Below are 115,343 nucleotides of genomic sequence, written 5' to 3'. Positions count from 1 at the left end.
TTCTCCCCCATGGTGCTCCACAATTTCTTTACAAATCGCAAGTCCCAAACCTGAACCGCCGTAGCTTTTGTTCCTGGACTTTTCTACACGATAAAAACGCTCAAAAATCTTGTCTTGATCAGCTTCATGAATGCCTGGACCTGTATCTTCTAATCGAAAATACGTTTCCTTTTGATTTTGAGATACTTCTAACAGGATTCGATCTCCATCTTGCGTATACCTGATGGCATTTTCAACCAAATTGCTCAGTACTCGCTTTAGCTGATTGGGCATAGCAAGAATCGGTTGCAATTCGCCCTTCATATCCACTTCAAACTCTAGAGATTTCTCTCGTAAAAGCATGTCAAACTCTTGCAACGTTTCCACCACGATTCTATCAAGGTGAATCTGCTCTGGTTTAAACACACCTTCCTTCCTCTCTAGCTGCGAAAGTTCTAATAACTCTTGGATCAGTTGAGACACTCGCTGCGTTTCTGAGTGAATTGTAGCTAAATAGGCTTTCCTCGTATCCTTATCTTCAATAATGTCATCTTGCAAAGCTTCGACATAAGAATTAATAGAAGCAATCGGCGTTTTAAGATCATGAGACATATTATCAATTAAGTCCTGCTTAAATGCCTCTGACTCTTTCACTTGCCTAAACATCTGCTCGAGATCATCAGCCATTCGGTTGTAGCTTGCTGCTAATTCTTTGAACTCTTTTGGCCCCTTCTCCTCTATATGAGTACGAAACTCCCCTTCTGCGAGTCTTTGAGACGTTTCGGAAAGTTCTTTTACTCCTTTTAATAAAGGATGGGTCACAACAAAGTGAGAGAGAATAGACACCAATCCCGCTCCGAGAGTAATGAGCGATAGCAATAAAATGACATCTGTAGAAAGGAACATATGCACATAGCTAACGAGTAAGAAAATAATAATAATCGAAATCGATAACAAGTTCGAGATCATTAAGATCGTTCTAAGCTTCATGGTGCTACCCTCTCAAACTTATAGCCAATGCCCCATACCGTTTTAATATAAACAGGGTGGGCTGGATCTTCCTCTACTTTCTCCCTGAGCTTCCGAATGTGCACATTAATCGTATTTGTATCCCCTTCGTAATCAAACCCCCATAGCCTCTCAATAAGGTGGGATCTTGAGAAAACTTGAGATTCATGTTGAACAAGAAACCATAGCAAGTCGAATTCTTTTACTGTCGTTTCAATCAACTGATCTTCTTTCCAAACGGTTCTCTTTGAAGCATCAATGGTGACGGTGCCAAACTGCTGAACCTGGTTCTTTTCACCATGATTCAAGTGATACCGTCTCATGACATTGTTGAGCCGCAATACGAGTTCACGGGGACTAAAGGGTTTCGTGATATAGTCATCCACACCGATCGATAAGCCCACAAGCCGATCCTTCTCCTGACCAAGAGCGGTCAATAGAATCACTGGCGTTTCTTCCTCAAACCGGATTTCCTCCGCCAGATCTAATCCATTTTTAACCGGCATCATGATGTCTAAAATCACTGCATCAGGCTTCATTTCTCTCCACTTAGTCGTTGCTTCCTCACCATCTCTGGCAATGTAAACCGTGTAGGCTTCCCGCTCTAAATATCGCTTGCAAACATCAATGATATTCTCATCATCCTCTGCAATCAGAACTTTATAGCTCATCACATCACCCGCCTCTACCTTGGACATCTTCATTGTTTTACTGTGTTCCTACTGCTCTTAGTAGATTATTGAAAGCTTATTTTAAATGTATAAACAAAATATAAAATTTCTATAAACTCCCGCTTACATCTTTTCTCTAGTTTGATTTCTTTCATTATAACCCCTTGGCATTTTAGTCGTACAATTGTGCCTCTCTCTTTAAATGAATCGTTTCAGTTTTCCTTTTGTAGGGCGGTTTGATCCATTGACAGAAGGGTATAGATTACCAAAATTATTTTCATATTATGGAGGAGATACATATGACTGTTCAAGTACCTCGGGATAAAGGATTAGATCGAACTGTTTCTATACTGAAAGACGGGTATGAATTTATCCAAAAACGTGTCCAGTACCATCACCTTGATATTTATGAAACGAAAGTACTCTGCGAGAAAGTGGCCTTAATCAGCGGCGAGTCAGCGGCTGAGCTTTTTTATGACAGCGAGCTAATGAAACGAAATGGTGCCATGCCTTCCCGCGTCCTTAAAACGCTATTTGGTGAAGGGGGCGTACAGACCCTAGATGGTCAGGCTCATGCTCACCGCAAGCAACTGTTTATGTCTTTGATGACACCAGAAGGTCTAGAGCGTTTATATGGAATCACGCGTAAGCAGTGGTCTGAGGCAGCTACAAAATGGGAGAAGAAGGGCAAAATAACGCTCTTTGACGAAGTCCTTGAATTGTTAACACGAGTCGCATGCGAATGGGCAGACGTTCCCCTTCCTGAGAAGGAAGTATCAAAACGTGCTGATGATTTTAATAAAATGATTGAAGGGGCTACCAAACTAGGTCCTGAATATTTAGCAAGCCGTCGTGCCAGATCCAGAACAGAGAAATGGATCGTGAAACTAATTCAAGACGTTCGGAACGGGAAACGGGAGGCAACGCCTGATTCGGCCATTTACCGCATGGCGTTCCATGAGGATTTAGAAGGAAACAAATTGGATGAACAAATAGCAGCGGTTGAATTAATCAATATTTTGCGTCCCATTGTCGCCATTTCTCGCTATATTGTATTTGGTGCACACGCGTTTGAAGAGCATCCAGAATCAAGAACGCTCATTAAAGCAAACGAAGATCATTTGCGCTGTTTTATCCAGGAAGTAAGACGATACTACCCGTTCTTTCCTTACCTTGCTGCGATTGCTAAGAAAGATTTCACATGGCAGCAGTATGACGTGAAAGAAGGACAACTTGTCATGCTCGACCTTTATGGCACAAACCATGATCCGAAGGTATGGAGTGATCCAGATGAATTCAGACCAAGTCGTTTTAAAGACTACCAGGGAAGTATGTACGACCTCGTTCCACAAGGCGGCGGAGATCACTACTCTGGACACAGATGCCCTGGAGAATGGCCTACTATCGAAGTCTTAAAGGCAAGTTTCTCCTTTATGGCTGCTCACTTAGACTATAAAGTACCTCGTCAGGATTACAGTTATAGTCTGAAGAAGATTCCATCCATTCCAAAAAGCGGATTTGTTATGAAGAAGGTACGACAAGTCTAGTAAACTCTCTCAGCGAACTGGGTAGTGTTCCATATGAACTACCTTATATGGAACACATGAAGTTGAGATGTTTCAACCTAAATGGGGCCGCTACGTTTAATGAGTGCTTGGGCTTGCTCGGGGACAACTCGCTTTCCTGCGGGGAGCTGGGAAGCCTCCTCGTTCGCTGGCGCTCTCTGTGGGGTCTTCCCTAGGCTCCTTATCCCGCGGGAGTCTCGCAGTCCCCGAGCAAGCCTTGGCCGTAGAAGGTGAACGGCCCCCGTGATTTGCACCTTATACGTGGTTTCCAAGGCCCCCTTATGCTCATGTTAAAGCGAACGGGAACATTCTCTACAATTAGAGAGTTCAACACTCCTCTCCTATTATAGAAAAAGCCTATATACCACAAACACTCAACTTTAATAGAACCAAAAAGGCGCTTAACGTTGGATCGTTAAGCGCCTTTTTTATTCGTAATTTGAGCTTAGCAAATACCCTACTAATGCAATGCATCCAACAACAATACTCACAAGAAACAATATTCCATATCCACCACTATATACGTTTGGATTGTAATTGTGGTAAGGTGTTAGAAGCAGTGCGCTAAAGATACTGAGCACGATGACTGTAAAGAAACCTTTATTATAAATCGCCTTCGTTCTGGAATCTTTCCCTTTGATCAGGCTATACAGAATAGAAATAGTAACAACACTTGCGAATACGATAACTATGAATAAACTCAAAGAATACGCCCCCTTTCTGTTAACCTTATCACGAATGAAAAGAGGCTTGGAGGATTATTTCTTCCGATCTGCAAAGGAAGTCATCGCTTCTTTCATAAATGCAGCTAACCCCTCGCCGTATTGATCAATATTTTGAGTGAATCGCTCATCATCGACATATAACTGCCCAAGCCCTCTGAAAGCTTCTGGTGGATAATGGCCGATCCGGTTAAGGAAATGGTACCACTCTTCTATAGCTTCTTGCGCTTCCGGGGAACTTGGATCACCCTTTCTCAACTTAGCAAGTTTTGTATAGATGATCCCCGTCTGTTCTTTTATCTTCTCCGGGTCCATTTTCTTGATCGCTTGCCAAGATTCATCCACGGCCTGGTCTCCATATTTCTCTCTCGCCTCTTCTTCATAAGGGTTTTGGCTAAAATCAAACCCTTCAAATCTTTCTTCATTCGTCATGTTCCCCTCTCCTTTCGCGTTTTTAATCGTCTTCTCTACCGTTTCTAACATCCGATCTAGCCGACTTCTCTTTTCCAGCAATGCGCTCCGGTGCATCTCCATTGCTTCGATTCGATCAAAGTCAGCAGAATGGATAATCTCATGGATTTTCTTTAAGGGAAATCCCATCTCTTTAAAGAATAGAATTTGCTGCAACACCTGAAGATCTTCATCTGTATAGATCCGGTACCCTTTAGCCGTCGTTTCCCCCGGACACAGAATCCCGATCTCATCGTAGTAATGAAGCGTCCGCACACTCACACCACTTAGATCAGCAACTTCTTTTACTTTCATCAGCAATCCCCCCTTTCTACTTTAAACAATAAGCTATCACGCAACGTGAGAGTCAACGACAATCATCAAAAATAAATTTTTTCCCATCAAGGGATTTAAATTTGATACTATAGGTAAGCATGTGTGACAAGAATTACGAGCAAAGGTAGTGTGAAGTGAGCAACTATGAGCCAACCTATAAAACCATCAAAGAGAGACCCTTATATTGATAACGCTCGTTTTGTACTAGTTCTGCTAGTCGTATTCGGGCACTTAATTAGTCCCTTTAAATATGAAAATGACGTTGTGTACTTTATAAATAATTTCTTAACATCTTTCCGAATGCCAGCCTTAATCTTGTTAACCGGTTTTTTCTCTAAGAAATTTCTAGATACAGGTTATATTGAGAAAATAACGATTCGGCTTTTCGTTCCTTTTTTAATCTTTCAGTTTCTATACAATCTGGATCATTGGCAAAGCATTAACTGGTTGATGCCTAGTTTTGGTCTATGGTTCCTTTTAAGTTTATACTGGTGGAATTTGCTTTTATTTATATTTACGAAATTGAACAAGCCTGTAGTAACAGCGATCGCAGCCGGTATTGGAATTGGATTGGTTGAAGGGGCTGGTCATGAATTTAGCCTGTCCCGAACGTTTGTATTTTTCCCCTTCTTTATCCTTGGTTACTATTTAAATAAAGGAGCTTTCGACGTCTTCAAAAAAGAACAGGCAAAGAAGTGGGGCCTCTTAAGTGCGGGCTTATCCGTCATCATTTTAAGCCTACTCCCCCTCGACATTACCCGGGATTTCCTATTAGGAAGAAGCTCTTTTGAGACAATGAATATAGGAGTTCTTGAAGGGATAGGGTTAAGAGGTGTTTATTACGTGGTGATGGGTCTTGGAATCGTCGCCTTTCTCCCATGGATCCCTAAGACAACGAAACCCTTCACTATAGGCGGGAGAAGAACAGCTTTTATTTATATCTTACATCTACCGATTATGGAATGGATGAGGCATAACGGCTGGGGCAGTGAGTTTTCCTTGCTGCTTGTATGTATATCTCTTCCGCTAGCCTATACGATCGCCACTATCCTTTCTCAACGTATCATTACCGATACAGCCAAATACGTGGTATTAGGTGAGGCCATCATCGTTTTCAAGAAGCTTATGAAACAATTCCCTTTATCTTGGAAGAATTATAAAGAAAAGAGAAAAACAATTCAAACGAACTACAGCTAATCCCCTAGCACAAAGAAAGCCCTCTGATCTATTTAATCAGAGGGCTTTCGCGATTTTAATATTCACCAGCAGAGTACGTTAGCTCATAGCTGTGCGTATAAATTTCAAATACGTTACCAAATGGATCTTCAACATAAACCATTTTGTATGGCTTCTCGCCAGGATAGTATTCACGAATTGGCATGCGCTGTTTACCGCCATATGATTTAATGGTCTCAACCGTTTCTTCAATATTTGGATCTTGGATACAGAAATGGAAGATCCCCGTTTTCCAGAACTCAAAGTTGTCTTCAGGCGTTTCGTTATTTCCAAATGCGAATAGCTCAACGCCGATACGGTCGCCTGTAGATAAATGGGCAATTTCAATCTCTTCCCAATTATCTCCGAATACATCGCGGCACATTTGGCCTACTGGAGTATCGTCATTGTATACCTTAGATGGTTCCATAATGATGTACCATCCGAATACTTCTGTATAAAATTTAATGGCTTCTTGAATATTAGGAACAGATAGTCCAATGTGTGAGAAATTTCGTGGATATGGTTGCATATCGTTTTCCCTCCTGTTTTTCTTTTGACAATTGTTATTGTAAATAAGTATAGTTCAGTATGTAAGTATGCACTTTTACGTAAGAGACTAACCTAAAAGTAAGTAAAGGAGGGAACCAACGGTGGACGAACCTCTTCAAGTAGATGATCAAGGGAAATTAAAATGTTCCATTCAATATACATTAAAGAAAATGGGCGGAAAATGGAAGCCTGTTATTCTATGGCACCTAGGTACTGAGGGAACGTATCGATATAATGCCCTCAGGCGTTTGTTACCCGGAGTGTCACACAAAGTCTTAACCCAGCAATTAAAAGAATTAGAAACCGATGGCTTCATCGACCGCCGGCAGTATGATGAAATCCCACCAAAAGTCGAATATACACTAACAGATAAAGGAACGACTCTTATGCCGATCCTCCACGCGATGCACACATGGGGAACGGAGAATGGAGAAGATTTCTGCGAGTAATACGACTAAAAACACTCAAGTTTACAAGACTTGAGTGTTTTTTGAGGTTTCATTTTATTTCTCGGCATATACCATATGCAGGATATCGTTAAACGAGTGAGTATGAACCGTGTATCCTAATTGCTTAAACCACTCCACTAAATTGGACCGATCCGCATAAAACTCATCTTCAATCGCATAAAGAGCTTCCTGATTTCCCTCTTCTTCAAAGCCTTTGATCACCCGGGCACGATCATGTGCATTGGCAAACATCAAGTCCACAATCGCAATACGCCCCTTCGGCTTTAAGATCCGGTCCATCTCTCGTAAGGCTAACTCCTTCTCTTGTTCTGTCACATGGTGCAGAGCATAGCTCGTCGTAATAAAATCTGCCTCCCCATCCATGACAGGCAGCGCTAGAAAATGGCCGTTCCGAACATCGATGTCTGGATGTTTCTCCTTACACACCTTCAACATTTCCTCAGACTGGTCCACTCCTATGACGTGGGCCCCAAGAGGTAGACACTTAGAACCAAGATTCCCTGTACCCGTTCCAATATCCACGCCTTTTTCACCTTTTAACGGCCGGATAGATTCAATCGCTTTAGCCAGCGCATCCTCATAATTTTCATGAACGTTGAACCGATATCCATTCATCTTTAAACTCTCATCATATCCCCGTGCCTGGCTGTCAAAATTCCATTGATCTTGCCAACCTTTGCGCTTTTCTTTTAGCGTTTTTAACTGATCAGCTAGTGCAAAAATATCTTCTTTGACGAGCTCCTGGTCTTCATTCTTCTCAATCATTTGATCAATCGTTCCGATCATATCTTTAATCTCTAACCACTCTTCATAAAGCGCCGAACGCTGCATATTCAAATAGCGCCCCACTTCTTCCTCGCTCATAAGGGTCTTCTTGATTTGAGCTGTAGACATGCCCACTTCTCTTAGAGATAAGATTGTTTGGAGTTTCCATAGGTGTTGTTCCGTATAATAACGGTAATCATTATCACCCTTATCAGGCTGAATGAGACCCTTTTCCTCATAAAATCGTATTGTGCGCTGCGTGGTGTTTAACTTCGTGGCTACTTCTTTAATTTTCATCATTCTAGTCCCCCTTTTGGCTATAAACCTATCGTAAACGTTCACGTTACGTTAAGGTAAAGAGGTTTCTTTTAACTTTTCAACAAAATCTTCTAAGAGGTATGAATATGACGTACCGTAAAGCGGAATAGCTCATCTAACTCACGTGTGACTGAATGAGAAGGGGGTTGAATGTTACTCAATTCCTGTTCGATTTGGTGGAATTCCGTTTGGATGTACTGATCCAAATCTTTCATACGTTCCATGTAAGAAACGTCCGGAGCTTTCATCTTCTCGGAAAGCACATCATTCATCTGGCTTTTAATCTCTACTGGTACGCTTTCGTCTTGCAGAAGCTTGCTGAGTGGAAGAGGAGGAAATTCATGATAGGAAAGAACCCATCTACACATAAGTAAAGGGCGAAAAACATTGATATACCGTTTAACTTGAACCTGACTCCCTTTACCAAGCTCTTTATGATTCCGTTTCGCCATTTTGTGATAGTGATGAAGAACGGAAAGTGGATTAAAAGCTGATGGCATAATACGCCTTAATCGATCCATAAAACCTTCCTGTTCCATATAAACCTGTTCCGAATAGAGCCATTCAAGCATGGAAGGATTCGATTTCCGCAATAACTTGAGCGCTTTCTTTAGCTCCCAGCCACTCAAATCTAATTGTTCAGATAGTGGCTTCTCAATCACATCACGCTTCTCATCTATCGATAGATACCAATCTTCTTTATGTACATAAATAAACCGAACGTCATAATCGCTCATCTCACTTGAGATTCCATAGGCCCTGCTGCCTGCCTCGCACGCATACAGCACCTTCACCTCATACTCCTCCTCAATCGCCCTCAACTGTTCACCAATCATCCCACTCCACCCCTTTCACACTATAAAGCACTGCTACGTGCCAGACACCCTTTAGCACGCTAAAGGGTGTCTGGCACGAAAAGTTTTGGTGGTTCTAGTGTACCACGTTAGAGATCGTCAAATCCGTTGTCCTGATAATGAACTTTGGTGTATTGGCGCGATTTCTGTTCAAAGAAGTCTGATTTCCCGCTATTGACGTCCTGATAGGCTTTAATCCATTTAAGAGGGTTCTTAGTGTAACCTTCAAATGGTTTCAAAGCGCCAAGTTCTTTGCATCGTTTGTTCGCCATAAATTTAATATAATCTTCCACATCTTGGATCGATAACCCTTCGAAATGATTACCTATAATATAACGTCCCCATTTTATCTCAAGCTCGGCTGCTTCCTTAAACGTATCGGTAACAAACTGCATGAACTCATCGGTCTTATATTCAGGATTCTCAGCAAGTACTTCCTTAAAGATATGCTCAAACAAGTTCACATGGATCTGTTCATCCCGGTTAATGTAATTGATCATTGTACTCGTTGATACCATCTTTTGATTACGGGCCAGGTTATAAAAGAAAGCAAACCCTGCATAGAAGAACAACCCTTCTAACACCACATCATATACAATCGACTTCAGGAAGGATTCAACCGACTCAAGTTCTACAAAGTCCTTATATCCTTCTGCAATAAAGGCATTCCGCTCAAGCAAGACCTCATCATGCTTCCAGTATTCAAAGATTGCATCTTGCTCTTGTTTATCAACAAGAGAAGATAACACATAGGAATAGGACTGGTTGTGAACCACCTCCTGGAAGGAAAGCACCTGCATAAGAGCGGTTAAACTGGAATCCGTAAGATATTCCGCTACCTTCCCGCTATAATCCGTCTGAATCGAATCCAGAAAAGCTAAAAGTCCAATAATCTTCTTAAAGGTATCCTGCTCTTGATCACTCAGTTCGCTCCACTGCCGTAAATCATTTGCCATATTAATCTCATTTGGAATCCAGAAGTTCGCAAGCATATTTTTATACATCGGATAAGCCCAGCTAAACCGCACATCATCCCAGTTCAATACGTTTGAACTCTCTCCGTTTATAATCGCCGTAGATCGGTTCGGCGCATAGATATCATACAAGTTCCTTTTTTGTAATTCGCTTGTCATGTCTACTCCCCCTTATGAAGAACAACTTTCACAGTCATCTAGATTTTCCGTGCTGGTCGAACGCATATAATAAGTCGTCTTGCATTTCTCGCGCCAAGCAGTGAGGTGCAAGTCCAACAGCTCTTTCGCTTGAACCGTATTCTTTACATACAGATTAAATGAGATCGATTGATCAATATGACGCTGACGGGCCGCATTTTGACGAATGCTCCATTTCTGATCAATTTCATAAGCTGATTTGTAATACCAGTAAGTGGCCTGGGTTAAGTCCGGTGCTGTTACAGGAATCTTGTAATCTTTCTTTTCTTCCGAATAAAACTTCTGAAAGATCGGATCAATGCTCGCTGTACTACCTGCAATTAAGGAGGTGGATGAGTTCGGTGCAACCGCCATCAAATAGCCATTTCGTACGCCTTTCTTCTCCACTTCCTCTTTAAGAGCCGTCCACTCTTTACTGTTATATCCACGATCCGTAAAGTACTCTCCTGTCTCCCACTTCGATCCTTCAAAATAAGGATAAGCCCCCTTTTCACGCGCTAATTCACTGCTCGCCTGAATCGTGAGGAAAGCGATTTGTTCATACAGTGAATCTGCGTACTCGACAGCCTCATCAGATTCCCAACGAATGCCCTTAACAGCCAGAAGATGATGCCAACCGAATGTACCAAGCCCAATTCCACGATAGCGCTGATTGGTAAGCTGGGCCTGCAGAACAGGGATGTTATTGAGCCCGATCACGTTATCAAGCATCCGCACCTGAATCGGAATTAAACGCCCTAGCGCCTCATTTGGTACAGCTTTTCCAAGGTTGATACTAGAAAGATTACAAACCACAAAGTCCCCAGCATCTTTCACCGTTACAATCTGTCCCTCTTCTGTGTAATGTTCTTTCACTGTAGTTGCACTTTGATTTTGAGTTATTTCCGTACAAAGATTCGTGCAATATACCATTCCTTTATGGCTGTTCGGATTTTTACGATTCACTTCGTCACGGTAAAACATAAACGGTGTGCCGGTTTCAAGCTGAGAAACCATCATCCGCTTCATAATCTCAATGGCTGGAACCTGTTTTTTATCCAAACGGGGCTCATTCACACATGCTGCATACTTCTCTCGAAAGCTACCAGCGCCTACTTCCTCGTCATAGTAGTCTTCTAAACTAAAGCCCATGACCGTTCGCACCTGATGAGGATCAAACAAATACCAGTCTTCCCGCTTCTCTACTGCTTCCATGAACAAATCAGGCAGTGTAACGCCTGTAAACAAATCGTGCGTTCGCTGTCGATCATCTCCGTTATTCAACTTCGCATCAAGAAATGAGAAAATGTCCTGGTGCCAGATATCCAAATAGACAGCTATTGCCCCCTGCCGCTGTCCAAGCTGATCAACACTAACAGCTGTGTTATTCAGTTGCTTCATCCAAGGAATAACACCCGAACTTACCCCTTTAAAGCCTTTAATATCACTTCCTCGTGAGCGAATTTTCCCAAGGTAAACGCCAAGCCCACCTCCGCTTTTCGATAGATTGGCAATGTCTGTGTTGCTATCAAATATCCCCTGTAAGCTGTCATCCACCGTATCAATAAAGCAACTCGACAACTGCCCGTAACTCTTACCCGCATTCGCAAGCGTCGGTGTTGCAACAGTCATATACAAATGACTCAGCGCCCAATAAGCTTCTTTAACAAGTTCAAGACGATGATCCGTACTTTCATCTGCCATCAATGTCATCGCGATGATCATGAATCGCTCCTGAGGAAGTTCATATAAACGCCCTTGATGGTCTTTCGCCAGATACCTATCTGCCAATGTTTTCAATCCAATATAGGTGAAAAATGCATCGCGATCCGGAACAAGTTCCCGACCAAGCTTTTCAATCTCTTCTTGCGAATATTTGGTTACGAGATGATTGCTATAGATCCCCTTTGTATGTAACGTCTCAATAAGGGAATAAAAATCCGGATACGCCTCCTCTTTAGTAAAATGGCGATGAAGAGCTGCTTGTTCATACAAGTATTGAGCATAAATCCGGGCACACACAAATGTCCAATCCGGCTCTTCCTCATCCATTTGATCCAATCCTTTTAAGATCACTTCGTTATAGAGTTGGTGATAGGAATCATAACCTTTTGCTTGAATCAACTGACGCACCATCTGACTGAAATGATCTATATCTAGATGTGGATAATCCTCCTTAACTTGTTCTAATACAGCAAGAACCCCCGTACTTTCTTGAACATCATTCATTGAATAGCCTCCTCTTTAAATAAAAAATCCGCTCCCCTTCCATTCAGGAAGAGAAGCGGATCAAACGACAGGACAACAGGACGAACCAGAGAAAGACTCGTCCAGCTGAGGCTATCGTTTCATCTTCTCAATCCCCGAAGAAAAAGAAACTTTAGCGAGGGCAGGCAGGTCTCCTGACTCGTGTATCCTCCTACTCTGAGACCTTCCCATGCTCTTAGCACAGTGGAATCTCTCATTTCGTCCACACTTACAGTTGCGGGGACAGTTCTGGGTTCTCACCAGATTCCCTTTCAAGCCTTGAATAGGCACCTTGCAACTCGCTCATTTATCAATATGTAGTGTTTTTGACATTTAAATTCTATATATCTTGTGTATATCGTAAAATAATTCATAATGTAAATCAAGTCTTGATGTTTTCTGGAATTCGTAGTATTTACAGCCTTCATTCTTTTACAAACTACCGTCTTTCACATATAATGGGAAAAACTGATGGTAAGGGAGGTCGTTGAATGTGCTTTATAGGCCCAGAAAACCTATGATGGAAGAAGATCTTACTCCGGAGGAACAAGAATACTTAAATAGCATTCCAAAGCAAAATCACCTTGGCATTCTGGCAATGTTTTTCGGAGGCCTCGGATTTGCATTTGGCTCCTTTTATATCTCAATCCCTATTGCGGCATTTCTATATAGCATCATTACATTTCGAACATTTGACCGGAGAAAACATGATAACCCCTGGCCATTCTTTGTTGGCATTACGTTAAGCATGATCGGAATCATCCTTTATCTTGTTCAATATACCCCTACGCTTAGTTGACAAAGAAAAACGCTTAGAATGTTCTAAGCGTTTTTGTATGCTTTCGGCACTTTATAAATGGAATTGATCCACTTCTTCCTGGAGAGCTTGTGTCGCTTCGCTCAATTCTGTAGCAGAAGAAGCCACCATACCAATCGCCTTCTGTTGTTCATCCACAGAAGAGTTCACTTGCTCTGTTGAAGCAGCTGTCTCTTCAGTGATGGCTGTTACACTCTCAACTGCATTATAGAGCGTGTCTTTCGATTGAATAAGTTCATCCATATCTTTAGAAACACCATGAATCGACTTCGTTATGCTCTCGACAGATTCTTGAATGTAGTAAAACGCATCATTTGTATTCGTTACGGCCATATTCTGATCCTCCACTACTTGAGTAGCCTGATCCATTGATTCATTCGCCTGCTGTGTCTGCTGAACAATCATAGAAATCGTCGCACGTACTTCCTGAGTAGCCTCTGAGCTCTGCTCGGCAAGCTTCCTGACTTCTTCAGCTACGACAGCAAATCCTTTCCCGTGTTCTCCTGCACGAGCCGCTTCAATCGATGCATTTAATGCAAGAAGATTGGTTTGCTCAGATATAGCGCTAATACTACCCAGAACAGACTCAATCTCTTTAACATGATTCGTAAGATCTCCCATAACGACTTGAACGCCTGAAATGAGTTCATTCGTTTGTTTTGATTTCTCTTGAAGGACCTCTACACTTTTCACACCTTTTCCATTGGCTTCCTGGGCACCATTAGAACTTTCGAGTATGAAAGCACTTTGGTTGTAAACCGTCTGAATTTGCTCCATTAACTGATTCGTCATATGAAGCGTGCTCTCCAAATCAGAAGCCTGTTGCCCAGCACCACCGGAGATTTCAGAGACCGCTTTAGAGATTTCCTCTCCTGAGGCATTCGTCTCTTCTGACACAGCACTCAAGTTCTGGGAAGTCGCATTAATCGTAGCGGCTGACTGGTGAACAGCTCCAATTAAGGAGCGCAAGTTGTCGACCATTTGATTAATCCCATTTCCTAACTGACCAATTTCATCTTTGCGGTTAAAGACAATTGTTTCTCCAGCTAAATTTCCTTTTGCCACTTCTTCAACTTGACTTGTTAATTGTTTTAGCGGCTTCGCCAAGTGAGCAGAGAGAAGAACGATGATAACGCCTCCGATCAGTAAAGAAATCCCTAATGTAACGAGAAGAATATACAGCAATTGATCTGAAGCTTCATTAAAATCTTTCTCATAAGTAGAGGCGGCAACGACCCACCCCCAATCAGGTTCAAGCTGATTGTATGTAATCTTATCCCCAACCTTGTCGCTATTAGGGAATTCCCAACTATAAGTCGTGAACCCGCCCCCATTTTGAGCGACATCGATTTGCTCTTGGACGAGCAGATTCCCATCTTCATCCTCAGCATCCCACACATTCTCTCCTTCTAATGAGGGATGAGCAATCTCGTCTCCTTCAGGACTATAAACCATAAAGTAGCCGTTCTCCCCAAGATCAACCGGACTTTCAATGGCACGTGCCCCATCCTTTTGTTTCTCCCCAATCAGCAACTCTTTCATTTTCTCTTTGGCTGCTGATTCACTTAAATCTCCTGACTCCACGCCTTCCTGCAGGGCATTCATGGTCTGAATGGCCATTTCCACCCCATTTTTCAAGGTCGTCTTTCCTAACTCATTCATGCTTTCTTTGGAATCAACGTATCCTACTATGCCAATAATCAAACTCGGAATGCAAAGCAACAATAAGGTGACCCCTACCAACTTAGCTCGTATGGACTTTCTCATCTCAATTTCTCCCCTGTAATCTATTTTTACTATCTCTATTTGCAATAATAGTAATATCGGTATAGATCACCCTTAAGTGAAGTAAAGCACTAAATTTTATGATGTAAATATGTTAATGAAGCATAGAAAAACCCATTCTCATTGAGAACAGGTTTGATATTGTCTATTTCCTCTTCTTCTTTAACCAATCTAAACCCAACATAACGACAATTAAAAGCGCAAAACCACCCGTTATAAACTTAATCACCGCACTATCCTGATACAGATAAATCGCGATGTAGCCCCACACAAAAACGAGCGGGAATAGATAATCTTTCTGCAGAAAATGAAAAGCTAGAGCAATAAGCCCCCCGGCCGTCAGCATAATAACAGCCCAGCCTAGCTCCCCAATGGAAAGAATCTCTTCTATCCCATTCCCCTTAATAGCAACAAAGGCCGAAACGATTGTCGCAATGGACGTCCACCCTAAATAGATGGAAAAAGGGATCCGGTACAACGGAGATGATAAACCTAACCCCTGGATAATCGTATACACCACACAAAGTGTCAGAAGGGATAAAGCAATAAACAAAACCGATGGCGTGGTCCCTACCACAACTGATGTCCCCGATAAGATCATACTAATCGGAAACCATAAACCGATCCCCTTTACAACCCTGTCTAACTCCTCATCAGCAAAAAACGATTTAACGATAAACCATAAGAGCAATACGTAAATCAGAATCCAAATGGAAAACGCATACGGTGCCGGCATCACATAAACCTCTTCCGTCATCCCGCCCATGAAATCCGCAATGAAAACAGATGCCACAATCAAATACACAAAACTAGCCAGGTTAAACAACTTAAGCACAATTGCATTCATGATGACCCTCTCCCTCTTAGTAAGATGCACAAAATGGACAACTAGTACATTGTATGTATGGAAGGAGTGGAGCATCCATGTTTTCTCTCCATAAAGATAGAAAAAGGATGACTCCTATGGTTAGGAGTCATCCTTTTTGTTATCCTGACACAGGTCGCTCTTGCGCTGCCTCTGGAAAGATTGATTTAGATTGAGGAATATTTGCATCTTTTTCATACGCTTGTTGTAGTCTTTGAGTGACAGGGCCAGGGTTACCCGATCCTACTGTCACATCATCCACTTTCACAACGGGCATGATCTCAGCCGTACTGCTTGAAATAAACAACTCATCTGCCTCTGCAATATCTTCTAAGCTAAAGGCTGCCTGAATAAACGGAAAGCCAAGCTGTCTTGATAAGGCTTCTACTCTCATGCGTACACACCCGTGTAAAATATTCTCCGTAGCCGGGTGCGTATAGACAATCCCATCTTTTACGAGATACACGTTTGAAGAACTACCTTCTGTAACCTTTTTATTTCGATGCAGAATCGCTTCAAATGCACCTTTTTCAGTCGCTTCTTGCTTAGCCAAGACGTTAGGTAGTAGATTTAAACTTTTAATATAGCAATAATCCCAGCGCACGTCCGGCTGCGTAATGGTAGAAACCCCTTCTTGCAGCGCCTCCATTTTTCTTGGCAGATCCTGAACATACGCATATAAATTCGCTGGTACATCTTTTGGAAAAGCATGATCACGTGGAGCCGAGCCTCGTGTTAGTTGTAAATATACTTTCGCATCACCATCGACACTATTCTTCTCAAGCAATTCATTTAATTTCTCATATGTCTCTTCTTTCGAGAAAGGCATTTTAATCTTAATCGCCTCTGCTGAACGGAACAATCGCTCTACGTGCTCTTTAATTAAGTAATACTGACCACTGTATATCCGAATGACTTCATAAACTCCATCCCCAAACTGCAGACCTCTTTCTTCAAAGGGATAACGAAGCTCATCTTGATTCACAAATCCCTGATCCGTTAACATGTATGGCTTTATACTCATCTTGAACCACCTCATCTCGTTAAGTTGCGTATCTAACGGGACATGACGAAACCGACCTGTCCCTCTAATAAATTTCCGGTTCGATATAGTGTATCAAATTGTCGCAACATTGTGTATAGTTATGCTTTAATTGTTAGGCTTCTGTAATGTTTGAATGCTTATGAATTTTAGGGGCTAGAAAAGTGGCGAAGGGAGAGGGGGGGGGCGTTTGAGGAGGCGCTCTGATCTTGAGTTGCTTTCTCGCTAACTCGAGCCGTTATTTCACAACTTGAGCCGTTAAGCTTAAGCTTGAGCCGCTGCTCTGCATCTTGAGCCGGCGTCCTCAACCTGCGTCACTTTCTACCTCACTTAAGCCATTAAACCTCTACTTAAGTCACTCTCCCCCCACTTGGGCCATTTTCTCTTAACACGAGCCGTTATTTTAACCTACTGAGCCGTTATTTCATTTTTATGAGCCATTTCCTGTTGCTCTTGAGCCGTTAAGCATCAGCTTGAGCCACTGCCCTGCATCTTGAGCCGTCGTCCTCAACCTGAGTCACTTTCTACCTGACTTAAGCCATTAAACCTCTACTTAAGTCACTCTCCCCCCACTTAGGCCATTATCTCTTAACTCGAGCCGTTATTTTAACCTCTTGAGCCGTTATTTCATTTTTTTGAGCCATTCTCTGTTTCTCTTCAGCCGTTAAGCTTAAGCTTGAGCCGCTGCCCTGCATCTTGAGCCGTCCTCCCTCTTCTTGGGCCGTCGCCCCGCTCCACCGCCTCTTGATCCACACCACCCCCACCAAAAAAACCACGAAGCCGAAGCTTCGTGGTTCCTTCACTTATAAAATGTTAATTCACTTTCCCATATTGAAGCTCATTCACAATCCGGGTCTTATTCTTATGAATGGACAGTTTCAATGTAGGCGCGAGGGTTCCACCGAAATGGTCATATTGGAAGTCAACCGGTTGGGCTCCAACTTCTTTTAAGCTTACATCTCCTAGGTCTATATAGTTAACGAAGCTAATGACATTTCCATTCGGAAGAACGATCCAAGAATAAGCTTGGAACGGGTTGTCTTCTGGATTAGCGACCACAAGACCACTCCCGTTTAACGGTTGGTAGTCTCCATATAAGGAATCTGCTGTAAAGCCATATAATCCATCTGGTCCTTCAATACCGGGAGTGAAGGTAAACTTATGACTATCCACAAACAGATAATATTGATTTCCCTTCATCACAAAGTGAGGGCGCTCTAACTGTTGGTTCACACAGTCCGCTTCAAGGACAGGAGGCATGATCTCCCAACTTGTGTAGTCCTCGCTGTCTAATTTCGCCAAACCAACATTTCCATTATAATCGGATGCTACCTCAGAGACTTCAGTTGAGGACTGATACTCTTTATCTCCTATGTTACGGGGCTGACATGTTTGGTCGCTCGCATCTCCTGCAGAATTCCCTTCAAAGGTAATGTATTCTTCTCCTGTTTTAGGGTCCTCAAAGTACCATGGGTCACGGAACGAGTACAAGATACCTCCTTCAGACTGCTCTTCTGTCTGATAATACTCCCCTTGAGGTTCTAAAATAATATCATGGGACCAATCAGAGAACGAGATGCCCTTTTTCGATACGTTCATTTTACCGTTTGCAAGAGCTAAACGCTGTTCATACGTTAACCCTTCTTCACCTTTACGACCTGTGGCTGTGTAGAATAAGTGAATGTTTCCGTTCTCAACCATCGCTGAACCAGCCCATTGCCTGGATCCATATGCTTCTGCTGGGTCAAAGGCTTCACCACCCATTTCCCAGTCCTTGCCATTTTTTGAGTAGAAATAACGGATTGTAGCAATATCATGCCTCTTACCAGGAAGCACGTCATCAGGGGCCGTTAATGCAAAGATCACTTTGTACCCATTCACTTTAGCAACCGAACCATCTTTATTTCTCAGCGGCCATGTGTCCCATACCCAATGGTTCGGCGCCATTTGTTCAATTTCTTCCTTCTCAATCAGCGGCGCCGTATTGCTCGCGTCACGTTCAATCTGACTTGCCTCTTGATGAGACCAAGTTGCAGGACTTTCACTCTTTGGTTCTGCATGTAACATCGTTGCCGGAAGCACACTTGTTATAGCCAAAACCGAAGCCATCAACACCTTTTTCACATTTTTCAACTCCTCTTCTTTAATAAAAGGACAGGTACGCTTTTATGCATGAAAGCACTACCGTGTACCTGTCCCCCTTTACTGCTTCACATCACCAAAATCTGTGCGATAGAAGAAATTATTTAATTTTAGGGAATTTGGATTCGTTAACGATTTTGGTTTCGTCTTTATGAACAGAGAGTTTAAGTGTTGGAGCTAGTGTGCCGCCAAATTTCTGTTCTCCGTCTTCAGTTTTATACTTGTTCACAAAGCTTGATACTTCACCATGCGGAAGAACAACCCAAGAGTATGCTTGTAATGGATCATTCTCTGGGTTTGCAATTACAAGACCAGAGTCGTTTAATGGCTCATAATCTCCGTGGAGTGATTTGCTTGTGAAACCATACAAGCCATCTGGACCAGATACTTGTGGAGCAAAGGTAAACTTATGGGTAATTGTGAATAGGTAATATTGGTTCCCTTTCACCATAAAGTGCGGGCGCTCTAACTGTTGGTTCACACAATCCGCTTCTAAGATCGGCTCTTGTAAATTCCAATCAGAAAGGTCCTCGCCTTTCTTAGCAATACCTACTGCACCGTTATAAAGCGCTGCATCTTCTGGCGCATCATGTTTCTTTTGGAAGGATTTACTTCCGATGTTTTCTGGTTGACACGTCTGTTCTGAGGCCGTACCAGCGGAGTTTCCTTCAAATACTAAGTATTCTTCACCTGACTTTGGATCTTGGAAGAACCAAGGGTCACGGAAGGAATAAATAATCCCTTTTCCTTCAGACTGTTCCAAAGTTTGATAGTGTTCACCGTCTGCTTCAAGTAAGATTTCGTGGTCTCCATTACTTGTCAGTTCAACACCATCTTTATCTGCTTCAATATCAGCGGTTACTCGTGCTAATCGCTGCTCATATGTTTTCGTTTCGTTCGATTTACGACCTGTTGCTGTGTAGAATAAATTAACCTTACCATCATCCATCATAGCTGAACCGGCCCACTGACGAGATCCGAGCGCTTCTTCAGGGTCATAAGCAAGGCCGCCTAGCTCCCAGCTCTTACCGTCTTTGGAGTAGAAATAACGAATTTTCGCAATACCATGACGTTCGCTTGGTGTCACGCCTTCCTTCTCGGCTGTTAAGGAAAAGATCACCTTATACCCATTTACACGTGCCACACTTCCATCGCGATTACGCAGTGGCCATGTATCCCATACATAAAGATCTGGCGCAATATCCTGAATTTCCTCTTCAGAGATTTGAGGCGCCGTGTTGTCCTTTGTACGCTCAATTTTGTCTGCCTGTTCCCAGGACCACAAGGACGTATCTTCGTCCACCTCAGCCTGGACCGTAGTAGATAATGAGCCCGCTACCAATGTTGCAGTAAGGGCGGTGGTCACCACTGCTTTACGTTTCAAGATTGATAAAAAGTTCTTCATTTCTCTCCTCCTTAAAAATTTTGATATGAGGATTCCCTCACACTCTCTCACTTACCTTTTCTTCCACAGCCAGAAACTGATCGTATTACCTCATTTATGCAGTGGTAAATAGTTCATGATGATTATCCTTTTTCTCCCTCAAACTCGTTATTGAGAAGCGTTTTTTTATTAGTAAATTTTCAAACCTAAGTCTTTCTGTTCAATGAATACACAAGTTTATACACACAACAAAAAACACCCCATCGCTAAGGACAGAGTGTGTACCATCTATCGAACTCCAAAAGACGCTAACCAAAACTGCAACACTTCTGGATTCCCATCAATTACGGTTATGGCCTGGGCCCCCATTTGTTTCCACCCTTTCTCAAAAGAAGAGCGGAGCAAGCGCCGGTTCTGTTCGCCTGTTAAAGGGTCATTTACGTATATATATAACTCATCATAACCCGTAATAACGACGGAATGCTCACGGTATGTTACTCGAATAGACCCACTTGAGGTATGCCACGTCACCCACTGTTTAGGTGGAAGGGTATTAAAATGGGAATTCTGAATGACCCATACCGGGTTTCCTTCCGCTACTTCATGAAGGATTTGATCAAACGATTCTCCTGTTAAATCAATGGCTCGGTCCCCCACGTAAGAAACCGCCAGTTCATGGATCGGTTTATGATAAACTCCTAAGCCTGGGTTTTTGTACGAGTACATATCTCCCACGAATCCCTCATTTGGGTCACCAAAGTAGACCTTCCCGCCTTTTACTTCATAAGGGGTAGGGTTCTTTTTTACTTCTTTTGCAAGGTCCATTTTCGTTACACGTATCCCTTTAGCCTGAAGGAGCATCGCAAGACTCGTCACTTCGCATCCCCTAGGGAGTTCCGGCATCTGCCTGATAACTGGGATATTCATTCGATAGGCATCAGGAATCGCTTTGGTTGCATTAGATGGAGATGCCCCCTTCACATTCCCCATCTGAGACATGCAAGAGATGAACAGACCGATAAAAACCAATATGAACAATTTCTTCATTCTTTCACCTTCTTCAAGAATCAAAGGTTATTGTGACCGATTTTGAACCAAAATATGAAGAAGGAAATCACGCAAGAGGGAGATAAGGCGATGCGAAAAAAGAAACATTACCTGGACCAGTTCTACACCGTCGACAAAGAAACCGGCGATTTTCTTATTGAAATTAAGCTGAAAGAATACGATGATATCTTTAATAACTGGGATTCCTCTTTATACAACGTCAGAGACCTCGATAGCAGTCTGAAGTCCTTTATCTCAGACTGTTCACAGGACATCGATTTAAACCGAAACGTGGGGCTTCGTTTCCATTTATCTAAGGAAGAGCCTGATCACGAGAAAGAAGAAACGATTCTTGAGGGCATTCATAATTATTACGAATACTTACTCTTTGTCGAGCAAAAACAGCTCGCCTCTAAGCGGCGTCAGGCCTTTTTGTTTATCCTGATTTCAAGCTTATTTATACTCGGTTCCTTTTATTTAAGAAACGCAACAGGCCTTGCTTTGTTTCAGCATTTCCTTCTTGAAAGCATAACGGTTGGGAGCTGGATTTTTATGTGGGAGGCCTTCTATATGTTATTTATCAATAGTCGAGATGAACTGAGAAAACAGAAAGAATACAAGCGATTAGTGAGGGCCCCGGTTTTTTATTCATATAAGTAAAATGGAATTTTTTGTTATACTAAAAGCGTAGGATTGGAGGGAATAGGATGCGGTTTATTTTGTATTACGGGCCTTCGGTGATGATTTTTATTGGGTTACAAGTCTTTAGTAGCGTCCCTCTCACCTTTTGGCTTTTTTATAGTTGGTTATGTCTCGTTCCGTTGATTGATGGACTGATCATACAACGAAAGACATGGCGTGAAACGCTTAACTGGATTTGCTTCCATAAGCCGCACCACTCCATAAAGCTCGGCCTCATTAGTGGCGTAATCGCTTTTGTTTCCATCTTAGGCGGCGTGGCCGTTCTTCATGATTTGATTATTAATAAAGAGAAAGCGATACCGCTTCTAGAAGAGTGGGGAATTACAGGAAAGGGTATTATCATAATGGTCCTCGTCCTTGTTATCATCAACCCTATACTTGAGGAAACGTATTGGCGTGGGTATATGCATACGAAGATTGTGGAGCGAAAAGGGCTTCGACGAGCTATTTTCATTACGGCGTTTTTCTATTCTCTTTACCATCTCCTTTCTCTCGTACCGATCTTTGAATGGCCTGTAAACGTACTCTTTGTCATCCCTGTTTTCGTCGCAGGGTTATTCTGGGGTTGGATGAGGCACAAGTACAACACAATGATCGGAACCATGGTCAGCCACTCGCTGGCTGATATAGGAATTGTTTGCGTCTATTTCTTCTTCATTCGATAAAAAAGGAGTGAGCGTATGACTCAAATAAAGTCTGTGGAACTTCCAAGGAAAGATAGGAAAAATGAGTTTCCTTTTACCCTCCCTTTCATTCAGTCATTTGACCACCTCACGTTCAGCAAACCCATCACCATTCTTGTTGGGGAGAACGGAACAGGTAAATCCACCTTCTTAGAAGCGCTGGCGACAAATGCAGGAAGTATTCTAATTGGTGGGGAATCCATTGATTACGAACCTTCCCTTGATCCTGTCAGGCCATTAGGAGATGCGTTAAACGTTACGTGGAAAGTCCGAACGAAGAAAGGCCTCTTCTTCCGTGCAGAAGACTTCATTTCATTTACCACGCGAATAGCAGAAGCAAGAGAAGAGTCACAAGAAAAGCTTCGTGATATTAAAGAAAAAGACCCTCATTCTTTAGAAGCTCTTCCTTACGCCCGTACTGTCCATGAGCTTAAACAGTTGTACGGAGATGGCCTAGAGGTTCGGTCCCACGGAGAAAGCTTTCTCGACCTCTTTCAAGCCAGGTTCAAACCAGGTGGTGTCTACATATTAGATGAGCCAGAGGCCCCGCTGTCACCATTAAAACAACTATCCCTGATCTCAATGATTAAAGACATGGTGAAAAAAGATGCCCAATTTATCATCGCCACCCATTCACCGATCCTCATGGCCCTGCCTGACGCTGACATCTATCAAATTGAAGAAGGTAGTCTCAAAAAGATCGCATTTGAGGATAGTGAGCATGTTAAATTAACCAAAGACTTTCTCGAGCAACCAGAACGTTACCTGCGCCATTTGTAATTATATAAAAAAAGGCTACCACGCTCTTTAACGGGGTAGCCTTCTTTAGTTTCTAGTCTTATTTATTCGGTAAACCAAAACTGATCTTGGACTGGAGTGGCTCTCGTTCTTTCATCTTCGGAACAACAGCAGGATAACCGATGTGGAGGAGTCCTACTAATTCTTCGTTCTCCCCTACACCCAGAAGATCGATCATTTCTTGATCCTTCATGAATCCAGGTGTTTTCCAAACAACGCCAATTCCTTTCTCCCACAGAAGTAAGGAGAAGTTCTGAATTAAACTTGAGACAGCTCCGAAGTCATCCCGGTAAACTTTTTCTTTCTCGTCGACATTGATCACAACAGCCAGCATATGGGACGGTGCATCTTCTGCAATAGGCTCCTTTTCCGGAACGGGTTTTCCTTTCTTAAGAGCCTTTTTACTCTTAATCAGATGTTGCAACGGAACCTGATCCTGACGATCCAATAAGACGAAACGCCATGGCTGTGTCATTTTATGATTTGGTGCGTAAAGGGCTAATTGCAATAACTCTTCTATTGTAGAAACCTCTACTTCCTCTTTCGTAAAAGAGCGAACAGACCTTCTAGTTGTAATGGCTTCTCTTAGTTCCATAGTAACCTCTCCCTAGCTTAATTGAAAAACGTTCTCATCTATCCTTTATTATACACGCTTCTCGTTCCAGGTCAATGATAACCGTTATCAATTATAAACTAGTTCGATCCTTTCTCATCTATAGGCTGCAGTTTAAACCCATATGTAACAGTCCCATCTCCAAATTCAGCAATCACCTCATACGTTATAGCAGTTCCCTGTTCCGGAACGTTCAGTGGAAGCTCTACTGGGACAGATTCCCCGCTCGTTTTTCGTTCGTTCACTTCAAATGAGGTCGGCTCTTGGCTAAACTGAAACTCGACAGGGGCTTTCTCCTGTACCCTTTCGCCCGTCTGCTCTCTTAGCAATTCTTCAGGCGGCGCGCCAGAAGCATCCACGCCCTTTCCTTCCGCACTCCAGCTATAACTCCCTCTTACAGCACGGATCTCTTTCTCCTCAACCTCAACAGTTAAACGGGGCGGTTCGAGGTCAGGGGTAGATGTTCCACTTGATTGTCCTTCTTCATTTCGATCAGCACATCCAACGAGCCCGGCCATCAATAAACATGCTAGTAAAAAGATCAGTTCTTTCACCTTTCCTCCCCTCCTTTCTTTCCTCATCAGTCGTATTATTCAGTTAAAAGTTTCAAAGCATTAGGCGAATGCCGTAACAATCACAGCGATTCCATTAAAGGTTCCATGAATGATCATAGATGGAACAACCGATCCAGACTTCTCATACGCCCAAGCAAACAAGAGCCCACCAATAAAAGTGACAGGAAGAGTGTTATAAGTAGGAATATGGACAAGCATAAAGATAACTGAACTCAAGACAAGACCTGCTCCCACTCCCCATTTCAATCGAAACCACTTGTACAGAAACCCTCTGTAAAAGATTTCTTCATAAACGGGCGAAATGACAGCAGCAGATAAAAACCCCGTCAGAAAGGTAAGCCAGGTGACATTCTCTTTCAGTGATTCAGACTTCTTATTAGCTACTCCCACTTGAAAAAAGTCCATTAAAATAAGTAAAAGAATACTAGCTATGATATAAACAATGGTCCACATCACGATCCATTTCCAATAGTTCACCGAGAACCTTCGAACCCCTACGTCCCTCCACTGATATCCAAATGGACGTAAAGCTATATAATAAACGCCTCCCAAAAATACAATGGCCATAACCAAACCGGTCAGCGTACCAGCATAGAGCTCATTCCCAAACCATTGATAGAGCGCACTTTTCAATACCCCCTCAATGAATATAGGCACCATAACAAACGTAAGGACCAATGCTTGGATCAGTTCACGATACGTCCACTTTACAGGTTCACGAAAGAATTCGTTCAATTCATACCCCTCCATTTTATGTATATGTTACTTTTAATGGTAGAGGGTTACGTTACGTAACGTGCAAGCACTTTTTTTAGGAGGAATGAATTTATGGAGTATTTTTCAACGGGAGAGGTGAGCAAGAAACTGAACGTCTCTCTTCGCACCCTTCGCTATTACGATCAAATTGACCTGGTCCCACCGACACGTAAAGAAGATAACGGAAAACGTTATTACACAAAAGAGGATATCGTCGAGCTTGAGAAGGTTCTCCTTTTAAGAACAGCTTCGATATCGCTTAGTGATATTCAGAACATTCTTCAACACATGACGATCAAGAAAACCCTTGCCATACATCACAAGCAACTTCAATCAGAGATCGAGCACCTTCAGCAATCCCTTCAATTTACCAATGAGCTGTGGAACACTTTAGAATTAGAAGGAGAAGTCCAATGGAATCATCTGCTCCCCCTCTTCTCCAAAGAACATCAAGCCATGCAAGAAGAACAAAAAAAAGAATGGATGGACCAATTATTCACCGAGGAAGAACAAGACTCCCTCAATGACCAACTCCCTAAAATGAATAGCGACTCTCCTGACACAACAAAGTGGATCAATCTCATCAAACGAATCGAGATCTGCCTGGATGAGCAGAAATCCCCTCAATCCAAATCAGGCCAATTAATCGCACAGGATACCTTGCTCCTCTCAGAAGAAACATTTAATGGAGATGAGCAGTTAGCCCATAAATTCTTTGAAGCCCGTAAATCCCAAACCATCTCCTCTTCCCTAAACTTGTACCCTGTTCACCCGGACGTTCTATCCTTTCTTGAAGCCGCTATCACCTATTATGAAACGAATAGCCAGTGACTCTTCCTACCAAAAACCACGCAAAAGCACAGGCTTTTGCGTGGTTCCTTCTTACCTATTTTTCTTCCCAATTCTTTAGGAATTCATCTACTTCTTTCTCATCTTTCGTTCGTAAAACAACTTCCCCTTCATCATTAAGAAGAAGGACTTCCCCGTGAGTTTTCAAATCAAAACCAACTAACACTTCTAGGTGCTCATAATATTCGGCATCGCCAGGGCCTTTGTAAGTAGCGACTGTTGAGGTTTCAGATAAAGATAACCCACGATGATTTTTAAAGACCCGTTCAATATCTAACCCATTCTCCGGCCCTTTTACGTAAATCGCACTAAAGGTGTTCTCTTCAATAGGTTTATAGGAATCTAAAATCTCCTTTTTAAGCTTATCCGTACTTACTTCAATCACACTAATTTGGTTACTGTCTGATTGATATTTTATAAGCATCTGACCAAATTGATCTATTACGCATGTGTCTTGTTCACTGCAGGTGACTTGTTGCGTATGATCAGGCTCCCCATAAAGTTTATGAGCTTCTTCCATGGTTTCAGGCAGATCCGTTTCGCTCATGTATGAAACTTCGAATTCAAGCCCCCTGACCCTACTATCCTCGTCCAGCATCACACTTAGCACAAACTTCCCATTCTCCTTATAGTAGGCCGCCGGCATAGCTCGAGCTGACTTTGGACTATAAAAATGGGCCTCCCCTTTTTCTTCCAATACATGTTCAAAAGAATCCCCTAAGGAAAGACCACTTAGCTCATAGTCTCCCTTAGTCACTTCAACTTCAGGCGACTGATACAAACGAGGAAGAAAGTCTTTCAAGTCCTCTAATTGGTCCGTACGATAAATAAGCTGATTGTTTTCCGTATCAAATACATAAGCAACCGGGAAATACATTCCCTCTGGCAATGGATCGCTTGCAAGCAATCGCCTAGCCTCCATCGATTCATCCGCAAGTACGCGCGTTTCCTTCATATAGGTTTCCATCGGCTGCTTATTATAGAGGTGTTGCCACTCTTTGTTTTCTAACTCTCCTTTGTCATGGATGACGACCATTTCATAGCGGTGTTCTTCAATATCTTGTTCTTGGGTGCTCCCTGACTGATCGCCCCCTGTTAAATTGAAGTTCCCCGTACCCATATAAACCACAAACAACATGAGAGCTGCTAAGCCCACAAGACTCGCCCCAATTTGCCCGAAACGCTTTGTACCATTCATCAAGAAACTCTTCTTCTTACGGTTCATGACATACTGCTTTGTTTTGGTTTCATCTGCATCAATATCTTTTAAGGAAGTTTCCTTCATCGATTTCCTAAGGTTCTTTAGCTTATCATCAACGCTCATTCCGATCCCTCCTCGTACATGGATTTAAGCATAGCGCGACCACGCTTCAGACGTGTTTTTACCGTATTTACCTTCGCACCTAATACATCAGCAATCTCTTGTATCTTCATCTCTTCAAAGTAATGCATAAAGATCACTTCCTTAAACTTAGTAGGCAGCGACAGCACACGCTCTGATAAGAGTTGATCTTCCATTGTCTGAAAGGCGATCGACTCTGGGTGAGCCTCTTCAATGACAAGGTTCTCTTGCTTTTGATTCTCAAACGTTAAGAAAGCTCTGATTTTCTTCTTCCTCAAGCAATCTTTACATTTATTCACCGTAATCCGGTATAACCACGTCCGTATACTGGAATCATGCCGAAATGTATCAATTTTGTGGTAGCACGTAAGAAACACATCCTGGGTAATCTCTTCGGCTAATGAATAGTCTTTTACGTAAGAATAGGCAAGCCAGAGAATCTGTTGGTTGTATTGGTCGATCATTCTTTCAATAAATTCTTCTCTCATCGCTTCATCTCGGATCATTTCCTTGACCTCTCCATTCGTAAGTTCCAAGGTTACCATTCCCCTCCCTTTTCACTACCTTTGACGCAAAGATTGGAAAAAGGTTCCCGTATGTATAAAATAAATTTTAAATGGTTATTCAAGAAAATGGCAGGATTTTTGGGAATGTTTCTGTTTGCTTTAGGTAAGCGTAAGGTGGTCCTGGAAACCACTCACTTTCCTATGAGGAGCTGGTGAGTCTCGCAGTTTCCAGGCCCACCTTTTCCATATTGGAAGAAACGGAGACAATCCATTTTTTAATACACACAGAAGAATCCTAACTTCCACAACACTTAAGTACTGGATCGAGAGAAAGATTAGGGTTAGATTTAAAAATGATTACATAACAAAAAGAGACCGTGTGTGACGGTCTCTTAAGATATTAAGATATAAATTTCCGGCCAACCTTCTTCCCTTCATACGTAAACAACACGTTTCGTCCCTCTACAAGCGTCTCCATATGAACCGTTCGGCCCCATAATTGATATAAGTATGGAAGTACGCGCTCAAGGTAAGTCAGGTCGAGCTCTACATCTTCAAAGTGATGTTTCAAATACAATTCACCATTTCGTAAATAATCTCCGTCTTGTACGGTGATGTAAGGAAAACCTCCGTTTACACGCATGGTGACGAGCTGATCCCGTACCGCTTGATAATCTTTGTCCGTGATTTTATAATCCCGCCCCTGCTTTTGGAACAAATACAGGTCTTCTTTAAAGCAAAGATCTTTCGTTAAATAGTTTCGGATGAAAGAAATATCAGACTCAATCTCGCGCACTTCAAACATTTTCTCCCGACCAGACCCTGGCTTAACGCCATTTAGCTTCATCTCTTCTGTCGGATTATTGTAGCGCTCCTCTATATCTTCAAACACTTTAAGGCCCAAATAGTACGGATTAATTTGCGTTCTGGACGGCTGCACAACTCCAGCATTCAGCTTAGCAAATTCAATCGCCTCATCACTCGTTAAATCCATTTCCCGTAAAATCCGCGCATGCCAGAAGGAAGCCCAGCCTTCGTTCATGATCTTCGTCTCGAGTTGTGGCCAGAAATAAAGCATTTCCTCACGCATCATCGTTAAGATATCACGTTGCCATGGCTCAAGCTCCCGGCTATGTGCCTCAATAAACAGCAATATATCTTTCTCAGGGCGAGGCGGGAATTTCTTACGCTTCTTCTTCATCGGCTCTTCCTTCTTCTTCGCTTCATCAAGTGACCACAGATCATCATATGGCGTGGCACGAGGTGTCTCTTCCTCTTCTTCCTCCAGGTCTTCAAGGGACCAAGCTAACTTTGGTCTGAGAAGAGACGGATCGATGTGCTCCTGAATAGACAATACCGCATCAATGAATTCCTCGACGTTTTTACGCCCATGAACCTTCTCATAGTAAGCCACTCGTTCAGCCGTTGCCGACATCTTCTCGACCATGTCCCGATTCGTATTTTGGAAACGTACATTATTCTTAAAGAAATCACAATGCGCCAGTACATGAGCGACGATCAGCTTGTTCTGCACTAAGCTATTCGTATTCAATAAGAACGCATAGCACGGATCGGAGTTGATCACAAGTTCATAGATCTTACTTAATCCTAAGTCGTAATGGAGTTTCATTTTATGGTACTGTTTCCCAAAGCTCCAGTGAGAGAAACGTGTCGGCATCCCGTATGCCCCAAACGTATAAATAATATCAGCCGGACAGATTTCATAACGCATCGGATAAAAATCAAGCCCAAATCCTTCAGCGATCTCCGTAATTTCATCGATTGCGTATTCAAGCTGTTTATTATATTCACTACTCACATCGATCTCCCCTTCATACAAGTCTTATAACAATTGTATGAAGGAGGTTGTTTAGGAATGAACGTTTTCCTAGTGTTCCGGCTCGTAAAACGAGATTTCACTCACATTTTCGACCCATTTTTCTGCTTTTGAACCATATTCCTCCGCTATCCAAACATCTTTATGCTCATCAATCAAATCATTCCCTCTCAGCCAAGCCAGCTTCTTCTCTTTCTCTAAGAACATAGGATGGTAGTCTCCTTTCTGTTCAGAGGGCGAAGAGATTTGATCTTGCTTTTGGCTTTCTAGATTGATTTTGTAAAGGGCAGGCTTCGGACGATTGGCAGGATCATTGGACCAATCCGCTTCTTTCACCCTCGAGGTGACAAGCTGCTCATCTGTTAACCAAGTAAAATCCAGTTCTGCATAGGACTCAGGCGTTAAGGAATTTGATGCAGGAAACTCTTTTGTCTTCAGATCCTTGTTCTTAAAACCAAAAACAAGCCGTCCACTCCCCCCGATATAGGCAAGAATGTCCTCTGAAGGAGCCCACTTCGGGGTTCCGACTCCTGTAATGATTTCATCAACAACCGAAAAGTCTGTCCCATCTGTACGAATCACACTAAGCATGTTGCTATCCATCGACCAGGACGCTGTCGGATAAACAATAAAGGACATCCATTTTTTACTTGGAGAAAATCCAAAATCCTCCGCTCCTATAGCAGGAATCTCTGCATCGTCGGTTTTTAACTGTTTAGGAATTGTGAAAAACGCTTCCGCTTCCGTATCCATAGTATCTACTAGCTCTTCAGGTAACATCTTTTTATACAGTACCGCATTCGTCCACCCTTGCGGCGTAGGCATAGCGTTTGAAGATAACAAGAATCCATTCCCTTCAGGCAGCCATGTGTACCCTCCAACCCCTACAGAGACGTTAAAGAAGTTCTTTAGATCAGAGACACTTAATGCCCCTTCATGTTGAAAGGCTATTTTATTCTCTTTTGGCGACCATTTGGCATTGAATGCATCAGAATAGATTTTTTTCTTCTTTTGTCCTTTAATCTGGTAGGTCCATAACTCATCAGAAAGCTCACCCTGCTCGTTCAGAACCCCTTTTTGCAAAAAGGCAACATACTGACCGTCATGTGACCATATGGGTTTACTTGTAACCGTCTTCGTGTGCGTGACTTTTTTCTCCTTGCCATCGTGGATCACCCATAAGTCCCCGTTTCGCACAAAGGCCGCTGTCAGGTCTGTTTTTTGAGCGAGCCCTGTTGACGGGATCACCATAAGAAAAATTAGAAAACATATCACTATATATTTCATGAGCGAATCTCCTTCAAAAAGTTGATATTCTTACCTTTTCACGAGTTCTCACTATTCATACAACCAAAAAAGATTCACACTTTTTCTATTTCTATGTTTAACATGTTTATGGTGGGGTAAATAAACTTTGATACATTAGTGAGGTAACGTATGTACAAAATCCGTACGTACTCTTCAAGACATACATAATTGATTTCACAGTCCGATCGAGCGGCTGCTTTTTTTTGGTCTCTCCCTAGTCCTTTAGACTTACACTAAAGGAAAACAATACATTTATAGGAGGAATTTTGATGGAGTTAAAGAATTTATCGCTATTTAAAGAATGTTTCGGTGAAGTGGAAGGAACGACCGACGCCCTAAGTGATGCTTCCCTTTCTCAACTAAACGCCCGTTCCATGAAGTACGAAACGAAAGTCCCTCAGCTTGAGTACATGTGTCTTATGATGGAAAACATGGTTCTAACCAAGAAACTACAAGGAAATGTGTACGCTGGTTTCCAAAAGTTTTCCCGTGCCAAAAACGTCATTGATCGCTTCCAGGCGATGACAGAATACAGTAACGTGTACATCTTCGGTGAAAATGATGCACCTATGGACCAAAATGATGGCATTAATTATATTGAAATCCCACCAGAGAGCGAGCTTATGCGTGAATGGTTCCTAGTCATTGACTCACCTAAATTTAAATCGATGATGGTCGCTTACGACATGGAAGGTTTCGGCACTCATGAAATTGAAGAAGATCGTAAATTTAGAGGAATGAAATCGTCTAATCCACGCATTATCGACAAAGCAACAGCACTTCTGGCACCTCATACGAAAGCAACACCAATCGCATAGCGTCCAGTAAACGAAGGGCAATCACCTATTCGATTGCCTTTTCTTTTTTTCTATTTCATTCAAAAGGAGATTTCTATGACGAAACTACAAAAAATGACCGCCATTGGTATACTAGCGGCCATCAGTATGATTTTATATTTCTTTAAAGTACCTCTACCATTTTTCCCAGTTTTCCTAACCCTTGATGTGAGCGATGTTCCGGCATTGATTGGCGCGATCACGATGGGCCCTGTAGCGGGAGTGATGGTTCAATTCCTAAAGAATGGCATTGAATACCTATCTCACGGCAGCTATGTAGGCTTACCGATTAACCAAATCGCAAACTTCCTATCGGGCGCCTTAATCGTCGGATTAATAGGTTTCTTCTATCATTACCAGAAGAAACTTGATTGGAAAAGCTTCGCCCTGTCCATCACGGTCTTTCTAACAGCGATGTTCTTTTTAAATTACTACTTTATATTACCTACGATCATGAACCTCCTGGGACTTAACATGGATCAATACTTAACCTCATTCACAGAGGCGAACCCATTTGTTACGGACTTCCGCACCGCCGTCTTACTCGTTATCATTCCATTTAACCTGATTAAGATCTCATTTGTGTATGCGGTAGGACTTCCCTTTTCCTTTAAACTTCAACGCATCTTACAGAAGAGGAGACTCATCGCATGAAGACCATCCAAACTCTTTCTAAACAAACGATTCTTATCATAAGTGCGCTCTTCCTCTACGCTTTAGCTCTATCGTTTTACAATTTCTATAGCACCACCCTCTACTATGCGATAGGAGGATCTTTAATCGCAACGGTTGGAGTTGCATTTCTTTTTATAAGGAACAACCTGTCTTCTAAAGGGCCTGAACCTAAGCAACCTATAGAAGATACACCACCAACGAACTCAAACGCCATCCAGACTTCTCTAGAAGAACTCCGACATTTAGAAACTCATATCGGCCACATGAACGCAATGAATAGCCAGGTTAGTTCATCTTCAGAACAAGTCAATGATCAGCTCATGGATATGGTCCAAGACATTCACCAACAGCAAGATCATATTAAGTACTTCGGAGAACAGCTTGGAAAGATCAACGGCATGATCCAGAATCTCGACGCCATAATTGAAGTAACGAATTCAACGACAGAAGAAGTCACGGAGCTTTCAAATGAAGGAAAACAAAAAGCAGATGACTTCAACCTTGTCTTCTCAAAAATTATTGCCATCACTAAACAGTTCGGAGAGTATAATCAACAGCTCCTTGTCAAAATGAAAGAAGTGACTCAAGCGCTGAGCAGTATTGAATACATCTCCAATCAAACAAACCTTCTCGCCCTTAATGCCTCCATCGAGGCCGCGCGAGCAGGGAGCCACGGTGCGGGATTCGGCGTTGTCGCAGAAGAAATCCGCAAGCTCTCCACACAAGTTAAAGGAAGCGCCGAGACCATTGAGAAAATCGTAAAAGATGTAAACACCAGCATCTCAGATCAAGAAAAATCCTACGAACGAGACATTCACGTCTTAGAAGAAGGAAAACAAAAAGGAACACAAATGATTCATATCTTTGATGACGTCATCTCAAGCATCCGAACGCTCTCAAGCCAATCCCACGAAATTAAGCGGGACTCAACCGAGGTCGAAGCCGAGAACCAACGACTCATCGACATGATGCAAGAGGTTATGACGCTCACACAAGGCCTCACGTCTAAAACAGAAGGATCATCAGAACTCACAATGGAACAACAATCCCACTTAATGGAGCTCGAAATGACCGTATCCACAATGGTCGATCATATCCAGACGATCCAGCAACACCTCCAGGAGCACGCCGAAACCTCAGAAAAAGTGGCCTGGATCCGCCCTGCTGACATGACAGAGCGTGAAAATATGAAAGTCGCGAAATAGCTTGCATACATTTCACTTCCCAACACAGACTAACGGTTAATGTTGTTGGGAAGGCGGGATCGTATGCTTAACTTTCTTCCACCGTTGTTATTGATTTTTGTCCTCTATATTTTAGTGGTTCGTTTATTGGGAAAATCAGCTCTTGCCCAATTAACCCCCCACGATTTTGCAGCCTTGTTTTTCTTAGCTTATGTAGCCTTTCAACCGATTCAAATTGATACATACGTTCAATCTTTTATCGGCATTATCGGGATCGGGCTTACTCACTATGCCCTATCCCGAATGAGCCTTATGGATGGCATCAAGCATTTTATAATCGGCCAGCCCACCGTTTTGGTTCGCCACGGCGTCATTTTACCCGAAAACTTAAAAAAGTCACGATTCTCTTTAGTCGAACTCCTCTCAGTGCTCAGAACGTCGGGTCACCCACGTGTAAAAGACATTGAATATGCCTTTCTAGAGCCAAACGGCGATGTCAGTGTCATCCCAAAACGAGAGAGTGCCCCTCTCACCCCTGCAGATATGGGGATGGAGCTACCGTACCAAGGCATTCCCTTGTCCGTCATCGTAGAAGGGAAGGTCCAGCACCGCAATCTCTCGCTCGTAAAAAAGGATGAAGCCTGGCTACTTGAACAGCTTAAAAAACAAGACTTCACTTCGACGAAGTCCATCTTTTTCGCTTATATCTTAGATGGGGATCACACTATTCATATCAGTGAGTATCCCCCACCTAATTAAAACACTCAGGTTGCCTGGGTGTTTTTTTATTGTGGTATGAGTTCTTCGATGTTTGAGGGAGTCACATACGTTAAAGCATTCGTGGAGCCTGTATAGGAAAGAGGCATACGGCTTAGTAGTTTGGCAACAGCATGCCGTGATCGTATACCAAGAAACTCCTGACATCTTTTATTAGTCAGCGTTGATCCGTATAACAAAAAGTAATCAGCTAACGCAAGACGATGAGCCTGCCTAGAGCGGGTTGAACAGTCAGGGCACTCCCAAGACAACTTGATACGAGCCATACCATATTCTTTACAGACAGGACATTGAATACCAGTTTGAATAAGAGAGGAAGGAATCGAATACATTTTGAGGATATCAGAATAAAAGGGGCGATGATTTCGAAGTAAAGATCGCTCTATAGGATCCAAGGAGAAAGACTTTTTATTTTCATAAAAAGCATAGAGCTTCTTAATTCGCTCGATGGTTACATCTAATTGAGTGATTGGAACAGAAAGTGAATCTTTAAAATGTAGTTCGGTATTAGGATTACTAATTGATACAAGAGGCACTATTGGATAAGTGTAGACCTCATGTGCCTGGAACCATTGCTTTAATTGGATAAGTTGCCGGTTAACCTGGGCCAAAGGGTTTTGATATTTCTTTGTAATCCCTTGTTTTACAACTGTAAATTGCCCTAATTCCTCATCAACCGTTATCACCCCAGCCAAATTCTTTACTTCAATCAAGAAACCAACATTCGGAGTAAGTACAAGGGTATCAATTTGAAATGAATTCCCATATAAATTTAAACGAAGATCATGAAAAATTCGATAAGTGGAAAAAGGCAGAAACCTTAAAAAATAATCTAACGCCTGTTCGCCCCGGTAACCAGCCCACCTTCTATTAACATCCTTCTCAATCAATTCTCGCTTCGGATGCTGTTCAGGCAACCTTCTGAGCAAAGCCTCTGTTTGCCTAATGACAGGAGGTACTGTTCGCTTTTTCATGTTTACCAATTAATCACTTCCTTTCAAATTTAATATAGCAAGACTAGTTAGAAAATGGAAATAATTTGTCCTCTTTCCTAGAAGGCAGGGGTTGGCTTGAGCCGGTGTGAGAGAACTTGAGTCGCTGCGGCGGAGCTTGAGCCGGTTCTCGAGCCTCTCCTTCCCAACTTGAGCCCATTCTCATCCGCCTCTCATACTTGAGCCACTTTCCTCTTGTCTCGAGCCGGTTTTCTCCTACTTGAGCCACTACCTACCAGCTTGAGCTCATTCGTACTCACTCGAGTCGTTCTTTTCGACGCTCGAGTCAATTAGTCCTTTTCTTGTGTCACTTCTCCTTTGCTTGAGTCGCTCCCACGCTACTTGAGCCGCCACGCCGCTACTCGAGCCTCTCTTTCGCAACTTGAGCCCATTTCTCATCCGCCTCGCATACTTGAGCCACTTTCCTCTTGTCTCGAGCCGGTTTTCTCCTACTTGAGCCACTACCCGCCAGCTTGAGCCCATTCGTACTCACTCGAGTCGTTCTTTTCGACGCTCGAGTCAATTAGTCCTTTTCTTGTGTCACTTCTCCTCTGCTTGAGTCGCTTCTCCTCTGCTTGAGTCGCCACGCCGCTACTCGATCCTCTCTTTCGCAACTTGAGCTCATTCCTCATCCGCCTCTCATACTTGGGCCACTTTCCTCTTGTCTCGAGCCGGTTTTCCCCTACTTGAGCCACATCCCGCCAGCTTGAGCTCATTCGTACTCACTCGAGTCGTTCTTTTCGACGCTTGAGTCAATTAGTCCTTTTCTTGTGTCGCTTCTCCTCTGCTTGAGCCACTCATCCGATACTTGAGCCGCCACGCCCGAACTTGAGCCTCTCCCCCGCTACTTGAGCCGCCACGCCCAAACTCGAGCCGCTCCCCCGCTACTTGAGCCGCCACGCCCAAACTCGAGCCGCTCCCCCGCTACTTGAGCCGCCACGCCCGAACTCGAGCCACTCCCCCGATACTTGAGCCACCTCACCCAACTCGAGCCTCTCCCCCACTCCAACCAAAAAACAAAAAAACCCCCGCACTCAACGGGGGTCTCATCTCACTCTATTTAGCTTCCGGGAAAATACGTTTAATCATCTGACCAAACTCATCAAAGAATCCACGAACCGGTTTGCCGTTTTGTACGTTTTGAACATAGTCGCCTGTCATGTCAAAGAAGTCAGGGTTTGCAGAAACGAATACATTGTTAATGTCTTTGTCTGCAGATTTTGCCGCTTTAGCAATTTTCTTCTTTAAATCGTCATTTAATTCTTTTGTCGTTTCGCCTTTTTTCACAACAGCCACATAAGCATTACGGTCTGTTTTTAGCACGTAAGCGCGTTTCACTTGATCGACATCTGCTGTGATTTTATCAGCTACTTTATTCGCTACACTGTAACGACGATCGTCGTCTTTGTATGTGTCTTCATTGCCCACATTTTCTTCGCCGTAATCTTGGCCATTATTCATTTGACCATCGTATGGACCGTTGTCATAATTCACTTGGTTGAAGCCATCTTTTTGAGCATTGTAATTCTGCTCGTTATGAGCGCTCTGTTCATAGTCATTACCTTTTGTGCCCATGCGGGATTCCTTGTCACCCTCTGCTGAACATCCAAATAATACCGCTGCAGAAAGAATGGATACACCTACTAACTTCATATTCATGTTAGTACCTCCTAGTTGTTTTTGTGCCCTTAGTATGGAATCGTTCATCCGCCTTTATACGAAAATAAGCACGCCCAAATTTTGGGCGTGCTTTCTTTTAATGATTTCCTGGATTCTTTAATTGGGACTTAGCCCCTTTTTTTGAACGGTATTCTGTTCCTTTGTTGTTATCTCCAGAAGCGATTTCTTTGCCAAATTCTTCGTTCATTTTACCGCCTTTTAATTTCCCTGTTCGTTTTGGTGAGCTTTGATTTTGACTGCCCTTACTGCCATTACGACTTGTCATATGGAGTCACTCCTTATTTTCTTAATAAGGATATTATCCGAATCACTCCGGTAAACTATTCAGGCATTGTTTGACAAGATCGCCAACAACGTCAAAGAGTGAAGAGCTTTATTCTGGTCAAACTACAAGTAACCCTTTCTGAAAGGGGCAATGCCTCAGTGACAGTATATATAGCTGATTATGATAAAGCTTTGTATTTTACACTTTGGGGGCAATGGGACGACTTACTTATCTTAATGGTACGCACGAAAGATGATTTTCTCGCTAAGAAAATCGAGTCCTTTCTCCATTCGTATCATTATTCTCCTGATGAGCAAGCCGTGATGACATCTCATGAAGATCTGATGCACTATATCGATCATGCGATGATCCATATGCCTGCCTTTTCCTATACAGAAGAAATTTAGCATACAAGGCGCTCCATAAAGGGGGCGTCTTTTTTATGCTTCAAACCATCCCAAAAACCCTCGCAGTCCTTAAACCGCGAGGGTCCCCCTCTCCATATGATTACTTTACATAGCGATCCAAATAGCTTTGAAATTCATCTAAAACAAATTGAACCTTCTCCGTAGCGTCTTCTGTTAAACAATCTTCGTCCCTTATGAAACAGTGCGGGTCCAGAACGAGTTGATTTGGGATGACATTCGCATAAAGGCCACGTCCAATCGTTCTCATTTGATTAAGGGAGTTAATACCACCCTTACCGCCACCAGCTACCGAAAACAGTAATGTAGGCTTATGACGGAAGTGGTCTCCTCCAAGAAAGTCGAGAGCGTTCTTTAAAGCTCCACTCATGCCACTATGATATTCCGGAGACAGCCAAACGAAAGCGTCGGCTTCCATCGCGGTTTTTTGCAACAACTGAACTTCAGCAAGATCTCCTTGGTCTTTCTCACCATTAAACATGGGTAAGTTCATCGTGCTTAAATCCACTAAATGAGCATCCATGCGTTCGGCTATGTGTTTAGCCGCAATGCGCGTACGCCCGTATTTTCTTGGTGTGCCGTTGATCACTACAATGTTCATTTTCTTCCTCCTTTGACGGTGCCTTGAGTCCTTATGTAAGCGTTTATGTCAGAGAAGGGGCGTATTAAAAGCATAACATTCTTTCAAAAGTTTAACAGTTCTCAATAATTAAAAGCGGCCAGCTTAAGAGCTTGGCCGCTTTAGAATTTACGTTCTTGGATACTGCTGAATAAGAGGGTGAAGATGCATCTCATCAATTTGCATATGCTTCGGGGCACTTGCCATATAGACCGTAGCCTCTGCAATATCTCCGACCTTTAGCCAATCTTGTTTCTCTGGATCTCCTTGCTTGGACTCAGCAAAGTAAGAGTCGACCATCCCAGGGTTAATTGTCCCTACGCGGATGCCATACTCTCGCACCTCTTGAGCAACGGAACCCATGAATCCTTGCACGGCATATTTGGTTGAGGTATACAAGGACCCATTCGGAATTGTATAACGCCCTACATCAGAGGAAATTGTAATGATTGTACCTGCTTTTTGCTTTTTAAAAGTTGGAATGAGGGCTTTTGTACAGAGAAACACGCCTTGTACGTTAATCTCAAACGCCTTTCTCCATTCTTCCACGGTTACGTCTTCCACAGGCTTAAACATGCCAATTCCGGCATTGTTAATCAATATATCCACTTGTCCGTATGCATTTTTCGTTGCCTCGACTACATGATCCACTTCATCTTCGTTACTCACATCAGCCTGGAAGGAGAGAATGTTTCTATACCCCTCTTCTTCTAACTCTTGTTTCGTTGTGTGAATGTGGTCGGAACTCCCAAGTATAGAGAGATTCGCGCCCTTTGCAGCAAACTGCCTGGCTATTTCTTTCCCGATCCCTCTAGAAGCTCCTGTAATGATGGCCGTTTGTCCTTCAAGCATTCTCGATCACCCCTGATCTATTAGTCGTTTTCTACAACTTCTGTTGTTAAGTTCTTATAATTCGTTTCAAATAAATCTCTTCGGCGGTCCCTCAGTTGGCGAACTGTTCCTGATTTTCTCTGACGCCTTAACACTTCAAGATCGACATCACCAACGACAACCGTTTCTGTGTTCGGATGACTTTCCCCTACGATCCCGTCTCTTGCAAATTCGAAATCAGACGGCGTGAAGATGCCAGACTGTGCATATTGAACGTCCATGTTCTCTACTTGAGTTAAGTTCCCAACCGTACCCGCAATAACTGTGTATACCTGGTTTTCTACAGCGCGAGCCTGTGCACAATAGCGGACGCGGAGATACCCTTGCCTATCATCGGTACAGAATGGGCAGAAGATAATATTCGCTCCCTGATCAACCGCATAGCGAGATAATTCAGGGAATTGAACGTCATAGCAAATTTGAATCGCAATCTTACCACAGTCTGTATCAAACACTTTAACTGTATCGCCTGCTTGAATGCCCCACCATTTCTTTTCATTTGGTGTGACATGAATTTTATATTGCTTCTCGATCGTCCCGTCTCTTCGGAACAAATAAGCAATGTTATAGATCTGGTCCTGTTCTTCGACAAAATGAGATCCACCGATAATATTTACGTTATATTTAACAGCTAAGTGTGTAAATAGTTCAATGTAATCCTCTGTGTATTCCGTTACTTTACGCACAGCTTTCGAAGGAATCTTTTCATTAAACAACGACATCAGCTGCGTTGTGAAGATCTCAGGGAACAGCGCGAAATCTGATCCGAAATCGCTCGCAACGTCGACGTAATATTCCACTTGTCGGGCAAATTCATCGAAGGTGCTGATATTCTTCATCATATACTGTACCGCTGTTATGCGTACAGGGTAAGAGGTCTTAAAATATCGTTTCGTCGTCGGACGATAGTCTACATTATTCCACTCCATTAACGTCGCATACTTGCTAGAAGCCTGATCATCAGGCAAATAGTTCGGATTGACCCTCATGACTGTAAACCCATTCATAATTTGGAAGGTTAAGACCGGATCATAAATATTTTTATTCATCACCTCTTTAACATACGTACGAGGGGACATTTGATCTTCGTATTGATGGTAGTTCGGAATGCGTCCACCAATAATGATACTTTTAAGATTCATTTGCTGCGCCAATTCTTTTCTTGCTTCATATAAACGACGGCCAATTTTTAACCCGCGATATTCAGGATGGACCATCACTTCGATCCCGTACAGGTTATACCCTTCAGGATCATGATTCGTAATGTACCCTTCATCTGTAATATCGTCCCATGTATGCTGATCGTCATATTCATCAAAGTTTACAAGGAGACTTGAACAGCTCCCAATAATTTCTCCATCGGCTTCTACACAAAACTGCCCTTCAGGGAAGTGCTCTAAATGACTTTCTAGATGAGCTTTTTCCCAAGGCTCCATATTTTGAAAACAAATAGCCTGAAGCTTCATGATGTCCTCAATATCTTCGTGCCTTATATTTCGAACAATTACTTTTTTCTCAAACTGGGATAAATCTAACTTTGACATGACTCACTTGTCCCTTCTGTCAAAAATTTCTCTCTATTCTATCGTAATCCTAAATCTCCTTTTCTGTCTAGGTTGATGATGTATAGCGTCCCCATATTTGCCCAAAAATAGATGTAAATACATAGATGAGGTGAACGTATGTTAGAGAACTGGGATTCATGGACTTTAGGAAAAGTACTCACCCTTTTCCTCACACTAGGTATACTCATGATTTGGGCTCAAATCACCGTATGGCATCACAGAGGAAAGTTTCATAAATGGCAAATGTGGATCCCTGTTTTTGCCTTACCGTTTTTTGCATTAACAAGCTTCCTCGTGGTTGTCTTCCCGTTTTCATGGGCAGGATGGTTACAAACGGTTATGTGTATAGTCGTGCTATTAGCAGGAATATACGGTGGCATCCTTCATATTGGAGCCATTGCCAAACGAACAGGAGGAATTCGTTATGAGAACCTTCAGTCAGGCCCCCCTTTTGTTCTTCCGTTTACAGTAGCAGCTTTTGCGATGATTCAATTACTTAATTTATGGTATTAAAGGAGAGACCGATATGGAGCAACAACATCCGAAACGAACGTATTATCCTACTTATGACGTGATGAGCGAGAAGAAGGAATGGGATCCTGTTACTCAGGAGGTACTGTTTTCGCGCATTCACCCATCAGATGGGGCCATCTTAACCCCGGATATGAAAAGGACTTTGCAGGCTTTAGCTAAAACATTATTTCCCTCCCACCTCGGGGAGCAAACCTTGAGTCTGACTATGGTATTAGACCAGCGTTTAACTCATAGGAAGCTAAAAGCTTTCCCTAAAGGAACCGATTTATCCAAAGAAGAAATCATCTTAAAGGGACTAACGTTTATGGAACAAGAGTCCATAACGGAGCATGGAAAAACCTTTTATATGCTTGATGAGAGCATAAGGAACAAGCTTGTAAGAAAGTGGAGGGAAAGCGACGGTGACCCAAGTATTTGGGCAGAAGTTCATAGCGACCTCTTCTTCTCAACGGTATCTGCTGAAATTGTGAAGATCATTTACTCTGACCCATCTATATGGTCAGATATCGGATATGGCGGTCCCGCTTTCCCACGAGGTTATTACGCATTTGGTCCTCACCAGTTTGATGAGTGGGAGGCTAAGCCTCATGGCGAAAACTTCATATGATATTTGTATCGTAGGGGCCGGAGCAGCTGGATCTGTGATTGCTGCCCATTTATCTAAGACGAATTTAAACGTTGTCATGCTCGACGCAGGTCCTCACCGGAACCCTGAGCAAGATTTCGCAAGCGATGAACTTGAAATGGAGAAACTGTTCTGGAACGAGCCGCGAGTCAGTGTAGGACAGGATCCTCTCGACTTGTACAGAAGCACTTCCGGTAAGGGAGTTGGGGGAAGTGCGGTTCATTACACCGCTCAACTTTTAAGATTTCATCCTAGTGATTTTCAAACACGTAATTCAGAAGGCATTGGAGAAGATTGGCCGATTTCCTACGAAGATGTAGTGCCTTACTATGAAGACATGACCAACCGCTTGTCTCTTTCTGGACCAAACCGATTTCCATGGCCCGAGTTTGGTGGAAAGTATCCTTATCCGGCACATCATGACCTTTCCAATAATACGTTAAAATTTCGTGAGGGGTGTGAGAGGCTCGGCATGAATCATGCAGTCTCCCCTCTAGCGATCCTCTCTGCTCCACTAGAAGATAGACATCCTTGTATTAATCGTGGATTCTGCGAAGAAGGGTGCATGCCGAACGCGAAAACAACACCTTTAAATACGTTTATACCAGAAGCTCTAAAGGGCGGTGTGACTCTTTTACCAGAAGCCACGGTCACTCATCTGACCACTGACAAGACCAAACGCGTTAAGACTGTCCATTACAAGATGGATGGAGATCCTCACGAAATTGACGCAAAAGTCGTCGTGCTCGCTTGTTATGCCATTGAAGCACCGAGACTTTTACTTCATTCAAAGAGCGAGGACTTCCCTCAAGGGTTGGCTAATTCTTCTGGTCTTGTAGGCAAGTACTTGATGACAAATCTTAACGACCGTTTGATCGCCAAATTCCCTGAAGAAATAAGAATGTACAGAGGAAATCCGGTCCAAGCGCTAACCATGGACCCATATTTAAGCGGGAAGGAAAAGGGGTTTAAACGTGGGTTCATTTTAAATTCGTATGGCATGCGTCCGATGCGATTGGCGACCCTATTTTTAGAAAACGATGAGACGTGCATTGGTGAGAATATGAGAATGAGAATGCTCGATTACAACCACTTTGCAAGCTTTGCGATGTTAGGTGAAGTTGTTCCTCAAGCCAGTAATCGAGTCACGTTAACAGACCAGCTTGATGAATACGGTGTCCCTATTCCGAAGGTCACGTTCTCTTATCACGAAAATGATCACCGCATACGGGAAGAAGCGAAGGAAACGCTGAAATTAATTGCTTCAGCAGCGGGTGGTGAACCGATGTATCACTTACGAGCTCATGCCCATCTTATGGGAGGTTGTCGGATGGGGAATGATCCTGAATCATCTGTGGTCAATAGTTATGGACAGAGTCATGACATCGACAATTTGTTTATTGCTGGAGCACCGACCTTTGTAACCGCCCCTTCTGCTAATCCCACCTTAACCATTTATAGCTTAGCCAAGCGCTCAGCAGAATACATTGAAAGATATGTCAAAGAGATGGGCTAAACGCTGTCATTTTGATTTGAAGGATATGAATTGATTTGCTTCAAAACCCACGGTATGATGGGAATGAAGAGGTGGAGCCTATGAATGGTTTTGAACGAAGAACCGAACTTAAGAAGAAAAAGATCTTACATACAGCTTTTGAGCTGTTTTCTAAATATGGTGTTCAGAAAGTAAGTATACAGGAGATTGCAAAAGCCGCCCAAGTCTCCCAAGTAACGATTTATAATTATTTTGGAAGCAAAGACCAACTTTTGCTCGAAGCCGTTAAACTGTATGGCTTTGAACGCCTTAAGACATTTCAGGATTTAATCGATGACTCCTCTCTTTCTTTTGAGGAAAAAATTCGTCATATTATCACATCGAAAACGACAGACATGCTAAACTTTGACCTCGATTTCATGCAAACGTTGATGTCAAACCAACCAGAAATTAAAGAATTCGCTAATGAATTTGCTCAAAACCACTCTATTCCTGTGTTCATGAAGCTAATTGACCAAGGTAAAGAAGAAGGCGTTGTGAATCATTCTTTATCTGCGAATATGATTATGTTTTACATCAACATGTATCACCAAACGATGCGCAATCAGCGTGAAATGTTTCACGATAAAGAAAGCACTCAACAATTCACTGAAGAATTGCTCCAATTATTCTTTTACGGCATCAGTGGACAGCAAAACCTAAATTAATTCCCTACATCCTCACTCGTACGAAAAAATTTCCACTTATAGAGCAGGCACCCGAGGCTCATATTAATAGTACGCTTCAAAAGACACAAGCGAAGCCATTCCATGAAGGCGTTCACTAGGAACATCCTTCATCCCATTTTCTGATTGCCACCCTCCTGCTGTAAGGGTTCTAGATGATAAGCGATTGCTCATTACACGGAATTGAAGTAACGGAGGAACGGCTCTAAAAAAGGCTCTCTTACCTAGGTAAGAGAGCCTTTCTGTATTTACACATACTGAAGAATGCGGGAAAGCTCTGCATCCTGGTTGTACGTTTGCATCAATTCGTTCTTCTCAACCAACAGACGATCCTTACTCCCCTGGAAGACCGGGGCCCCTGAAGCGAATAACAAATACTCATCACTCAGTTGGTTCAATTCGTACCAGTCATGACTAATGTATAGAAGGGTTTTCCCTTCAGAGTGGAGGGTTTGAAGCCAGCCTATAATATCTTCTTTAGCGGCCAGGTCTACCCCAGCCGTTGGTTCATCTAATAAGCAAATAGCCGGATTCTTTAGCAGCCCAATACACATGTTTACTTTTCGTTTCCATCCTCCGGAAAGTCGGTTTATCCGTTGATCAAAAACCTCGTTCAGGCGTAGTGTTTGGATCATTTCTTCTAAGAATCCCTCATCCACTCCTCTAGGCTCTAGTTTCTTCCAGAATGAGAGTTGCTCTTTGACGGTTAATTCTTCGTAAAGGGCAATGTCCTGTGGAACATACCCAATATCAGCCCGAACTTGTTTGATCACTTTCTCATAAGGTTCATTATAGAAAGATACAGTCCCCTTTGAGGGTCTCTCCAGTGAAGCGACCATTTTTAAGAACGTTGACTTCCCAGCCCCGTTAGGTCCAATAATGCCTACAGAACTCCCTTCTCTTACCGTGAGGGAGAATGGGTGCAGAACAGTCTTTCGCTTATACCACTTCGATACGTCTTCAAATCGGATCACATAATTCCCTCCTTTTCTTAAGGTTTATGAATGAGCCAATGATGAGGCCATATAAATGCCCAATCCAATTGGGCAGTCGTCCATACAAATGAGCCAGTAGCAAGGAGCACCAGGAAAAGAATACTTCCGTTCTTACGCCCGAGTCCCATAAATAAAAACCAGGTTATGCCCAGCGTGATCAGTAAGACGATGACTCCCCAACCGGACCATTCCAGAACCGGTAGGATAGGGGTTTGAGACAATGTCAATAGAGCATAGGTGGCAGGGAGAAACGTTGCAGCTCCTACGAGCAGAAGCACAAAGCAATGACCTGCAAAATAAGCCCTTGTAGTTTGTTGCGTCATTTTAATTCGTTGCAATCGTCCAGACCTCAGGTCCCAAACCATGTTCCTTAAGAATACAATCCCTGCGATCCAAGCATACAGAAAGAACAAGCTGATCATAACACCTTGCCAGGGGCTCAGCGTGAATGAAGGTTCTGTTACATTCTCAGGCGATCTTTTCTCAAAAGCCACTTGGAACAGTGGTTCAGGGTTCCAGAACTGATCCGCATACTGGACACCTTCTTCAAATGTAGCCGAGGAATCCCATTTCATAAGAGCATTCCCTGCCTTTGCATTTAAAGAAAGTCTCATTAACTCAGCCCCTATTGCTTCTTTCGCAAATACATCAAGGGTTGAATTCTCAGAACGGATCCATGTAATCGTATCATCGATTTCTCCGTTTTGGAGCGTTTCCTCAAATCCTTCCTTCAGGATAAAGGCCGCCTCAATTGTCCCCTTCTTAACAGCCCGTTCTGCCTCTTTAAAGCTCATAGATAAAACGCGTAGCCGATCTGCATCTTTGACTCTTTCTGTGAGAGTTGTCGAATACCTACTCTCATCTTCATCAACAAGAGCCACGGGAACGGCTGATTCCTCCATTGCTTTTTGGAAGAAAGGGAAAAGGGAAACCGTCACAATGAGTGGGAATAAAAGAACAAACAGACTAAGAAACGGACGCTTCTTCCACTTATTTAGATGTAAATATAGATACGTAAGCATCACGTTTCTCCTTCCTAAAACCAGCTAAGGTCGCTCCTATATAAAACAAGACTCCCCAAAGAAATAATCCTATATAAGGCAAGGGGTCACCCTGGTCCGCAAATGCTAAACGGAAAACCTCATACGTAAACGAAAAAGGTGTTCCATCCTGACTTAGCCACGTGGGTAAATAAATCTCAGGAATTAAAGCACCCGCACTGACCATTCCAATAAGGGAAACGATGAGAAGAGTTAAAGACCTGATGCTCGCATGAGTGGTCACTCCATATAGAAAAGCAGAAAAGGCAGAAAGCCAAAAAGCAATTAAAACCATCCCTGCATGCAGCCCTAAAGAGAACTGTACCGGAACCACCAGATTGGAAATTCCCATCAGGAGTTCAATTAATGCGAACAGAATGATCCACCACTTTATCTGTTTAACAATGACCTGGTGTAAAAACGTAAGGTTAAGCATTCTCCATCTCATATTGATTGAAGCGGTATGAGTTCGCCCATCCAACGCCTGAAAAAGTATGGTAAAGAATACGACAAACGTAAAGGTCATGGCAATGAAAGCATGGGCTTGCCATCCTACTGCCGCTCCACTCGCGACTTGCTGTTCTTCAAATGCTTCATTTCGTTCGAGGGCAAACAATGTAAAGGTGACGATGGCCTCCTCGAGTCTTGCACTTCGTTCGTCTTTGGGTAATTGCTTAATATGTAAATCATAGACTGCGTTCACTGCACTCTGAGAAGCCGAAATATACTTCGCACCTGATTCGAGTAAGACCGTAAGCATGGTTGAATCGATCGGCTTGTCCTGATTTGTCATGACAGCGATTGGTTCATTATCTCCAACCCGGAGACTATCCGTAAACCCCTCAGGAATTGTCATCACACCGGCTAGGTCCCCTTTTTCAAACGCTTCTTTCGCTTCCTTTTCACTCATAGGAGTCAGTTGCAGAGCTCGCTTCATTCGTTCTTCTTCGGAGAGCTGATTCACTAGAGACTTGGTCTCAAAGGTTTGGTCATGATCGACAATTGCAGCTTGTATTTGTTTCTCTTCTTCTTGGAATAAATTTTGCAAGCTTAATCCAGCGATGAGCATAATGAGCAGAGGGATAAAAAAGGATAAAAAAAGAGGGGCAGGCCGAAGAACGGTTGCCCTCATTTCATATCTCCATAACGAGAACCCATTCATACAGTCTGCTCCCTTCTTAAATAATTGGTTTTCACGATTTAGAATCCACCTAAACCGCCAAATCCACCTAATAGAGATCCAATGTGCTGCTGGAAGTTACGCTGAATATCTTGTGCGATTTGCTCTAATTCCTGATCAGATTGGTCCATCACACGTACAGTGTTGCCATCTTTTAATTCAGGGAAAGAAAGGTCATCAGAGAACGAAATATTCTGATCCACGTTCAGTTCCACATCCGCTGCCATTTCACCCATCATCGGATCATCCATACTAAAGTTCAACCCATAATCGACCTTACGATTGTAGCTATCATCGTCCTCTTCTGTTGTTTCCATGTTAACGAAACCAGAGATGTTTGGCATAGGCTGCTCACCTAAAGCGTCACCAGATAACTCCACATTAAAGTCGGTTTTCGACCCTTGCTCTGTAAAGTCAGAATTTAAGATAAGGTCCATCGTGAATGTTTCAGATGGGATCTCTGAATTCACACCAATAGTATGATCCACATGAAGACCATCTTTATTTGGTTTCCCGTCTTCTTTATAGCTTACAGAAACGGAACCTTCTTCATTTTCTGGTGTAAACGTCATATCTGCAGAGCTTGTATAACGATCTTCATCTTCTTTCACGTAATCTGTTGAGATTTCCATCGCTACTTTTTCAGCGTCCTCTGGTTGAAGACTCATGTTCCATGTTTGATGAGCTACTAAATCATCTTTCAGATAAGCTTCGATTGTAATCCCTCCAGGGATTTTAATCGAGTCAACGTTTTCAATTGCCTCATCAATGTCGGCTTTCATATCTTCATTTGAAACAGAATTCACACCCTGCTGAAGAGCAGATTGTTGATCAAGGATGTCCCAAATGCGTTCATCTTGTTTTAACTCTTCAAGAACAGCAACAAGCATTTCATGAGCTTCTTCTTCACTGATCTCTACGGTTACTTTATCGTATTTCTCTCCTTCGTAAGTAGCTCCTTCGTTAAGAGAGAATTGTTCTTCTTTTAGTTGCTTTCCTATGGTCACAACGTAATCTTGCATAATTTCTTCCACTTCTTCGAATGAAAGTTGCGTCTGGGAGTACTCTGCAAAGTTCGGAAGTTCGTTAATGCCTTCACTTGACTCTCCCATACGTTCTAGGAATGCACCTAGTTCGTCATTTCCAAGTGCGAAATATTTATCATAGACAAATGGTGCTTGTACAGCTGCTGTGTTTTCATTTTGATAGAAACTTCCGTTCGCAATGCTGTTTCCTTGCATCGTTAAATCTGCACTAGCAAACGTTTCTTTTGATTCTGGGTCAATTTTTGAATTATACTCGACTTTCAAAGTAGAAATAATTCCTTGAATCATACCCATTTGAGGGAAGGATTGTTGAATCTGATCTCCCTTTACATTAAGATCCATTGTGACAGATCCCTTTGTCTCATAAGCTTCTTCTAATTGACGGTCATAAATCTCTTTATAACTTCCTGTGTAGTCTTCCATACGCTCGAACTGATCTTCCATCGTGTTCTTTTGAGCTTTCATGTACATGGTCATCGGATTAGAATCCTTTAACATACCGTACGCCGTAGCCCCAAGGGCACCAATGACGACAATCGTTAAGAGCGTAACAAGCCATTTGTTCATGCCTTTTTTCGCTTGTTGGTGATTGCTCATGTATCTCTCCCTTTCTGTTTTCCTGATAAATGGTTAGTAGTTGTCTCTACGAATGTATGATGAAAAAGTTTCACAGATTCGTAGATAATGTAAAAGCCTTACTCATTATACTATTATGTAATTTACCAGGAAAACACCGTTCCAGAAAAAAGAGATAAAATAGGAGAAAAGTCTCTAAAATAGAGACTTTTCTGTCACTTGTTATATAACGTCCGAATTTCCTCCATGCGAGACCGATTTTTGCCTAAGTCGGAATACCCCACACGAGAAGCGGAACGAAAATGAACAACCTCAGCATTGTCATCAAGATAAAACTCGACATCATCTGTAAAGCGCATAATTTTCGTTTTAAATGTGGCATGAATATAATCCTCTGTTTCTTCTTCAATAGAAACACGGCCATACTCATTTAGAATGTTCTTTAATGTATCTTTCGTTTCTTCACGCGTTCCTTTAAAGGGCAGAGGCTCCATCTTTTTCGAAGCATCTTCGGCTTGAGTTGAAACACAGTTCGGGGAAGATGGGCACTCTGCTAATTTTCCGTCTTTTACTCCTAGGTTTGATTGAGACAAGATGCAACACTCCTTTTTTATTAGCATACCCAACTTCGATCCCATTGCCTACTTTTGAATGGGCTACCATCCAATATATTCCTATCCATAATATAAAAAAGACTTCTTCTAAGGCGTTCCCATCTTACCGCCTTAAAAGAAGTCTTTTTGCTTCATCAATCATCATGCTTGTGTTTCTTTTCTTTGTGTTTGTCATCACGATGTTTCTTATCTTTATGCTTATCATGTTTATGATCTTGATATTTCTTGTCATTCTTTTCTTTATTCCAATGTTTTTGCTTTTGGTGCTCTTTCTCTTTTCCGTTCCCCTGTGGTTTGTTCTTTTTAAGCTCTTGTTCGTAATCGTTCAATGACTGGTAGATAGACAGAATTTGTTTCTGTATACCAGGCGGCAGTTCATTCCAGTTGTCATAGGATTGAACTTTTTTCTGTAAGCCAGGTGGTAAGTGTTGAATAATTTCTTGTTGTTTTGAAGATAGACCAGAAGGAAGACCCCGGCTTTGCCCCGGTGGATCTTCCTTTTCTTTGCCTTGTTTCGCCCATCCTTTCTCCTTACCCGCGGGATTTACTGGGTTCGTGGATGGAGACGATGGTTGAATGTCTTTTTTTGTTTGTGGCTCTGATGACTCTTTTGGTTGTTCATTCTCTTGTTGCTTTTCATCTTTTGAGGAAGGTTCCGGTTTCTTTTCTTGAGGTGCCTCTTCATCAGATGATGAATCAGGGGCTTCTACTTGCGCTTTATTATAAAAGTTATTGAAAGCCTCTGCTTCATTCTCGGACATCTGATTCGTCTTACCGCTTACTACATTACCAGCCCGTGATAATTGATAGGACTCTGCCAGCGTTTCATTCATTGATTTTCCATCACTTTCCGCCTTTTCGCGGATAGATTTCGGAACAGCGAACGTCGCAATATTCATCCCACTCACCGAATGACTCTGTAAGTAGCGATCGATCGTTTGAAGAACGTCTTCCTCTTGTCGAACCGTACTTTCATGACTGACTCCAATCATGACACTCTTATTTTCATTTATAAGACCAATCTCTTTGCCTGTTTCTATGACGGTAATCGTTACCTTTTCAACAGCTTTGTTCTTCCAGTCCGTGATTTTCTCAACGATTATACTTGCATCATCGTTAAGCGGCATCATTTCAATCACTTTCATCTTGTCGTTAACCTTCATCTCAATGCTTGGATTCATCTCAATATTGACATAAGCATATGCTCGATTTGAATCAATCCAAGAATAAAGAGGAAGGATAGCAATCAAGAGAGCTGCAACCATGGCGACAAATCGGACATTTGGCTTTAAGGTATTCGGAAATAACGACCCGAATCCTTTCCGTTCTGGTAACGGTTCAAATGATACTTCATCTCCAGGCATTGAAGACTGAATCGCTTTGGCTTTGTAAAAGGTTCCTTCACTCGTCATTACGATGGTATATCGTCGGTGTTGTTCCATGACAACCCCTTTTTTCACAGGCCCACCCCCTTGATATAATCTTTTAAATATACGTAATCCTCATTCAAAATGATGAAAATGGCTAAAACAAACTTACGGTTCCGTTCTAGTGTCTTCTTACTGACTTCCACTTCATTGATCAGTTGTTTCATAGGGAGCTTTCGCTTCTCTAGCACAAAGGCTCTCATTTCTTCATGGTGGTAGACCGTACGTGCTACATGAATAGCAGATTCACGAGCATCCCGGTGTTTAGGGGCCACCTCTGTTAGTTCTTGAAATGACAATTTGTACTCTTTCAGTTTTTCACTGAAATCTTGAATCTCAATGCGACGGTACCAGCTTTCCGTTTCAGTTTGGTAACGTTCCTTTGCAGCTTTTACCTCCTGAGGGTTTTCCATCTGCTCATCATCTTCATATTCCTGATCTAAAGACGCCACAACAGGGTTATTTTGATCATAGCGAATATAATCGATGACCTTTCGTTTCACTACAAGTTTGGCAAAAGAAAGAAAGGAACTGCCTTTATCAGGAGAATACGAATGCATTGCCTCATTAAAGGCCATTAAACCAATACTGAATTCATCATCTTTCGTTGGATCTATATATCGTTTACAAACTTCAGATACACTTTTGGCGATAAAAGGTTGATATTTTTTAATAAGATGGTTTTGAACTTCCTCGTCACCTTCCTGAACAAGTGCTACTTGTTCTTCAAGTGAACCATCCTTTTCCTTTTTCCACAGACGTCTGATCAACCCTCTTCACCTCCAGCTATTATAGTTTTCGCTTTAGTTGATCATTTTTTGGGTGTTTTTTGTGATGTTTTTTGCAGTTTTGTTACAAAAAGATTTCACCACATGTCATATTCAAGCCATGAATTTCCTATCATGGCGCGGTTTGAGCCTTAATCAATATGGGTATCATACAACATATTTCGACCTATATCTACAGTAGATTATAACCATATTCTTTCAGCCCTAGTGAGAGAGGGAGGATGGCTTAATGGGGGATTTTGATAAGAGAAAGTTTCCGTTAGCACTCACATGAGCATAAGGTGATTCGGGAAATCACTCGCTTTCCCGAACCACCATTTCTATATTGGGAGAAACGGAAACACGCCATATCCCCCTGAAACATAGATTCTCTGCCATTCTAAAACTGGTGTACCGTTCGCGCCTAGAAAATTAACGAACTCCTTACCATCAAATTACTTTAAATCCGTTACATCCATAAAAGCCCCTTTAAAACTCAACAAATTAAAAAAGCCTTCCCGATCCTATTGGATCAAGAAGGCTTTTTGTTATTGCCAATATTTTGGTCTGTGAAAGGCTGTGTAGATTTTCTCTTCATCATCACGTGTAACCGGTTTGTCTGGGTCGTATTCTGGGGCGTCCTGAATCTGTTTATAGTCAAGATTTACAGGGATACTCTTTTTACCCCAATCGACTGTCTCCATCCAGTCCGGGGAAATGAGAATTCGTTTTCCTCCAAGTTTTTCTACCGTTTTGACAACAACGTAACGAATTTTCCAGCTCTCATCTTCAATGATAAAGTCATCGATAAAACCTGCATTTCCATCTGCGGTTTCTAATTGATAACCGGCTTCGTCTCCCTTAATCTCATTCATACTCCTTAAGTGATGGTCCGCTTCTTCATTAAATTCATTTTCTGTTACGGTCGGGGCTTGTGGAGCCATTTCAGTTCCTACCATTTCAGGAGCGCCTGTTGTGCCCCATAGCGAGTCACCTTTCCAGTAAGGAAGCCAACCATAATAGTTTGCCATTTCTTGTTCTTTCTGAACAGATACCGGTGCTTCCTCTTCAATGGTAGGAGAATTACGAATGGATTCTTTATCATTATTCATATGAACGAGTTGGTCTTCTACGTTGATTTCTTTAATACCTGAAGGAGATAAGACGACTTTTCTCCCAGGTAGCCATTTACGGGTATCGACAACCATATAACGAAGTGCCCATTTCTTATCGTCGAAGTATAGATCTTTAACCTTTCCTAGTTCCCCATCGTTTGCATCTAAGTGAAATTTCTCAAGTAAATTTCCTTTTAATAACAACGTTTGTCACCTCTCTAGTCGTATCGATAGTTTATATGTACCACTAGAGAACGTGACTCAAACGAATTAGTCTTCTTCAGAAGGTAGTTGAATCATAGGCTCGAGACCCTTCATCTTTTCATGAAAATACGTAATGGGAACAGATAACCCTACTTTTCCGTGTTCTTCATCTTTAATCGTTGCAAAGACGACCGCAATGACGCGTCCTTCTTCTGTTATAACAGGACTTCCACTATTGCCGTGATAGATTGGAGCATCAAGCATTAATACTTCCTTGTCCCAATCACTAAGCCCCCTGTAACCAATGACCTCTCCTTCATTTGCGATCCCATTAAAACGTAAGGGGTTGCCTATGAAATAGACGTGTTCCCGTTCAGTGAATGTAGTCTTTTCAGCAAGAGGGAGATAAGGTAAGGCCTCCTGATTTTTTAGCTCCACTTTCAATAAGGCTAGATCAATATCTTCGAATGTATGAACCACTTCTCCGCCATACAAGCCCCTCTCTTCAAATGCAACGGTAATTGGCATCTCATTATCAATGACGTGTTCATTCGTTATGACATATCCATCTTCTGAAATGGAGAAACCTGTCCCTTTAGAATTCCCGGATTCAATTACAACAACGGATTGTTGATACTCGTCAATGTCTTTGTTTGTCATCAGTTCAGCTGATTTAATAAGGAAATCAACAGCCGGGAGGGAAAACGTCTTAGGGAGGATGCCTACAATATTAATGGTCATCATAACAGCGATCAGCCAGAAGGCCCACTTTGGGAATGGACGCTTCGGCTTTTCCTCTTCTTCCTTCTTCTCCCTTAGCTTCGCTCGTTCCTCATCCAAGATCTCTCGCATTTCTTCATCATCAATCTCTTCATATAAATCACGATCTATTATATCTTTTGAATACTCTTTATCTTTATAATCCTCGCTCATCATTGTCCCCCTTTAGCAAACTAAAGGGTGCCAGACACCGTGCATTACTTTACAGCATTAAAGTGTGTCTGTCCCTTAAAAAAAGAAGCAGGCGCATCAGGGCGCCTACTTCTTATTATGCTATGAAATGATCGCTTGTTCCAGTCTGCCCTGTTGCATTTGATACATTTGTTGATAGATTCCGTTTTGTTGTAGCAGAGAGTCGTGATTCCCTCGTTCTACAATTCGTCCGTGATCTAAAACGAGAATCTGATCAGCTTGCTGAATGGTCGACAAACGATGAGCAATCACGAGTGTTGTTCGACCTTTCTTTAATACTTGAAGCGCACGTTGGATCATACTCTCCGTTTCCGTATCAATATTGGCTGTCGCCTCATCGAGAATAAGAATGGCCGGATCAAATGCGAGGGCTCTCGCAAACGAAATCAGCTGACGCTCTCCGGCAGAAAGTGTACTTCCCTTCTCTTTGACAGGCTCATCATATTGGTGGGGTAACTTCTCAATGAAGGCATCTGCCCCTACAGCTTTCAAAGCTTCAATAGCTTTCTCTCTTGTAATAGAAGGATCCCCCATCGTTACGTTGGACAGAAGGGTGCCTGTAAACAAGAAAGGATCCTGTAAGACAATCCCCATATGGCTGCGCACCTGTTGCCTTGAGAGTTCTCTTGTTTCCATTTCATCAATGGTAATCTTACCTTTTTGCGGATCATAGAAACGAAATAGTAGATTCATAATCGAGCTCTTCCCTGAACCTGTATGACCTACGAACGCAACCGTTTCACCTGAATTTGCATGGAATGAGATCTCTTTCAGCACGTAGTCATCCGCTTCATAGGCAAAGCAGACATCCTTAAACGCAATATTTCCTTTATAGCGTTCGATCGGGCTCGACTCTACGACCTCTCCCTCATGGTCCATTAATTCAAATACTCTCGTAGCAGCCACGCGGGCCTGTTCCAACTGCGCCAGTTGATTGACCACATCGATCACAGGCTGAAACAGACGATTCAGGTAGTCTACGAACGCATAGAGCACACCTGCTGTTACGATAGATCCAACCCCTAATGACGCTCCGCCAAAATACCAGATGAATCCTACAAATGCGAGATTCCGGAGGACGTTTACAAGATTAAAAGAGGTTAAAGAATTTAACTTCAACAACTTCTTCTGATACGTATAGTGTTTCTCATTCATTACTTCGAATTCTTCTGTCACTTGCTTCTGGCGTCGGAATGCCTGAATAATCGGCATACCTTGAATGGCTTCATTAATATTTCCGTTTAAATCACTAATCGTAGATCGGATTACTTGGTTGTATTTACCTGCATAAGCCTTATACAACTTCATCCAAATAAACATAATCGGAATCAACAGTAAACATAGGGAAGCAAGTTTTGGATCCAATAAGAATAAAGCAATGTAGATCCCAGTCATGTAAATGGCGCTCGTTACAAACGTAGCCAGAACCTTTACATAAAGCTCCCGAATAGCCTCCGTGTCATTTGTGACTCGAGCGACAATCTTCCCAGCAGGACGGTTGATAAAGTAATCAATTGGAACACGCTGAATATGAGCAAATATATCATTTCGCATCCGTTTAATAATTTGATTGGATGAAATTTGGAGTAAATACGTCTGCCCATATTGAAAGAACGCTGCAATGACTAGCAAACCGACATATAAAGCCAACAGCCATGTGATCGCTCTTGTTTCCGGTTTGAAAAAGGCATATAGTTCACTCCGGCTCATTTCTGTTACTGGTGCGGTGGCCGTTTCATCTCCGCTCGAGACCGTGATACGCCCGTTTTCAACAGACTTCTTTCCAGATGTCGGAATGTCTTCCTCAACAAAATAATAAGAGGTCCCCACTTGCAGGATCGTAGCTATACTCCCCGTCTGATCACTCGGCTCTAACCGATCTTCTCTCTTATAAAGTTCATCCTTATAAGCGACAACATGGTGATCGTTATTCTCTTCTACTTTAATCCAGTTTGCCTCAATGCCTAATATATGCTCATCAATAAGGCGCTTCGCAATAAACGGACCTGTTAATTCAAGAGCCACAGCAATCGTCAAACATAACAATCCAAATAAAATCGTCTTCTTACTTGTTAACGCGTATTGAAACAATCGTTTCTCCGTAGAAGGCTTCACTGGTCATCCACCTCCTCTTGATCCATTTGTTGTTTCGTAAACTGATCCTTATACCATCCATCTTGCTCCATCAAGTCTTCATGTGTGCCACGCTCTACGATCTTTCCATCTTCAAGGACGATAATCTCATCAGCGTGCTGAACACCTGAAAGGCGGTGAGCTGCTATAAAGGTCGTTTTGTCTTTTCGTTCTTCTTTTAGATGCCTGATAATATTCGCTTCTGTCTTCCCATCAACTGCTGACATCGAATCATCTAAGAGAAGAATCTCAGGATCCATAATAAGCGCTCTCGCTAAGGAAACACGCTGTTTTTGTCCACCGGATAACGTCACTCCGCTCTCTCCGACTTTTGTATCGAGCCCTTTAGGAAGGTTATCAATATCTTTCTTTAAATAGGCCAACTCGAGAATACGCTCAATCTCTTCATCACTCGCATCCTCACGACCAAATTGGATATTCTCGCGAACCGTTTTAGAGAAGAGAATTTGATCCTGAGGCACATATCCAATCCACCCTCTTGACGTATCAAGAGCGATTTCTTCGAGTGAGGTACCTGCTATCGTTAAACTCCCCTTCATACCAGAGTAGTCCCGTAACATCTGCCGGAAGAGCGTCGTCTTCCCAGCACCCGTTTTCCCAACGACACCAATGGTAGAACCCCGCTTCACGGTGAGGTTAATATCCTGTAACTGATCCCGGTTCGTATCTGGATAACGAAACGTTACATGATCGAAGCTGACCACACTTGGCAAAGGGACATGCTTCGGGTCCTCTGGGTCTTTTACGTCTACCTCATACCCTAACGTGTCGTTTACACGATCAAGGGAGGCATTGCCTCGTTGCATCACATTAATCAATTCTCCTACAGCAAACATCGGCCAGATTAACATACCAAGATAGACGTTAAAGGAAACAAGCTGCCCTAGTGTAATGGCATTGACGAATACAAGGTGAGCTCCATATCCGAGTCCAATCGTATAAGAAAGACCGACGAGAATTTTAATGGTAGGCTCAAACATGGCGTCAATCTTGGCGACCTCCACGTTTTTCTCATATACATCATTTGTCATGTTATGAAATCGGTCCTGGTCCTCTTTCTCTTGAACAAAAGCACGAATGACTCGCACCCCTCTTACAGACTCCAGAACGCTGTCATTCATGTCTCCAAACGCATCTTGCGCTTTTGTAAATCGTTCATGAATGGTCTTTCCATACCGTTTCATCATTAAAGCCATAATCGGCAGTGGAATTAAAGCCGCCAGTGTCAGCTTCCAGCTAATCGTAACGATCATGACTCCTACAATCATGACCATAAAAAAGGTCGAATCCACGAGTGTTAATATTCCAAACCCAGCTGTCATAGAAATGGCTTTTAAATCATTTGTAGAACGAGCCATCAAATCGCCCGTTCGATATTTCCCAAAAAACGTTGGAGTCATGGCAAGGAAGTGTTGCATTAGGTTAGAACGTTTCTTCCTCTCTAAAATCATTGCCCCTCCAAACAATAAATATCCCCAATAATACGAAACCACGTAACTGACGATAAGAATCATCAAATACCAGAACAGAAGCTCTGTTAGCCTCTCTCTCGTCAACGTTTCAAATTGAATCCCATCAATAGCAGCCCCAATTAACTTCGGTGGCAAAATATCAATAGCACTCACAAAGACTAATAAAATAATAGCGATTGAGTACCTGATCCAATACTCTTTAAAAAACCAATTTAATTTTCCTAGAACCGAAAACATCCTGTCACCAACTTTCCATTATTCGTTTGTTAGCCGCCTTCCATCTCTTGCTTTGATCCATACATACGAATACAACTCAACATAATTAACGCCTCCCAAAACTTGATTTATATAGATAAAGCAGACAATCTGCCAAACCTCAAAAAAGACAAAAAAAAGCACATACGTTAGACTCTTAACGTATGTGCTAAAGGCACAAAAAAGAGGCTACGATCTAGTCGTAACCTCCTCAACGTCTCAAAATGAACAAAAGGATACCAGACAACTGGAACCTTTTTACGAGAAGGATGAGGTCACGTAATTATTCATATTCATGGCAATCATAATTACAATTCTACGCTTGTTCATTTTGATGTGACCTCCCTTTCATAAATAGTGATTAAAGTATATAATTTTCAAAATCTTAAGTCAATAACTTTCCATCATTTTCTTTTTTACAATATGAAACGAAAGCTTGGGTTATGACACTTGTTATTGCATTGAAATTCCCTCACCCAGAAAGATAACCCCTACTAAAGAAGCTACAATGATTAATACAAATACAATAGACAAGGACCTCGACACATTGGCCCGTTGTACTTCCTTCCACCTGACAGGCCGAATACCTGCAAGGGAGAAAACAATGACCGCAGATAACAGAATGCACATAATATTGACCGTGACAAGGAGAAACGATCCGTACGCTTCATCCCATAACCCTTTCCCAATCGACATCCCAAGTGCAACGTTTGGTGGCAGCAAAGCTACAGCTACCATAACACCTACCAAGTTTCCGGCCTTTCGATTCAGCGTAGCAATCGCTCCTGCCCCCCCGGCGGCGAGAGCCAGGAAAAAGTCAGAACCCGTGACACCTGTCCTCGATGTATATTGAGAAGATTCCCCACTCATATGAAAGATAAAATTAAACAAAATAGCCATAACGACCACAATAGCCACACCGATAAAGGAAGTCAGAGCAGCCTTTCCAAGCAACCGATAATCTCCAAGAATCGCAGCAAAAGCCGTGGCAATAACCGGACCAATCAAAGGAGCAATCACCATCGAGCCAATCACAACTGCATCGCTATCTTTAATAAAGCCCATTGACCCCACGACAGCTGAAAAAAAGATCATAAGAGAGTAATTTAATGTCGTTACGCTGTTACTCTCCACAAATGAAATTAGTTCCTGACGACTTGCCCGAAGGAGAATTTGCTTTTCTTCCTCATCTGCATCTTCTTGGTTTGTTTCTTCTTCACTCTCACTATTTAACGTTTCCCGTGATAAATACGTACGCACCGGAATTAACATGGTTTCAAATCCGTCTACAACGTTTGAGACACTCTCTAAATAGTTCAGGATCTCTTCGACCTGGTCAGAGCCTACAAGGATCCTTACTAACATTCTTTCTTCGGATTCACTCGAAACCCAATAGGAGGTATGCGGCTGTTCCTGTAACTTCTCATTGACCGATTCAAAATGTTTATCAGGAATATATGCTTCTATTAATTGCAGGCTCATCTCAATCTCGCCCTTTTCTTCTGGATTCAAATTGTTCTAGTAGTATCTGAACAAATGAACGTGACTATGTATTTAAAGTATAAAAACCGTTCTTGACTCATTTCCTCCTAGAATCTTTTTTGGATGCTCCTTATAAAAAATGGAATTCTCACCATACTAACAAAAAACGACCAACGAAAAGGAGGATCGAAATGCGCCGTTCTGTACAAAAGAAGAAGAAGCCAAGTGATACGTTTCCTTGTTCAATTGAAGAATTTAAGAAGCAGCTTTCAACGATGCTTCAGGATAGTCCAGACCTTAACTTCACGACGTACACGCTCGGACAAAAGCGCGTCCTGATCTTCTACTTCACCTATCAAATTAATAAAGAACAGCTTCACAGAAGCCTATTAGATACACTCCTCACTTCTCAGAATAAAACATGGGATGCAAAAATGATCCAAAACGAAGTGCCTCTTGCTTCGAGTACGTTGCATGACACCCTTGTATCCGTGGCCAAAGAACTCATCCAAGGCGGAGCAGGGATCTATGTAGAAGAAGATGACCAACCGATTACGTACTACATTCCAGAACAAGCGCGTCGCGCTGTATCTCGAGCGGAAAATGAATCACTCGTTCTCGGTCCTCAAATTGCTTTCACAGAATCCATGGTCACAAACTTAAACATTATCAGATGGCGTTTAGACACACCTGAATTTACAACCGAAAAGTTAATTATCGGATCCGAAATTCCAACTGAAATTCGGATCGTCTACTTAAAGAATATAGCAAATAATGACTTAATTAACACAGTACGCCAAAGGCTTGAAGACCTTGATGTGAACGATGTGATGGATAGCAACGTGCTAGCACAGTACATCGAGGATCGCTCATCAAGTATTTTTCCACAGCTTTTGACCACAGAGCTACCAGACAGACTCTGTAACTCCTTAATTAACGGCAAAGTAGGGATTATGGTGGATAAAAGTCCGACGGTTCTGGTGACTCCGTCGACGTTATTTAGCTTTTTAGAATCTACAGAAGATATTTATTTCAGATGGAACATTGGGACGTTTCTTCGCTTAATGCGATTAGCAGCGATGTTCTTATCGATATTATTAACACCTGCTTACGTGGCTGGTCTATCCTTCCATGTAGAAGTAATCCCTTCTTCTCTCTTGGTCTCATTAGGACAATCAAGAGCCAATGTTCCATTCCCGCCTGTGTTTGAGGCCTTATTGCTAGAACTCTTAATTGAACTACTCAGGGAGGCCGGCGCCCGGCTACCGACCAAAGTGGGTCAGACAATGGGTATTGTAGGCGGTATCGTATTAGGTCAAGCTGCCGTTAAAGCCGGATTCACGAGTAATATCTTAATTATAGTCGTAGCCCTCAGTGCTTTAGCCTCCTTTACAGCGCCTAGCTATATGATGGGAGGAGCCATAAGGGTTATACGATTTCCAATGATTATTCTATCTGGCTTATGGGGGCTTATAGGAATCTTCCTTGGTTTATCGTTTCTAGTTATCCATTTACTGAAAGTAACGTCTCTTGGCACACCATACCTATCTCCATTGTATCCGTTCCACTTTGCTGATTTGGATAACTCGATCATAAGACTTCCATGGTCTCGTGCGAACAAACGCCCAACCGTAAATGAAACAAAGAAACCTATAAAATTCTCGGAAAAGGAAGCCAAAAAGAAAAGAGATATTGATGAGTAGGGATGCATTATGAAAATACAACTTCAAGTACCAGAAGGAATTCAAATTCAAGCTTTCTACCTCATTTTCTTGATTCATACAACGCAAGTAGGGACAGGAATAATGGGGATCTCCACCCACATCTATGCTGAAGCGAAGCAAGATGCATGGATATCGGTTATTATAGCGGGGGTTTGGGTGAGTATTAGCGTCTTTTGTATGTCTAAAATTCTTAATCAATACCAAAGCGCAGATTTACCTGGCATTCAAGTCGACATATTTGGTAAATGGATCGGAAAGATTTTGGGAACCCTTTTAGCCCTTTACTTCTTCAGTCTGCTTATTTCAGTACTTCTCAATTACATTGAAGTTGTGCAGGTGTTTCTGTTCCCAACCATCCCCACATGGCTCATGTGTTTGTTCTTGCTATCACTCGTTGTTTATGCAGTTCTTGGGGGAGTAAGGGTTATTGTAGGCGTTTCCTTTTTATTCTTTATCGGGACTTTTTGGTTAGTCATTGTTCTGTATAAACCCGTATCGCTTATGGAGTGGAATCACTTTTTTCCCATTATGACCACTCCCTACTCGGATATCTTGCAAGGAACATTTAAGGCAACCTATTCCCTCGTGGGCTTTGAAACGTTAATGTTCATTTACCCCTATATACAAAATAAGCAACAAGCACATCGATCAGTGCAAATAGGTGTTTGGAGCACGACTCTTCTTACATTAGCAGTCGTTGCGGTAACGGTCGGATATTTCAGCGGACCACAATTGGAGCGTTTAATTTGGCCGACCCTTTCTATGTTTAAAATCATTCAATTTTCCTTCTTAGAGCGATTCGATATTATCGCCGTTGGAATATGGATGATCGTCATCTTACCGAACATGATCACTGTGATGTGGCTATGTACGTATACATTTAAACGAATTTACGGACTGAAACAAAAGCATGTACTCTATGTTAGTGCCGTTCTTCTGTTCTTTGGAACGATTCTCTTTCAAGATCGTCTCCAAATCAATTATTTTACGGATAAGCTAGCAACGGTTGGCTTTTATATTGCGTTTGTTTATCCTCTCGTCCTATTACCGATTGTATTAGGGAAGAACTACATTCGTAGAAAGCGAGGAGGCTCACAATGAAGAAACTGATTTGTACGCTTTGTATCCTCGTTCTTCTCACCGGTTGCGTAGAGAAAAAATATATCGAACGCCTCGGGATCATTACTGTCATAGGATACGACTTGTTAGAAGAGGGTTTCTTAGAAGGGACGCTGATCTTCTTTCAGTTCGATCCAAATGCCAATAGTGTGTCTCAGATTATCACAAGCCGAGCAAATTCAGCAAAAGGGATACGACAGGATGCAAACTTAAAATCCAGTAAGCAACTTGTTTCCGGACAGCTACGACTTGCTGTGTTTGGCTCGCAGCTAGCTGAGAAAGGAATTATGAGGGTAACCGATACCCTCGCAAGGGATGCCGCTGTGTCGGACTTACTTTATATGACGATTGCCGAAGAAGACGCTAAATCTATCCTTTCCTCAAACAAAATGGAGGATGCGGCTGACATCGGAAATTACTTAAACAGTATGCTTCGAAAGAACATTCGAAACGAAGTTCTTCCTTACAGTACACTACATCAATTTCAACATGACTATTATGACATTGGACGCGACCCTATTCTTCCTATGCTAAACCTTGAAGACGGCAAACCTGTGCTAAGACACTTAGCCTTAATGCAAGACGATCGTTTAGTTGGGAAACTCCCTGTAAAAAAAGGATTTTACCTAAAGTTAATAGAAAGTCGCTTTGAAGCTGGGCACCTGGAGGTTGGTTTACCAAGGGAAATCTTTAAACCATACTTCAAGTCAGATCGAAATCACGAAGAAATAGATAAGATGTATGTCACATTTGATGAAATAAGGAGTAAAAGTAATTTAAAACTCACTTCGCCTGATTCTTTAGAATTCAAACTAGAGGTTATGCTTGAAGGAAGAATATTAGAGATATCAGATGATTTAAAAATTCAAGATCCTAAAGTTGTCAAACTCCTAGAGGAAGAATTGGCCGATTTAATTGAGGAAGAAATTAAGAATGTAGTAGAAGTGACGAAAGAGAAAAAAGTAGACCCTATTGGATTTGGTCAGATTTACAATACCCAGCGTCCATTAAAGAGTAAAGAGGAATGGAGAGAAATGATTCCTGATATTAACGTAGAGGTAAGCGCGAAGAGTCGAATCGTCCGTCATGGGATTATCAAATAAGAAAAGCCCTTTCTTTCTCAGAAGGGGCTTTTCTACATCCATTATCCGTTATAATCGAATTCATCCGGATGAGGTCCATTACGCTCTCCGGTATTTAAGTCATCGATTTGCTTCATCTCATCAGCTGTTAATTCAAAATCAAATAGGTCTGCGTTTTCTTTTTGACGGTGTGCCTTTGTAGATTTAGGGATTGTAATAATTCCGTGCTGAACATCCCAGCGTAAGATAATCTGAGCTGGTGTTTTCTCATACTTTTCAGCAAGCTCCTCTAAAATAGGTGCATCAAAATACTTTCCTCTAGCAAGCGGGGACCAAGCTTCCATCTGAATTCCACGCTCTTCACAAAATGATCTCAGCTCAGGCTGAGCCAAACGGGGATGAAGTTCAACCTGATTCACTACAGGTTTCACCTCAGCATCTTTCAGGAGATCTTCAAGGTGATGCTCCATAAAGTTACTCACGCCGATCGCTTTTACTTTACCTTCTTTATATAATTTCTCTAATGCTCTCCATGTATCTTTATATTTTCCAGGGACCGGCCAATGAATTAAATAAAGATCCAGATACTCAAGACCAAGTTTCTCTAAACTTCTATCGAAAGCCGCTAATGTTTCTTCATACCCTTGCTCATCATTCCACACCTTCGTTGTTACGAACAGATCTTCACGAGAAACGGACGTTTCTTGAAGGGCCTGTCCGACCCCTTCTTCATTCTTATAGAATGAAGCCGTATCGATACTGCGATACCCAATATCAATTGCAGAAAGCACCGCATCTTTCACATCATTTCCTTCTTCCATTTTATAAACGCCAAGACCCACTCTAGGCATTTTAACGCCATTATGTAAAGTTGTTGTAGATTGCAAATTCATTATCACTTGCCCCTCTCTGTTTACCTCATTCTCCTTCGATCATACCGCTTTCATGTTTTCATGACAACGAATGCGCACTGCAGCTAATCTTATGAAGGTTGATGAATAGCCTTATACGACAAAAGAACCCACTCTTGTTAAAGAGCAGGTTCTAAAAGTTACAAGGCCTCTTTTACTTTCGACACGACTTCTTCCGGAACCCATTCTGTCCAGACATCTTCGTGTTCCTTCATCCACCACTGTGCTGTTTCTTCTGCATTCGTGCCATTCTTCTTCATGTATTCCAATGCACTCTGCGTCAACGCATTACTTGTTTCATATTGCTTAAGGAACGTAACCACTTCAGGTGCTTGGTCTGGGAGATCTTTGTGCACCGCTGTTGTTACGCGCATAGACGGGATCTCTGTCCCATAATTCTCTTGATACTGTTCTTTGTTGTATTCAGGTTCTTCTAGCAATGTAAGATCATAAATACTTGTCACCCACGTTGGAGACCAATAATACCCAACCCATGCTTCACCAGACTCATAAGCATCCGCTAAGGACGTCGCCAATGCAGCTCCAGAGCCTGGACGGAAGTAATTATACGTATCCAGTCCATATGTTTCGACTTTTTGTGCTAGTATTTCATCCACTGCCCACCCTGAAGGTGCACCATAGATACGTGCCTTCTCAGGATGTTCAGGGTCTTTAAATACCTCTGGATATTTCTTTAGATCTTCTACAGACTTAAGATCTGGTGCGATAGGATCAATTCCTCTTTCTTTATCACCTTTGATTACATAAGTCGGGACATAATAACCTTGTTCATTATCATCAAAGTTCACTGACGTTTCTACAATATCTCCTTGGTCGAGTGCTTCATTATATAGCTCTTCAATATTATCGACCCATAATTCCATATACGCATTAATATCCCCTTGACGTAACCCCTGTACAGTAGCAGGAGTAGAGCCAGCTGTAACTTCTGTATCATAGCCATACCCATTCTCTATAATGGTTGCAGCAATCTGATTATGTACACGAACACTGTCCCAACCTGGGTCAGCAAAAGTTATGGTTTCGATTTTCTTATCATTTTCTGATTGAGCCGTTCCGCTGCAGGCAGCTAAAACAATCACTAAAAGTGAAATAAATACGAGTGTAAGTTTCTTCATACCACTTCTCCTTATTATAAAATTGTCCATCCCTCTTCTTCTGGGAATAGGGATGGACCTCTTGAAAAATATTCCTAAAGCAACAAGCTAAGAAAGTTCCCTTAGATGGTTACCGACTGTTTAACCGCTTCATGCTCTTCAATGTCATCTCCTACAAGTCCTGCTAATACATGAACTCTTAGGATAAACCCTTCTAAGCGATCATCCTCCCCTAACACAGCCAGAGGATACTTGGAATCCAATGCTTTTGGAATTAGATCATTTACATATTCATCTTTCTTAACCATGTGAACATCTGTTGTTAACACATCCGACAATGACTTCTTAGCACGAATTCCATTCACCGCATCATCAATGGTTACAATCCCTTGCACGTGCCGTTGTCGGTCTACGACAAATACACTGGATATCCCGTTCTCTTCCATTTCCCTGACGGCGACATTCAGTCCATCTTTAAGGGAAACAAGGGCATTCGGCTTGATCATCACATGCTCTGCCTGCAAGATCTTAGAACGATCGATGTCTGCAATAAAGTTCTCAATATACTCATTTGCAGGTTTCTCTAAGATCGATTCAGGCGTACCGATTTGCTCAACTTTACCGTTTTTCATAACCGCTACGCGATCTCCAATTTTAAATGCCTCGTTCACATCATGAGTAATAAAGATGATCGTTTTCTGAAGACGTTCTTGAATGTCTAACAACTCTAGCTGCATTTCTCGGCGAATTAACGGATCCAGGGCACTGAAAGGTTCATCCATTAATAGAATATCTGGGTCATTAGCCAATGCGCGAGCAAGTCCAACACGCTGTTGCATTCCTCCTGAGAGCTCTCCTGGATATTTATCTTCATACCCCTTCAGGCCTACAATTTCGATATTCTTCATCGAAATTTCTCGGCGTTCTTCCTTTTCAACACCTCGAATTTCAAGTCCGTATTCTACATTACCTAATACGGTGCGGTGATCAAATAAACCAAAATGCTGAAAGACCATCGCAATCTTATCCTGGCGATATTTTTTTAACTGAGATGGATTGTACTCCACGATATTCTCATCATCTACATATATCTTTCCATCCGTTGGGTTGTTAAGCATATTCAGACAACGAATAAGGGTTGACTTCCCACTTCCGGAAAGCCCCATAATAACGAAGATCTCTCCTTGATTAATATCCATCGAGGCATCATACACACCAACGGTATGGCCTGTTTCCTTCAAAATTTGATCCTTCTCCATTCCATCACGAACCATCGGAATAATCGATTTAGGTTTCGAACCAAATATTTTTGATACATGCTCTACTCTCATTTTAACGGTCATTAATCAGCCCTCCTGTGTTTCTGGAATCGATCAGCCACGCCGCCTGTAACACGGTCAATAAGAATCGCTAAGAACACAATACTAATTCCAGCCTCAAAACCGAGTGCCAGATCAATACGGTTAATGGAAACAAGTACGAGTTCTCCTAAACCACCTGCTCCAACCATAGAAGCGATAACGACCATCGCTAGCGCCATCATCGTTGTCTGATTCACACCTGCCATAATCGTAGGTAAGGCTTGTGGTAACTGAACTTTCTTAAGCATTTGCCATTTCGAAGATCCAAAGGATTCAGCAGACTCGATGACTTCTGAATCTACATTACGAATAGCAAGATCTGTTAATCGAATAACAGGAGGCAATGCATAAATAAGGGTTGCAAATACTGCAGCTACGTTTCCTAATCCAAAGAAGAAAATGGCTGGTATTAAATAAACGAAGCTCGGCATCGTTTGCATCGCATCCAATAGAGGACGCATAATAAACGAGAATTTCTTACTGAATGCCATCCATATGCCAAGTGGAATTCCGAGCAATAGGGATGTAATCACTGAGGTTAAGACGATCGCAATCGTTGTCATTAATACATCCCATAACCCAAACGTCCCGACAAGGAACATGAAAGCAGCGTATAAAATTCCGGCAGTAATAGATTTAAAACGCCACCCTAGTACGAAGATAATGGCGATAAACACCCACCAAGGTAAAAACATTAACCCTGCTTCAATAGACAAAATAGCTCTTGAAGCAATTAAAAAGATAAAATCAAAAAATGGCTCAAGTACATCGTTAAGCCATAAAACAAAATTCTCTACATACTTTCCGATCTCAAGCTTAATATCCGGAAAATTTCCTTCCATTGAGGTCCCTCGCTTTATTCATATTTATAAAGATGGAAAAGGTAGATGGCAGAGCGATCTCTTCATCTACCTATCCTTTATTAAATCGCGTCTTTTACTTTTTTCACGACGTCTTCTGATACCCATTCCGTCCACAGGTCTTCATGCTCCTTCAACCACCAATGAGCAGCTTCCTCTGCTGTTGCTTCATTTTTCTTCATGTAACCTAAAGCACTTTGAGTTAGCTTATTACTCGTTTCATAGTTTTGAAGGAAATCGTAAACTTCTGGTGCTTGATCAGGTAGATCAGAATGAACTGCTACTGTTACTCTTGTTGGAGGAATCTCAGTTCCATAGTTTTCTTTAAACTGTTCTTCGTTATATTCAGGTTCTTCTAAAAGCGTAATATCGAACACACTCGTTACCCATGTTGGGGACCAGTAGTATCCAACCCATGCATCTCCAGCTTCGTACGCATCCGCCAATGATGTAGCTAGTCCCGCTGAAGACCCTGGTCGGAAATAGTTAAAGTTATCTAAGTTATAAGCATCTAATTTTGGTTCCAACATCTTGTCAGCAGCAAAACCAGACGGTGATCCGTAGACTCTTCCCTTATCAGGGTCTTCTGGGTCTTGGAATAATTCAGGGTATTTCTTTAAGTCTGCTACCGTTTTAAGATCCGGAGCCATTGGTTCAATCCCACGTTCTTCATCTCCTTCAATAACGTAGGTTGGCACCCAGTACCCTTGCTTATTATCATCAAAGTTCACAGAGGCTTCTTTAATCTCACCTTTTTCAATAGCCTCATCGTACTCTTCTTGCATATTATCTACCCAAAACTCCATCATTACCTGGATGTCACCTTGTCTTAACCCCTGTACAACAGCAGGTGAAGATCCTGTTGTAACATCTGTTTCGTAATCAAAGCCATTTTCGATAATCGTTCCTGCGATTTGATTGTGTATGCGCTGACTATCCCAACCAGCGTCTGAAAACGTGATCGTTTCGATAGAGTCACCTTCTGACTCAGTACTTCCACTACATGCTGCTAGAATCAGTACGAGTACAGTGCTCATTAGTAACGTAAATTTTTTCTGCATAATAGACCCCCAAAGATTATTTGTGAAGTATTTCACATGTTTCCACGAATGTTTTGCGTTCTATTAATCGACTCTTTTAAATTGATCGCTTGAATGATGTGGATCGTTCAAACAAGTTCTTAGCTTATTGATAGTAGCCTATAGTAAGGCGAAAGAGGGGATTCCGAAGAAGATAAAGAGGTTGAACCGTTTACTCTCTTACATTCAGTTGTCATTATTCCTTAATTTTCTATCGCCTCCAATAATTATGCCAACATTTACAATTGTACATAAAAGGAAGCACTTCCATCAAAACTGATATTTTATCGTATAATGTAAAGAACATGTAAAGAATAGCACTGAGGGAATTTATCCTTAGTTCTTACATAAATCATCTACTTTCCTCCTTATTCCACAAGAATAATCAATATTTGCAGAAAAATTAGACAGAAACCTACAAAGTTCTCTTTCCCATAATTTTTATTCCATAAACCAAGAATATGAGCACCACCCAAAAAGAAAAGACTGTCAAACTAGGGTTTGACAGTCTTTCACCTATTTATGATTTATAGTATTCCCCGTTCACTTCATCCAGAAGAAAGGCCTGAGGTTCCTTCCCCCAAAACTGCAGACGATGCAAAGGCCGCGTCATGGCCACATATAACAGTTTCCTATCCAACAGAGAAGGGGCATACGTCTCATTTAAATTGACCAGAAAGACACAATCAAACTCTAACCCCTTTGCTAGATATACAGGAAGAATAATAATGCGATCTTTCATCATCTCTTCCTCTCCTTGAACAAACTGAAGAGAGTCTTCCGGAACATAGGGTTCTAAGGATTGAACAATGAGCTGACACTCTTTCACTGTTTTTCCAATAAGAACGAAACTCTTAAAGCCCTCTTTTCTTAAACGGTTATATTCTTCGAATAAGTTGTCTTCCCACCCCTTTTGTCTTGTAGAATGAAAGGAAGGTTGATCCCCTCTCCTCAATACTGGTTCTGCAAGGGGCAGGTTCGCATTCATAGACGTCAGTATGCTGTTTGCTACTTCCATAATTTCAATCGTCGTTCGGTATGTTTTCTGTAGGGTTAAATAATTTGGAGCACGGAACACATCTTCTAAGATCGGCTTCCACTCTTTTAATCCACGATACTGATAAATTCCTTGAGCGAGATCCCCTACAATCGTAAACAAATCGGTATTCAATGCTCTCTTCAAGCTTACAAACTCCATATACGAATAATCCTGTGCTTCATCCATAACGACCTTTTTAGCCTTATAATCAGGGTCAAGTCCGTAAAGGATAGCATGAAGATATAAGAGGGTTGCCAAATCTTCTGCGTCCACTGTTTTCTTCTTAATCTGACGTAATGTATGGGACCTCATAAACTCACGGTCCGAATCGGTTCCAAAGTCTTTCATCAACATATGAAAACGATCAGCCTCTTCATAGAAACGCCTAAAATAAGTTGGTAAAGGATCATTGGGATACTGCTTCATGTATTCTCGTACCGCTTTTTTCGATTCTGATTCAATCTGTTTTAGTTTTGCATCCTTTTGATCCAACAAGAAACTAACACGTCGCTTTCGTTTGTCAGGATCTTTAATCCCATATAAAGCACGATCAAGCTCATCATCATACTTCTTTGTCATCTTCTGAAGCATGACTTTCTTCTTTCTTCTTACGTCACTCATTAGAACCTGGCGAATTTTCTCTTTACGTTTGTAAAAAGGTAAATAGGAGTAATCCTCTACAAAGAGCTTTCTGATCTTCTTCCCATTCACCACTCTAAATCCGGCAATTTTTAAATCGGTCTCGACTAAAAATTCCTTCTTCATATACTGCAGGAATTGATCAAGAACGGGCTGAAATTCTTTAGAACCTTTCCATTCTGCCATTCTTAAGATCGATTCCTCTTCATCAGAGTGTTCTAAGATGTTCATAAGCGTTTCGTGTTGAGTTTGAACAGTAAAGGAGTGATTCGTGACAAGCTTTACATAATCGACGTATGTAGTCGACCTCGACTTCTCAACACCTAGCTCAGGCAGAACTTCCTTCATATAGTCTATAAATAAGCGATTGGGAGCAAGTATAAGCATTTCCTCAGGACTAAAGATATCTTGTAAGGTATATAAGAAATAGGACACCCTGTGCAGGGCAATGGTTGTCTTTCCGCTCCCAGCAGCCCCCTGGACCACAATCGGTTTACGAAGGTCGGCGCGAATCACTCGGTTTTGTTCCTCCTGAATAGTAGACACGATTTCCGTTAAGCGGTGATCTGCGTTCTGAGATAAGGAGTCTTGTAGTAAGTCATCTTTTGTGGTGATATCGATATCCCTGAAGTCTTGCAGCTCTCCTTCTTCAATTGAATACTGCCTCTTTAAAGAAACATTCCCCTCATACGTCTCCCCATGTGCTTCATAACTCACATCCCCAACGCGTCCCTCGTAATAGACGTTCGCAAGAGGCGAGCGCCAATCAAGAATGATCGGTTGTTGGGTTTCACGGTCAAACAAGGAAACTTTCCCTATATAAAAGGTTTCGCGTTCAGGTTTTTCTTTTCGGTGATAGTCAATGCGGGCGAAATACGGTTTCTTTCGGAGTTTCTTGAGGTTTTCTAGTTGATCTTTGGACATCTTCATAAAATTCGCATGAGTCAGCATGTCTTGATATTTCAAACTACTGTCCTTGAAATCAAGGGCTGCTACCGTACTTTCTTGGCGTTTCCTTAACGTCTCCTGATCCGACTCTTGGGCAGCAATAACCGAATCCATGTACACTTTCGTAAAGGTGAGACGATCTAATTCCTCTTGATAATCAGGGTGTTCTTTCATAAGCCATTCTCCTTTCACAGGTGTGATGTGAATGACGAGTCAAACGTGGTAGAGCACGTACACATTTGAAGCAACGTACCCACTCTAGCACATCGACCTTCCAAAATAAAGAAATACTTATCTTGTTTCATAGACCACTAAAGAGATAAAGCGAATGATAACAGGATAGAGCGCAAAGACCCCTAACAAATCTCCGATGTTCCCTAACCACTCTGTCATCGCCATGGTGATCGCAAAAAGTAGCATAGCACCAGAGGTAATGGTCCATCCTGTTTGATTAACCGGCTTCCACATCTCATTCATTGATATCGTTTCTTCTTCTTGTAATTCAAAGCATTCTTTATGGAAAGGAACCATCTTCATACGCCGAATAGCTGTCCGAAGCTGATCCTTCTCAATTTTCTTTCCACAATAACGACAGATCAGATCTTTCATATCGTTCACCTTCCTCATCATTCTGTTTCTATTATAAAGAATACAAGGTGACTTATATAGAAGTTTCTTTCCAAATAAAACCGCCCCAAGAAATCCACGGGACGGAGTATCGATTGTTATTTAGATTTTGCATGAGATTTAATCATTTGAATGACCTGATCCTTAGCACGTTTGCTTTGATACTGACTCATCGCTTCAAGAATCGTCTCTTTTTCATCTCTTAGTTGCTTCACTTCTTGTAAAAATCGCTGCTCATCTAATTCTTCTTCTTCAACGACTCTCGCATATCCTTGCTTCTCAAAGGAGTTTGCATTTAATATCTGATCCCCACGACTGGCATGCCTGGACAACGGAATAAGAAGCATTGGTTTTTTCAGAGCTAGGAATTCAAAAATGGCGTTTGAACCGGCACGAGAGACCACAAAGTCGGTCATGGCGAATAGATCATTTAACTCTTTGTTCACATACTCAAACTGTACATACCCAGGCCTATTTATACTTTCATCCTGATTTCCTCTTCCACAAAGATGAACAACCTGAAATTCTTTTAACAGTTCATCTAATTGATCTCGAATGGCATCGTTAATTTTCTTAGAGCCCATACTTCCTCCCATAACGAGTAAAACAGGCTTATTACGAGTGAAGTCACATAAAGCACGACCTCTTGCAGCATCCCCTTGGAACAATTCTTCACGAACAACAGCTCCGACCCACTCTGCTTTCTTATCAGAGATGTGGTTCATGGTTTCAGGGAAAGTGGCTAATACTTTCTTCGCAAAAGGCATCGCTAATTTATTTGCAAGCCCTGGTGTATAATCGGATTCATGAATAACAGACGGTACCGCGGCCATACGTGCGGCTAATAGTACAGGAACGGATACGAATCCACCTTTCGAGAAAATGACTCTAGGCTTTCGTTTACGAATAATAGAATAAGCTTGACCGGTTCCCTTCAGAACTTTGAAAGGATCTTTAAAGTTTTCTTTCGAGAAATAACGGCGCAGCTTCCCTGTTGAAATAGGGTAATAGGTAACCCCTCCAAGAGACTCGATTAATTGGCGTTCGATCCCTTCATGAGAACCGATATAATCAACTTCCCATCCCTCTTTTTGAAATTCTGGTATAAGAGCAAGATTCACAATCACATGCCCTGCCGTTCCCCCTCCAGTAAAGAGTATACGCTTCGTGTTCATAACTTTGACGTCCTTTCTATATAGAAACATTCTCAAATTTTCACAGTTACGGTTGAATCTATGCTATAATCCCCCTTATCGTAAAAGAAATTTCGGATAAAAGGAAGAGTTTCATGTACAAAACTGATACATGGCAAGAAAAAACTAAATTATTTCTTATTATTTTAGGTCCTATTCTTGTAACACAGCTTGGTATGTATGCAATGAATTTCTTTGACACCGTGATGTCAGGAAATGCAGGGGCAGAAGATCTTGCCGGAGTTGCCATAGGATCTAGTCTATGGGTTCCGATCTTTACAGGAATCAACGGAATTATGTTAGCCCTTTCCCCTATCGTAGCACAATTAACCGGGGCAGATCAGAAACAAGACGTACCTAGTGCCGTAAGGCAAGGCGTCTATCTTTCAACCCTGCTGGCCCTGGTCGTTTTGATCATTGGTTCCTTTATCTTGAACCCAATTTTAAACATGATGGAGTTAGAACCAGAGGTGCGCACCATCGCTAAGCAATACCTGATTGCGCTAAGTACGGGCATTATTCCATTATTCATCTATAATGGTCTTCGCTCCTTTATAGATGCGCTTGGTCAAACGAGGGTAACAATGGTCATTACCCTTTTGTCTTTGCCATTCAACATTATTTTCAATTATGTCTTTATATTTGGGAAGTTCGGTCTCCCGGCTTATGGAGGAGTAGGTGCAGGCATTGCCACATCTCTAACCTACTGGGTAACGTTATTGTTCACCATTTTCCTCCTTGTCCGTGTCCGCCCATTTTCGACCTATTCGATTTTCAGTATTTTAGAGAAGCCCTCACTTCGGGCCTGGTGGAATCAGCTTAAGATTGGAGTGCCCATTGGATTTGCCATCTTTTTTGAAGTAAGTATCTTCTCGGCTGTAACAATCCTTATGAGCACTTATAATACGAATACGATCGCAGCTCACCAAGCAGCGATTAACTTCGCTTCGTTCTTATATATGATCCCACTTAGCATTGCCATGGCGCTTACAATTGCAGTGGGGTTTGAAGCCGGAGGTAATCGACGGGAACACGCTAAACAGTACAGCTATCTTGGGATAAGCATTGCAGTAGTGCTGTCGATTTTATGTGGTATTGCGATCTATGTCTTTGATGATCCGGTGGCACGACTATACAATGATCGCCCTGAAGTCATTGAAATGACGAAGCATTTTCTCTATTACGCTATATTCTTCCAGCTTTCTGATGCCTTTGGAGCACCGATTCAAGGTGCCCTAAGAGGCTATAAAGATGTCAACATCACGCTCATAATGGCTCTTGTTTCCTACTGGGTCATTGGCCTTCCAAGCGGCTATCTTATGGCAACGTATACCTTCTTTGGGCCTGCCGGCTATTGGATGGGGCTCATTATAGGTCTCGCAGCTGGAGCCATCGCTCTATTTGCACGTCTTTTATATGTACAGAGAAAAGCCCCTTCTCAAACTTCGAAAAGCCAATGACATTATCAGTCATTGGCTTTTCTACTGTTTATCACAGTATTGAACCACACCTTTGCCTCGTTACTATCAACCTTCCAGGATCGAGCCATTTACTCATTTGATAGGCCTCATGAATAAACTGAGAATAATTCTGGCTATTTCTAAGCTCTATAAACATTCGCTCACACTCTTTCTTCCATTCTTGTACACTCTCATGTTTGCCCATTAAACGAACCTCATTTCAATATATGGCTTCTTACAAGAGGATAATGACATTTAATTAAGCCAACGACCAAAACTTACACTATTTCCGAGGAAATAACGATTTCTAACACGTTTCGTCAAAAAAAGCTCTCGTTTAGATGAACTAAACGAGAGCTTTGCTTTCAACTATTGTTTAAGATTCATGACCACTAATCGTTCCTCTGTCATATCTTCAATCGTATATTTAGGACCTTCTTTGCCCCATCCGCTGTCTTTCACACCACCATATGGCATAAGATCTACCCGGTATTGTGAAGCATCGTTAATCATAAACCCGCCAACTTCTACTTTTCGAGCAGCTTTAAAAGCACGGTCCACGTCCTGGGTAAAGATCCCACCTTGTAATCCATAGTTGGATTTGTTTACTTCTTCAATGCACTCATCTAGATCACTAAAGGTCATCATAGTCACAACGGGGGCAAAGATCTCTTCACAAACCACTTTCATAGAATGATCAACGTTTGTAAGAAGTGTAGGCTCAAACATTGCCCCTTTTCGCTGACCGCCATGGATCACTTCAGCTCCTTGGCCTTTCGCTTCCTGAATCCACTCTTCCGCTCGCTCTGCTTCACTCTGACTAATCATCGGGCCAACGTCCGTTTGATCATCTGTTGGATCTCCTACGTTTAGTTCCTTTGTCGCTTTAATAAAGTGCTCTTTGAATTCACTCGCAACTTCTTCATGGACATACATTCTCTGAACCGAAATACAAACCTGACCCGCGAATGCGAAGCTTTTTTGAGCTAATGTTTCTGCAGCGGTTTTTACATCTGCAGCCCGATCGACAATAACCGGGGAGTTGTTCCCAAGCTCTAAGATCAGTTTATTCAATCCCGTGTTTTGCTTCAGCTTCAAGCCTACTTCTGCACTTCCGGTAAATGTATAAAGATTAATCCGCTTATCTTTCATCATATAGCTTCCAATGTCAGAACCGGATCCGACCACTACATTTAAGAATCCTGCAGGGAGACCTGCTTCTTGGAAGAGTTGGGCCAACTTAAGGGAAGAGATTGGTGTGTTCTTAGCCGGCTTAAGTACAACAGCATTTCCTGCCGCAATCGCTGGAGCTATCTTATGTGAAACCAGGTTTACAGGGAAGTTAAACGGGCTAATCGCTCCCACTACACCGACAGGCACTTTAATGGTAAATGCCATTCGGTTTTCAGAACCCGGTGCCGCCTCAACAGGAACCCCTTCCCCATGAATACGTTTCGCTTCCTCAGCTGATAATTCAATGGTTTGGGTAGCACGGTCAATTTCAGTTCGTGCTTGTTTAATGGGCTTCCCTGCCTCTGCTGTAATAATCTGCGCCATCTCTTCTTTATTCTCTTGTAGCAATTCACTTACCTTATGAAGCACTTCATACCGTTTGTAAGGAGGGAATTCGGTATTCCGATAAGCAGCCTCTGCACTTGAAATGGCCTGGTCCACCTCATCCTCTGAAGCTTTCGAAACCTCCGCATGTACTTGTTGGGTATACTTATTGTACACCTCTACCGTTTCTTTTGACTTTGTCCATTCGCCATTTATAAAAAGTCCGTATTGTTCCATGATACAAGCACTCCTTTTTTAATTTACCTCCTTTGAATATTACCTTTATTAGGAAAATGCAAACCTACTTTAATCAGTACTGAAGGTCCCTTGCCGAACAGTGCTTGGGTTAGCAGGTGGACTACTCGCTTTCCAGGCCCTCCTTCCTCTCAAAACGAAGCTAACGGAAACATTCCCACATTGTGGAGACACAAAAAAAAACGCTTAGAACATAGCGTTCTAAGCGTTTTTGGTGTAGAGAGACTTCTATGATTTTATAGGAACAAACCTGCAATGGTTGCGGATAGTACAGAACCTAACGTTGCTCCGACTAACAATTTAAGACCGAACTTCGATACGGCTGCACCTTTCTTACTGTCAATTCCTTGAACTGTACCAGCAATGATTCCGATTGAGGCAAAGTTCGCAAAGCTTGTTAAGAATACAGAAACGATACCAACCGTTTTGTCAGAAAGATCTTTAATCATATCTGTCAGCTGAAGCATAGCTACGAATTCGTTTGTGATAATCTTTGTACCCATTAAGCTACCTGCTGTAATAAGTTCATCTGATGGAATCCCCATTAAGAAGGCAATAGGTGCAAGGATATACCCAAGAATTTGTTCTAATGTTACGCCTGAGAAGACGCTTGAGATCAAGAAGTTTGCAAAGTCCAGGGATGCGGTAAAGGCTACTAACATCGCTGCTACGATTAGAGCAATCTTACCCCCATCTAAAGCTCCGTTCCCCATTGCCTCGAAGAAGCTATTTGCATTTGACACTTCTTTTATGTCAACATGGTCTTCTTCTTTCGATACTTTTACTGGTGCTATTAATGATCCAAGGATAAGAGCACTAAACATGTTTAACGGAATGGCTACAAGGACAAATTGTTCAGGTAGCATTTCAAGATAGGCACCTACAATGGATGCAGATACAGAGCCCATCGCGGAGGCACTTACGATGTATAGTCGGTTGTTTTCTAAGTGGTGAAACTGTGATTTAATCGCTAATAATGCTTCAGATTGTCCAAAGAACATACTGTTTACTGCATTAAATGATTCTACTTTTGGAAGTCCTGTGACTTTAGAAATCGCAGCACCCAAGTATTTAATAATCGTAGGCAAAATCTTAAGATACGTTAAAACAGATAGAAGAACAGCGAAGAAAATAATAATCATAAGAACGTCTAAGAAGAATACGTTTAACGGATTTCCATCTTCCCCAACATTTGCTACGTTCGGCAAGATAAACATAACCCCAGCTCGTCCAGATTGAATAAGCTGATCAAAAGCAGCGGAGATTCCTGTAATAATGATTTTACCAATCTTAGTGTTGAACACAAACCAAGTCGTAAACAATTGTAGAACAAGCATAATTCCGATACCTTTATAATTAATGTTACTTCGGTTATTCGACATTAAAAATCCGATACCGAGAACGACTACAATTGCAAGTAAGCCAAGTAGAATATCCATGGCACTAATGCCTCCCTTTCCCTTTTATATAAATTTAATAGTAATTGATATGACAGCAATGAAAATGCTTTCATTTATACCTTCCTACAGAATCATACCAAGTTGTCAGACGTCTTGCAAATGCAAACATTTCCATATTAACGCTTACAAAGGGAAAAACGTTAATTTCTCGCTATTTTCTCTGAAAAAATTTTTTTACTTCTTATCGTAGTATTGGCCTATTGCATTTGAATCATGTCTGAAAGATGGATTTCTCATAAAAAAAAAGCCAACCCAGAAGGCTGACTTTTTCCCTTTATTTCGTAATAAACTGCTGTGTCCAATAGTTACCATAACTACCGCCTTCAGCATATCCTACCCCAATATACGTAAGATCTTTATCTAAAATATTCTTTCTGTGCCCTGGACTATCCATCCATGCCTGCACAACCTCTTGCGGTGTACGTTGGCCTGCGGCGATATTCTCAGCCGCCTTACGATAAGAGATGTTGAATGACTTCATCATTTCAAAAGGAGAACCATAGGTTGGGGAGTTGTGAGCAAAGTAGCCTTGATCCCTCATATCTCTAGATTTATAACGAGCAACACGAGATAATTGCCAATCACTCTTTAGTGCTGGTAATCCCTGCTTCGCGCGTTCCTTGTTCGTTAAGCGAATAACTTCCTGCTCAACCGACTTAATATCTCCCTTAAGTGGGATCGTCACACGATCACCTGGGTAGATTAAATCCGGATTGCTAAACTGTGGATTGGCACTGATAATTTCCGATAAACCAATTTTATAACGCTGTGAAATTTTCCAAAGGGTATCGCCACTCTTTACGGTATATGTATCCGTACTTTGCGCATGGCCAGCACCTGGTACAATGAGGGCGACTAGCACGATGGCGAATAAAAACGAAAAGATCATTTTCTTCATTTCCTATCTCTCCTTCATGTTGTAATCAACAGTAGTTTGTCTAAAATAAGGAAATTTACTCATGATTTTTCCATAAAACTGTTTTCATATTTACAAGATATTTTGGTATGGTTCTTGACCGTTACGATTTATGGGAGGTTGGGGGAACAGTCACCTCTCATAAAGAATATGGCATATATGGCATGTTTCCGTTACTTCTATCATTGAAGAGGAGGGTTTGGAAACTGCGAGACTCCCGTGGGCTGAAGAGCCAGTCTAGTGCCAGCGTGGAGGACCTAGCGCGATAAGTCATCTTTTTTCCAAAGGCTAAACGCCTTCTCCAAAAAGCTGCCTTATCCGTACGGTCCTAGGCACCACGCTTGCACATTTCAATCTAGGTGAGACCCCGGAGGCCGGCAAAGCCGGTTGAGGAGGCTCACCAGCTCCCCACAGGAAAGCGAGTGGTTTCCAGACCCTCCTTACACTCAACTATAGCAAACGGAAACATTCTCTCACACTAGAGCGTTCAACCATCCCCCCTATCCTTAAATAAACTCATTTAAAGAATAAAAAAATCTACCAAAGAATCTTTGGTAGATTTTGATTAACGGAATGATTTAGGATTGAAGGCGTCTTTAACCCCTTCTCCAATAAAGTTGATCGCTAAGATTGTAAGCACCAAGATAATCGCTGGTGGTACCCAAATCCAAGGCATACTCTGCAGAACTTCCGGTTGTTGAGAGGCTGATAACATGTTCCCCCAACTTGGTACTTCCTGCGGTACACCAAAGCCTAAGTAACTAAGGGCGGATTCTGCTACAATCATCTGAGCAAATGTAATCGTCGCTTGAACGATCACCGTTGTCATAACGTTAGGAAGCAAGTGCTTCATAATAACTTTATTCGGTCTGCCACCAATAGATGTAGCAGCGAGGACATATTCATTCTCTTTTTCAGATAGAATTTTACTCCGAACTAGACGAGCTACCCCGCCCCAACCGAGTAAACTAATAACCCCGATAAGTACTCCGACACCGCCAACTTTTCCAAAAAGGATTGCGTTAAGAACGATAACGAATACTAAGAATGGGAAGTTTAGAACAAAGTCTGTGAAACGCATTAACATACTGTCCACAATACCACCAAAGAAACCAGCTATAGCTCCGACAAGGACACCTAAAGCTAAGATAATAATGGTACAACTAACCCCTACAAATAAGGATACTCTACCTCCGTAAAGCAAGCGGACAAAGACATCTCGTCCACTTGTATCCGTGCCGAACCAGTGGTCAGCCGATGGAGGAAGTTTCATTTCACCAATATTTACACGTGAAATATCAATCGTTGTAATGTAAGGCGCTAAAAGCGAAAGGACTGCTAGAATGAGTAAGTAAATCAAACTAATCATAGCTAGCTTATTCTTCATAAATTTTCGACGGGCCATTGCCCAAGGGGACATACTCTTGGGTGGCTTTGATGTCTGCAGCTGTGAATCTTTATTATGAACGACTTCCATAGCCACACCTCCTAATCAATTCTGATCCTTGGGTCAACGATTCCGTAGAGAATATCAGCAATCAAGTTACCAACTAAAACGATGAACGAGAACATAAGCGTTAACGTCATGAGTGTTGGGTAGTCAGAAGCTTGTACTGACGTCAGGAATAATTGTCCTAAACCTGGATACGTAAAGATTGTTTCTGTAATAAGGGCACCATTTACAAGAGAAACTAGATCAAACCCTAAGAACGTAATTAATGGAATGATGGAGTTTCTTAAGATATGGTGATTGTAAATTCTTGCTTCTGGCGTACCTTTCGCACGTGCCGTACGAACAAAGTCTTTATTACTGTTATCAATAATATCGTTACGCAAGAATTGTGTATAACTCGCCGTTCCCATAGCCCCTAATACTAGTGCCGGTAAGAACGTGTGATAGATCTTACTTAACCACCAGTCTAGTGTACCTTCATCAACGGCTATGTTAACGGAACCGTTAAACGGGAACCAATCTAATTGGAATGAGAAGAAGTAAATCGCAAATACACCTGCGATGTAACTTGGAATTGCCAACATCATATAGTTAAATCCACCGATAAAATGGTCTAACTTCGTGTAAGGCTTTCTTCCTGCAGTCATTCCCATTGCAAAAGCAAATAAGTATGTGATTACAAGTGACAAGATTCCTAAGAACAACGTATTAGGTAATCGCTGAGCGATTAAGTCACTTACTTGGATTTTGTACTTAACAGACTTACCAAAGTCACCTTGAACAAATCCTGTGATCCAATTCCAATATTGAACGTGAATCGGGTCATTGTATCCCAATTTCTCACGCATTTCTTCAATATATTCTGGATCAGTGTTATTCGGATCTATCTCTCCAGAGAAGGGATCTCCTGGCATAGCTAATGCCAGGAAGAACACTACAATGGAGATAAGGAGCAACATCGGTATCATGCCTAATAATCTGCGAAGCGTGTACTTTAACATGGACATTCCCCTTATCTGAAGTAAAACTTACATGCTGATTTTAGTTCTGGATGTACCATAGGTGTGGGCTGTTAGAACCTGAAACGTCAAATTCAACACCGCCAACACGCTTGTTAACACCGTAAATTTCTTCTAGCTCAGCAATATAAAGCATAGGTAGCTGCTCGTTAAGAAGTTTTTGCCATTCTACATATTTCTCTTTACGCTTCTCTTGGTCTGTACCAACTTTATCAATGTCTAGAGCGTCGTCTAGAAGTTGATCACTCTCTTCGTTTACCCAACGAGTGTAGTTCCAAAGTTGGTCAGATTTCCAAAGTGCAGATGGGTCTGGATCAGAACCAGTACTCCAGCCACCGAAGAATACTTCGATACCCTCAGCATCTTTTTCAACTTTGTCATAGTAAAGACTTGATTCGATCATTTGTAGTTCAGCTTTTAATCCTACTTCTTCCCAGTACTGAGTAAGTGCTTTTGCACGAGACTCAAATGTAGGGTTTGTAGAAGCATAGTGTGCTAGGTTAATAACAAACTCATCACCATTTGGATCTTCACGGAATCCATCATCATTTACATCTTTGTAGCCAGCTTCATCAAGAAGGCTCTTCGCTTTTTCAGTATCATAAGCATAATCATTTAATTCGCTTTGATCAGCAGCAATCCAGTGGTTTGTTGGTACTGGAGCATTTACTTTAGAACCATAACCACTAAAGAATGCTTCAATCCACTCGTCACGGTTAATTGCATGATACATAGCTTTACGTAGTTTTAAGTCTGCATACTTATCGTTCTTCTCAACAACTTCTTTCTTTTCGTTGTCGAATTTACCGAATTTGAATCCAAGGTAGTAATAAGAAAGACCTGGATATGTTCTAAGATCAACGTTTTCCATTTCTTCTACTTGTTTACCAAGAGTTGGGTGTACAGGAACCATGTCCACGTCACCATTTTCTAGTGCACCAATTACAGATTTACTATCGATAACTTTAACGATAACTTTGTCTAGTTTAGGAGCACCTTTCCAATAATCTTCATTTGCTTCATATTGATAAGATTCACCAGGAACAACTTTTGTAAGTTTAAATGGTCCAGTACCCATCATGCCTTGACGCATTTTATCGCTATCTTGCATGTCAGCTACTTCTACGCCTTCCCAGTAGCTGCGGTTCATTGGGTAAGACCAAACGTTAAGTAAGTTGTTTACACGAGCTTTGTCGAATGTAACTTTAACTTCATAATCACTAACCACTTCGATACCAGAAATGCTATCAGCGTCACCACTGTGGTAAGCTTCAGCACCTTCGATCGTTTGAACGTTTGCATAACGAGGACCTGTGTAATCAGGATCAGCAAGTGTTTCAAGAGCGAATACCCAGTCTTCAACTGTTAGTTCATCGCCATTGTGCCATTTAACGCCTTCTTCAAACGTAAATGTGAACACTTTGTTATCTTCTGTACTCCAGTCAGCCAAGTTAGGCTCGATCTGTAAGTTTTCATCGTATTCAAATAGTGGATCAATACCAAATTGAATAACTTCAAAGTCGGTAGCACTTCCGTAGAAGTTCGGGCTTAAGATCCCTTCTGGTTCACTATCGATTGCATAATTAAGTGTTCCACCTTCTTGTGGTTCACCGCTTGCATCTTCTCCGCTATCCCCTTCAGAATCTGTGTTTTCTGAAGTATCTTCTGTGTCATCTCCACTGTCATCTGAGTCACCGTTAGCGTCACTGTTACATGCTGCTAAGAATAATGTCAGCATTAACATTAGTGACATTAGCCAATAAAAATTTCTTCTATTCTTCATAAGAAAAATGAACCCCCCTGATATTTTTTGAATGATTATTCATAAAGAAGACATGCGACGTGCTGGCCTGGTTTCACCTCCTTTAATTGAGGTTTAACCTTAGAACATTCATCCATCGCTTTTGGACATCTCGTATGGAATGGACATCCAGATGGTGGATTTTCCGGACTAGGCACGTCCCCTTCAAGGACAATGCGTTCACGCTTCTCCCCTACTTTAGATGCATCTGGCACCGCTGAGATCAGAGCTTGCGTGTAAGGATGTAAAGGATCTGCATAAATAGAACTCTTATTCGCTACTTCCATGATATTACCTAGATACATAACACCAATGCGATCACTCATATGTTTTACAACACTTAAGTCGTGTGCAATGAACAGATAGGTTAAATCAAATTCGTCTTGCAGCTCATTTAATAGATTTAACACCTGTGACTGTACGGACACATCAAGGGCCGATACAGGTTCATCCGCTATAATAAGCTTCGGCTTAAGGGCAAGCGCCCTTGCAATACCAATACGCTGACGCTGTCCTCCTGAGAACTCGTGCGCGTATTTGTAATAAGCCTCCTCTGGTAAACCTACCCGTGTTAAGAGATCCATTACTTCAGCTTTAAGTTCTGAACCTTTACGTTTATTGTAGTAGTTCTTAATCGGTTCGCTTATGATATCTCCGACCATTTGCATAGGGTTTAGAGAGGCGTATGGGTCCTGGAACACCATTTGAATATCCTGACGAATATCACGCAGACGCTTTCCAGTTAGCTTTGTAATATCTTCGCCATTAAATAGAACTTCTCCACTTGTTGGATCTAGTAATCTCAAGATGGAGCGACCCGTAGTTGATTTCCCACAACCGGATTCTCCTACAAGTCCTAGCGTTTCTCCCTTTTTGATATCAAAAGTAACGCCATCTACCGCTTTAACAGCTCCGATTGTTCGTTTGAAGAAGCCCCCCTTTACCGGGAAATGCATCTTCAAATCATTTACCTCTAGCAATTTTTCGGTTTGAGATTTGTTTAATTCGGTTATACTCATCGTAACACCTCTTCTTCAGGTCTACTTGTTTCATAGAGTAGGCATGCTACTTCATGACCCTCTTCGTTTTTCGCTAATTTAGGTGTAACGGTTGAACATTCTTTCATCGCTTTTGGACACCGGTTCGCAAATCGACACCCTACTTCTGGCATCTTTGTTAATGAAGGTACAATTCCATCAATCGTAGCTAGCATATCTTGTTCTTCCTCTAACCGAGGGATCGCACCCATTAGCAATTCCGTATACGGATGCTTCGGAGAATTAAATAGGCGCTGCACATCTGTACGCTCTACGATTCTACCTGCATACATAACAATAACCTCATCACAAGTCTCGGATACAACGCCAAGATCATGCGTGATAAATATAATCGCCATATCGTTTTTCTTCTGAATGTCTTGCAGAAGTTCAAGAATTTGAGCTTGTACCGTTACGTCAAGTGCAGTGGTTGGCTCGTCCGCAATAAGTAACTTTGGCTGACAAGCAATAGCCATTGCGATCATGACACGTTGTCTCATCCCGCCTGATAGCTGGTGAGGATATTCATCAACGATTCGGTCCGCTCTTGAGATCCCTACAGCTGATAAGAGCTGCACAACTTTTTCTCTTGCTTCTTTTTTAGACAATTTAAAATGGTTATGCAGTACTTCCTCTAACTGATAACCAATCGTAAACACCGGGTTTAGGGAAGTCATTGGCTCTTGGAAGATCATCGAAATATCTTTACCCCGAATTTTATTCATTTCTTTATCATCTAAACCTTCTAAATGTCTACCTTCAAAAAGAATCTCTCCATTTCGGATTTTTCCGATCCCTTTTGGTAACAAATTCATTACGGATAATGACATGACACTTTTTCCACAACCGGACTCTCCTACAACACCGACGATTTTACCTTTTTCGACATTAAAAGAAACACCGTCCACCGCATTGTGGTCTTTACCCTCAATACTAAAGGCCGTCTCTAAGCCCTTTACTTGTAGTAAAGGTTCGTGGTTTACATTTGATTGTGAGTTATTCATTAGGACACCTCAGATTTAAGATTTACAAATGTATTAGAATTAATAATTTTCTGATTTTTTACTATAGTAAACTATTTATTGGCAGATCGTCAATGGTTTATTAACAATTTATTGTAATAAGTACGAAATTTTTTAAAGATTTGTAATGATTTTGAAATAATTGACGCTAAATTATCACAATAAATAATCTTTTCGAACTATTAAACTAAAAGGAACATATGATTTTATGTCGAAACTTAAGAAATAGCACTCAAACATAAGGAGGATAATGATGAAACAAGAACCCACACAATTACATAATTCAGAAGACTTTCATAAGAAAATGGCCGTAGATCTATTTAATTACGTCTGGACCTTTCTAGATCTCGAAAGTAGAACTTCCGAACAAGAACAAACCATGATTCATGCTGCTCATGCTTCAAGGTATCATTGGGAACAAATTGGAAAGCCTGTTAATAGAGTACGTGGGGACTGGCAGATTTCGAGAGTGTACGCCGTTTGCGAGCGTAGTGAGCCTTCCCTATACCATGCTAAGAAATGCTTAGAAGTATGTTTAGAAGAACAGATTGGAGATTTCGATTTAGCTTTTGCCTATGAAGCGATGGCAAGAGCGTATAAAATAACAGGTTCTAAAACTCAGTATGAAGAGTATAAAAAACTGGCTCTTCAGGCTTGTGAAGATATTCAAAATGAAAAAGACCGTGACCTCGTTCTAGGTGATCTTTCCTCCATATGACAAAAAGGCATAAACGTTGTTTATGCCTTTTTTAGTTAATGACACCGTGACCAGAAAGATCTACTTTTGTGTTCACATTAAAAACAATTTCCGGATATACTTCACTCCATTTTAGGTCTTCCCATGTATCATGGTGAAAGGCATGAACACGCCTTCCTATTCCTAAGTAGTCACTATTCGCCTCTTGAGTTTTCTTAAGAACCTCTTGCATCTCCTTCGTGAGAATTTCACTAAACTTTCCCTCTAGCTTTTTTACTTCCTGGTCATTTAAAATAATCGGCAATGTTTTCTCTACAATAGTTGCCTTAAGCTTTAAAGAAAGATCTACTTTTATTTGTTCAGGATGATCTGCTGTAATCTGAACCTTCCTCTTAACTCCTCCTACTTCTATAGACATATAGTTTTTCAAAGGCTCATTCTTATAGTCAGCTACCTTTCGGTTAATTGTAGCTGATCGCCTTAACTGATCATCTAATAGAAGAAGAAGAAGGGATTCATCTGTATTAAGCGTAACTCCGGAATATTTCTGGCCACTAAATAAGGCCATACCAACGTAATTGATGAGCGCTGCATCCTGGTCCACTTCTAACGCTGAGAGCGCGAAATCTTCACCATCTTCTAAGAGTTCTGCGCAAATAAGCTGCAAATTTTCACTAGGGGCTTCTGTATTCATCATTTGACTATCCAAAATTCCATTTATATAGCCACTAATGCGGGGCTCCTGATTCACCCTTAAGCGAAGTGCATCTTCAGCTGTTCCCTTTACCATCGCCAGTTTCGCATTCAAATTATTCTTGGGATCTCGATACAATACATCCAGAATGGGAAAGATGTCTTGTTTGGCCAGCTCCTCCCCTAACAGGAAAACCCTTGCCTTTGAAGCATCAAAAGACCTTGAAATGCGATGGTCTACATTTTTTTTACCATCCCTTGTCGAATAGGCTTCACTTGTAATCACCTGGATGAATTCTTGTCCTGGACCTTCTAACCCTTTCTCAACAGTAGGGATAACAACTGTATTACGAATCAACCTCTCTTGCCCGGCGTCAAACCCTGCCGCAAGCACAAGCTTTACATTTTTAAATTGCCTTTGGTCCCAGCATCCTGTTAACAGAAAGAGAGTAATAAGGATTATAAGTCCTTTATGGCTTCTGTTCATAACCCTGCCCCCCTGCATTACTTTTCTTTTTAAAAAGGAGACTTATAATCAATAAAAATATCGGAAGCCCCACCCCAAACCACATACCGACGAATGAAACATAGTCATCTAGCGAGTTCAACCATGATTCGTCTTTAGGAGTAAAGTAGGTTATACAAAATAAAACTCCTCCGATACCTAAGACTGCACGCTCGTAGGAGATTTTCGAAAAAACTTGCGTGACTCCTTTACTTGCTAATAGCAAATAACTACATAAGGTGGTGGCCACTGACACAATCCAAATGGATATAAAGAACATATCAATTCTAGATATGATCGGTAACTCCACAGCTTTCAGCATATAAAGAACCGGTTCACTCACATACTTCATTTCCTCCGTGCCAAAGTAGATAAAAGAAAGAAAAACGGTAAGGAAATAAAAAAATACGACAAATCCATTCGCTAAGGAAATGGTACCCAGTTTCTGTTTCGGTGTCCCCTTCGTATACGGAAACAAAAGAAGCACAATTAAGTATCCAAGCATCGATAACGAGGATTGATACACTCCCTTCAAAATAGAAGGAAGCCCAGATTCACCTATTGGTAACATATAGACCCACTGGCCATCTTTCGCCGCATACAAAAGGAGTACAACCAATATGGGTAATAGCAATGACACAAATACATACAATCGTGCCATCACCTTTATCTTTCCGGAAACAAGATAAATTCCTAATGCGATAAACATAAGACTAATAATCCAATAAGGGGTTTTGGGTAAGAGCCACGTCCGAATCATTTCGTCAAATAACAAAAGAATGACCCCTGCTACTGCTAGAGAATAAAGAATCAGGAGAAAATTTAGAAACCCGCCAAAGAATTTCCCAACAATAGACGGGATATATTCAAATAGATGTTGTTGTGGAAACCTTCTAGCCAGCGCCCACATTAAAATAAGTACAAGCTGTATAATGACACCACTGATTAAGAGAGAGATCCAACCGTCTTGTTTTGCAACCTGATGAAGGTTATAAGGAAGGGTTAAGACTCCGACTCCGATTAAGGTTTGTATAATGAAGAAGAAGTACTGTCTTCTTGTAATCATTTCATTTTCTACTGCGGCCATTCTTCTTCCACTCCCTCGATGCTTCTCCTGTGTCACTCTTAACAGGCTGCGCATCCTTCGGTCTGTTGCTCATCATAAATAACGGAAGCCGTATGAATGTATCTTTTAAATCTTTTACTCTCAACGGAGCTAGAGGTGCAAAATATGCGCTACCGAAGGATTCAAGACGGCATAAATGAATTAATAAACCAAAGAACCCAAAGACAATACCTAAGAACCCAAAGGTTGAGGCTAATAAAATCAATGGAAACGTTAAAAGGCGTAAAGCTGTACTTAGTTCGTTCGAAGGCACTACGAAAGAAGCAATAGCTGTAAGAGCTACGACAATTACCATCAAATTTGAGACGAGCCCAGCCTTTACAACGGCATCCCCAATGACCAAACCACCTACAATACCAATCGTTTGGCCCACGGGACTTGGTAATCTGATCCCAGCTTCACGTATAAGCTCGATAATGACGACCATAACTAACGCTTCAATAATAGGGGGATAAGCTATATTGTTAATTGCACTTTTTATTGGGATGACGAGCGTATCTGGGATAACCTCAAAGTGAAAACCTACCACGGCAATGTAGAATGCCGGTAAACCAATCGCAATTAAAAAACTCATTAATCTTATGAGTCTTAAAAATGTCCCTGAAATCCAACGACTGTTATAATCATCCGGGGTTTGATAAAACGTAAAGAACGTAACAGGGAACACAAGACAAGTAGAGCTACCTTCCGAGAGTAAAATAACTCGTCCTTCTAAGACATTCGCCGCTCCCCTGTCAGGACGTTCCGTATTGAGCATTTGAGGGAATGGTGATAGCGAATTATCTTCTACCATTTCTTCAATGTAACCTGGACTGATAATCGTATCTGCAGATATGTGTTTGATTCGATCCTCAATTTTCTTTACAACATCAGGGTTTACTAATCCATCCATGTACATAATAGCTAAGTTTGTATTGGTCTTTTTTCCAACACGAAAATACTTAACGGTTAAATCCCGATGCTGAATTCTTTTTCGAATCAAATTAATATTGATCATCACACTCTCCACTAAGCCCTCATGGGAGCCGCGGAGAACTTTTTCTGTATCAGGCTCAGACATATCTCTATTATTCGACATCGTTACAACAAACACGGAAACTTCTTGATTACCCTCTTGAATATAGACCGCACATCCACTAAGAAGCGCAAAAATGGCATCGTTTAAATCTGTCGTTTTTCTTTGGTTTTGCAGCTGGCCTATTGTTCGATCTGGATAATTAGATAATGGAATGAATATTTTATTTTGAATTTGTTCCTGATCGACCAACGATTCAAAGTAGAGGAGGGCTTGGCGGTTGTCATCCATGTGTGTGACTTTTAAATCATGAGAGTGATGCAGTTCTGCACTAATATAATCAATATTATCTTTAAGCGAACGACTGCTCTCTTTTGTCGGACTATCCTGTTCTTTCACCACTCCGCTTTGATTCTGATCAGAAGCTCGTTTAGGCCTCAGCCAGTTTCTGACTCGCATGCCATCCCTCCTCTAAAACGAGTTGTTTATTTATGTAGTGTCTTCTACCATCACCTTCCTATACATTCCTTGTATAGATTTTTAGATCATAGGCTCACAAGTTCAAGTAATCATCAGACATACCCTCCCCATCCAGTTCCTATAATTAAAAAGAAAACACCCGAGCTCCTTTATAAGGAACTCGGGTGTTTCTTTAGACCAATACTTCTTCGTCTTCTTCTTTGAAGAAATGCTTCATCGCATAAAACACGTCAGCTTTTCTTCTTAGAACAAAGTGCCTGAAACGTTCATCTTCAATTTTCTTATAGGCGGACATAAGGGTTGAGTGCCTGTTGTACTGGTTTACTTCCCCGTATCCAAACATACTCGATACATCCATCAATTGTTCAACGAGCTGTAGGCAACGCTTGTTATCAGAGGTTAAGTTATCCCCATCTGAGAAGTGGAACGGATAGATATTGTAACGCTCTGGGCTATATTTAGAATCGATTAATTCAAGTGCCTTTTTATAAGCTGATGAACAGATGGTTCCTCCACTTTCACCTTTTGAAAAAAAGTCATCTTCTGAGACGACTTTGGCTTCTGTGTGGTGAGCAATAAATTCAATTTCCACTGTTTCGTATTTTGTTTTCAAGAAGCGCGACATCCAGAAGAAGAAACTTCGGGCCATATACTTCTCCCACATTCCCATTGATCCTGAGGTGTCCATCATAGCTAACACAACAGCTTTTGATTCAGGTTTCACTACCTCATTCCATGTTTTGTATCGAATATCTTCTGGATAGATCGGATTGAACGTTGCGTCTCCTCCCATCGCATTTCTCTTAAAGGCTTCTAGCATCGTACGCTTCTTGTCGATATTTCCTTGAAGTCCTGTTTTCCTAATGTCATTAAAATTAATATCTGTCGTAATGATATTATCTTTCTCTTTTTCCTGTAAGTTCGGTAAGGCCAACTGATTGAATAAAGCTTCTTCTAACTCGGCAATTGAAATTTCAGCTTCATAGAAATCCTCTCCAGGTTGATCTCCTGGCTTCTCCCCTTTTCCTTGCGCTTGTTGCGGGGAGCCATCTCTCGCAATCACATCTCCGACTTGGCTGTCGCCTTCTCCTTGGCCTACATGTTTGTTCTTATCGTGGTTATAGCGAATCTTATATTCATCCAACGACCGAATCGGAATCTTCACAACATCTTTCCCATTTGACATCACAATATTTTCTTCAGAAATCAGGTCCGGGAGTTGATTCTTGAGCGCATCCTGAACTTTTTCCTGGTGGCGCTGCTGATCATCATACCCTTTTCTATGGAGGGACCAGTTCTCTTCAGAAATTACAAAATTTTTCGAACGACTCATCCTTACCCCTCCTCCATTTTGTTTACTCTATCATATGCAGAAGTTGTCATTTTGATTAAAAATTCTGAAAACTTATTTTAAAAACTTGTCACTTTCCGCATATGACGGTTTAAGCTCTACCGTTCTGTCCATGACAAAAATTTTAATACCAGAAAGCTGACCGTCCCTCACCTAACGTTTTATGTCTTTCATCTTATGAACTAGGGTCAACTATTATGAGTCACTCGCAAACCCCAATAATAAAAGTCCAGGATCCTATTTAGGAGCCTGGACTTTCTTTATATCATTCATTAATTTGAGGTTTGCGGGACTGGTTCTGACTCTGTCTGGTACAACTTGCGTCCTATAATCGTTTGGAAAACTAGGAACAAGCCGCCGATTGCCCAGTAAACAGGTAATGCAGCTGGTGCGTTCAGCGAAATAATTAAAATCATTATCGGTGACAATAGACCAATTAGCTTCATTTGCTTTTGTTGTGATTCCGGTACGCCTATTAAAGACACTCTATATTGAACAAAGTACAAGGCACCTGCAATCAGCGCCATAGCGATATCAGGCTCACCCAGGTTAAACCATAGAAAAGTGTGAGTGGCTATCGTCTCTGAACTTCTGATCGCGAAATAAAAGCCCATTAGAATTGGCATTTGCAGAAGCATTGGAAGACACCCCATATTAAGTGGGTTCACTCCATGCTTTTGGTACAGAGCCATCATTTCCTGTTGCATCTTTTGGCGATCTTCAGGAGAAGCTTCTTTCATTCGGGCTTGAATATCATCCATTTCAGGCTTCATTCCAGCCATTTTTACTTTCATTTGCTGTTGGTTCTTATACATATTCAGCATAAGAGGCATCAGTACAAGTCGAATGATTACGGTGAGGATAATAATAGCTATACCATAGCTACCTCCAGTAATCGAAGCCGCTAACTCAATAGCTTTGGTGAAAGGTTCGACAAATAGATTGTGTAGGAACCCATCTCCTCCATCACCTTGACTTGAACATGCTGATAAGACAAATGCTGTCACAATTAAAAGTAAACTTGATTTCCATAAAGCTTTCATTCTAATTTCATCCTCCTCAATAGTCGATTATTACGGTAGCAATCGAGTATTGAGGTAATCTTCATCATCGGGCGAACTTTCTTGTCTCCCTACTGTTTTGCAAAACCAGCGGATAAAATGATCACTAGGCTTCACGCCACTATTGGTATGAGACGGTAAGTGAATATTCGTTTGTTTAATAGACCAATCTTTTGAGAAGAGGTTGGCAGTATCACTAACAATTGAACCCCACACTCTGTTGAACGCAAGGGATAAGAACAAGCTTACGTAAAACGAATAAAGAAAAGGGTCATTCACTAAATCTATATCCATAAGATATTCGATGACCATATTCATGTAGCTGCCTCATTTCTAAAATTGAATCTCTCCTAGATACGGACCAAACATCATTTCGTTTCATCTTTCTTACTATTAAGTCTACTACTTTTTTTATTTGTAAACAACCAGCCTCAAAAAAAGCCCGTCCTGCTCGGGGGCAGAACGGGCTTTATATCTAAAGTCTATTAACCTTCTAGCAGAAGGTTATAAGGGTCTTCTAGCATTTCTTTAATTCGGACAAGGAACTGAACAGCTTCTTTACCATCGACAATACGGTGGTCGTAGGAAAGAGCAATGTACATCATCGGACGAACTTCAATAGAATCATCCGGCATAACCATTGCACGTTTTTGGATGTTATGCATTCCTAAAATACCCACTTGAGGAGCATTTATAATAGGTGTGGATAGCATAGATCCAAAGATTCCGCCGTTTGTAATCGTGAAGGAACCACCTTGAAGCTCATCTAAAGATAGCTGCTTATCACGCGCACGTTTGCCGAGTCGACCAATTTCTTTCTCGATTCCGGCAAACCCAATACGGTCAGCATCACGAACAACAGGTACAACAAGACCTTCATCCGTCGAAACCGCCATACCAATGTCATAGAATTTCTTCATAACAATTTCATCGCCTTGGATCTCAGCGTTAAGAAGAGGGAATTCTTTAAGAGCACCAACAACTGCTTTTGTGAAGAAGGACATAAACCCAAGCTTTACATCATGTTTCTGTTGGAATTGGTCCTTACGCTCTTTACGAAGGTTCATAACAGCTGTCATGTCTACCTCGTTGAACGTTGTAAGCATAGCTGCTGTTTGCTGTGCTTCAACAAGACGCTTAGAAATCGTTTGACGACGACGTGACATCTTCACGCGTTCAACCGGCTTATCGAATTCTGTTTTCTCAGAAGACTTCTGCTCTGATTTCTTCTCTTTCTTGCTGTCTTTTTTAGAACCTTTATCTTCTTTAGATTGATTGGCTGCTGCTTCTACATCTTCTGGACGAATGCGACCAAGAGGATCATTCGGTTTAATATCGCGAAGGTCAATACCTAGTTCGCGTGCTTTTTTACGGGCAGCCGGAGAAGCTACAATCTCTTTATTTGGATCTTGCTTTTCTTCATCCTTCTTATCTTCTTTCTCTGAAGCTTTTTCTTTGCTGTCTTCGGAAGATTCCTGTTTACCATTATCAGACGACTTTTCTTCTTGCTTAGACTCTTCTTGACTCTCTTCGTCAGAGTCCGAAGATTCAGATTCTGACGAACCGCCGCCTTCGCCGTTCTCATCTACTTTTGCAACGGTATCGCCTACTTCAACGTCGTCTCCTTCCTCTACTAGAAGTTCGGAGATGACACCTGTGAAATCAGAGTTTACTTCAACATTTACTTTATCAGTTTCAAGTTCAAGGATCGCATCGCCTTTTTCAACGGAGTCGCCTTCTTTAACAAGCCACTCTGCGACCGTGCCTTCTGTAATGGATTCTGCAAGTTCTGGTACCTTAATTTCCTTCATTGGAATCTCCTCCTTTAGATAGCTTCAGTGCTTCTTGGATGATTCTATTCTGCTCTGTTTTGTGAATGTTTGGTTCACCTACAGCTGGTGAAGAACGTTTCGGACGACCAATATATTTAATTTCATGGGTGTCATTTACAAGCTGGTAGAGGGTTTCTTTAACAAAGTCCCATCCACCCATATTACGAGGTTCTTCTTGAACCCACACGACTTCTTCAATGTTTGGATACTGCTCTAAGATCTCCTGAAGTTGCTTTTCTGGGAACGGATAGATCTGTTCTACACGAGCAATGTGCAGCCAATCCCAGTTTTGATCTTCATTTTCAATTCGGTCTTCTAAGTCAATCATGACCTTCCCGCTTCCAATAACAAGGCGCGTCACTTTATCTTCGTTTTCCCCTAAACCACGCTGAGGTTTAAGTGGCTGGAATTGACCTTCACTAAACTCCTTGCCTTCTGAGGCAACGCGTTGGTTACGGATCAAGCTTTTCGGTGTCATAAGGACGAGCGGACGTGCTGCGTCTTTCCCACCAATTGCAGCTTGGCGACGAAGCAAGTGGAAGTACTGAGCTGAAGAGGTTACATTAGCAACCGTCCAGTTGTACTCTGCGCTCATGGTTAAATAACGCTCTAAACGGGCGCTTGAGTGTTCAGGGCCTTGCCCTTCATAGCCATGAGGTAACAACATGACAAGACTTGATTTCTCTCCCCATTTTGCACGGCCTGCTGAAATAAACTGATCAATAATGACTTGCCCTGCGTTAGCGAAGTCCCCGTACTGGGCTTCCCAAAGCACAAGAGCTTCTGGAGCTTGCACACTATACCCATACTCAAATCCAAGCACACCCGCTTCATTTAACGGACTGTTATAGATATCAAAGGAAGCATTGGCTTCTTCTAACCCGTGCATCGGGCAGTACGTAGACCCGTCTTCCACATCATGTAGAACTAGATGACGGTGAGCAAACGTTCCTCGCTGGCTATCTTGTCCAGTTAAACGGATAGGTTTGCCATCTTTTAATATAGAAGCAAATGCAAGAGATTCTCCTGTTGCCCAATCTACTTTATTTCCTTCTTCTAGTACATTCTCACGACGTTGCAGGATCTTCTCAAGCTTCTTAAAGCCGTTGAAACCTTCAGGACGTTCTAGTAAATCTTTATTCAATTTCTTTAAAACGTCTAATGATACGGCTGTATCAATCGCGTTTAATCCAGTAACCATTTCTTCTGGAACATCTTTTGCGTCTTGGTCACCAGTTTCATTCTCTTTCATATTTTCATACGTTTGTCGAAGATTCTGGTCGACCTCTTCTTTCACCTGATCGAAGTAACCATCTTCAATGACACCATCATTTTGTAATTGCTCAGCATACACTGCAGCTACAGTTGAATGGTCATCAATTTCAGAATACAGTTCAGGCTGAGTAGCGCGAGGCTCATCCATTTCGTTATGGCCATAACGGCGATAACCAACTAGATCAATTAAGAAGTCTTTATGGAACTTCTTACGGTATTCATAGGCTAATTGCATCGCAGATAAACATTGAATCGGATCATCTGCATTTACATGGATAATCGGAATCTCATACCCTTTTGCAAGATCACTTGCATAACGAGTAGAGCGCCCGTCTTTTTGAATCGTTGTAAATCCAACCAGGTTGTTCGCAATAATATGAACTGCTCCACCTGTCCGATACCCTGGCAGGTCACTCATATTAAGCGTTTCAGCTACTACCCCTTCACCAGGGAATGCTGCATCACCATGGATAAGAATAGAGAAAGCTTTCTCCGTATCCTGTTCAGACCAGCCACGTTCTTCACGATCATCTTGTGCAGCACGTGAGAACCCTTGCACGACCGGATCAACGAACTCAAGGTGAGACGGATTGTGGGAGAGCGTTACACGCGTTGTGCGCTCTTCTTTCTCAACATCACGACTTGCACCAAAGTGGTACTTCACGTCCCCTGTCCAACCATAGTTAATGCCCATTGATCCTTCAGAAGGGACAAGCTCTTTATTAGGAGCATGGTGGAATTCAGAGAAAATGCGATCATACGGCTTACCTAAAACGTGAGCTAAGACATTTAAACGGCCACGGTGAGCCATTCCCATCATAACGTGCTCCATTTTTTCTTCCGTTGCTGCCTGCACGATATGATCAAGCATCGGTACCATGACATCGAGCCCCTCAATAGAGAAACGCTTTTGAGCCACGAACGTCTTCCCTAAGAACTGCTCAAATCCTTCTACCTGAGCAAGGAGCTTAAGCACTTGCTTTTTACGATCTTCATCAAAATCGACTTGATACGTTCCGTTTTCAATCTTGCCTTGTAACCACTTGCGCTCTTCTTCATTGTGAACATGGTCAACTTCAAATGAAATACGACCAGCGTATTGATGCTTCAATGTTTGAATAGCTTCCAATCCGTTTGATACTTGACTAGGCGCTTCAGGCCAAATCCAGTTCGCTGGAATGGATTTCAAGTCATTTTCCGACAAATTATATGTTTTCGGATCGAGAAGCGGTGAATAGCGCTCGCGTCCTCGACCAACGGCATAAACTTCAGCCTCTAAATGACCGGAACGACGAATAGCCTCAACTAATTTCAATGCTGAGGTCACCTTCTGGATATCTCCAGCAGATGGCCCTTCAGAACCTTGTTGGCCCTGTCCGCCTTGTATCCACTCTGGAGCACCATATTGTTCAAACACCTCGCGAAGAGATGAATCGACCCGCTCTGGATCTTCTAAGTATAAATCGTACTGCTCTTCGATGTACCCCATATTGGGGCCATGAAACTGTTCCCAAATGTTTTCGTTAGACCCTTTGTTCGACACTGTTTACTACCCCCATTAGAAGTTCGCGTTCTGTGACGTAAACGTTTGCAAACTCACCTTCTATTATAATTTTTTTCCGTTTTCTTCTTCAACTACTTTACCCTAGTTTTTTTTAAGAAAACAAAAAAATTTGAAAAAGATTCTAAAAAAAGTACAAATGTACGGAATATTGTACACTTGTACCTCTTGATTTTTCAAGTTTTATTCTTCATCTTCTCCAACCATGTAAGCTCGATTAAAAAGTTCAAGCTGACTATCAAGCTCTTCTTCACTTGGAGCACGCTTTACGTAATGGTAATTTCCATGCTCATCCTGGACCCTTGCTTTCAGATTATCTTTTAGATGAAGATCTAAAATTTGATGCAATCTGGATTCGATATGGGCATCATAAATCGGGAACATCAGCTCGACCCGCTTCTCCATATTCCGTGTCATTAAATCGGCTGAGGATAAATATATATTCCCTTCCCCATTTTTGTGAAAGTAATAAATCCTGCTATGCTCTAAAAAACGACCTACAATGCTTCTGACACGAATGTTTTCACTAATACCTTTAATTCCTGGGCGAAGACAACAAATTCCTCGTACAATTAAATCAATTTGCACTCCTCTATTCGAAGCTTCATACAACTTTTTGATAATGACTTTATCTGTCAGGGAATTCATTTTAGCAATAATACGACCATTCCCATATTTCTGATGGGCCTCAATTTCCTCATCAATGTGGTGAACAAGGTCGCGACGAATATCAAAGGGTGCCATCGAAATATGATGATAAGCTGGCTTCTCCGTATATCCACTTAAGTAATTAAAGAAGTTCGTAGCATCTATACCAAACTTACGGTTGGATGTAATCAACCCCATATCGGTATAAAGCTTGGCGGTTTGGTCGTTGTAATTCCCCGTACCAAGATGAACGAATCGTTCAATCTGGTGCTTTTTCCTACGTACAACAAGGGTAATTTTACTATGAGTTTTCAAGTAGTTCATACCGTATATGACGTGACAACCTGCTTTTTCAAGTTCTTTGGCCCATTGTACGTTATTCTCTTCATCAAATCGAGCCTTTAGCTCCACAAGCACCGTTACTTGCTTCCCATTCTCAGCCGCCCGCTTTAATCCTTCAATAATCGGGGAACCGCCACTGACCCGGTAGAGAGTTTGTTTAATCGCCAGGACATCCGGATCATCCGCTGCATCCTCCACGAAGTCCACAACAGGTTGAAACGATTCGTAAGGGTGATGCAGGAACACATCTCGTTCCGAAGCGAGTTCAAATAAGTCCTCATCAGACCCTACATCTTTCGGTGGTTGGGGAATTAACGCTTCGTACACAAGGGAGTCATTGTATTCTTCCATATCTTTATAAAATTTAAATAAGAACGTAAGGTCAAGTGGGCCGTCGATTTCATATACATCCTTGCGATGAATTTCTAATACATTTAATAGAAATTCAAGAAGCTTCGGATCATACGCATCACGTTTGATCTCTAAACGCACTGCAGCTCCCCATTTTCTCTTCTTAAGTTCTTTCTCAATTTCTTTTAATAGGTCTCTGGCACCTTCTTCATGAATCGTCATATCTGCATTACGGGTAATGCGAAATTCTGTAACAGACTTCACCTTGTACCCTTGAAACATCTTATATATAAAATGACTAATGATGTCTTCAAGCATCATGAACTTGCGCGTGCCCTCTTCATCTACTTCTAGCTCAATATACCGGTCTAGTACAGCGGGTACCTGCACAATTGCCGTCTTCTCTGCCGGCTCCTCTTCATCAAACGTATCTTCAAGAACCACTGCGATGTTAATACTTTTATTTAACAGCATGGGAAATGGTCGATAAGCATCAACCGCCATTGGGGTTAAAACAGGAAAGACTTGTTCATCAAAATATTGTTCCATGGCATCAAGTTGCATAGTAGACAGCTCGTCCATGGCTACAAAGGTAATTTGATGTTCTTTTAACATCGGTAATAATACATGTTGATACGTCGAATACTGCATATCAACAAGCTTATGATTCTTCTCAGAAATTTTGGATAGCTGCTCTTTAGGGGTAAGGCCTGCTTTATTCTCCGGCTTATTAAAACCCGCTTTCACCTGGTCTTTTAAACCGGCTACACGAACCATAAAGAACTCATCCAAATTCGAGCTAAAAATCGCTAAAAATTTAAATCGCTCCATTAACGGATTCCGTTTATCTAATGATTCCTGCAGCACCCGTTCATTAAAGGCTAACCAACTTAATTCACGATTATTATAATAACGCGGATGATCTAATTCCATTTGTTCCATGTTCTCCTCACCCTTTCATCCAAAGTCGACATATGTATTCACTCATAGTTTATCAAAGGTTTATAATCGTAGTATTAACTAAATATGAACCTCATGTTAACTTTTCACTTCTCTTTACCACACACTAGTCTATGTCAATCCACCAAAACCTAATACACTTCATCGAGGTAAAGTACTACATCGTGTCAGACACCCTTCATCACGGTGAACAACCACAGCATCATTGGGGTTGTGAGGGTATGAAAAAGGGGTAGCGTTGGCGGCTACCCTTTTTGTGTGAATGTAATGTTAACACGCATTTTAATTGCTTTCTCGAGGTGTTTCTTCTGCTTTTCGACCTGGTATTCTTCAGCCATTGGGTCTTGATTACAGAAGGCGACGATATTGAGATCTTCTCCTTTTACTTCTACATGTAGATCTTCTACAACACTTCTCCTTGTGGAGTCGAAGCTATAGGCAAACTTCGTCAATGCGCCGAGCGTTTTAATTTTTTTCTTCTCTTCTTTTAAGAACCAATGTTTATAAGGATGAAGGTACTGCTTAAAAATAGGTTTACTCTTATAGGAACCTACAAGAGCTAACATCAATCGTTCTTTATGCATAAGTCCATCTATGGTTCGATTAGCAAGTAGATAGAAAGTATGCTGGGAACTTGATTCGGAATCAATGTACTCCCCTAAGTTAAATACAAATGCGCCGCGTTTCAACAACGTGACATCTTCTCTTGTTAAATGACTCACTTCCGCTTCTTGCAATTCATCAAACAGAATCTGTGCTAAATGAGTTACCTGATGAACGTGCTTGTAATCAATGTTATAGTCGATCGCCAATTCATTGAAGCTCTCTTCTAACACATCAGGGAACACGGAAATATTAAAGTCTTCCATAAGCTGTTCATAAAAGACTCCATCTCTCAGTCCTTTGCGACTTAATATAAACGAAGTGGCATCGGTGACTTCATATAAGGAATGAAAGACTTCAATAGTTGGAAGGATAATGTCTGCCCGGTCCTTTGATAACCCTTCAACCTTCTGTAACTTCTTAAATGACAACGTAAGTAAATAACTCTTAATAAAGCTCATGTCATGTTCAAACATTCTATACTGGTGAAGGCCTGCTAAGGGGTAGCTCTTAAGCGACTGGTCAATCTGCACCATGTTACGAGCACTTCCGCCAATCCCGATAACAGGTACACGTTTACCCTCGAGCCACGACAAGGATTTGAACTGATCCATTAAGTATTCTTTAACATCTTCCATTTCTTTCGGCGTTGGTACATCATCTTTCACAAACATTTGTTTCAACGTCAATGCACCGAAGGCAAAGCTGTGAGAATGCTGGATCTCCTTATTCTTATAATACGTAACCTCCGTACTTCCTCCACCGATATCGACCGTAATGCCCTCCGAAAGAGCGGTGGAATTCACTACAGCGAGATAACCATAATACGCTTCCTCTTCTTCAGAAAGGATTCGTATTTCGTGACCAATCTCATCTTTCACTCTCTTAATAATCGTATCCTGGTTTAGAGACTGGCGGATTGTTGCTGTAGCCACAGCCAGCAGCTGTTCTAAGTCATACGTGTCCGTCACTTTCTTAAAACTTCTTAAGATCGATAGTAGATGATCAATCCCTTCTTCTCTTAAGTTTAAGTCCTCACCAAGATAATTCCGAAGACGTGCCACTGCTTTAATATTTTCGATTTCTTTAAAGCGACCGCTCTCACTCCGCTCATAGATGACTAATCTTACTGTGTTCGAACCTATATCTATAATCCCATAATGCTGCTCACTCACCGGAAGACACCCTTTTCTAACAATGAAATTTCCACCATTATAGCATAAGAACTATCTTTATCCTTTACTGAATGTCCAATCTTTGATGTTTACTCTATAACTCTTCCCCTCTCCTATGTCTCCCTTTTCCCTAGTGAAGCCAAAACAAAAACCGGAGCATCTAGATGCCCCGGCTTCCCTATTCATTACCTGTTTAGCAAACTACCTACATAGCGCAGCAGTTCATTTGCAGAACTTGAGTTGTACCCATATCCTTCTACAAGTGTGGCTACTACTTCATTCACTTTCTTCAATTGTTGCTCATCTGGTGTTTTCGTCGATGTCGTAATCTTGACGACATCTTTCAGGTCAGCAAACAACTTCTTCTGAATCGCTTCTCGTAAACGTTCGTGAGACGAGTAATCGAACTTCTTCCCTTTTCTAGCATAGGCTGAGATCCGAATCAAAATCTCCTCACGGAATGCTTTCTTCGCGTTCTCTGATATGCCGATTTGTTCTTCAATCGAGCGCATTAGCTTCTCGTCTGGATTCAGCTCTTCCCCTGTTAACGGATCACGAAGCTTCGACTTGTTGCAATACGCTTCAACGTTATCCAGATAATTGTCCATAAGTGTTTTCGCAGATTCTTCATACGAGTACACAAAGGCTTTCTGCACTTCTTTCTTTGCAATTTCGTCGTACTCTTTACGAGCCACCGAAATAAAGTTCAAGTAACGCTCACGGTCGTCTTTAGAGATCGACGCATGACTTGATAGACCTTCTTTTAGCGAGCGCAACACATCGAGTGCGTTAATAGACGTCATTTCCTTCTTAATAATTGTTGAAGAGATTCGGTTAATCACATAACGAGGGTCAATACCACTCATTCCCTCATCATGATGTTCATGGCGCAGTTCCTCTACGTCTACATCACTAAAGCCCTCTACGGTCTCACCATCATATAAACGCATTTTCTTCAATAAATCTACGTTATTCTTATTAGAATCTTTGAGACGCGTCATAATGGTAAACATCGCAGCCACTTTTAATGTGTGAGGAGCAATATGAACATCTCGAATGTCACTCTGGTTAATCATCTTTTCATAGATGCGTTCTTCCTGCGTGACTTTTAAATTATATGGGACTGGCATAACAATCATACGAGAATGAAGGGCCTCGTTCTTCTTGTTCGAAATAAACGAGCGGTACTCCGATTCATTCGTATGGGCAATGATCATTTCATCAGCTGAGATCAGCGCAAACCTTCCTGCCTTAAAGTTTCCTTCCTGCGTCAAAGAAAGCAAGTGCCATAAGAACTTCTCATCACACTTCAGCATTTCCTGGAACTCCATAATCCCCCGGTTTGCTTTATTCAGTTCCCCGTCAAAACGATACGCTCGCGGATCAGACTCAGAACCATACTCCGCAATCGTGGAGAAGTCAATGGAGCCCGTTAAATCGGCGATATCCTGAGACTTCGGATCTGATGGACTAAAGGTTCCAATACCTGTACGCTTATCCTCTGAGAAGAATATACGCTCAACAGGCATATCCTCAATTCGACCTCCATATTCCTGCTCAAGGCGCATTAAATTAAGAGGCGATAAATTCCCTTCAATACGAACCCCAAATTCCTCAGAGAAATCTTCCCTTAGGTGTTGCGGAATCAAGTGCAGCGGGTCCCCGTGCATCCCTTTAGACACCCACTATAATCGTTGATATGACGGGCTTTCTTGTTTAAGAGTAACACAAGTCTTTAAGAGATAACACCTTCGAGTTTATCTTTAATTGGTTACAATAATCCTCCAATGCATTTTGCCTTCTGGAAGAAACGGTATACCAAATCAGTACAGGAATGGAATCATAATTTTCCTTAATGAGATTGAAAAGTACACGATAACGATCTATTTTTTCTCGGTTGGTTTTCATGGTCTGTGTATTATCAATTTCTATAAAGTGATGATTATGGTTTTTGATGAAAGAGGCATCTGATACTAGCGTGGTTTCTTCTCCGTTATATGGAAAGTCCACAGATGCTTCGTTTTTCCATCCCTTTGGTGTACCTAAGTAAATATACAGGTCATTTCTCATTAATGTATGCGCTAAATGTGCTTTGTCTTTTAGAGCTTTCCCACTGCCTATTTTCTCTTTCCCTTTATGGGCGACATAATAAATCTTCTGATCCATTCGAAGGGATTTGATGGATCCGTCATCCTCCATATTCGCCAGTATGCGATTCGCATTACGATCCCCCCCTAAGTTATTTATAACTTGCAGCTGTTTCCGTGTGGCGATCCCAAGCTTATCTAAATTTGATAGGATTTTCTCTTCCCTTTCCATTCTCTGCAGGTGCTTTAACATCTACGTGTTCCTCCAATCTGCTCCACATCTCTTCTCTGGAGATATAAGGCACTTGAACAAGGTGCCGATCTACAGTGCGATATATAGCTCTTCCTTTTGTATCAATTTCTTCTGCACCTAATTCATCTAAAGCAACCTTAGACATGGTTCCATTTTCCAATCTGAATGAAATTTTAGCTGATGAATTGGCCTTTATCTGCCTATCCAAAACGTCTCCTGTTGGATACTGGGTGCAGAATATCTGTCTCAAACCAATACCCCCTGAGACACGAGCGATATAACTCATTGTTCGTTGACAGTTTTCCACCCATTTCTTCTCTTGGTCTGTCATGCTCTTGTTTTTCATAAGCTCCCCAGCTTCATCAATAATGACAAACTTACGCTTTGGTAAATCTGTATCAGTTATATTTTCAATATCATTTAGCTTGAAATCTGACATATCACGTTTGATATCAGAGGTGATTAGGTCCATTAAATCGCTGGATTCTTTATAGTCCCCAGCAACCCCCCTCACTTGTTTCAATGATTTAAACTTATTGAATGCTAACCCACCCTTAAGATCAAAAATATAAAATTCAACATCATCGCCATGTTGTTCGATTAGATACGTTAGTAGTACTTTAAGGAAGATCGTTTTCCCCCACCTAGTAGCTCCGGCGACCGTCATATGAGGTATCTCATCAAAGTCATGCCATATCATTCCTTTGTAGGACAAGCCTATTGGTATTTTCCATCCCTCAGAAGGTAACAAGTCTTTATAGTTCCATTGTTTCGGCAGACGTTTTTTGAATATCCATATAGACATCACTTTCTCGCCAGACACCTCCACTGGATATCCTAAAGCTTTAGAAAGGGCATCCGCCATGCCCTCTTCCACTTCTAAGCCAACAGGCAAATTGTAGTCATACCGTGTGAACATAGGGGACATGTGTTTCTTCCAAAATTCCGGCCACAACACTTCTTTATTTCGCTTCAGATTAAAACCCGTGTTTTTAAAATAAAGCTCAATGATCTTTCGTTCGCTCATTTTCCCTTGTACTTTAGGTAGAAAAGCTAATCCCGCCAACGCTAAAGGTCCAATGTATTCAATCACATTAAAAACCTCCAGGAACCTTTGATCACCCATTTTCCGATTAGGTAAGCATATATCCCAATCATTCCAAGCTTCACTGCTTTGTTATTTACTTTAATCCAACCTTGCCCCTCCATCCAGTACACTCCGATTAGAACAACGCCTAAACCACCCATCAAAATATACGCTTCATCAAGGTTGATAATGTTGTTATCCAAGTTAAAATTAAAGCTTCCACCGAGTGTTGGTTTATTCAAGAAATCGTTAAATTTTATAGTTTCCATAGGACCCGAAACCTCCATTTTTAATTCAGCAAACAAGCTATTCCTTTTTCACGATCTCGCTCGTCTTCGCGGTCTTCCCTTTGCCCTCTCCTTCCCTTTTCGCTTTTTTAGCGCTTGTAGCAAATAAGAAAAATAACCTTTAGGACGCTCTTCTTTTGTTGATTTAACAGGATTGGATTGTTCTTTGGAAACGTCTTGGCTATACCATTCCAAGTTCCATTCTTCGGCAATGTTCTTAAGTTCATAGTAGGCTGTATTCCGATAGAATGCTTTCGCCTCTTCCGTTAGTTCAATTAAACCATTCTTTTCTTCCTTCAATTTGTCTAGTGCAAAGGCAACCTTATGCATATTCATATCCATCTTCATCTCTCCCTTCCTGGTGTCTGATATATCTATATGGGCTTATAGCTTGCTTCTTTACTAATTTGATGAAAAAAATTGAACTAATTTAGTGAAGGACATAAAAGTAATGTGTGGAATACCCTATGTAGGTGATGATATGAAAAGTAATATTAATTATTGGATCGAGAAGAGAGGGTATAAAAAGAAGTGGGTCGCTGCTCAATTAGGGGTAAGCCAAAACGTTTTTTCCAGGTGGGTAAATGATGGTGGGAAACCTTCGCTTGAGAAGGCTTTTGAACTGGCAGACCTTCTAGAATGTAATGTTGATGATCTGTATGTTCGCACAAAAAAAGCCCCTCCGAAATAATGGAGGGGCGACCTTTATATGATATCCACTTCTGTAATCCCATTCAGATGTATATGACAACGTTCTTTAGACCTCTGATCAATTCCGGTAAGTTTCTTATCCATACGATTGATCACCGAGATCTTCACATCAGAAAAACTATAATCAAAGCCATTATGGTGCTTGATCCGTACCGTGAGATGATCTGTTAATGCTCTCTGAAGCTTAAAATCAATCTCCACAGCCTGATCATCTGCAAGCATCCCCTTTTCTACACGCTCATCTTCTTTCCAAACTTCCTTCACCATCTCTACATGTTCTGGTAGCATCAACGATGTCCACTTTATTTTTCCTCTGTCCCTTAATCGATCATCATTCATCCTTATCCCACCTTCTTTCGGAGGGGGCCAATGGAAAGTATATTGCCTCTTTTAAACTTCCTTAGCTTATTTCGGTTTAAACAATACCCAAGAATAAAAGAATCATCTATATCTAAGACTTTAATATTCCTTTGAGAGAGTTGGCCATCTTTCGATAAATAAATCATCTCGAGTACTTCTTGGTTTTTCTTTGCATTAGCCAGCATACCTTTCATTCGACTTCCCTCCTCGTTTCATTAAACGAACATTTGTTCTTATTATACCCAATTCATTTTACCAAGTAAACAAAATCTCGCTTACAATTTTTATCATAATTTGAAAGGAAGATGCTGTATAATTATTGAATAGTTACATTAGACTGATACTAAGGAGTGGTAAATTTGGAAAATGCACACCATGTAGTTGAGCATGAATCACCAAAAGAAAGCCGTTTTGACGGTCTTACTGTAGAAGGAGCAATTATTAAGTTCTTTGCATCCCTTCTTACTTCTCTCTCATTAGGGCTTTTATATCCAGTAGCTGTAGTCTGGAAAGAAAACTGGGAAACTAAGCATACTGTAATCGATGGGAAACGATTACGTTTTACAGGAACCGTAGCAGGCATGTATGGACTTTGGTTTAAAATTTGGTTTTTAGGCATTATTACATTAACTATTTATTTTTGGTTCGCGGCTTCTAAGGTACGAAAATGGAAAGTGAACCATACTCACTTTGATTGATTTACATAAACAGCTCTCTCCTGAAGGAGGGGCTGTTTTTTAAATAATACTTACTAAAATTGAATTTCTGCACGATTTCAAAATATTGGAGGGATACTTTACTTTTGAGAAGAATGTAAGTAATTATAAAAGGAGGTGGAACTTCATATGTACCTAACTCAAGTTTCTGTAAAAGAATACATCGAATTTGTGAGAGCTAACGAAAAGTTTTTTGACAAGTCAGATGGTAACCCAACGTTAAGAGCTGGTATGAAAGAAATAGCAAAAAGACTATCTTACGACCCTGATTATACCGAAGAACATAAGCATACAGATCTCGAATACTTAATGGAAAGGGCTTTCTTTACTCGATAGTTTTATCCCCCCTCAGCCAAAAAGCTGAGGGGATTTTATTTACTTCTTGTCCAATGCTCTCACAATCATTGCTGCCACTTGGGCGCGTGTTGGTGACTCATTTGGTTCTGCTCCGTCCGTCAAACCAAGTTCATAGGCTCTCTTCCATTCTTCCGCAATTGACTTAGGGGCTTCTTCGAATTCACGCATGTTCTCCACCTCCACTAATTTGGATTCAGTTCGATCACCATAAATACCATCCACCGCTAAACCATAATCTTTTTGAAAAGCCATCACTGCTCGTTTAGTAGTAGGACCATAATCACCGTCTGCACCATATTTACCTAGATCATATCCAATATCGATTAATCTATTTTGCAGCTGTTTTACCTTCGAACCACTCATTCCTTCTTCGAGATAATCAGCTAACAAGTGAGTAGGCCTTTCCCCCTGGGATAGGTCATACCAGGTAAGCCCGCCTGTTAATTCGAGATGAGGATAATCTTTAAAAGATGACCAGTCCCCGCCCCAGGAGAATCCCATTGACTTACCAATTTCTGCTACCCTGCACCAGTTATCATTGACTGACCAAGTTGCTTCAGATCCATCCCAAGTAGTTAAGAAGTAGTCAATAGCCAAACCATAGTTGTGAACAGATTGACCAGGTTTTGCGTGACTAACAATAGACATCCCGGGCTTGCTATAATCAACACCATTATATCTATAGTTAGATCTTCCTTTACCGTACTGATAAGCCTGATCTTCAAAACTTCGGAAACCAGAACTGATCTGAACGTTAATCCCTTCGGCATACGCTTGACGCACTAATTCTAATGCTTTGTTTAATACAACGGAATGTACAGCTCCCATGTTCTTGATAGAACGATCGATTAAAGTTTTTAAAGACACCCTCATCTATTTCAACCCCTTTTCTTTAAGGGCATTTTTCTGTTCTAACCCCTTTTTACTTACAAAAGTATTTTTCCAAACTGCGTATGCACCACTAATAAGCATGACTGCAGCCACTATTACAGCGCCAAATGCATCAATGCTCGCTTCTGTTAGCCATTGGAATTTGATATTCAGGGTAGCCAAGAAACCCATAATTGCACTTAAAAAACCGACAACCAGTATACTGAACTCTTTTGCTTTTTCCTTCATGAACATTTCCTCCTTACAGATTAGTTAAATATGGCCACAAAAAAGCGATAGCTGATATAGCTACCGCGACCCAGGCTGGCATATTTCGTTTCCAATTATCTTTCTCTTGTACAATGCGTTCCACTTCACTTTTATCCGCTTTCCCCTGTAATAATTCTTTGCTTGCCTTGTTTTTAAGTTCTTTCTCTACTTCTTCAATATCTTCTTCATTTCGCTTAGATCTTCGATTTGCTTCGTTAGCCGTTTCTTGTGTCTTTTCAACTTTTTCTTTCACATCCAGTACATTATCTAATTTCTGACTTTGCTCCGCCACTGACACTTTTACATCCATGAGTAACGTCATGAACTTCTCCATGTCCTCCACTTCCTTCTGCTCCGGCATGACTGACCCCCTAACACCTAATTAAATCTTACAATTATAAAACCACCATTATTTGCAGGACAAGTACTAAAAGTTTAAAAAACTAAGGAAATCACCTCCTAAAAAAAGCACCCCTGAAACGGGATGCTTTAATACTCGGCTATACATCGATGCCTTTTTCTTTTAATCGTTTTCTTGCGTATAAATTAGCAGCTGACGTTGAAAATTCCTCCCAATCCTGGAACTGAGTGGTTTTCTTAACGTGTTCATCTAATTCTGAGCTGTCTGTTGAGTCTAAATCTTCTTGTGTATGAATACTCACAGGGCTAGAATCAAAAAACTCCTCTATTGTATTGTACTGAGTGTAGCTCTGCATAAAGTCATTTGTAAATATCTCTCTGAATTTATGCTCGCCTTTTAACACTTCTTGAATTTCTTTCTGTATGCTTGCTAACTGTTTCTGAATATCATTAATCGGAAACACCTCCCTTCTTTCGTATTATTTCGACACAAGGGAGATATTTCCTATTAAAAATATTTTCAAGCAATTGCCTCCCCATTCCCCTGAAAGCTCTGCATATAGTTTTGTTGCTACTATCTGCTAATTACTTAAGATAGCAAACTCCTCTTTTTCCATACCATAAATCTCCGCAATATCATCCTCTTGACGATCTGCGAGATAATTGGCTGTAGTTGAAACATCCTCATGGTGAGCCAATGATTTGAGTTTCTCTAGTGGAACACCACTTCTAGATAAATTCTCTAACCTACTATGGCGTAGACAATGGGGGTTAATGGGAATTCTTCTTTTTTCTTTTTTTATTAGAAGTTCCTCAAAATAGGTACACCAACCATTAAACGCACCCTTAGTTACCACTTGACGTTTTCCGTTCTTATGAACTTTCACAAATAGTTCTGATATATCATCTTCGCCTCGATCTTGAAGGTAATTTGTTATTAATTCTTGTACTTCTGGAGTATAATAAAGACGGAATTTCTTTTTACGTTTCCCTGTAACTGAATTCGTATAAAAATTTGTTGTAAGACCTTCTTTTCTGACTTGATGCACTTCAGCTTTTCTTGCAGCGCTAATGTAACTAAGCATCAAGTATGTAGCACGCATCCAGTCATTTTTTCGAATAAGTTCAGCTTTTAGCCATTGAATCTGATTATCGCTTAAAAAAACTATTTCTCGTGTTGGATTTTTTGGCAATCCTTTAACTCTGGAGCCGACATTATATTCATAATTATAGTCATCATCAAATGAACAAAACTCAAGCAATGATCTTAGGCTACTCATGATACGGTTCACCCTAGAGTGAGACATACCTCTTTCTTGAAAATACATAGACAAATTACGAATTTCTTTTCTTGTTAGTTCTATAAAAGACTTGTTATCATGCTCTTTCATCAGTATATAAGCGTGTATTCTTAGGTCATACCAATATTGTTCAATTGTATTTTTAGATTTTCCTTCAGACTTTTTCTCAACTAAAAAATCGTCAATTGTATGCTTGTTTTCCTCTGAAACTAAATTTCTATATTATTGAGGATCTACGATGCTACGCATAATTTCTCTCCTTTTACCTTTTAATAAAGCATCCACTAACTAGTTAGTGGATGCTTCGTATATATTACCTGTAATTATCTTGTATTCCTCTGAAGAAATCTTGCCATTGATTACAAATTGTTTAATACGATCCTCATTATTGTATACTTCATAATCTTGCGTCGCAAAAGCAAACCAATCCACCTATAAAACCCCCTTGTTCATTAAATCGAATACCAAGTCCGATTGTTGTTTTTGAAGTTTTGATTGTTTAGAGGTTTCTTGTAGATGAGTTAATAATGCTTGTTGCTCCTCTTCTGATATATTCAACTCTTTACGGTACCACTCTATAATCGTGTCTAAGTTAGGATTGTTCATGTCTATACCTCCCACCCATTAACTTTGGCTGCTAGAAGTAATTTATAAACCTGGGGCTTTAAAATCGAAATCTCTGTACCGTGGTCAGATAATTTGCTATAAGCACTTTGAATTGACGATTTTAACGACTGATTATACCAAACGGGCACCTCTAACACATTTGCGGTAAAGTCGTGTTTGTCTAGGACTTCGTAGGTGACGGTGTAGGTTGCGTTAGGGTCGTAATCTGATGCAGGAATTTCTGCATAAGCGCCATATGAATTAGAAACGCCGTCATTAGTGTACGCCTTCCACTTAGTATCCCCATCGACGTTTTTATAAATGGCGATTATCCTATTAGCTTTTCTCTCTAGCTTGGAAGGGGCTAAATTGGAAAAGTTTCTATTTATAAACCATCGCCCATCTGAATATTGAATAGGATTAGCTTCCTCCCGCACAATCAAACCTTCACCAATCTCAACTTGTGCGCTATCTTGAATACTCAAATCACCTTCCACATAAGGGAAATCAATGCCCTCTACAAGCGTTTCAGGCTCGGCTAATTCGTAGGATAATTTATACGGGGTATACCCGCTTGCCATATTAGCCGGATTAGCTACGAAAGCAGCCGTTTGCGTTGCAGGTATTGTTGTACCGTCTACAATAGATACCCATGAGTGAGTCGTGCCATCGCCCGTGTATTTCCATCCGTTGAAGTAGCCTTTAATCATGTCGGATGTTGGTGTCATTGCTTCTGTCCAACCGCTATCATTGTCTGAAACGGTAATCCAAAGATAGTTGTCGGTTGAGTGGAGGTCAAACAAATCTCCTTTATCTAATGATGAAGTGAATTGATTTAATATTTCACCGTCATATTTCTCTAATTTTTGTGATTGGCGACTATAACCAATCATGTTAATTTTTACTCGTTTAAACCCACTATATTCGGATTGAAAGCTCCACGAAAACGAACCATCCAACGTTACACGCTCAACCCACTTCCGAATCTCCCACCGATTCTTCGCTTCATTGCGGAATAAATTATCTCTTTTATCGCTTAACGGTAAGCCTGCAAGCGTGCATTGTGCGTAGAGGTAGCTGTCGTTTTTCGGTACGAATGGTTTTGGTTCTGTGCCTAGTGTGAGCATGGGTTTAATTTCTTCTAAGTCTTCTGGCGTTATTGCATTGTCGTTGCTGTCTTCAATGGATATTTTATAAAATACAGCGTTAGTCGGTGTCGTAAAAGTAGCACCTCCTGAGCGATAGAGGTCTGAGCTGATAAAACTTTTATTTTCGTTGTAATAATAGATCAAATAAACCCTATAACCACTATTGACTGATACAGTATAAGTTTGATTAGGTGCTATACTGTGGTAATCGGTTGTTAAAATACGACTTGGATCAGATCCTTTAGCACCGACAGCATTTAAATGCCCTTGTTCCCATTCACTTACATTTGTAGGAATTAACTGACTTCCGCTCACACGCACATAAGGATTCTCAACACTCTGCATCCCATCCACATCAGGAAACATGCGCTCAACGTCTGCATCACTCAAAGAAACGCCTATTTTATCTGAAACTTCTTGGGTGATAGTGTAAGCTCTTAATTCCTCGAAAGTGTGTGTGCCAGTTGTGGTACAAGACAATAAAATTTGCATACTAACTGCACCAGACGGTGTGGTAAATTTAGATTGTTCTGCTGTACTGTAACTTTCAGGTCTAGTTCCAACTTCTGCCCCACCACTATCTCTAAATATAATAGATAATTTTCCGTTATGAACAAGTCGCAAGAGGTAATTTTGGTTTTCTTTAACATTAATAAATATACTGTTAATTTCTTTTGAGCCACTTGTATTTTCGTGAATTATCTTTTTGTCATTACTAATCGTTACATTTGAATGTAAACTCCAATCGCTATGGTTAAAATTGACTACATTATTAACCAACGTATTCCCATAAAATTCAACTTTCAATGAGGAGGGCTGATCACTCTTGATTACATTTGTGCCGTGGGTGAGGACGGATTTCTTTCGTGCTTGTTGAGAGAATTCCGCTGCGACGTTCTGCAGCTTGCCGGATAATACGTTTTGACTACTCTCTAGCGTGGAATGTTCTGCATCCAAACGAGCTTTAAGGGTGTCGTACGTAGTTCCATCCTCTCCAACACGCGCTTGTTGTGTTTCCGCTAACTGGTCCCCACCTGCAACTGCTTGATCTAACTGATCTTGCACGACTTGCGCATATTTTTTAGAACGTTTATCCATTATAGGATCAAATGGCATTTACCACACCCCCCAAGAGCTTCCGTGATTCATAAATACCTCGCCAGTATCCATAATTACCAATGTCGCTCCTTTTTCTTCCGGCACAGCGCTTGGGTATGGTTCAGTCGATAGGATACGGTACTCAACAAAACTCCCCGTTAGTTGAGTATTAGCCGGGCTACTTCCATCTAAAATACCATCTACTTTTTGGTTCAATGCATCTAGCTTCGCTTCTAATTTCTCTACATTAACTTCCCTTGGATCAATAGGGGCCCCGAATTTATCCGTGATTTTTGCATGCCTGGCTCCGTCACTACCGCTAGACGGTTCAAATTTCTTCGAATAATTATTCCACTGTTGAGGACCGGGTCGATTGCGAACATCTTCAATCAATTCACTGTTTTGATATTTTGTTAAATCAATCGCCATATTTTAACCCTCCTTATAAAAGACTTAAGCAACATACTCCTGGTCCGTAATTTCCGCAAACTGCGACTCAGTAATGACGTTTAACTTAACTGCTTGCTTGACTTGATCTAACGACCATAATCTTTCTCCCTGTACAAATGTATTGTAAAAGCGATTAATGCTAGCAAACCAATCCATCAGGAAGCACCCCCCTTTAAGTTCATTACTTCAAATGCAAGTGAAGATAACTCTTTGCTCTGATCTTCTACCTGATTTTTTAATAACATGTTTTCATACGCTTTCTGAGCATCGCTTTTCAAGAGCTCATCTACAATTTGCTCGTTAGACTTGCCCGATACTACCTTAGCACCTCCAAAAGTGCCATCAGGCAATCTAGGCTTTACAACAATCCCATTTCCCATTAATCAAGCACCCCCGAAATTAGTTTAATAGCTTTATCAGCTGCTGGATCGTCACGCCTAAACTCGACTTTTAACATAATTGAGCTCTTCACGGATCCTGCATCATAAACAAATTCATCTTCTGTTAAGACCTCATTGATATTAGCCGAATTCGATAAGTTCATAGGTTGGTAATTCTCGACCTCTCCGTCATTCACCATGGAGATATGAGCATTCACATTAAGGTCACCTAGCTCTTTTTGGAGCCATAAAACCAGACTCTGAGCTTGTCCTTCAGGAGGGAGAACCTCATACCTTATTACTCCTGAATTAACTGGTGTTTCATTTAAGTTTTTATTTACATTTACTGTCTTAGAAGATGTGAAACCGTAAGAATCGGTCACTTTAACGGTAAGCGTATTAGTTCCCTCTTCTAAGTTAACGAGTGGAATATCAAATTCAAATGCTCCTGCAGCACCTTCATGCACTCCGACTGCACTATCATCATTTAACACGTATTCAACAGAGACATTATTACCTTCAGCATCTGATGTTGTTCCACTAATAGTAATCTTTTCATGATTTAACAATTCAGATTTCTCGCTAAATTGGTTTAGAGAAACTGAAGGCGCTCTATTAGGAACCACATAAAATGTCCGTGTTTCAACAGTAGATTTTCCGCCTTGGTCATCCTCCGACCACACTTTAAGCGTGTGCGCTGTCCCTTCGGCCAATTCGCCACTTACCGCCGTTTGTCCGTCGTACAATTTTGCTAGGCTCATCGAAAGCTGCTTGTTGTACGAGATCGGCGTGCTGCCGTCGGAAATGCCGGATGTAATGGCGCGCGCTGTTCCGTTATTAATCTGATATTTTACGCTTACCACGTTGCCATTGTCATTGTCCGTAGCTTGACCGCTTAGGGTGAGCACGTCACCTTCGTACAAGGTCGTGCCATTTGACGTTGAGAGCGTGATTTGTGGATCAGCGTTTTGTATTACGTCATACACCGGCGAATAACGGTAACTCGATTTCGCGCCCGAATTATCGTAAGCTGCCGCGCGGAATTGTACTTGTGTGTAATCAGGTTCTTGCTGTATCGATACTGTTCGCCGCGTTTGATTGCTATCATCGTTCGCTCCTTTTAACCATGGTCCATCGTTGTAAGACCACTGAACCTCATATGTTACGGTATCGCCATCAGGATCGCTAGAAGGTCCGAACTCAAGAACCGCATAATCTCCACCTCTGAGTTTTGTTGATGAAGATGGTTTTGTGAAAGCCCCCGGCGTGCTTGGCGCGGAATTTGTTTGCACGTACTCTTGGCGGTCATACCGATACCAATAACCGTTATATTTTCCGTCATCGGGGTACGCATTTCGGTTCGTAGATGAATTTTCCGTAACATAGCTACCTTTTCGCTCTTCGAGAACCGAAGCCTCTGCATCCGAACCGTATTGTTCAACGTAAACCGGTGACCCCGCCTTACCGCTTTCCAAAGCAATATACTTATTTCCATCTCCGTTACCTATATATGCTGCATCACCTGCACTTATCGACTCATTGTAAGACCAGGTTCCGCCGGTTGTGAAATACCTACCGTTAGTTTCATCCCAGTACAATCCTTTCGACAGCCCCTCAAAATCATAATCTCTATTAGTGTATTGATACCAAGAAGGTTGAGGGTAGTAGTTTTCAACTTCATACCGTTTCCAATAATACTTGTAATA

The 115,343-nt window shown here is 41.5% G+C and carries 110 protein-coding genes, 2 pseudogenes and 1 riboswitch (1 of these 113 only partly in view); of the genes and pseudogenes, 25 read left to right on the top strand and 87 right to left on the bottom strand.

Annotation, left to right across the window (positions count from 1 at the left end):
• On the bottom strand, positions 1–969 hold the 5' portion of the coding sequence (locus tag LQ226_RS14240; RefSeq protein WP_231418622.1) for a sensor histidine kinase. It extends 84 nt beyond the left edge of the window; only the first 969 of its 1,053 coding nucleotides appear in the window; its start codon is at positions 967–969; its stop codon lies beyond the left edge, outside the window.
• Positions 966–1,658: a response regulator transcription factor gene (locus LQ226_RS14235; protein WP_231418621.1), complete on the bottom strand. Its 693-nt coding sequence runs from the start codon at positions 1,656–1,658 to the stop codon at positions 966–968. The genes LQ226_RS14240 and LQ226_RS14235 overlap by 4 nt, the downstream gene beginning before the upstream one ends.
• 299 nt (positions 1,659–1,957) lie before the next feature.
• On the opposite strand from LQ226_RS14235, the gene cypC reads away from it, so the two are divergent.
• Positions 1,958–3,205, top strand: a complete 1,248-nt coding sequence (gene cypC / locus LQ226_RS14230) for a CYP152 family fatty-acid peroxygenase CypC (RefSeq protein WP_231418620.1) — start codon at positions 1,958–1,960, stop codon at positions 3,203–3,205.
• A gap of 446 nt (positions 3,206–3,651) precedes the next feature.
• Here the strand turns inward: cypC and LQ226_RS14225 are convergent, their stop codons facing one another.
• Positions 3,652–3,927 carry a hypothetical protein gene (locus LQ226_RS14225; RefSeq protein ID WP_231418619.1) on the bottom strand — a complete coding sequence of 92 codons (276 nt, stop codon included), beginning with the start codon at positions 3,925–3,927 and terminating at the stop codon, positions 3,652–3,654.
• A 54-nt stretch (positions 3,928–3,981) separates the two neighbouring features.
• Entirely contained in the window at positions 3,982–4,716 is a 735-nt protein-coding gene (locus LQ226_RS14220; RefSeq protein ID WP_231418618.1) for a MerR family transcriptional regulator, read from the bottom strand.
• Positions 4,717–4,875: 159 nt separating this feature from the next.
• Between LQ226_RS14220 and LQ226_RS14215 the strand changes: the two genes are divergently transcribed.
• Positions 4,876–5,928, top strand: coding sequence for an acyltransferase family protein (locus LQ226_RS14215; RefSeq protein WP_231418617.1), 1,053 nt, complete (start codon positions 4,876–4,878; stop codon positions 5,926–5,928).
• A gap of 55 nt (positions 5,929–5,983) precedes the next feature.
• Here the strand turns inward: LQ226_RS14215 and LQ226_RS14210 are convergent, their stop codons facing one another.
• Positions 5,984–6,478: a lactoylglutathione lyase family protein gene (locus LQ226_RS14210; RefSeq protein ID WP_231418616.1), complete on the bottom strand. Its 495-nt coding sequence runs from the start codon at positions 6,476–6,478 to the stop codon at positions 5,984–5,986.
• A gap of 190 nt (positions 6,479–6,668) precedes the next feature.
• Between LQ226_RS14210 and LQ226_RS14205 the strand changes: the two genes are divergently transcribed.
• Complete coding sequence (locus LQ226_RS14205; RefSeq protein WP_231418751.1) at positions 6,669–6,947, top strand: winged helix-turn-helix transcriptional regulator; 279 nt, start codon at positions 6,669–6,671, stop codon at positions 6,945–6,947.
• Positions 6,948–7,001: 54 nt separating this feature from the next.
• Here the strand turns inward: LQ226_RS14205 and LQ226_RS14200 are convergent, their stop codons facing one another.
• The 4 genes from LQ226_RS14200 to LQ226_RS14185 form a co-directional block, all read right to left on the bottom strand.
• A complete protein-coding gene (locus LQ226_RS14200; protein WP_231418615.1) occupies positions 7,002–8,033 on the bottom strand; it encodes a MerR family transcriptional regulator in 1,032 nt (343 codons plus the stop codon).
• Positions 8,034–8,122: 89 nt separating this feature from the next.
• The gene (locus LQ226_RS14195; protein ID WP_231418614.1) at positions 8,123–8,887 is read right to left on the bottom strand and encodes a nucleotidyltransferase domain-containing protein; all 765 of its coding nucleotides are present in this window, start codon (positions 8,885–8,887) and stop codon (positions 8,123–8,125) included.
• A gap of 107 nt (positions 8,888–8,994) precedes the next feature.
• A complete protein-coding gene (locus tag LQ226_RS14190) occupies positions 8,995–10,038 on the bottom strand; it encodes a ribonucleotide-diphosphate reductase subunit beta (RefSeq protein WP_231418613.1) in 1,044 nt (347 codons plus the stop codon).
• Positions 10,039–10,050: 12 nt separating this feature from the next.
• Entirely contained in the window at positions 10,051–12,285 is a 2,235-nt protein-coding gene (locus LQ226_RS14185; RefSeq protein ID WP_231418612.1) for a ribonucleoside-diphosphate reductase subunit alpha, read from the bottom strand.
• Positions 12,286–12,431: 146 nt separating this feature from the next.
• Positions 12,432–12,613: riboswitch (cobalamin riboswitch) on the bottom strand.
• A gap of 207 nt (positions 12,614–12,820) precedes the next feature.
• Between LQ226_RS14185 and LQ226_RS14180 the strand changes: the two genes are divergently transcribed.
• Positions 12,821–13,102 (top strand): cell division protein FtsK, encoded by a 282-nt coding sequence (locus LQ226_RS14180; RefSeq protein WP_231418611.1) that lies wholly within the window; start codon positions 12,821–12,823, stop codon positions 13,100–13,102.
• A gap of 51 nt (positions 13,103–13,153) precedes the next feature.
• On the opposite strand, the gene LQ226_RS14175 is transcribed toward LQ226_RS14180, so the two are convergent.
• From LQ226_RS14175 to LQ226_RS14150, 6 genes are all read right to left on the bottom strand, one after another.
• On the bottom strand, positions 13,154–14,887 hold the full coding sequence (locus LQ226_RS14175) for a methyl-accepting chemotaxis protein (RefSeq protein WP_231418610.1): 1,734 nt from the start codon (positions 14,885–14,887) through the stop codon (positions 13,154–13,156).
• Positions 14,888–15,050: 163 nt separating this feature from the next.
• Positions 15,051–15,752 carry a hypothetical protein gene (locus LQ226_RS14170; RefSeq protein ID WP_231418609.1) on the bottom strand — a complete coding sequence of 234 codons (702 nt, stop codon included), beginning with the start codon at positions 15,750–15,752 and terminating at the stop codon, positions 15,051–15,053.
• Positions 15,753–15,891: 139 nt separating this feature from the next.
• Positions 15,892–16,794 carry a D-amino-acid transaminase gene (gene dat / locus LQ226_RS14165; RefSeq protein WP_231418608.1) on the bottom strand — a complete coding sequence of 301 codons (903 nt, stop codon included), beginning with the start codon at positions 16,792–16,794 and terminating at the stop codon, positions 15,892–15,894.
• 831 nt (positions 16,795–17,625) lie between these two features.
• On the bottom strand, positions 17,626–18,936 hold the full coding sequence (locus LQ226_RS14160) for a glycoside hydrolase family 68 protein (RefSeq protein WP_231418607.1): 1,311 nt from the start codon (positions 18,934–18,936) through the stop codon (positions 17,626–17,628).
• 118 nt (positions 18,937–19,054) lie between these two features.
• Positions 19,055–20,359: a glycoside hydrolase family 68 protein gene (locus LQ226_RS14155; protein WP_231418606.1), complete on the bottom strand. Its 1,305-nt coding sequence runs from the start codon at positions 20,357–20,359 to the stop codon at positions 19,055–19,057.
• Positions 20,360–20,626: 267 nt separating this feature from the next.
• Positions 20,627–21,385, bottom strand: a complete 759-nt coding sequence (locus LQ226_RS14150) for a C39 family peptidase (RefSeq protein WP_231418605.1) — start codon at positions 21,383–21,385, stop codon at positions 20,627–20,629.
• A 54-nt stretch (positions 21,386–21,439) separates the two neighbouring features.
• Between LQ226_RS14150 and LQ226_RS14145 the strand changes: the two genes are divergently transcribed.
• From LQ226_RS14145 to LQ226_RS14135, 3 genes are read left to right on the top strand one after another with little or no spacing between them, the layout of a single operon-like run.
• Positions 21,440–22,045, top strand: coding sequence for a hypothetical protein (locus tag LQ226_RS14145; protein WP_231418604.1), 606 nt, complete (start codon positions 21,440–21,442; stop codon positions 22,043–22,045).
• A 47-nt stretch (positions 22,046–22,092) separates the two neighbouring features.
• Positions 22,093–22,752 (top strand): CPBP family intramembrane glutamic endopeptidase, encoded by a 660-nt coding sequence (locus tag LQ226_RS14140; RefSeq protein ID WP_231418603.1) that lies wholly within the window; start codon positions 22,093–22,095, stop codon positions 22,750–22,752.
• A gap of 15 nt (positions 22,753–22,767) precedes the next feature.
• Complete coding sequence (locus tag LQ226_RS14135; RefSeq protein WP_231418602.1) at positions 22,768–23,550, top strand: AAA family ATPase; 783 nt, start codon at positions 22,768–22,770, stop codon at positions 23,548–23,550.
• A 58-nt stretch (positions 23,551–23,608) separates the two neighbouring features.
• Here LQ226_RS14135 and LQ226_RS14130 read toward each other — a convergent pair whose 3' ends face one another.
• The 3 genes from LQ226_RS14130 to LQ226_RS14120 all read right to left on the bottom strand — a co-directional run bounded on the left by LQ226_RS14130 (position 23,609) and on the right by LQ226_RS14120 (position 25,491).
• On the bottom strand, positions 23,609–24,163 hold the full coding sequence (locus LQ226_RS14130; RefSeq protein ID WP_231418601.1) for a nitroreductase family protein: 555 nt from the start codon (positions 24,161–24,163) through the stop codon (positions 23,609–23,611).
• A gap of 98 nt (positions 24,164–24,261) precedes the next feature.
• On the bottom strand, positions 24,262–24,735 hold the full coding sequence (locus LQ226_RS14125) for a hypothetical protein (protein WP_231418600.1): 474 nt from the start codon (positions 24,733–24,735) through the stop codon (positions 24,262–24,264).
• 60 nt (positions 24,736–24,795) lie between these two features.
• Positions 24,796–25,491, bottom strand: coding sequence for a CPBP family intramembrane glutamic endopeptidase (locus tag LQ226_RS14120; protein ID WP_231418599.1), 696 nt, complete (start codon positions 25,489–25,491; stop codon positions 24,796–24,798).
• 93 nt (positions 25,492–25,584) lie between these two features.
• Between LQ226_RS14120 and LQ226_RS14115 the strand changes: the two genes are divergently transcribed.
• Positions 25,585–26,343 (top strand): MerR family transcriptional regulator, encoded by a 759-nt coding sequence (locus tag LQ226_RS14115; RefSeq protein ID WP_231418598.1) that lies wholly within the window; start codon positions 25,585–25,587, stop codon positions 26,341–26,343.
• A 55-nt stretch (positions 26,344–26,398) separates the two neighbouring features.
• Here LQ226_RS14115 and LQ226_RS14110 read toward each other — a convergent pair whose 3' ends face one another.
• The 4 genes from LQ226_RS14110 to LQ226_RS14095 all read right to left on the bottom strand — a co-directional run bounded on the left by LQ226_RS14110 (position 26,399) and on the right by LQ226_RS14095 (position 31,333).
• Entirely contained in the window at positions 26,399–27,685 is a 1,287-nt protein-coding gene (locus LQ226_RS14110) for a hypothetical protein (RefSeq protein WP_231418597.1), read from the bottom strand.
• Entirely contained in the window at positions 27,682–28,239 is a 558-nt protein-coding gene (locus LQ226_RS14105; RefSeq protein WP_231418596.1) for a sigma-70 family RNA polymerase sigma factor, read from the bottom strand. The genes LQ226_RS14110 and LQ226_RS14105 overlap by 4 nt, the downstream gene beginning before the upstream one ends.
• A gap of 370 nt (positions 28,240–28,609) precedes the next feature.
• Positions 28,610–30,028, bottom strand: coding sequence for a SpoVR family protein (locus LQ226_RS14100; protein WP_231418595.1), 1,419 nt, complete (start codon positions 30,026–30,028; stop codon positions 28,610–28,612).
• A gap of 69 nt (positions 30,029–30,097) precedes the next feature.
• Positions 30,098–31,333: a TolB-like translocation protein gene (locus tag LQ226_RS14095; protein ID WP_231418594.1), complete on the bottom strand. Its 1,236-nt coding sequence runs from the start codon at positions 31,331–31,333 to the stop codon at positions 30,098–30,100.
• 290 nt (positions 31,334–31,623) lie between these two features.
• Between LQ226_RS14095 and LQ226_RS14090 the strand changes: the two genes are divergently transcribed.
• The 4 genes from LQ226_RS14090 (at position 31,624) to LQ226_RS14075 (ending at position 34,808) form a co-directional block, all read left to right on the top strand.
• Positions 31,624–32,172: a DICT sensory domain-containing protein gene (locus LQ226_RS14090; protein WP_231418593.1), complete on the top strand. Its 549-nt coding sequence runs from the start codon at positions 31,624–31,626 to the stop codon at positions 32,170–32,172.
• 75 nt (positions 32,173–32,247) lie between these two features.
• Entirely contained in the window at positions 32,248–32,844 is a 597-nt protein-coding gene (locus LQ226_RS14085) for an ECF transporter S component (protein WP_231418592.1), read from the top strand.
• Entirely contained in the window at positions 32,841–34,070 is a 1,230-nt protein-coding gene (locus LQ226_RS14080) for a methyl-accepting chemotaxis protein (RefSeq protein ID WP_231418591.1), read from the top strand. Before LQ226_RS14085 ends, LQ226_RS14080 begins: the two co-directional genes overlap by 4 nt.
• Positions 34,071–34,133: 63 nt before the next feature.
• Complete coding sequence (locus tag LQ226_RS14075; protein WP_231418590.1) at positions 34,134–34,808, top strand: DUF421 domain-containing protein; 675 nt, start codon at positions 34,134–34,136, stop codon at positions 34,806–34,808.
• 26 nt (positions 34,809–34,834) lie between these two features.
• Here LQ226_RS14075 and LQ226_RS14070 read toward each other — a convergent pair whose 3' ends face one another.
• From LQ226_RS14070 to LQ226_RS14055, 4 genes are all read right to left on the bottom strand, one after another.
• Complete coding sequence (locus LQ226_RS14070) at positions 34,835–35,800, bottom strand: nuclease-related domain-containing protein (protein ID WP_231418589.1); 966 nt, start codon at positions 35,798–35,800, stop codon at positions 34,835–34,837.
• 479 nt (positions 35,801–36,279) lie between these two features.
• The gene (locus tag LQ226_RS14065; RefSeq protein WP_231418588.1) at positions 36,280–36,534 is read right to left on the bottom strand and encodes a hypothetical protein; all 255 of its coding nucleotides are present in this window, start codon (positions 36,532–36,534) and stop codon (positions 36,280–36,282) included.
• 340 nt (positions 36,535–36,874) lie between these two features.
• Positions 36,875–37,477: a YhcN/YlaJ family sporulation lipoprotein gene (locus LQ226_RS14060; protein ID WP_231418587.1), complete on the bottom strand. Its 603-nt coding sequence runs from the start codon at positions 37,475–37,477 to the stop codon at positions 36,875–36,877.
• A gap of 97 nt (positions 37,478–37,574) precedes the next feature.
• Positions 37,575–37,763 carry an imidazoleglycerol-phosphate dehydratase gene (locus LQ226_RS14055; RefSeq protein WP_231418586.1) on the bottom strand — a complete coding sequence of 63 codons (189 nt, stop codon included), beginning with the start codon at positions 37,761–37,763 and terminating at the stop codon, positions 37,575–37,577.
• 158 nt (positions 37,764–37,921) lie between these two features.
• Here LQ226_RS14055 and LQ226_RS14050 point away from each other — a divergent pair, with 158 nt between their 5' ends.
• Positions 37,922–38,170, top strand: a complete 249-nt coding sequence (locus LQ226_RS14050) for a YhdB family protein (RefSeq protein WP_231418585.1) — start codon at positions 37,922–37,924, stop codon at positions 38,168–38,170.
• Positions 38,171–38,270: 100 nt separating this feature from the next.
• On the opposite strand, the gene LQ226_RS14045 is transcribed toward LQ226_RS14050, so the two are convergent.
• The 3 genes from LQ226_RS14045 to LQ226_RS14035 all read right to left on the bottom strand — a co-directional run bounded on the left by LQ226_RS14045 (position 38,271) and on the right by LQ226_RS14035 (position 41,242).
• Complete coding sequence (locus LQ226_RS14045; RefSeq protein ID WP_284526789.1) at positions 38,271–38,789, bottom strand: NADPH-dependent FMN reductase; 519 nt, start codon at positions 38,787–38,789, stop codon at positions 38,271–38,273.
• 147 nt (positions 38,790–38,936) lie between these two features.
• Positions 38,937–39,659 carry an SDR family oxidoreductase gene (locus LQ226_RS14040; protein WP_231418584.1) on the bottom strand — a complete coding sequence of 241 codons (723 nt, stop codon included), beginning with the start codon at positions 39,657–39,659 and terminating at the stop codon, positions 38,937–38,939.
• Between the two features lie 20 nt (positions 39,660–39,679).
• Positions 39,680–41,242, bottom strand: coding sequence for a GNAT family N-acetyltransferase (locus LQ226_RS14035; protein ID WP_231418583.1), 1,563 nt, complete (start codon positions 41,240–41,242; stop codon positions 39,680–39,682).
• 138 nt (positions 41,243–41,380) lie between these two features.
• Here LQ226_RS14035 and LQ226_RS14030 point away from each other — a divergent pair, with 138 nt between their 5' ends.
• From LQ226_RS14030 to LQ226_RS14015, 4 genes are all read left to right on the top strand, one after another.
• The gene (locus LQ226_RS14030) at positions 41,381–41,776 is read left to right on the top strand and encodes a hypothetical protein (RefSeq protein ID WP_231418582.1); all 396 of its coding nucleotides are present in this window, start codon (positions 41,381–41,383) and stop codon (positions 41,774–41,776) included.
• Positions 41,777–41,789: 13 nt separating this feature from the next.
• Positions 41,790–42,404, top strand: coding sequence for a gluconate 2-dehydrogenase subunit 3 family protein (locus tag LQ226_RS14025; protein ID WP_231418581.1), 615 nt, complete (start codon positions 41,790–41,792; stop codon positions 42,402–42,404).
• The gene (locus tag LQ226_RS14020; RefSeq protein ID WP_231418580.1) at positions 42,385–43,938 is read left to right on the top strand and encodes a GMC family oxidoreductase; all 1,554 of its coding nucleotides are present in this window, start codon (positions 42,385–42,387) and stop codon (positions 43,936–43,938) included. The genes LQ226_RS14025 and LQ226_RS14020 overlap by 20 nt, the downstream gene beginning before the upstream one ends.
• 80 nt (positions 43,939–44,018) lie before the next feature.
• Complete coding sequence (locus tag LQ226_RS14015; protein ID WP_231418579.1) at positions 44,019–44,624, top strand: TetR/AcrR family transcriptional regulator; 606 nt, start codon at positions 44,019–44,021, stop codon at positions 44,622–44,624.
• Between the two features lie 63 nt (positions 44,625–44,687).
• Here LQ226_RS14015 and LQ226_RS21020 read toward each other — a convergent pair whose 3' ends face one another.
• From LQ226_RS21020 to LQ226_RS13955, 13 genes are all read right to left on the bottom strand, one after another.
• Entirely contained in the window at positions 44,688–44,816 is a 129-nt protein-coding gene (locus tag LQ226_RS21020; protein WP_255688659.1) for a hypothetical protein, read from the bottom strand.
• Positions 44,817–44,890: 74 nt separating this feature from the next.
• On the bottom strand, positions 44,891–45,616 hold the full coding sequence (locus LQ226_RS14010) for an ABC transporter ATP-binding protein (protein WP_231418578.1): 726 nt from the start codon (positions 45,614–45,616) through the stop codon (positions 44,891–44,893).
• Positions 45,617–45,633: 17 nt separating this feature from the next.
• Positions 45,634–46,659, bottom strand: coding sequence for an ABC transporter permease (locus LQ226_RS14005; RefSeq protein WP_231418577.1), 1,026 nt, complete (start codon positions 46,657–46,659; stop codon positions 45,634–45,636).
• Positions 46,628–47,839, bottom strand: coding sequence for an ABC transporter permease (locus tag LQ226_RS14000; RefSeq protein ID WP_231418576.1), 1,212 nt, complete (start codon positions 47,837–47,839; stop codon positions 46,628–46,630). Before LQ226_RS14000 ends, LQ226_RS14005 begins: the two co-directional genes overlap by 32 nt.
• 38 nt (positions 47,840–47,877) lie before the next feature.
• Complete coding sequence (locus LQ226_RS13995) at positions 47,878–49,500, bottom strand: DUF6583 family protein (RefSeq protein WP_231418575.1); 1,623 nt, start codon at positions 49,498–49,500, stop codon at positions 47,878–47,880.
• A gap of 194 nt (positions 49,501–49,694) precedes the next feature.
• Positions 49,695–50,072, bottom strand: a complete 378-nt coding sequence (locus LQ226_RS13990) for a DUF1499 domain-containing protein (RefSeq protein ID WP_231418574.1) — start codon at positions 50,070–50,072, stop codon at positions 49,695–49,697.
• Between the two features lie 155 nt (positions 50,073–50,227).
• Positions 50,228–51,553: an anti-sigma factor domain-containing protein gene (locus LQ226_RS13985; RefSeq protein ID WP_231418573.1), complete on the bottom strand. Its 1,326-nt coding sequence runs from the start codon at positions 51,551–51,553 to the stop codon at positions 50,228–50,230.
• A complete protein-coding gene (gene sigI, locus LQ226_RS13980; RefSeq protein ID WP_231418572.1) occupies positions 51,550–52,290 on the bottom strand; it encodes an RNA polymerase sigma factor SigI in 741 nt (246 codons plus the stop codon). Before sigI ends, LQ226_RS13985 begins: the two co-directional genes overlap by 4 nt.
• A gap of 545 nt (positions 52,291–52,835) precedes the next feature.
• Positions 52,836–53,606 (bottom strand): PRC-barrel domain-containing protein, encoded by a 771-nt coding sequence (locus tag LQ226_RS13975; RefSeq protein ID WP_231418571.1) that lies wholly within the window; start codon positions 53,604–53,606, stop codon positions 52,836–52,838.
• A 66-nt stretch (positions 53,607–53,672) separates the two neighbouring features.
• Positions 53,673–54,542: a S1 family peptidase gene (locus LQ226_RS13970; protein WP_354665924.1), complete on the bottom strand. Its 870-nt coding sequence runs from the start codon at positions 54,540–54,542 to the stop codon at positions 53,673–53,675.
• 117 nt (positions 54,543–54,659) lie between these two features.
• Positions 54,660–56,693, bottom strand: coding sequence for an ABC transporter ATP-binding protein (locus tag LQ226_RS13965; RefSeq protein ID WP_231418570.1), 2,034 nt, complete (start codon positions 56,691–56,693; stop codon positions 54,660–54,662).
• A complete protein-coding gene (locus LQ226_RS13960; RefSeq protein WP_231418569.1) occupies positions 56,690–58,441 on the bottom strand; it encodes an ABC transporter ATP-binding protein in 1,752 nt (583 codons plus the stop codon). The genes LQ226_RS13965 and LQ226_RS13960 overlap by 4 nt, the downstream gene beginning before the upstream one ends.
• Before the next feature lie 471 nt (positions 58,442–58,912).
• Positions 58,913–59,941: a TIGR00341 family protein gene (locus tag LQ226_RS13955; RefSeq protein ID WP_231418568.1), complete on the bottom strand. Its 1,029-nt coding sequence runs from the start codon at positions 59,939–59,941 to the stop codon at positions 58,913–58,915.
• A 191-nt stretch (positions 59,942–60,132) separates the two neighbouring features.
• Here LQ226_RS13955 and LQ226_RS13950 point away from each other — a divergent pair, with 191 nt between their 5' ends.
• Genes LQ226_RS13950 through LQ226_RS13940 form a run of 3 tightly spaced genes read left to right on the top strand, consistent with a single transcriptional unit; the run spans position 60,133 to position 63,887 of the window.
• Positions 60,133–61,644: a spore germination protein gene (locus LQ226_RS13950; protein ID WP_231418567.1), complete on the top strand. Its 1,512-nt coding sequence runs from the start codon at positions 60,133–60,135 to the stop codon at positions 61,642–61,644.
• 9 nt (positions 61,645–61,653) lie between these two features.
• Positions 61,654–62,766, top strand: a complete 1,113-nt coding sequence (locus tag LQ226_RS13945; RefSeq protein ID WP_231418566.1) for a GerAB/ArcD/ProY family transporter — start codon at positions 61,654–61,656, stop codon at positions 62,764–62,766.
• Complete coding sequence (locus tag LQ226_RS13940; RefSeq protein WP_231418565.1) at positions 62,763–63,887, top strand: Ger(x)C family spore germination protein; 1,125 nt, start codon at positions 62,763–62,765, stop codon at positions 63,885–63,887. Before LQ226_RS13945 ends, LQ226_RS13940 begins: the two co-directional genes overlap by 4 nt.
• Positions 63,888–63,928: 41 nt before the next feature.
• Here the strand turns inward: LQ226_RS13940 and LQ226_RS13935 are convergent, their stop codons facing one another.
• The 8 genes from LQ226_RS13935 to LQ226_RS13900 all read right to left on the bottom strand — a co-directional run bounded on the left by LQ226_RS13935 (position 63,929) and on the right by LQ226_RS13900 (position 73,623).
• Positions 63,929–64,765 carry an aldo/keto reductase gene (locus tag LQ226_RS13935; RefSeq protein ID WP_231418564.1) on the bottom strand — a complete coding sequence of 279 codons (837 nt, stop codon included), beginning with the start codon at positions 64,763–64,765 and terminating at the stop codon, positions 63,929–63,931.
• Between the two features lie 152 nt (positions 64,766–64,917).
• On the bottom strand, positions 64,918–65,916 hold the full coding sequence (locus tag LQ226_RS13930) for an ABC transporter substrate-binding protein (RefSeq protein WP_231418563.1): 999 nt from the start codon (positions 65,914–65,916) through the stop codon (positions 64,918–64,920).
• A gap of 101 nt (positions 65,917–66,017) precedes the next feature.
• Entirely contained in the window at positions 66,018–67,238 is a 1,221-nt protein-coding gene (locus LQ226_RS13925; protein ID WP_231418562.1) for a quaternary amine ABC transporter ATP-binding protein, read from the bottom strand.
• Positions 67,238–68,098 carry an ABC transporter permease gene (locus tag LQ226_RS13920; RefSeq protein WP_231418561.1) on the bottom strand — a complete coding sequence of 287 codons (861 nt, stop codon included), beginning with the start codon at positions 68,096–68,098 and terminating at the stop codon, positions 67,238–67,240. Before LQ226_RS13920 ends, LQ226_RS13925 begins: the two co-directional genes overlap by 1 nt.
• 80 nt (positions 68,099–68,178) lie before the next feature.
• Positions 68,179–69,177 carry an ABC transporter substrate-binding protein gene (locus LQ226_RS13915; protein ID WP_231418560.1) on the bottom strand — a complete coding sequence of 333 codons (999 nt, stop codon included), beginning with the start codon at positions 69,175–69,177 and terminating at the stop codon, positions 68,179–68,181.
• Between the two features lie 538 nt (positions 69,178–69,715).
• On the bottom strand, positions 69,716–71,995 hold the full coding sequence (gene helD / locus LQ226_RS13910) for an RNA polymerase recycling motor HelD (protein ID WP_231418559.1): 2,280 nt from the start codon (positions 71,993–71,995) through the stop codon (positions 69,716–69,718).
• Positions 71,996–72,112: 117 nt separating this feature from the next.
• Positions 72,113–72,430 carry a hypothetical protein gene (locus LQ226_RS13905; protein ID WP_231418558.1) on the bottom strand — a complete coding sequence of 106 codons (318 nt, stop codon included), beginning with the start codon at positions 72,428–72,430 and terminating at the stop codon, positions 72,113–72,115.
• Positions 72,431–72,546: 116 nt separating this feature from the next.
• Positions 72,547–73,623 (bottom strand): undecaprenyldiphospho-muramoylpentapeptide beta-N-acetylglucosaminyltransferase, encoded by a 1,077-nt coding sequence (locus LQ226_RS13900; RefSeq protein WP_231418557.1) that lies wholly within the window; start codon positions 73,621–73,623, stop codon positions 72,547–72,549.
• Positions 73,624–73,736: 113 nt separating this feature from the next.
• Between LQ226_RS13900 and LQ226_RS13895 the strand changes: the two genes are divergently transcribed.
• Positions 73,737–75,101: an MATE family efflux transporter gene (locus tag LQ226_RS13895; RefSeq protein WP_231418556.1), complete on the top strand. Its 1,365-nt coding sequence runs from the start codon at positions 73,737–73,739 to the stop codon at positions 75,099–75,101.
• A gap of 369 nt (positions 75,102–75,470) precedes the next feature.
• Here the strand turns inward: LQ226_RS13895 and LQ226_RS13890 are convergent, their stop codons facing one another.
• The 8 genes from LQ226_RS13890 to LQ226_RS13855 all read right to left on the bottom strand — a co-directional run bounded on the left by LQ226_RS13890 (position 75,471) and on the right by LQ226_RS13855 (position 85,603).
• The gene (locus tag LQ226_RS13890) at positions 75,471–76,895 is read right to left on the bottom strand and encodes an aldehyde dehydrogenase family protein (RefSeq protein WP_231418555.1); all 1,425 of its coding nucleotides are present in this window, start codon (positions 76,893–76,895) and stop codon (positions 75,471–75,473) included.
• Positions 76,896–77,149: 254 nt separating this feature from the next.
• The gene (locus LQ226_RS13885; RefSeq protein WP_231418554.1) at positions 77,150–78,352 is read right to left on the bottom strand and encodes a NupC/NupG family nucleoside CNT transporter; all 1,203 of its coding nucleotides are present in this window, start codon (positions 78,350–78,352) and stop codon (positions 77,150–77,152) included.
• A 295-nt stretch (positions 78,353–78,647) separates the two neighbouring features.
• On the bottom strand, positions 78,648–79,271 hold the full coding sequence (gene safA / locus LQ226_RS13880) for a SafA/ExsA family spore coat assembly protein (protein ID WP_231418553.1): 624 nt from the start codon (positions 79,269–79,271) through the stop codon (positions 78,648–78,650).
• A gap of 583 nt (positions 79,272–79,854) precedes the next feature.
• Positions 79,855–80,766 carry an oligopeptide ABC transporter permease gene (gene opp4C / locus LQ226_RS13875; protein WP_231418552.1) on the bottom strand — a complete coding sequence of 304 codons (912 nt, stop codon included), beginning with the start codon at positions 80,764–80,766 and terminating at the stop codon, positions 79,855–79,857.
• A gap of 11 nt (positions 80,767–80,777) precedes the next feature.
• Positions 80,778–81,743, bottom strand: a complete 966-nt coding sequence (gene opp4B, locus LQ226_RS13870; protein ID WP_231418551.1) for an oligopeptide ABC transporter permease — start codon at positions 81,741–81,743, stop codon at positions 80,778–80,780.
• A 40-nt stretch (positions 81,744–81,783) separates the two neighbouring features.
• Positions 81,784–83,514, bottom strand: coding sequence for an oligopeptide ABC transporter substrate-binding protein (gene opp4A, locus LQ226_RS13865; RefSeq protein ID WP_231418550.1), 1,731 nt, complete (start codon positions 83,512–83,514; stop codon positions 81,784–81,786).
• 65 nt (positions 83,515–83,579) lie between these two features.
• Positions 83,580–84,581, bottom strand: coding sequence for an ABC transporter ATP-binding protein (locus LQ226_RS13860; RefSeq protein WP_231418549.1), 1,002 nt, complete (start codon positions 84,579–84,581; stop codon positions 83,580–83,582).
• Positions 84,578–85,603 carry an ABC transporter ATP-binding protein gene (locus LQ226_RS13855; protein WP_231418548.1) on the bottom strand — a complete coding sequence of 342 codons (1,026 nt, stop codon included), beginning with the start codon at positions 85,601–85,603 and terminating at the stop codon, positions 84,578–84,580. The genes LQ226_RS13860 and LQ226_RS13855 overlap by 4 nt, the downstream gene beginning before the upstream one ends.
• A 268-nt stretch (positions 85,604–85,871) precedes the next feature.
• On the opposite strand from LQ226_RS13855, the gene LQ226_RS13850 reads away from it, so the two are divergent.
• Positions 85,872–86,339, top strand: a complete 468-nt coding sequence (locus LQ226_RS13850; protein WP_231418547.1) for a hypothetical protein — start codon at positions 85,872–85,874, stop codon at positions 86,337–86,339.
• 31 nt (positions 86,340–86,370) lie between these two features.
• Here LQ226_RS13850 and LQ226_RS13845 read toward each other — a convergent pair whose 3' ends face one another.
• From LQ226_RS13845 to LQ226_RS13775, 15 genes and pseudogenes are all read right to left on the bottom strand, one after another.
• Positions 86,371–87,498, bottom strand: coding sequence for a Ger(x)C family spore germination protein (locus LQ226_RS13845; RefSeq protein ID WP_231418546.1), 1,128 nt, complete (start codon positions 87,496–87,498; stop codon positions 86,371–86,373).
• The gene (locus LQ226_RS13840) at positions 87,482–88,603 is read right to left on the bottom strand and encodes a GerAB/ArcD/ProY family transporter (RefSeq protein ID WP_231418545.1); all 1,122 of its coding nucleotides are present in this window, start codon (positions 88,601–88,603) and stop codon (positions 87,482–87,484) included. The genes LQ226_RS13845 and LQ226_RS13840 overlap by 17 nt, the downstream gene beginning before the upstream one ends.
• Complete coding sequence (locus tag LQ226_RS13835) at positions 88,584–90,116, bottom strand: spore germination protein (RefSeq protein WP_231418544.1); 1,533 nt, start codon at positions 90,114–90,116, stop codon at positions 88,584–88,586. Before LQ226_RS13835 ends, LQ226_RS13840 begins: the two co-directional genes overlap by 20 nt.
• Positions 90,117–90,309: 193 nt before the next feature.
• Positions 90,310–91,470, bottom strand: coding sequence for a sporulation protein YhbH (yhbH, locus tag LQ226_RS13830; protein ID WP_231418543.1), 1,161 nt, complete (start codon positions 91,468–91,470; stop codon positions 90,310–90,312).
• Positions 91,471–91,760: 290 nt separating this feature from the next.
• Positions 91,761–92,531 carry a membrane protein insertase YidC gene (gene yidC, locus LQ226_RS13825; RefSeq protein ID WP_231418542.1) on the bottom strand — a complete coding sequence of 257 codons (771 nt, stop codon included), beginning with the start codon at positions 92,529–92,531 and terminating at the stop codon, positions 91,761–91,763.
• 30 nt (positions 92,532–92,561) lie between these two features.
• Positions 92,562–92,867 carry a hypothetical protein gene (locus LQ226_RS13820; protein ID WP_231418541.1) on the bottom strand — a complete coding sequence of 102 codons (306 nt, stop codon included), beginning with the start codon at positions 92,865–92,867 and terminating at the stop codon, positions 92,562–92,564.
• Between the two features lie 167 nt (positions 92,868–93,034).
• On the bottom strand, positions 93,035–94,360 hold the full coding sequence (gene odhB, locus LQ226_RS13815) for a 2-oxoglutarate dehydrogenase complex dihydrolipoyllysine-residue succinyltransferase (protein WP_231418540.1): 1,326 nt from the start codon (positions 94,358–94,360) through the stop codon (positions 93,035–93,037).
• Positions 94,347–97,199: a 2-oxoglutarate dehydrogenase E1 component gene (locus tag LQ226_RS13810; protein WP_284526776.1), complete on the bottom strand. Its 2,853-nt coding sequence runs from the start codon at positions 97,197–97,199 to the stop codon at positions 94,347–94,349. Before LQ226_RS13810 ends, odhB begins: the two co-directional genes overlap by 14 nt.
• 201 nt (positions 97,200–97,400) lie before the next feature.
• Complete coding sequence (locus LQ226_RS13805; protein WP_255688652.1) at positions 97,401–99,500, bottom strand: RNA degradosome polyphosphate kinase; 2,100 nt, start codon at positions 99,498–99,500, stop codon at positions 97,401–97,403.
• A 263-nt stretch (positions 99,501–99,763) separates the two neighbouring features.
• Positions 99,764–101,296, bottom strand: a complete 1,533-nt coding sequence (locus tag LQ226_RS13800; RefSeq protein ID WP_231418539.1) for a Ppx/GppA family phosphatase — start codon at positions 101,294–101,296, stop codon at positions 99,764–99,766.
• A gap of 185 nt (positions 101,297–101,481) precedes the next feature.
• Positions 101,482–102,966 (bottom strand): annotated as a pseudogene (locus LQ226_RS13795) (PrkA family serine protein kinase); the annotation flags it as partial.
• 46 nt (positions 102,967–103,012) lie between these two features.
• Positions 103,013–103,636, bottom strand: coding sequence for a replication-relaxation family protein (locus LQ226_RS13790; protein WP_231418538.1), 624 nt, complete (start codon positions 103,634–103,636; stop codon positions 103,013–103,015).
• The gene (locus LQ226_RS13785) at positions 103,578–104,729 is read right to left on the bottom strand and encodes an FtsK/SpoIIIE domain-containing protein (RefSeq protein WP_231418537.1); all 1,152 of its coding nucleotides are present in this window, start codon (positions 104,727–104,729) and stop codon (positions 103,578–103,580) included. Before LQ226_RS13785 ends, LQ226_RS13790 begins: the two co-directional genes overlap by 59 nt.
• On the bottom strand, positions 104,726–104,992 hold the full coding sequence (locus tag LQ226_RS13780) for a hypothetical protein (RefSeq protein WP_231418536.1): 267 nt from the start codon (positions 104,990–104,992) through the stop codon (positions 104,726–104,728). Before LQ226_RS13780 ends, LQ226_RS13785 begins: the two co-directional genes overlap by 4 nt.
• A gap of 48 nt (positions 104,993–105,040) precedes the next feature.
• Entirely contained in the window at positions 105,041–105,346 is a 306-nt protein-coding gene (locus LQ226_RS13775; RefSeq protein ID WP_231418535.1) for a hypothetical protein, read from the bottom strand.
• A gap of 145 nt (positions 105,347–105,491) precedes the next feature.
• Here LQ226_RS13775 and LQ226_RS13770 point away from each other — a divergent pair, with 145 nt between their 5' ends.
• Entirely contained in the window at positions 105,492–105,701 is a 210-nt protein-coding gene (locus tag LQ226_RS13770; RefSeq protein ID WP_231418534.1) for a helix-turn-helix transcriptional regulator, read from the top strand.
• Between the two features lie 14 nt (positions 105,702–105,715).
• On the opposite strand, the gene LQ226_RS13765 is transcribed toward LQ226_RS13770, so the two are convergent.
• Positions 105,716–106,060, bottom strand: coding sequence for a YolD-like family protein (locus LQ226_RS13765; protein ID WP_231418533.1), 345 nt, complete (start codon positions 106,058–106,060; stop codon positions 105,716–105,718).
• Positions 106,061–106,062: 2 nt separating this feature from the next.
• Positions 106,063–106,275 (bottom strand): hypothetical protein, encoded by a 213-nt coding sequence (locus LQ226_RS13760; protein WP_231418532.1) that lies wholly within the window; start codon positions 106,273–106,275, stop codon positions 106,063–106,065.
• 165 nt (positions 106,276–106,440) lie between these two features.
• Between LQ226_RS13760 and LQ226_RS13755 the strand changes: the two genes are divergently transcribed.
• Positions 106,441–106,779: a DUF898 domain-containing protein gene (locus tag LQ226_RS13755; RefSeq protein WP_231418531.1), complete on the top strand. Its 339-nt coding sequence runs from the start codon at positions 106,441–106,443 to the stop codon at positions 106,777–106,779.
• A gap of 147 nt (positions 106,780–106,926) precedes the next feature.
• Positions 106,927–107,133 carry a hypothetical protein gene (locus LQ226_RS13750; protein ID WP_231418530.1) on the top strand — a complete coding sequence of 69 codons (207 nt, stop codon included), beginning with the start codon at positions 106,927–106,929 and terminating at the stop codon, positions 107,131–107,133.
• A gap of 39 nt (positions 107,134–107,172) precedes the next feature.
• On the opposite strand, the gene LQ226_RS13745 is transcribed toward LQ226_RS13750, so the two are convergent.
• The 12 genes and pseudogenes from LQ226_RS13745 to LQ226_RS13690 all read right to left on the bottom strand — a co-directional run bounded on the left by LQ226_RS13745 (position 107,173) and on the right by LQ226_RS13690 (position 115,112).
• The gene (locus LQ226_RS13745; RefSeq protein WP_231418529.1) at positions 107,173–108,027 is read right to left on the bottom strand and encodes a peptidoglycan-binding protein; all 855 of its coding nucleotides are present in this window, start codon (positions 108,025–108,027) and stop codon (positions 107,173–107,175) included.
• Complete coding sequence (locus LQ226_RS13740; protein ID WP_231418528.1) at positions 108,028–108,273, bottom strand: phage holin; 246 nt, start codon at positions 108,271–108,273, stop codon at positions 108,028–108,030.
• 13 nt (positions 108,274–108,286) lie between these two features.
• Positions 108,287–108,655: a hypothetical protein gene (locus tag LQ226_RS13735; RefSeq protein ID WP_231418527.1), complete on the bottom strand. Its 369-nt coding sequence runs from the start codon at positions 108,653–108,655 to the stop codon at positions 108,287–108,289.
• A gap of 139 nt (positions 108,656–108,794) precedes the next feature.
• Positions 108,795–109,118 (bottom strand): hypothetical protein, encoded by a 324-nt coding sequence (locus tag LQ226_RS13730; protein WP_231418526.1) that lies wholly within the window; start codon positions 109,116–109,118, stop codon positions 108,795–108,797.
• Between the two features lie 117 nt (positions 109,119–109,235).
• Positions 109,236–110,177, bottom strand: a pseudogene (locus tag LQ226_RS13725) (tyrosine-type recombinase/integrase); the annotation flags it as partial.
• Positions 110,178–110,243: 66 nt separating this feature from the next.
• Entirely contained in the window at positions 110,244–110,387 is a 144-nt protein-coding gene (locus tag LQ226_RS21200; protein WP_231418525.1) for an XkdX family protein, read from the bottom strand.
• Entirely contained in the window at positions 110,388–110,561 is a 174-nt protein-coding gene (locus LQ226_RS13715) for a hypothetical protein (RefSeq protein ID WP_231418524.1), read from the bottom strand.
• 2 nt (positions 110,562–110,563) lie between these two features.
• Positions 110,564–112,774: a hypothetical protein gene (locus LQ226_RS13710; RefSeq protein ID WP_231418523.1), complete on the bottom strand. Its 2,211-nt coding sequence runs from the start codon at positions 112,772–112,774 to the stop codon at positions 110,564–110,566.
• A 51-nt stretch (positions 112,775–112,825) separates the two neighbouring features.
• Entirely contained in the window at positions 112,826–113,236 is a 411-nt protein-coding gene (locus LQ226_RS13705) for a hypothetical protein (RefSeq protein WP_231418522.1), read from the bottom strand.
• 24 nt (positions 113,237–113,260) lie between these two features.
• On the bottom strand, positions 113,261–113,413 hold the full coding sequence (locus LQ226_RS13700; RefSeq protein WP_231418521.1) for an XkdX family protein: 153 nt from the start codon (positions 113,411–113,413) through the stop codon (positions 113,261–113,263).
• Positions 113,413–113,637 carry a hypothetical protein gene (locus LQ226_RS13695; RefSeq protein WP_231418520.1) on the bottom strand — a complete coding sequence of 75 codons (225 nt, stop codon included), beginning with the start codon at positions 113,635–113,637 and terminating at the stop codon, positions 113,413–113,415. Before LQ226_RS13695 ends, LQ226_RS13700 begins: the two co-directional genes overlap by 1 nt.
• Complete coding sequence (locus LQ226_RS13690; RefSeq protein ID WP_231418519.1) at positions 113,637–115,112, bottom strand: Ig-like domain-containing protein; 1,476 nt, start codon at positions 115,110–115,112, stop codon at positions 113,637–113,639. The genes LQ226_RS13695 and LQ226_RS13690 overlap by 1 nt, the downstream gene beginning before the upstream one ends.
• Between the last annotated feature and the right edge of the window lie 231 nt (positions 115,113–115,343).

Source organism: Pontibacillus sp. HN14 (assembly GCF_021129245.1).
Taxonomy (GTDB): domain Bacteria; phylum Bacillota; class Bacilli; order Bacillales; family BH030062; genus Pontibacillus.
Note: the sequence above shows the minus strand (reverse complement) of the source record. Positions and strands in the feature narration are given on the sequence as shown.

Excerpts from the sequence above, each read along its gene's own strand:
- LQ226_RS14135 (WP_231418602.1), top strand. The coding sequence starts at position 22,768 with ATGACTCAAATAAAGTCTGTGGAACTTCCAAGGAAAGATAGGAAAAAT.
- LQ226_RS13770 (WP_231418534.1), top strand. The coding sequence starts at position 105,492 with ATGAAAAGTAATATTAATTATTGGATCGAGAAGAGAGGGTATAAAAAG.
- LQ226_RS13805 (WP_255688652.1), bottom strand. The coding sequence starts at position 99,500 with ATGGAACAAATGGAATTAGATCATCCGCGTTATTATAATAATCGTGAA.
- LQ226_RS14195 (WP_231418614.1), bottom strand. The coding sequence starts at position 8,887 with ATGATTGGTGAACAGTTGAGGGCGATTGAGGAGGAGTATGAGGTGAAG.
- LQ226_RS14185 (WP_231418612.1), bottom strand. The coding sequence starts at position 12,285 with ATGAATGATGTTCAAGAAAGTACGGGGGTTCTTGCTGTATTAGAACAA.
- opp4A (WP_231418550.1), bottom strand. The coding sequence starts at position 83,514 with ATGTCACTAATGTTAATGCTGACATTATTCTTAGCAGCATGTAACAGT.
- LQ226_RS13860 (WP_231418549.1), bottom strand. The coding sequence starts at position 84,581 with ATGAGTATAACCGAATTAAACAAATCTCAAACCGAAAAATTGCTAGAG.
- LQ226_RS13920 (WP_231418561.1), bottom strand. The coding sequence starts at position 68,098 with ATGGAAGGAAATTTTCCGGATATTAAGCTTGAGATCGGAAAGTATGTA.
- opp4C (WP_231418552.1), bottom strand. The coding sequence starts at position 80,766 with ATGGAAGTCGTTCATAATAAAGATTCACAGCTGCAGACATCAAAGCCA.
- LQ226_RS13700 (WP_231418521.1), bottom strand. The coding sequence starts at position 113,413 with ATGGATTGGTTTGCTAGCATTAATCGCTTTTACAATACATTTGTACAG.
- LQ226_RS14005 (WP_231418577.1), bottom strand. The coding sequence starts at position 46,659 with ATGCTTACGTATCTATATTTACATCTAAATAAGTGGAAGAAGCGTCCG.
- LQ226_RS13845 (WP_231418546.1), bottom strand. The coding sequence starts at position 87,498 with ATGAACAGAAGCCATAAAGGACTTATAATCCTTATTACTCTCTTTCTG.
- LQ226_RS13905 (WP_231418558.1), bottom strand. The coding sequence starts at position 72,430 with ATGAAAGATCTGATCTGTCGTTATTGTGGAAAGAAAATTGAGAAGGAT.
- LQ226_RS13855 (WP_231418548.1), bottom strand. The coding sequence starts at position 85,603 with ATGAATAACTCACAATCAAATGTAAACCACGAACCTTTACTACAAGTA.
- LQ226_RS14110 (WP_231418597.1), bottom strand. The coding sequence starts at position 27,685 with ATGAGCGTTGATGATAAGCTAAAGAACCTTAGGAAATCGATGAAGGAA.
- LQ226_RS13735 (WP_231418527.1), bottom strand. The coding sequence starts at position 108,655 with ATGCCGGAGCAGAAGGAAGTGGAGGACATGGAGAAGTTCATGACGTTA.
- LQ226_RS14210 (WP_231418616.1), bottom strand. The coding sequence starts at position 6,478 with ATGCAACCATATCCACGAAATTTCTCACACATTGGACTATCTGTTCCT.
- LQ226_RS13715 (WP_231418524.1), bottom strand. The coding sequence starts at position 110,561 with ATGAACAATCCTAACTTAGACACGATTATAGAGTGGTACCGTAAAGAG.
- LQ226_RS13960 (WP_231418569.1), bottom strand. The coding sequence starts at position 58,441 with ATGTTTTCGGTTCTAGGAAAATTAAATTGGTTTTTTAAAGAGTATTGG.
- LQ226_RS13940 (WP_231418565.1), top strand. The coding sequence starts at position 62,763 with ATGAAGAAACTGATTTGTACGCTTTGTATCCTCGTTCTTCTCACCGGT.
- cypC (WP_231418620.1), top strand. The coding sequence starts at position 1,958 with ATGACTGTTCAAGTACCTCGGGATAAAGGATTAGATCGAACTGTTTCT.
- LQ226_RS14115 (WP_231418598.1), top strand. The coding sequence starts at position 25,585 with ATGGAGTATTTTTCAACGGGAGAGGTGAGCAAGAAACTGAACGTCTCT.
- LQ226_RS14235 (WP_231418621.1), bottom strand. The coding sequence starts at position 1,658 with ATGAGCTATAAAGTTCTGATTGCAGAGGATGATGAGAATATCATTGAT.
- LQ226_RS14140 (WP_231418603.1), top strand. The coding sequence starts at position 22,093 with ATGCGGTTTATTTTGTATTACGGGCCTTCGGTGATGATTTTTATTGGG.
- LQ226_RS13890 (WP_231418555.1), bottom strand. The coding sequence starts at position 76,895 with ATGGAACAATACGGACTTTTTATAAATGGCGAATGGACAAAGTCAAAA.
- LQ226_RS14090 (WP_231418593.1), top strand. The coding sequence starts at position 31,624 with ATGGAGTTAAAGAATTTATCGCTATTTAAAGAATGTTTCGGTGAAGTG.
- LQ226_RS14145 (WP_231418604.1), top strand. The coding sequence starts at position 21,440 with ATGAAGAAGGAAATCACGCAAGAGGGAGATAAGGCGATGCGAAAAAAG.
- LQ226_RS14085 (WP_231418592.1), top strand. The coding sequence starts at position 32,248 with ATGACGAAACTACAAAAAATGACCGCCATTGGTATACTAGCGGCCATC.
- LQ226_RS13840 (WP_231418545.1), bottom strand. The coding sequence starts at position 88,603 with ATGGCCGCAGTAGAAAATGAAATGATTACAAGAAGACAGTACTTCTTC.
- LQ226_RS14065 (WP_231418588.1), bottom strand. The coding sequence starts at position 36,534 with ATGAGCTCAAGCTGGCGGGATGTGGCTCAAGTAGGGGAAAACCGGCTC.
- LQ226_RS14180 (WP_231418611.1), top strand. The coding sequence starts at position 12,821 with ATGATGGAAGAAGATCTTACTCCGGAGGAACAAGAATACTTAAATAGC.
- LQ226_RS14200 (WP_231418615.1), bottom strand. The coding sequence starts at position 8,033 with ATGATGAAAATTAAAGAAGTAGCCACGAAGTTAAACACCACGCAGCGC.
- LQ226_RS14025 (WP_231418581.1), top strand. The coding sequence starts at position 41,790 with ATGGAGCAACAACATCCGAAACGAACGTATTATCCTACTTATGACGTG.
- LQ226_RS14045 (WP_284526789.1), bottom strand. The coding sequence starts at position 38,789 with ATGAACATTGTAGTGATCAACGGCACACCAAGAAAATACGGGCGTACG.
- LQ226_RS13760 (WP_231418532.1), bottom strand. The coding sequence starts at position 106,275 with ATGAAAGGTATGCTGGCTAATGCAAAGAAAAACCAAGAAGTACTCGAG.
- dat (WP_231418608.1), bottom strand. The coding sequence starts at position 16,794 with ATGAGTATAAAGCCATACATGTTAACGGATCAGGGATTTGTGAATCAA.
- LQ226_RS14215 (WP_231418617.1), top strand. The coding sequence starts at position 4,876 with ATGAGCCAACCTATAAAACCATCAAAGAGAGACCCTTATATTGATAAC.
- LQ226_RS14150 (WP_231418605.1), bottom strand. The coding sequence starts at position 21,385 with ATGAAGAAATTGTTCATATTGGTTTTTATCGGTCTGTTCATCTCTTGC.
- LQ226_RS14190 (WP_231418613.1), bottom strand. The coding sequence starts at position 10,038 with ATGACAAGCGAATTACAAAAAAGGAACTTGTATGATATCTATGCGCCG.
- LQ226_RS13780 (WP_231418536.1), bottom strand. The coding sequence starts at position 104,992 with ATGGAAACTATAAAATTTAACGATTTCTTGAATAAACCAACACTCGGT.
- LQ226_RS13895 (WP_231418556.1), top strand. The coding sequence starts at position 73,737 with ATGTACAAAACTGATACATGGCAAGAAAAAACTAAATTATTTCTTATT.
- LQ226_RS13930 (WP_231418563.1), bottom strand. The coding sequence starts at position 65,916 with ATGAAGAAACTTACACTCGTATTTATTTCACTTTTAGTGATTGTTTTA.
- yidC (WP_231418542.1), bottom strand. The coding sequence starts at position 92,531 with ATGAAAGCTTTATGGAAATCAAGTTTACTTTTAATTGTGACAGCATTT.
- helD (WP_231418559.1), bottom strand. The coding sequence starts at position 71,995 with ATGAAAGAACACCCTGATTATCAAGAGGAATTAGATCGTCTCACCTTT.
- LQ226_RS13835 (WP_231418544.1), bottom strand. The coding sequence starts at position 90,116 with ATGCGAGTCAGAAACTGGCTGAGGCCTAAACGAGCTTCTGATCAGAAT.
- LQ226_RS14075 (WP_231418590.1), top strand. The coding sequence starts at position 34,134 with ATGCTTAACTTTCTTCCACCGTTGTTATTGATTTTTGTCCTCTATATT.
- LQ226_RS14095 (WP_231418594.1), bottom strand. The coding sequence starts at position 31,333 with ATGAAATATATAGTGATATGTTTTCTAATTTTTCTTATGGTGATCCCG.
- LQ226_RS13970 (WP_354665924.1), bottom strand. The coding sequence starts at position 54,542 with ATGATGAGCGAGGATTATAAAGATAAAGAGTATTCAAAAGATATAATA.
- LQ226_RS14175 (WP_231418610.1), bottom strand. The coding sequence starts at position 14,887 with ATGAGAAAGTCCATACGAGCTAAGTTGGTAGGGGTCACCTTATTGTTG.
- LQ226_RS13995 (WP_231418575.1), bottom strand. The coding sequence starts at position 49,500 with ATGAGCAATCACCAACAAGCGAAAAAAGGCATGAACAAATGGCTTGTT.
- LQ226_RS14020 (WP_231418580.1), top strand. The coding sequence starts at position 42,385 with ATGGCGAAAACTTCATATGATATTTGTATCGTAGGGGCCGGAGCAGCT.
- LQ226_RS14000 (WP_231418576.1), bottom strand. The coding sequence starts at position 47,839 with ATGAATGGGTTCTCGTTATGGAGATATGAAATGAGGGCAACCGTTCTT.
- LQ226_RS14035 (WP_231418583.1), bottom strand. The coding sequence starts at position 41,242 with ATGTCAAAGTTAGATTTATCCCAGTTTGAGAAAAAAGTAATTGTTCGA.
- LQ226_RS13775 (WP_231418535.1), bottom strand. The coding sequence starts at position 105,346 with ATGAATATGCATAAGGTTGCCTTTGCACTAGACAAATTGAAGGAAGAA.
- yhbH (WP_231418543.1), bottom strand. The coding sequence starts at position 91,470 with ATGAGTCGTTCGAAAAATTTTGTAATTTCTGAAGAGAACTGGTCCCTC.
- LQ226_RS14130 (WP_231418601.1), bottom strand. The coding sequence starts at position 24,163 with ATGGAACTAAGAGAAGCCATTACAACTAGAAGGTCTGTTCGCTCTTTT.
- LQ226_RS14030 (WP_231418582.1), top strand. The coding sequence starts at position 41,381 with ATGTTAGAGAACTGGGATTCATGGACTTTAGGAAAAGTACTCACCCTT.
- LQ226_RS14055 (WP_231418586.1), bottom strand. The coding sequence starts at position 37,763 with ATGACAAGTCGTAATGGCAGTAAGGGCAGTCAAAATCAAAGCTCACCA.
- LQ226_RS14170 (WP_231418609.1), bottom strand. The coding sequence starts at position 15,752 with ATGAATGCAATTGTGCTTAAGTTGTTTAACCTGGCTAGTTTTGTGTAT.
- LQ226_RS13740 (WP_231418528.1), bottom strand. The coding sequence starts at position 108,273 with ATGAAGGAAAAAGCAAAAGAGTTCAGTATACTGGTTGTCGGTTTTTTA.
- LQ226_RS13745 (WP_231418529.1), bottom strand. The coding sequence starts at position 108,027 with ATGAGGGTGTCTTTAAAAACTTTAATCGATCGTTCTATCAAGAACATG.
- LQ226_RS14205 (WP_231418751.1), top strand. The coding sequence starts at position 6,669 with ATGGGCGGAAAATGGAAGCCTGTTATTCTATGGCACCTAGGTACTGAG.
- LQ226_RS13900 (WP_231418557.1), bottom strand. The coding sequence starts at position 73,623 with ATGAACACGAAGCGTATACTCTTTACTGGAGGGGGAACGGCAGGGCAT.
- LQ226_RS13955 (WP_231418568.1), bottom strand. The coding sequence starts at position 59,941 with ATGAGCCTGCAATTAATAGAAGCATATATTCCTGATAAACATTTTGAA.
- LQ226_RS14015 (WP_231418579.1), top strand. The coding sequence starts at position 44,019 with ATGAATGGTTTTGAACGAAGAACCGAACTTAAGAAGAAAAAGATCTTA.
- LQ226_RS13925 (WP_231418562.1), bottom strand. The coding sequence starts at position 67,238 with ATGACCGTTAAAATGAGAGTAGAGCATGTATCAAAAATATTTGGTTCG.
- LQ226_RS13950 (WP_231418567.1), top strand. The coding sequence starts at position 60,133 with ATGCGCCGTTCTGTACAAAAGAAGAAGAAGCCAAGTGATACGTTTCCT.
- LQ226_RS13705 (WP_231418522.1), bottom strand. The coding sequence starts at position 113,236 with ATGGCGATTGATTTAACAAAATATCAAAACAGTGAATTGATTGAAGAT.
- LQ226_RS14060 (WP_231418587.1), bottom strand. The coding sequence starts at position 37,477 with ATGAATATGAAGTTAGTAGGTGTATCCATTCTTTCTGCAGCGGTATTA.
- LQ226_RS13885 (WP_231418554.1), bottom strand. The coding sequence starts at position 78,352 with ATGGATATTCTACTTGGCTTACTTGCAATTGTAGTCGTTCTCGGTATC.
- LQ226_RS13750 (WP_231418530.1), top strand. The coding sequence starts at position 106,927 with ATGTACCTAACTCAAGTTTCTGTAAAAGAATACATCGAATTTGTGAGA.
- LQ226_RS13945 (WP_231418566.1), top strand. The coding sequence starts at position 61,654 with ATGAAAATACAACTTCAAGTACCAGAAGGAATTCAAATTCAAGCTTTC.
- safA (WP_231418553.1), bottom strand. The coding sequence starts at position 79,271 with ATGAAGAAAATGATCTTTTCGTTTTTATTCGCCATCGTGCTAGTCGCC.
- LQ226_RS21020 (WP_255688659.1), bottom strand. The coding sequence starts at position 44,816 with ATGAGCAATCGCTTATCATCTAGAACCCTTACAGCAGGAGGGTGGCAA.
- LQ226_RS13695 (WP_231418520.1), bottom strand. The coding sequence starts at position 113,637 with ATGGGAAATGGGATTGTTGTAAAGCCTAGATTGCCTGATGGCACTTTT.
- LQ226_RS14040 (WP_231418584.1), bottom strand. The coding sequence starts at position 39,659 with ATGCTTGAAGGACAAACGGCCATCATTACAGGAGCTTCTAGAGGGATC.
- LQ226_RS13820 (WP_231418541.1), bottom strand. The coding sequence starts at position 92,867 with ATGAATATGGTCATCGAATATCTTATGGATATAGATTTAGTGAATGAC.
- LQ226_RS14070 (WP_231418589.1), bottom strand. The coding sequence starts at position 35,800 with ATGAAAAAGCGAACAGTACCTCCTGTCATTAGGCAAACAGAGGCTTTG.
- LQ226_RS13915 (WP_231418560.1), bottom strand. The coding sequence starts at position 69,177 with ATGCAGAAAAAATTTACGTTACTAATGAGCACTGTACTCGTACTGATT.
- LQ226_RS14080 (WP_231418591.1), top strand. The coding sequence starts at position 32,841 with ATGAAGACCATCCAAACTCTTTCTAAACAAACGATTCTTATCATAAGT.
- opp4B (WP_231418551.1), bottom strand. The coding sequence starts at position 81,743 with ATGTTAAAGTACACGCTTCGCAGATTATTAGGCATGATACCGATGTTG.
- LQ226_RS14155 (WP_231418606.1), bottom strand. The coding sequence starts at position 20,359 with ATGAAGAACTTTTTATCAATCTTGAAACGTAAAGCAGTGGTGACCACC.
- odhB (WP_231418540.1), bottom strand. The coding sequence starts at position 94,360 with ATGAAGGAAATTAAGGTACCAGAACTTGCAGAATCCATTACAGAAGGC.
- LQ226_RS13765 (WP_231418533.1), bottom strand. The coding sequence starts at position 106,060 with ATGAATGATGATCGATTAAGGGACAGAGGAAAAATAAAGTGGACATCG.
- LQ226_RS13790 (WP_231418538.1), bottom strand. The coding sequence starts at position 103,636 with ATGTTAAAGCACCTGCAGAGAATGGAAAGGGAAGAGAAAATCCTATCA.
- LQ226_RS13850 (WP_231418547.1), top strand. The coding sequence starts at position 85,872 with ATGATGAAACAAGAACCCACACAATTACATAATTCAGAAGACTTTCAT.